92 protein-coding genes (2 of these 92 cut by a window edge) are annotated in these 115,343 nt (G+C 40.8%); 31 read left to right on the top strand and 61 right to left on the bottom strand.

Annotated features, from left to right (window positions below; all coding sequences use genetic code 11):
- The 3 genes from WAA86_RS13190 to WAA86_RS13180 form a co-directional block, all read left to right on the top strand.
- A protein-coding gene (locus WAA86_RS13190) for an efflux RND transporter periplasmic adaptor subunit (RefSeq protein WP_337301486.1) crosses the window boundary here: on the top strand, positions 1–446 show its end. 1,312 nt of this gene lie to the left of the window's left edge; only the last 446 of its 1,758 coding nucleotides appear in the window; its start codon lies off the left edge, out of view; the stop codon is at positions 444–446.
- A 495-nt stretch (positions 447–941) separates the two neighbouring features.
- The gene (locus WAA86_RS13185) at positions 942–1,706 is read left to right on the top strand and encodes a serine hydrolase (protein ID WP_337301485.1); all 765 of its coding nucleotides are present in this window, start codon (positions 942–944) and stop codon (positions 1,704–1,706) included.
- A gap of 224 nt (positions 1,707–1,930) precedes the next feature.
- Positions 1,931–4,762, top strand: a complete 2,832-nt coding sequence (locus tag WAA86_RS13180) for an Npt1/Npt2 family nucleotide transporter (RefSeq protein ID WP_337301484.1) — start codon at positions 1,931–1,933, stop codon at positions 4,760–4,762.
- A gap of 3 nt (positions 4,763–4,765) precedes the next feature.
- Here WAA86_RS13180 and WAA86_RS13175 read toward each other — a convergent pair whose 3' ends face one another.
- Both WAA86_RS13175 and WAA86_RS13170 read right to left on the bottom strand, forming a co-directional pair.
- Complete coding sequence (locus WAA86_RS13175; protein ID WP_337301483.1) at positions 4,766–6,025, bottom strand: serine hydrolase; 1,260 nt, start codon at positions 6,023–6,025, stop codon at positions 4,766–4,768.
- A gap of 1 nt (position 6,026) precedes the next feature.
- Positions 6,027–8,933: a PEP/pyruvate-binding domain-containing protein gene (locus WAA86_RS13170; RefSeq protein WP_337301482.1), complete on the bottom strand. Its 2,907-nt coding sequence runs from the start codon at positions 8,931–8,933 to the stop codon at positions 6,027–6,029.
- Positions 8,934–9,328: 395 nt separating this feature from the next.
- Here WAA86_RS13170 and trxB point away from each other — a divergent pair, with 395 nt between their 5' ends.
- The gene (gene trxB, locus WAA86_RS13165; RefSeq protein ID WP_337301481.1) at positions 9,329–10,294 is read left to right on the top strand and encodes a thioredoxin-disulfide reductase; all 966 of its coding nucleotides are present in this window, start codon (positions 9,329–9,331) and stop codon (positions 10,292–10,294) included.
- A 75-nt stretch (positions 10,295–10,369) separates the two neighbouring features.
- Here the strand turns inward: trxB and WAA86_RS13160 are convergent, their stop codons facing one another.
- The 7 genes from WAA86_RS13160 to WAA86_RS13130 form a co-directional block, all read right to left on the bottom strand.
- A complete protein-coding gene (locus WAA86_RS13160; protein WP_337301480.1) occupies positions 10,370–10,816 on the bottom strand; it encodes a hypothetical protein in 447 nt (148 codons plus the stop codon).
- Between the two features lie 120 nt (positions 10,817–10,936).
- On the bottom strand, positions 10,937–11,989 hold the full coding sequence (locus tag WAA86_RS13155; protein WP_337301479.1) for an aminotransferase class I/II-fold pyridoxal phosphate-dependent enzyme: 1,053 nt from the start codon (positions 11,987–11,989) through the stop codon (positions 10,937–10,939).
- Positions 11,986–12,999 carry a dipeptide epimerase gene (locus WAA86_RS13150; protein WP_337301478.1) on the bottom strand — a complete coding sequence of 338 codons (1,014 nt, stop codon included), beginning with the start codon at positions 12,997–12,999 and terminating at the stop codon, positions 11,986–11,988. Before WAA86_RS13150 ends, WAA86_RS13155 begins: the two co-directional genes overlap by 4 nt.
- Positions 13,000–13,101: 102 nt before the next feature.
- Positions 13,102–13,824: a head GIN domain-containing protein gene (locus tag WAA86_RS13145; RefSeq protein ID WP_337301477.1), complete on the bottom strand. Its 723-nt coding sequence runs from the start codon at positions 13,822–13,824 to the stop codon at positions 13,102–13,104.
- Between the two features lie 97 nt (positions 13,825–13,921).
- Positions 13,922–15,646 (bottom strand): PspC domain-containing protein, encoded by a 1,725-nt coding sequence (locus WAA86_RS13140; RefSeq protein ID WP_337301476.1) that lies wholly within the window; start codon positions 15,644–15,646, stop codon positions 13,922–13,924.
- Positions 15,647–15,648: 2 nt separating this feature from the next.
- Entirely contained in the window at positions 15,649–15,984 is a 336-nt protein-coding gene (locus tag WAA86_RS13135) for a PadR family transcriptional regulator (RefSeq protein WP_062054863.1), read from the bottom strand.
- Positions 15,985–16,128: 144 nt separating this feature from the next.
- Complete coding sequence (locus WAA86_RS13130; protein WP_337301475.1) at positions 16,129–16,602, bottom strand: DUF4870 domain-containing protein; 474 nt, start codon at positions 16,600–16,602, stop codon at positions 16,129–16,131.
- Between the two features lie 194 nt (positions 16,603–16,796).
- Between WAA86_RS13130 and WAA86_RS13125 the strand changes: the two genes are divergently transcribed.
- A complete protein-coding gene (locus WAA86_RS13125; RefSeq protein ID WP_337301474.1) occupies positions 16,797–17,252 on the top strand; it encodes a DUF4442 domain-containing protein in 456 nt (151 codons plus the stop codon).
- Positions 17,253–17,454: 202 nt separating this feature from the next.
- Here the strand turns inward: WAA86_RS13125 and WAA86_RS13120 are convergent, their stop codons facing one another.
- Complete coding sequence (locus tag WAA86_RS13120; protein WP_337301473.1) at positions 17,455–17,949, bottom strand: hypothetical protein; 495 nt, start codon at positions 17,947–17,949, stop codon at positions 17,455–17,457.
- Between the two features lie 149 nt (positions 17,950–18,098).
- Between WAA86_RS13120 and WAA86_RS13115 the strand changes: the two genes are divergently transcribed.
- The 4 genes from WAA86_RS13115 to WAA86_RS13100 all read left to right on the top strand — a co-directional run bounded on the left by WAA86_RS13115 (position 18,099) and on the right by WAA86_RS13100 (position 20,778).
- Positions 18,099–18,905 carry a TIGR00266 family protein gene (locus tag WAA86_RS13115; RefSeq protein ID WP_337301472.1) on the top strand — a complete coding sequence of 269 codons (807 nt, stop codon included), beginning with the start codon at positions 18,099–18,101 and terminating at the stop codon, positions 18,903–18,905.
- A 70-nt stretch (positions 18,906–18,975) separates the two neighbouring features.
- The gene (locus WAA86_RS13110; protein ID WP_337301471.1) at positions 18,976–19,629 is read left to right on the top strand and encodes a DUF2461 domain-containing protein; all 654 of its coding nucleotides are present in this window, start codon (positions 18,976–18,978) and stop codon (positions 19,627–19,629) included.
- 42 nt (positions 19,630–19,671) lie between these two features.
- A complete protein-coding gene (locus WAA86_RS13105; protein ID WP_337301470.1) occupies positions 19,672–20,253 on the top strand; it encodes an NUDIX domain-containing protein in 582 nt (193 codons plus the stop codon).
- Between the two features lie 24 nt (positions 20,254–20,277).
- Positions 20,278–20,778, top strand: a complete 501-nt coding sequence (locus WAA86_RS13100; protein ID WP_337301469.1) for a peptide-methionine (S)-S-oxide reductase — start codon at positions 20,278–20,280, stop codon at positions 20,776–20,778.
- On the opposite strand, the gene WAA86_RS13095 is transcribed toward WAA86_RS13100, so the two are convergent.
- Positions 20,772–22,031, bottom strand: coding sequence for a D-alanyl-D-alanine carboxypeptidase/D-alanyl-D-alanine-endopeptidase (locus WAA86_RS13095; protein ID WP_337301468.1), 1,260 nt, complete (start codon positions 22,029–22,031; stop codon positions 20,772–20,774). The genes WAA86_RS13100 and WAA86_RS13095 overlap by 7 nt on opposite strands.
- Before the next feature lie 160 nt (positions 22,032–22,191).
- Here WAA86_RS13095 and WAA86_RS13090 point away from each other — a divergent pair, with 160 nt between their 5' ends.
- Positions 22,192–22,389, top strand: coding sequence for a hypothetical protein (locus WAA86_RS13090; protein ID WP_337301467.1), 198 nt, complete (start codon positions 22,192–22,194; stop codon positions 22,387–22,389).
- A 164-nt stretch (positions 22,390–22,553) separates the two neighbouring features.
- Here WAA86_RS13090 and WAA86_RS13085 read toward each other — a convergent pair whose 3' ends face one another.
- A complete protein-coding gene (locus tag WAA86_RS13085; RefSeq protein WP_337301466.1) occupies positions 22,554–23,495 on the bottom strand; it encodes a LysR substrate-binding domain-containing protein in 942 nt (313 codons plus the stop codon).
- Between the two features lie 100 nt (positions 23,496–23,595).
- On the opposite strand from WAA86_RS13085, the gene WAA86_RS13080 reads away from it, so the two are divergent.
- The 3 genes from WAA86_RS13080 to WAA86_RS13070 all read left to right on the top strand — a co-directional run bounded on the left by WAA86_RS13080 (position 23,596) and on the right by WAA86_RS13070 (position 27,480).
- The gene (locus WAA86_RS13080; protein ID WP_337301465.1) at positions 23,596–24,075 is read left to right on the top strand and encodes a Dps family protein; all 480 of its coding nucleotides are present in this window, start codon (positions 23,596–23,598) and stop codon (positions 24,073–24,075) included.
- A 203-nt stretch (positions 24,076–24,278) separates the two neighbouring features.
- Positions 24,279–25,331: an NAD(P)-dependent alcohol dehydrogenase gene (locus tag WAA86_RS13075; protein WP_337301464.1), complete on the top strand. Its 1,053-nt coding sequence runs from the start codon at positions 24,279–24,281 to the stop codon at positions 25,329–25,331.
- 427 nt (positions 25,332–25,758) lie between these two features.
- Entirely contained in the window at positions 25,759–27,480 is a 1,722-nt protein-coding gene (locus WAA86_RS13070) for a PorP/SprF family type IX secretion system membrane protein (RefSeq protein WP_337301463.1), read from the top strand.
- Between the two features lie 18 nt (positions 27,481–27,498).
- Here the strand turns inward: WAA86_RS13070 and WAA86_RS13065 are convergent, their stop codons facing one another.
- The 3 genes from WAA86_RS13065 to WAA86_RS13055 are packed head-to-tail and all read right to left on the bottom strand — an operon-like array spanning position 27,499 to position 30,446.
- Complete coding sequence (locus WAA86_RS13065; RefSeq protein WP_337301462.1) at positions 27,499–28,107, bottom strand: FMN-binding negative transcriptional regulator; 609 nt, start codon at positions 28,105–28,107, stop codon at positions 27,499–27,501.
- 26 nt (positions 28,108–28,133) lie between these two features.
- The gene (gene rluF / locus WAA86_RS13060; RefSeq protein ID WP_337301461.1) at positions 28,134–28,868 is read right to left on the bottom strand and encodes a 23S rRNA pseudouridine(2604) synthase RluF; all 735 of its coding nucleotides are present in this window, start codon (positions 28,866–28,868) and stop codon (positions 28,134–28,136) included.
- A 21-nt stretch (positions 28,869–28,889) separates the two neighbouring features.
- Positions 28,890–30,446 carry an NAD(P)/FAD-dependent oxidoreductase gene (locus WAA86_RS13055; RefSeq protein WP_337301460.1) on the bottom strand — a complete coding sequence of 519 codons (1,557 nt, stop codon included), beginning with the start codon at positions 30,444–30,446 and terminating at the stop codon, positions 28,890–28,892.
- Between the two features lie 886 nt (positions 30,447–31,332).
- On the opposite strand from WAA86_RS13055, the gene WAA86_RS13050 reads away from it, so the two are divergent.
- The 7 genes from WAA86_RS13050 (at position 31,333) to WAA86_RS13020 (ending at position 36,048) form a co-directional block, all read left to right on the top strand.
- The gene (locus WAA86_RS13050) at positions 31,333–31,920 is read left to right on the top strand and encodes a diheme cytochrome c-553 (protein WP_337301459.1); all 588 of its coding nucleotides are present in this window, start codon (positions 31,333–31,335) and stop codon (positions 31,918–31,920) included.
- Between the two features lie 445 nt (positions 31,921–32,365).
- Positions 32,366–32,644, top strand: a complete 279-nt coding sequence (locus tag WAA86_RS13045; RefSeq protein ID WP_337301458.1) for a hypothetical protein — start codon at positions 32,366–32,368, stop codon at positions 32,642–32,644.
- Positions 32,645–32,769: 125 nt separating this feature from the next.
- Positions 32,770–34,101, top strand: a complete 1,332-nt coding sequence (locus WAA86_RS13040; RefSeq protein WP_337301457.1) for a 2TM domain-containing protein — start codon at positions 32,770–32,772, stop codon at positions 34,099–34,101.
- Between the two features lie 140 nt (positions 34,102–34,241).
- Positions 34,242–34,544, top strand: coding sequence for a 2TM domain-containing protein (locus tag WAA86_RS13035; protein ID WP_337301456.1), 303 nt, complete (start codon positions 34,242–34,244; stop codon positions 34,542–34,544).
- Positions 34,545–34,574: 30 nt separating this feature from the next.
- The gene (locus WAA86_RS13030; protein ID WP_337301455.1) at positions 34,575–34,904 is read left to right on the top strand and encodes a 2TM domain-containing protein; all 330 of its coding nucleotides are present in this window, start codon (positions 34,575–34,577) and stop codon (positions 34,902–34,904) included.
- A 12-nt stretch (positions 34,905–34,916) separates the two neighbouring features.
- Entirely contained in the window at positions 34,917–35,240 is a 324-nt protein-coding gene (locus tag WAA86_RS13025; protein WP_337301454.1) for a 2TM domain-containing protein, read from the top strand.
- Between the two features lie 52 nt (positions 35,241–35,292).
- On the top strand, positions 35,293–36,048 hold the full coding sequence (locus WAA86_RS13020; RefSeq protein WP_337301453.1) for a LytR/AlgR family response regulator transcription factor: 756 nt from the start codon (positions 35,293–35,295) through the stop codon (positions 36,046–36,048).
- Between the two features lie 94 nt (positions 36,049–36,142).
- On the opposite strand, the gene WAA86_RS13015 is transcribed toward WAA86_RS13020, so the two are convergent.
- Positions 36,143–37,327, bottom strand: a complete 1,185-nt coding sequence (locus WAA86_RS13015; RefSeq protein ID WP_337301452.1) for an LETM1-related biofilm-associated protein — start codon at positions 37,325–37,327, stop codon at positions 36,143–36,145.
- A 178-nt stretch (positions 37,328–37,505) separates the two neighbouring features.
- Between WAA86_RS13015 and WAA86_RS13010 the strand changes: the two genes are divergently transcribed.
- The 4 genes from WAA86_RS13010 to WAA86_RS12995 all read left to right on the top strand — a co-directional run bounded on the left by WAA86_RS13010 (position 37,506) and on the right by WAA86_RS12995 (position 42,525).
- Complete coding sequence (locus WAA86_RS13010; RefSeq protein WP_337301451.1) at positions 37,506–38,186, top strand: DUF4331 family protein; 681 nt, start codon at positions 37,506–37,508, stop codon at positions 38,184–38,186.
- A gap of 28 nt (positions 38,187–38,214) precedes the next feature.
- Positions 38,215–38,859, top strand: coding sequence for a DUF4331 family protein (locus tag WAA86_RS13005; protein WP_337301450.1), 645 nt, complete (start codon positions 38,215–38,217; stop codon positions 38,857–38,859).
- 94 nt (positions 38,860–38,953) lie between these two features.
- Positions 38,954–40,231, top strand: coding sequence for a hypothetical protein (locus tag WAA86_RS13000; protein ID WP_337301449.1), 1,278 nt, complete (start codon positions 38,954–38,956; stop codon positions 40,229–40,231).
- A 68-nt stretch (positions 40,232–40,299) separates the two neighbouring features.
- A complete protein-coding gene (locus WAA86_RS12995; RefSeq protein ID WP_337301448.1) occupies positions 40,300–42,525 on the top strand; it encodes a TonB-dependent receptor in 2,226 nt (741 codons plus the stop codon).
- Positions 42,526–43,455: 930 nt separating this feature from the next.
- On the opposite strand, the gene WAA86_RS12990 is transcribed toward WAA86_RS12995, so the two are convergent.
- The 16 genes from WAA86_RS12990 to WAA86_RS12915 form a co-directional block, all read right to left on the bottom strand.
- Positions 43,456–44,250 (bottom strand): anti-sigma factor, encoded by a 795-nt coding sequence (locus WAA86_RS12990; protein WP_337301447.1) that lies wholly within the window; start codon positions 44,248–44,250, stop codon positions 43,456–43,458.
- Between the two features lies 1 nt (position 44,251).
- Entirely contained in the window at positions 44,252–44,782 is a 531-nt protein-coding gene (locus WAA86_RS12985) for an RNA polymerase sigma factor (RefSeq protein ID WP_337301446.1), read from the bottom strand.
- A gap of 83 nt (positions 44,783–44,865) precedes the next feature.
- Entirely contained in the window at positions 44,866–45,453 is a 588-nt protein-coding gene (locus WAA86_RS12980; RefSeq protein ID WP_337301445.1) for a superoxide dismutase family protein, read from the bottom strand.
- A 136-nt stretch (positions 45,454–45,589) separates the two neighbouring features.
- On the bottom strand, positions 45,590–46,804 hold the full coding sequence (locus tag WAA86_RS12975; protein WP_337301444.1) for a bifunctional alpha/beta hydrolase/OsmC family protein: 1,215 nt from the start codon (positions 46,802–46,804) through the stop codon (positions 45,590–45,592).
- Between the two features lie 3 nt (positions 46,805–46,807).
- Complete coding sequence (locus tag WAA86_RS12970) at positions 46,808–47,518, bottom strand: DUF2490 domain-containing protein (RefSeq protein ID WP_337301443.1); 711 nt, start codon at positions 47,516–47,518, stop codon at positions 46,808–46,810.
- 70 nt (positions 47,519–47,588) lie between these two features.
- Positions 47,589–49,535 carry a S9 family peptidase gene (locus WAA86_RS12965; protein ID WP_337301442.1) on the bottom strand — a complete coding sequence of 649 codons (1,947 nt, stop codon included), beginning with the start codon at positions 49,533–49,535 and terminating at the stop codon, positions 47,589–47,591.
- A gap of 11 nt (positions 49,536–49,546) precedes the next feature.
- Positions 49,547–52,759 (bottom strand): WD40/YVTN/BNR-like repeat-containing protein, encoded by a 3,213-nt coding sequence (locus WAA86_RS12960; RefSeq protein WP_337301441.1) that lies wholly within the window; start codon positions 52,757–52,759, stop codon positions 49,547–49,549.
- 179 nt (positions 52,760–52,938) lie between these two features.
- Complete coding sequence (locus WAA86_RS12955) at positions 52,939–54,189, bottom strand: metal-dependent hydrolase family protein (protein WP_337301440.1); 1,251 nt, start codon at positions 54,187–54,189, stop codon at positions 52,939–52,941.
- A 60-nt stretch (positions 54,190–54,249) separates the two neighbouring features.
- Positions 54,250–55,626: an amidohydrolase family protein gene (locus WAA86_RS12950; RefSeq protein ID WP_337301439.1), complete on the bottom strand. Its 1,377-nt coding sequence runs from the start codon at positions 55,624–55,626 to the stop codon at positions 54,250–54,252.
- A 15-nt stretch (positions 55,627–55,641) separates the two neighbouring features.
- Positions 55,642–57,057 (bottom strand): amidohydrolase family protein, encoded by a 1,416-nt coding sequence (locus WAA86_RS12945; protein ID WP_337301438.1) that lies wholly within the window; start codon positions 57,055–57,057, stop codon positions 55,642–55,644.
- 117 nt (positions 57,058–57,174) lie between these two features.
- On the bottom strand, positions 57,175–57,942 hold the full coding sequence (locus WAA86_RS12940; protein WP_337301437.1) for a CDP-alcohol phosphatidyltransferase family protein: 768 nt from the start codon (positions 57,940–57,942) through the stop codon (positions 57,175–57,177).
- Positions 57,943–58,144: 202 nt separating this feature from the next.
- Positions 58,145–59,647, bottom strand: a complete 1,503-nt coding sequence (locus WAA86_RS12935; RefSeq protein ID WP_337301436.1) for a serine hydrolase — start codon at positions 59,645–59,647, stop codon at positions 58,145–58,147.
- Positions 59,638–59,814 carry a helix-turn-helix domain-containing protein gene (locus WAA86_RS12930; RefSeq protein WP_337301435.1) on the bottom strand — a complete coding sequence of 59 codons (177 nt, stop codon included), beginning with the start codon at positions 59,812–59,814 and terminating at the stop codon, positions 59,638–59,640. Before WAA86_RS12930 ends, WAA86_RS12935 begins: the two co-directional genes overlap by 10 nt.
- A gap of 276 nt (positions 59,815–60,090) precedes the next feature.
- Entirely contained in the window at positions 60,091–60,789 is a 699-nt protein-coding gene (locus tag WAA86_RS12925; protein ID WP_337301434.1) for a coiled-coil domain-containing protein, read from the bottom strand.
- A gap of 104 nt (positions 60,790–60,893) precedes the next feature.
- Entirely contained in the window at positions 60,894–62,204 is a 1,311-nt protein-coding gene (locus tag WAA86_RS12920) for a DUF2254 domain-containing protein (RefSeq protein WP_337301433.1), read from the bottom strand.
- Positions 62,205–62,379: 175 nt separating this feature from the next.
- The gene (locus WAA86_RS12915) at positions 62,380–63,012 is read right to left on the bottom strand and encodes an NAD(P)-dependent oxidoreductase (RefSeq protein WP_337301432.1); all 633 of its coding nucleotides are present in this window, start codon (positions 63,010–63,012) and stop codon (positions 62,380–62,382) included.
- Between the two features lie 896 nt (positions 63,013–63,908).
- Here WAA86_RS12915 and WAA86_RS12910 point away from each other — a divergent pair.
- The gene (locus tag WAA86_RS12910; protein WP_337301431.1) at positions 63,909–67,745 is read left to right on the top strand and encodes a M4 family metallopeptidase; all 3,837 of its coding nucleotides are present in this window, start codon (positions 63,909–63,911) and stop codon (positions 67,743–67,745) included.
- Between the two features lie 331 nt (positions 67,746–68,076).
- On the opposite strand, the gene WAA86_RS12905 is transcribed toward WAA86_RS12910, so the two are convergent.
- The 14 genes from WAA86_RS12905 to WAA86_RS12840 form a co-directional block, all read right to left on the bottom strand.
- Positions 68,077–69,963 carry a mechanosensitive ion channel family protein gene (locus WAA86_RS12905; protein WP_337301430.1) on the bottom strand — a complete coding sequence of 629 codons (1,887 nt, stop codon included), beginning with the start codon at positions 69,961–69,963 and terminating at the stop codon, positions 68,077–68,079.
- A 59-nt stretch (positions 69,964–70,022) separates the two neighbouring features.
- Positions 70,023–70,547 (bottom strand): GNAT family N-acetyltransferase, encoded by a 525-nt coding sequence (locus tag WAA86_RS12900; RefSeq protein ID WP_337301429.1) that lies wholly within the window; start codon positions 70,545–70,547, stop codon positions 70,023–70,025.
- Positions 70,548–70,690: 143 nt separating this feature from the next.
- Positions 70,691–71,212 carry a GAF domain-containing protein gene (locus tag WAA86_RS12895; RefSeq protein ID WP_337301428.1) on the bottom strand — a complete coding sequence of 174 codons (522 nt, stop codon included), beginning with the start codon at positions 71,210–71,212 and terminating at the stop codon, positions 70,691–70,693.
- A 212-nt stretch (positions 71,213–71,424) separates the two neighbouring features.
- Positions 71,425–72,612, bottom strand: coding sequence for a GAF domain-containing sensor histidine kinase (locus tag WAA86_RS12890; protein ID WP_337301427.1), 1,188 nt, complete (start codon positions 72,610–72,612; stop codon positions 71,425–71,427).
- 168 nt (positions 72,613–72,780) lie between these two features.
- Positions 72,781–73,923, bottom strand: a complete 1,143-nt coding sequence (locus WAA86_RS12885; RefSeq protein ID WP_337301426.1) for a saccharopine dehydrogenase family protein — start codon at positions 73,921–73,923, stop codon at positions 72,781–72,783.
- Positions 73,924–74,089: 166 nt separating this feature from the next.
- Positions 74,090–75,007 (bottom strand): mechanosensitive ion channel family protein, encoded by a 918-nt coding sequence (locus WAA86_RS12880; protein ID WP_337301425.1) that lies wholly within the window; start codon positions 75,005–75,007, stop codon positions 74,090–74,092.
- A gap of 179 nt (positions 75,008–75,186) precedes the next feature.
- A complete protein-coding gene (locus tag WAA86_RS12875) occupies positions 75,187–76,209 on the bottom strand; it encodes an inorganic phosphate transporter (protein WP_337301424.1) in 1,023 nt (340 codons plus the stop codon).
- A 1-nt stretch (position 76,210) separates the two neighbouring features.
- Positions 76,211–76,945, bottom strand: coding sequence for a DUF2490 domain-containing protein (locus WAA86_RS12870; RefSeq protein WP_337301423.1), 735 nt, complete (start codon positions 76,943–76,945; stop codon positions 76,211–76,213).
- Positions 76,946–77,081: 136 nt separating this feature from the next.
- On the bottom strand, positions 77,082–78,338 hold the full coding sequence (locus WAA86_RS12865; protein WP_337301422.1) for a hypothetical protein: 1,257 nt from the start codon (positions 78,336–78,338) through the stop codon (positions 77,082–77,084).
- Positions 78,339–78,544: 206 nt separating this feature from the next.
- A complete protein-coding gene (locus WAA86_RS12860; RefSeq protein WP_337301421.1) occupies positions 78,545–80,167 on the bottom strand; it encodes a M1 family metallopeptidase in 1,623 nt (540 codons plus the stop codon).
- Positions 80,168–80,261: 94 nt separating this feature from the next.
- Positions 80,262–81,596 (bottom strand): M28 family peptidase, encoded by a 1,335-nt coding sequence (locus tag WAA86_RS12855; RefSeq protein ID WP_337301507.1) that lies wholly within the window; start codon positions 81,594–81,596, stop codon positions 80,262–80,264.
- 63 nt (positions 81,597–81,659) lie between these two features.
- Positions 81,660–82,823, bottom strand: a complete 1,164-nt coding sequence (locus WAA86_RS12850; RefSeq protein WP_337301420.1) for an MFS transporter — start codon at positions 82,821–82,823, stop codon at positions 81,660–81,662.
- 2 nt (positions 82,824–82,825) lie between these two features.
- The gene (locus WAA86_RS12845) at positions 82,826–84,013 is read right to left on the bottom strand and encodes a nuclear transport factor 2 family protein (RefSeq protein ID WP_337301419.1); all 1,188 of its coding nucleotides are present in this window, start codon (positions 84,011–84,013) and stop codon (positions 82,826–82,828) included.
- A gap of 20 nt (positions 84,014–84,033) precedes the next feature.
- Positions 84,034–86,241, bottom strand: coding sequence for a bifunctional alpha,alpha-trehalose-phosphate synthase (UDP-forming)/trehalose-phosphatase (locus WAA86_RS12840; RefSeq protein WP_337301418.1), 2,208 nt, complete (start codon positions 86,239–86,241; stop codon positions 84,034–84,036).
- 103 nt (positions 86,242–86,344) lie between these two features.
- Between WAA86_RS12840 and WAA86_RS12835 the strand changes: the two genes are divergently transcribed.
- Positions 86,345–88,153 (top strand): glycoside hydrolase family 15 protein, encoded by a 1,809-nt coding sequence (locus WAA86_RS12835; protein ID WP_337301417.1) that lies wholly within the window; start codon positions 86,345–86,347, stop codon positions 88,151–88,153.
- A gap of 80 nt (positions 88,154–88,233) precedes the next feature.
- On the opposite strand, the gene WAA86_RS12830 is transcribed toward WAA86_RS12835, so the two are convergent.
- From WAA86_RS12830 to purL, 7 genes are all read right to left on the bottom strand, one after another.
- Positions 88,234–89,673 (bottom strand): pyridoxal phosphate-dependent decarboxylase family protein, encoded by a 1,440-nt coding sequence (locus WAA86_RS12830; protein ID WP_337301416.1) that lies wholly within the window; start codon positions 89,671–89,673, stop codon positions 88,234–88,236.
- Positions 89,674–89,783: 110 nt separating this feature from the next.
- Positions 89,784–91,595 (bottom strand): acyl-CoA dehydrogenase family protein, encoded by a 1,812-nt coding sequence (locus WAA86_RS12825; RefSeq protein ID WP_337301415.1) that lies wholly within the window; start codon positions 91,593–91,595, stop codon positions 89,784–89,786.
- Positions 91,596–91,670: 75 nt separating this feature from the next.
- Entirely contained in the window at positions 91,671–92,861 is a 1,191-nt protein-coding gene (locus tag WAA86_RS12820; RefSeq protein WP_337301414.1) for an acetyl-CoA C-acyltransferase, read from the bottom strand.
- 79 nt (positions 92,862–92,940) lie between these two features.
- Positions 92,941–95,346 carry a 3-hydroxyacyl-CoA dehydrogenase/enoyl-CoA hydratase family protein gene (locus WAA86_RS12815; RefSeq protein WP_337301413.1) on the bottom strand — a complete coding sequence of 802 codons (2,406 nt, stop codon included), beginning with the start codon at positions 95,344–95,346 and terminating at the stop codon, positions 92,941–92,943.
- Positions 95,347–95,358: 12 nt separating this feature from the next.
- The gene (locus WAA86_RS12810) at positions 95,359–95,811 is read right to left on the bottom strand and encodes a MarR family winged helix-turn-helix transcriptional regulator (protein WP_337301412.1); all 453 of its coding nucleotides are present in this window, start codon (positions 95,809–95,811) and stop codon (positions 95,359–95,361) included.
- Between the two features lie 130 nt (positions 95,812–95,941).
- Complete coding sequence (locus WAA86_RS12805) at positions 95,942–97,726, bottom strand: AMP-dependent synthetase/ligase (RefSeq protein ID WP_337301411.1); 1,785 nt, start codon at positions 97,724–97,726, stop codon at positions 95,942–95,944.
- A gap of 336 nt (positions 97,727–98,062) precedes the next feature.
- Positions 98,063–101,746, bottom strand: coding sequence for a phosphoribosylformylglycinamidine synthase (purL, locus tag WAA86_RS12800; RefSeq protein WP_337301410.1), 3,684 nt, complete (start codon positions 101,744–101,746; stop codon positions 98,063–98,065).
- Positions 101,747–102,001: 255 nt separating this feature from the next.
- Between purL and WAA86_RS12795 the strand changes: the two genes are divergently transcribed.
- The gene (locus WAA86_RS12795; RefSeq protein ID WP_337301409.1) at positions 102,002–103,606 is read left to right on the top strand and encodes an amidohydrolase; all 1,605 of its coding nucleotides are present in this window, start codon (positions 102,002–102,004) and stop codon (positions 103,604–103,606) included.
- A gap of 76 nt (positions 103,607–103,682) precedes the next feature.
- On the opposite strand, the gene WAA86_RS12790 is transcribed toward WAA86_RS12795, so the two are convergent.
- Positions 103,683–104,894: an RsmB/NOP family class I SAM-dependent RNA methyltransferase gene (locus WAA86_RS12790; protein ID WP_337301408.1), complete on the bottom strand. Its 1,212-nt coding sequence runs from the start codon at positions 104,892–104,894 to the stop codon at positions 103,683–103,685.
- A gap of 71 nt (positions 104,895–104,965) precedes the next feature.
- Here WAA86_RS12790 and WAA86_RS12785 point away from each other — a divergent pair, with 71 nt between their 5' ends.
- Positions 104,966–105,994, top strand: coding sequence for a WD40/YVTN/BNR-like repeat-containing protein (locus WAA86_RS12785; protein WP_337301407.1), 1,029 nt, complete (start codon positions 104,966–104,968; stop codon positions 105,992–105,994).
- Between the two features lie 51 nt (positions 105,995–106,045).
- Here the strand turns inward: WAA86_RS12785 and WAA86_RS12780 are convergent, their stop codons facing one another.
- From WAA86_RS12780 to WAA86_RS12750, 7 genes are all read right to left on the bottom strand, one after another.
- Positions 106,046–106,492: a hypothetical protein gene (locus WAA86_RS12780; protein WP_337301406.1), complete on the bottom strand. Its 447-nt coding sequence runs from the start codon at positions 106,490–106,492 to the stop codon at positions 106,046–106,048.
- Positions 106,482–107,000 carry a hypothetical protein gene (locus tag WAA86_RS12775; RefSeq protein WP_337301405.1) on the bottom strand — a complete coding sequence of 173 codons (519 nt, stop codon included), beginning with the start codon at positions 106,998–107,000 and terminating at the stop codon, positions 106,482–106,484. The genes WAA86_RS12780 and WAA86_RS12775 overlap by 11 nt, the downstream gene beginning before the upstream one ends.
- A gap of 33 nt (positions 107,001–107,033) precedes the next feature.
- Positions 107,034–107,573, bottom strand: a complete 540-nt coding sequence (locus WAA86_RS12770; protein ID WP_443217592.1) for an RNA polymerase sigma factor — start codon at positions 107,571–107,573, stop codon at positions 107,034–107,036.
- Between the two features lie 106 nt (positions 107,574–107,679).
- Entirely contained in the window at positions 107,680–109,506 is a 1,827-nt protein-coding gene (locus WAA86_RS12765) for an ABC transporter ATP-binding protein (RefSeq protein WP_337301403.1), read from the bottom strand.
- A complete protein-coding gene (locus WAA86_RS12760; RefSeq protein ID WP_337301402.1) occupies positions 109,506–111,215 on the bottom strand; it encodes a phospho-sugar mutase in 1,710 nt (569 codons plus the stop codon). The genes WAA86_RS12765 and WAA86_RS12760 overlap by 1 nt, the downstream gene beginning before the upstream one ends.
- Before the next feature lie 47 nt (positions 111,216–111,262).
- Positions 111,263–112,219, bottom strand: coding sequence for a glycosyltransferase family 2 protein (locus tag WAA86_RS12755; protein WP_337301401.1), 957 nt, complete (start codon positions 112,217–112,219; stop codon positions 111,263–111,265).
- 34 nt (positions 112,220–112,253) lie between these two features.
- The gene (locus tag WAA86_RS12750; RefSeq protein WP_337301400.1) at positions 112,254–112,775 is read right to left on the bottom strand and encodes a DUF4199 domain-containing protein; all 522 of its coding nucleotides are present in this window, start codon (positions 112,773–112,775) and stop codon (positions 112,254–112,256) included.
- A gap of 166 nt (positions 112,776–112,941) precedes the next feature.
- On the opposite strand from WAA86_RS12750, the gene WAA86_RS12745 reads away from it, so the two are divergent.
- From WAA86_RS12745 to mtaB, 3 genes are all read left to right on the top strand, one after another.
- Entirely contained in the window at positions 112,942–113,196 is a 255-nt protein-coding gene (locus tag WAA86_RS12745) for a type B 50S ribosomal protein L31 (RefSeq protein WP_337301399.1), read from the top strand.
- 81 nt (positions 113,197–113,277) lie between these two features.
- The gene (locus WAA86_RS12740; protein WP_337301398.1) at positions 113,278–114,453 is read left to right on the top strand and encodes a GlmU family protein; all 1,176 of its coding nucleotides are present in this window, start codon (positions 113,278–113,280) and stop codon (positions 114,451–114,453) included.
- Between the two features lie 139 nt (positions 114,454–114,592).
- A protein-coding gene (gene mtaB, locus WAA86_RS12735) for a tRNA (N(6)-L-threonylcarbamoyladenosine(37)-C(2))-methylthiotransferase MtaB (protein WP_337301397.1) crosses the window boundary here: on the top strand, positions 114,593–115,343 show its 5' portion. The gene runs 578 nt beyond the window's last position; only the first 751 of its 1,329 coding nucleotides appear in the window; the start codon lies at positions 114,593–114,595; its stop codon lies off the right edge, out of view.

The raw sequence follows: 115,343 nt of genomic DNA, 5'->3' as shown, positions 1-115,343 counted from the left end.
TACAAATGCCAGCATCTTTTCAACAAGAGTTCATGGGAATTTTGGAATATTACATGGAAATAAAAAATGCGCTGGTATCTTCAAATGGGGACAAAGCTCGTAGTACGTCCAAAATTGCCTTGGCAAGGCTAAAACAGCTCAAAAAAACCGGGTTGGACCAAAGGACCATAGATCATTTGGATACCATCGGGCAAATGTTGGATGCCATTTCCAGCGGTAATAAAATTGAAAGTCAAAGAAACCATTTTATAGCCCTTTCGGCCAAAATGATTTCCATTTCTACTAATTTAAAGGCCCTACCTAGCACTTTGTATGTGCAAAATTGCCCTATGGCCAATAAGAATAAGGGTGCTGATTGGTTGAGTTGGGAAAAGGAAATCCTAAACCCCTATTATGGTGATGCTATGTTGACCTGCGGTGCGGTAAAGCAGGTGATTGCCCAGTAGGTATCATAAATTTTACATCACGGAATAAAATTTTGCCCCTGAATAATACAAGAAAGACTTACCACTTGGAGAATATTTAAAATAAAATAGGGGATATCTTTATAACTTACTGGTTTTTTGTATCTTATAACTAAGAATTTTTTGATCTAAAAGCGACTTTTTTGGATTTTTTTTTGTCTCTAAAAGACTTTTTTCGGATTGAAATCGTATATAAGTTTAACAATTTTAAGTGCTGATTTTTTGAAATCCCTTGATTTTGCTGGGGTTTTTAATTTTTTTTGGCCTCGAAAATTAACAGTATATCATATTGTAATTTAAATACATTTGTAGCGTTTTATTTAGAAAGAATTATTGATGAAAACAAGCTTGAAACTTCTATGGATTGTTTGCTTATGCGTAACAGGAGTATACGCACAGAACGATTTGCCCTTACAAGTGGATAATTCTACTATTAAACCCCTTCAAAGTCTTTTCAGCTCGCGTTTACAAAGCAATTTGGAAAAGCAGCTGATGTCCAATCCTCATTGGAAAAGGTTGATCGAACAAAAGAAAATGGCTGTAGGGATTGTGGATCTCAACGACCCCAACAATGCCAAATTTGCAAGGGTCAATGGCAACTATATGATGTATGCCGCCAGTCTTCCCAAAATAGCCATTTTATTGTCTGCCATGGATGCTATAGATAAAGGAGAGCTTATGGAAACTGCAGAGATCAAAAGGGATATGCGCTTAATGATCAGTAAATCTGACAATCAGGCCTCAACCAGAATGATAGATCGCCTGGGATATGAAAAAATAGAGTCCGTTATGACGGATCCCAAATATGAATTCTACGACAAACAATTGGGTGGCGGCCTTTGGGTAGGCAAACGATATGGCGGAGGTGGCGATACCAATAGGGAGCCGCTTAAAAATTTGAGTCACGCTGCTACTGTTACACAAGTTTGCAGGTATTATTATCTTTTGGCCAATGGCCAATTGGTCAATGAAAAAAGGTCCAAACAAATGTTGGCCATCATGGAAAACCCCGAGTTGCACCATAAGTTCGTAAACACCTTGGATCAGATCGCGCCAACGGCCCGTCTGTTCAGAAAGTCCGGTTCATGGAGGACCTACCATTCAGATTCCATTTTGGTATGGGGCAACGAACCCAACAGAAGATACATCCTGGTAGCCCTTGTGGATGATGCAGGAGGCGAGCAGATCATTAGGGACCTTGTAAAACCTGTTGAAAGGGCCCTGCGAAATACCATGTTATAGCGACTCGCTCTTTTGGGATAAGCTAAATTTCATAAACACATTAAAACCGCTTTTGGGAGAGACCGATGGGGCTACATTTAGTATCTCCATTTTGTTTTTTAACTCCTTTGGTAGTGTATATTCTTTAGCTACCTTTATGGTTTGAAGTAACGGAGACCTTATGCCATTTTTTCGGGGGTAGTCTTTACCACGTTACTTTAATTAGTAAAAGAAGTACAATCTACATGCTGATTCTAAATACCTTAAAGGGTTATGTTCTAAAAGTGTTTGATATAAAGGAGGAAGAACTTTATAAAACACTCTTACTACAACTCAATATTTTTTTATTGATCACCACTTTACTCATTGTAAAGCCAACCATCAATTCATTATTTCTTTCAGAACTTACTTCGGACGCCCTCCCATTGGGTTATGTTCTTACAGCTATCATGGCTATCATAGGTTCTTATTTTTATGACAGGATCCTTGAAAAATTTCCACTGAATATAGTCATTGAACGGACATTGATCGGATCGGTAATTTCCCTGATGATTTTCGGGATTGCCTTTAATTTTCAATTGGGCAAAGGGTTTATCCTGTATATCCCATATATATGGGTTGCTATTTTTGGTTTGCTTACCGCTTCCCAATTCTGGATTCTTGCCAACCTGGTATATAATGTTAGGGAAGCCAAGCGGGTTTTTGGCTTTATAGGGGCCGGAGCTATTGCCGGGGGAATCTTTGGCGGATATCTAACCTCCTTGTTGACCACTTTTATCAGTTCGGAAAACTTGTTGTTTTTTGCAGCACTTTTATTGATATGTTGCTTGCCCATTACAAGGTATATTTGGAAAAACGAGGTAGTCCCGCTAAACGCATTTCAAGTTTCACAACGTTCAGACCCCAAAGGTGAATCGCCTTTTAAATTGATCCGTCAAGATAAACTATTGAGCTTAATAGCGATTGTTATAGGTATTAGTGTGCTGGTGGCCAAGTTGGTGGATTACCAATACAGTGATTACGCATCCCGACTAATTGACAATCAGGATGATTTGACTTCATTTTTCGGATTTTGGTTCTCCACCTTAAGTGTCATATCGCTTTTGGTACAATTATTTTTGACCCAACGGATCGTTGGTACTTTTGGAGTTGGAAAGTCGTTGTTGTGGCTGCCCTCTGGAATCCTTGTGGGATCCGCAATCCTCTTATTGATCCCTCAATTATGGGTAATCGTGTTTATCAAGGTGGTGGATGGTAGTTTAAAACAATCCGTGAACAAGGCTGCCACAGAGCTTTTGTCCATACCAATTCCCATTGAAACCAAAAAGAAGACCAAAACATTTACAGATGTTGTGGTGGATAGCATTGCCACGGGGCTGGCAGGGTTCATTTTGATATTTTTTATCAACGGATTGGATATCTCTTCAACCTACATCAGTTTGATCATCATTGCCCTTATTTCAGTATGGCTATATTTTATATACCATTTGCGAAGGGAGTATATTGTTTCCTTTAAAAATTTACTTGAAACAGCGCATACCAAAAAAGAAAAGAGCGATCGAAAGGAAATTCCCGTTACCTCTATTGTAGATACCGTGATCAGGGTTTTTCATTCTGGGGAAGAAGGGCAGATCCTGCATATGCTGCAGAAAACGCTGGAGGTCAAGAACGAACGTTTTTTTTATGCGATCAAGGGATTGTTGGGACATGAATCGGCGGCGGTGCGCGCATTGGCCATAGAGAACCTATATTTTCTTAAAACGCAAAATCTGTCGTTTCAAATGGAATCCATGGTCCACGATAAAGACCAACATGTCACTACAGCGGCCTTTAGGTATCTCCTGAAAAATTACGATAATGACACGCTGGAACTCTTTAATAAATATCTGAACAGTACCGATGCCACCATTGCCAATGCATCTTTGATAGGCCTCTCACTAGAGTTGCGCAACAATACGAGATTACAAGAGCGGTTCAGCTTGGCCAATAGAATAGGGATGGCTTTGGAACAGTACGGAAAATTGGAATCACGGGAGCATAAAAGGAATAAAATGTTTGCTATCCTAGAGGCAATTGGTAATGCCAAGGTGGACCGTTATTACGATATTATAAAGCAACAGTTGCATGGGGAGGAAACGGAATTCTTGAATGTTGCCATTAAAAGCGCCTCAAAAACGTTAGATCAGGAGTTTATAGCCCTCATCGTGCCCCACCTTTCAAAAAAGGACTCCAGGAAAGTAGCTACGGAAGCATTGTTTAATTTTGGGGAACCCATCATGGATATCATGGTCGATACCATTCGTAATGAGCATATTGATCTGGAAGATGCCATTTATATCGTTCCCGTCATAGAAAAATTTGCCTCCCAAAAGGCAATTAATACCTTGATAAAAATCACGGAAGATACGGAGCATTCCATAAAAATTGAGGCTATAGAGGCCCTCAAAAGACTGAAATGGAAATATCCCAATCTGCAGATCAAAGATCGCTTTGTGGTAGATAAAATATTGGACGAATGCAATTTGTACCAAAATACCTTATCTGTGATCCATTCCCAAATTGTCATACAATACAAGAAGAAGGATCAAAGTCCGGAATCTTTGGAGGAGAACGAGGCCAGAAATGGACTGATCCATTTATTGGAGCAACGGTTGGATCGGCAGCTGCAACGTATTTTTAGATTTTTGGGGATCAAATATCCTCCCAATGATATCGACTCCATTTTAAACACCATTTTAAATGGTAAGGAGGAACAGCGTGTCCATGCTGTTGAGTTTTTGGAAAATATTTTGGACAACCAATTAAAAAAGGAACTCATTCCTGTTGCAGAATCTACCCTAATGGAGACTATCTCCGAAGAACAGATAAAAAAACTGAACCTCAAGGTTTTCAGTGAATCCGAATGCTATCATGCACTTTTGGTTAGAAAGGATGTGAAACTGAAGCAGGCTGTGCTTTATTTGATAGAAAAGACCAACGACATTAAGTTTGTTCCACTAGTGGAGATGGCCTTGGAAGACAGGAACGAAAAAATAAGAATTAAGGCTGCCGAAATATTGGGCAGCCTTAAGGTCTAATTATTATTTCCTCACAATCCTATCAATGCTGGAGGCCAGCATCATATGGTCCGTGGCAGAATTTTTACGTAAAACATTGGTCATCAGCACTACCATGTACCGGCAATTGTCTGGATGTTCTATGATGGCCACAGAATTCATAAAGTTGCTTACATTTCCCATGTACTTGCCACATGCTTCCCCTTTGGTCCGGTCACATTTATACAAACTTCCAGATTTAAAATAAACCGCTGCTTCCTTCAGCACGGGGGATTGGGCATATCGTATGCGACGGTCCGTCATATACATCAATCGTTTCATTTCCAAACTCGATTCTTTGTCCACCACATTGCCCTGTTCCAGTTGAACCAAAAATTTCATTAGTCCAATGGGAGTCCCAATACTACCTCCTTTATCACCCACATATGTATTTGCCCCTTTGGTGAAGAAACTCCCCAAACGCCATTCATCGGTGGTGATTCCCAAGGTTCGTAAGGGAAGGTTTACTACATCGTTCCCAAGATCCGTTAGTTCTTTTCTAGGGGTTGTCTTAAAATAGGCATCTGCCTGTTCTTGGGTGAGTTCCGGATAATCCTGACCAAATGCGGCCATCAATAGGACCTCTCTCCAAAGAATACTGGCTGCCCCATTGTTGCTGACGGACATCATGTGGTCTGCCCATTCGTATAGCGTGAAAACATCACTGGCTATTACCTGTCTTTTTACCAGTTTTTTGGTTTCAATATTGTAGATGGGGATGGTATGTTCATCTGTCAACCCCCAAACACCGGCTTTGACGGATTTATCCCTTAATAGTGCTGTTCGTTTTTCCCAAGAATCGGGATAAATTTTGGCCAGCTGGGTGAAAAGGCCATTTAAAACGGCTATTTTACCCACACTTCCCGGCTGATAACCGGAAGTTTCGTTCCTTTCTGCATAGCGTATGTTGTCCGGGTCCGAAATGTCCAACACGGTCAGGGAATAACTTTTGTCCAATCCCCTGAACAAGCCACTGATCTCTTTTTGGAAATTGGCATCGGTTACCAATAGTGCCTCAACGCTGTCCTTGCTTCGTGAAAGTAAGTTGAGTTCTATTTCAGAGTATGATTTCAATGCACCTGGAGGTAGGGTAGTATTGTCCTTTAATTCCCCACTTTTAATAAGTTCCAATCTTTTTAACCTTTTGATTCCTGTCATTTCGTACCCATCAATAGGATAATACGTCATCGTAGTAAAGGCGGAACAGACCAGTATTAGAACACAATATTTAAAGTACTTTTTCATTTTATATTTTTTTTGAAAGTGCAATTTTTTTAGTGGTGTCTATTTTTGGGGTAATGGACTCCAGATATCCAGAACTCAAAGCTTTCTTGTTCTCTACAAAAGGTCTGATCTGGAAAAGCCATAGTTTGTTATCCTCAAAGCCCATTTCTACATCGTAAGCTCCCTTATATTCGGACTCGGCTGTTTTGGGCATTGTTTCCCTTATGGTTTTTGCCAATTCCCTGATCTCTTTGATGTTTTGAGCATTCAGAATGGCATTTTCAAATGTCACCTGTTTTCTACCTGTTCCCCCAGTGACCGGAAGGGTATTGTGGAATGGCTCCCTTGCCGGTGCCAGTAATTCCTCACCACCACCATCTTTGATCAAATAAGATTCTGCAGATTGCCCATCCACGGCACCTCCTGCACCACGACTAAAAGCAATGGTCAGGTCCTTGTTGTTTCCAGAGCTGATACCTTTGGTGATCATTACCCCAGAGTAATCCACATCTACACTAGGAATCACCAAAATTGAAGGAAATACATTTTCCGGATTCAATAAATATTTTTGTCTCCATTTAAAGCTACGCTCGGTATAGGGTGAAGCCCAAACGTCTTTGATGCCCTGTATTATTTTTTCTCGGGCAACAGCATTAAAGATGGTTAGATTAAGGCCTGCCCCTGAAAAATCTTTAAGATCTTCCATGTTGGTATCACTTCTCAGGAATACAGGGATTTCCCCTAACTTTTTGCCTAAGATTGCTTGGAACTCCCGTTCCAACTGATCTACAAATTGCGGTTGCAATGGCATTTTCTTGATGGCGGCCCTTAATATTTCCAGTTGTCGCAATTGGTAGTTTTCAATTTCTGCCTCGGCAATGTCCTGTGACCTCATTTTTTCTGCCTCCTTGAACATATCGTTAAGAAATTTCCAGTAGGAGATAGCCTGGCCTTCCATTTTTTGGTCCATATGAACCCTGAAAATTCCAAAAGGAATGACAAGACCTTCCACTACTTTTTCGGGGAACATTTTCTTGAGCTGGCCCAAGTTGGCGGCTTTGGGGCCGCAAAGTTTGCCAGAGTCCGAAGCATCTACGCTTCTTAAATTCAAAATATTGGTCTCGTCCAATCGGATCTGCTCAATAGGAACAGCAATTTTTTCGGTGCTCCGCTCTTTTTTGCTAAATAGGGAGCGTTCTTCCTCGGTCATTTCCCTTTCTAATTTTAAAATGACATTGCCTTTATTGGAAACGGCATAAAAAACCTTTTCCCCATGGAACCTCTTGAGGCTTTGTAGATTTTGATCTGAAAGGGCCGCGTTGGGAATTCCCAGATTTCGCGCTAGTAGCTGAACGTGTGAAACCATGTTTCCTTCAGAAACTGTAGCTATCCCCGCTACAGGCTTAAGGTCCGATGGGGGACGTTGGAAGATGTAGATCTTATCGGCGGATACTTCAATATCATCTGAAGTACCATCAATGACGACAAGTTCGCCATAGGCATATCCGGGATTCAATCCCCGTAGGGCACTTTGGTTGGGTATATCCAGTACCTTGTTGGAAAGGGAAGATTCCTTCGCAATAAAGTCGCCCAGTTGCCCCACACTTTCCCCGAGATTAAGGGCAATGGATCCACGTATTTTGTCATCGATAAATCCGTATGCCTTTGGCTCAAAGGCCGTGTACTCATTAACGATATCCTCATAGTTGGCCTTGACCATAGAAGCGCTCCATTCCACTTCCCTTCTGGCGGTTTCGAGAAGGGAATTCAGTTCTGCCAAAGTCATATTTGGGTTGTGATATGCCTGTATGCCACCATTGATCTGCTCCCATTCATGCAGTTCTATATATCCAGAGCCGGCCGTAGCCATGCCCAGATAGCATATTTTTTCCAATAGGCCTTCCAATTCTTCGGGTTGCCAATTTGGGGATGATTTGAATATCAATTCCTCCAGTTTTAAGGATATATCGAGTAATTGGAGTCGGGCCAAAGGCCTCTTTTCATTCAAAAGTCCTTTTCTGATTTCAAGAATTACCTGCGCTGTTGCGGGCACCAAAAGGGAAATATCCGAAGATTCGTAATTGTTGGACACATAATCACTTATGACTGTACCCAGTGGCGTGTTTTTTAAAAGGGTGGCCTTATCAGAAAGTGATTTGATATCTATGGGTTTGTAAAAATTGGTCATGGTAGTGACCAATTCATTGAATTTTGAATTTAATTCTGGAGTTAATTTGGTTGCATTCTTGTTTTGGAAGGCTTTCACCTTATCTATATCCCCAAATTCTGGCTGACTGTGTATCTTGACCCTTAAATCCATAAAAGGCTCATACAGATCTGAAAGAACTTTAGACTGACTCCTCATTAGCTGGGCCAGGTTGTCATCTCCTTTATGTGGTATGGCCTTTAAGGATTGGCGGATCAAGTAAAAATTCTGAGCAACGACATCATCCTTGGCCAATAACCATTGGTAAAAATCAATTCCCCACGCTTCCTCATCTTCTGCCTGAACGGAACCCCTATAGAATTGTCCCCTTCTAAGGATCCAACCGTCATCTACACTTCTCAGGTATTTTTCCAGTTGATATTGTTTTAGACGGGAGTGGTTGTGCTCGGCGTCCCAAAAATCTTGTTTATCTGTGTAGGCCAAAATTTGTCCCAAGAAAATGTGGTTGCTTTTTCCAAGGTTTACCACTGCATCTTTATAGCGGGCATGCTGAACCCCTGGACCTATTTCTTTTGGGCAGGGGTCTTTGGGTTGCCTTATGCTCCCATCGGTACAGAACCAACGGATATCCTTATAGGGACCCCTTATATCATTTTTATAAAGGGCAACCTGTTCGGCAATCTGCTTGTCCGAGACTTTTTGGGCAACTGCGGTTGAACAAATAAATACCAGGAGGATAATACTTGGAAGTAATTTTTTCATGTAATAGGGTATATACATACGATTGATAGTCAAATCTAATGCCAATTTTAGAAATTGGGCTTTATAAATCTAAGAATTTTCAATGAATTAAGGGTATGGGACAGTTTTCCTAGAGGGTAAAGAGGTATTTGTCTTTATAATAACCTGGTGAAGTTTCCATTCTCGGATTAGCTGGATATTGTGCTTGAGTTAAAATTTAAAGTGATAAAGGCCGTACTTTTGGTATCTGTGTATTACACTACCATCATGAGTGGTCTTGGCTGACCAACAACTGGTACGGAGAAAGGCTTATACCTTTTATCTTTTGGGGTATAATAACTTTTGATAACTTTGAAGACAAGTTTTTTAAGTAAAGACTTATTTTTGCATTGTAAAATATAGTGAAGAATTGGATTATGTCAGAAAAAATAGAAAGATTGAAAACATTGATCATAGGTTCAGGACCAGCAGGATATACTGCTGCCATCTATGCAGCTAGAGCAGATTTGAAACCTGTGATGTATACGGGTATGGAACCTGGAGGACAATTGACCACGACCACAGAGGTTGACAACTTTCCTGGGTATCCGGAAGGAATAGACGGTCCAACCATGATGGTGCAGTTGCAGCAACAGGCGGAGCGTTTTGGAACAGAGGTGCGTATAGGAATGGTAACGGCAGTTGATTTCAGTGATGAAGTTGGAGGCATACACAGGGTAACCGTAGATGATCATAAGATCATCGAGGCGGAAACTGTGATCATTTCCACGGGGGCTACGGCTAAATATTTGAACATACCCAGTGAGCAGCGTTTAAGGGGTGGAGGTGTTTCGGCCTGTGCCGTTTGTGATGGATTTTTTTACAAGGGGCAAGAAGTGGCCATTGTAGGTGCCGGAGATACGGCTGCAGAAGAAGCTTCTTATTTGGCCAATATCTGTAAAAAAGTGACCATGTTGGTCCGAAGGGATGAAATGAGGGCTTCCAAAGCCATGCAACATAGGGTGAACAGTTTGCCAAATATTGAAATCCGATACAATACCGAAGTAGATGAAGTATTGGGAGAGCAAGTGGTAGAAGGACTTCGCATGGTAAATAACCAAACAGGTGAAAAGGAAGAGATTGCCATCACTGGTTTGTTCATTGCCATCGGACATAAACCAAATACTGATATCTTTAAAGGTCAGTTGGAAATGGATAGCACCGGATACGTGATCACCAAGGGCAAAACTACCAAAACTAGCAAGCCAGGGGTGTTTGCCAGTGGTGATGTCCAGGACAAGGAGTACAGGCAGGCAATTACGGCAGCAGGTACAGGGTGTATGGCCGCACTGGACGCTGAACGTTATTTGGCAACCATAGAAACTGCAGAGGAAGCGGTTTAGGTTACTTTAACTTGATTATAAAGCATAAAAAAACAGCTGTACTACAGCTGTTTTTTTATTGTATTATGTTAGCGGTTAATCGATGCGCTTGTAGTTTTCGGAGGTAATTCTATTTCCATCTTCATCAATGGTAATCTGACTATAGGTATCATCCGTTAAAACTAATTCAAATGTAAACTGTCGTATGGTATCTAGAGCCTTCATCATCTGGCCGTCTCCGTATTCAATATTTTCTATCAATCTGTCCGGGGTAATCTTATACGTACCATAACCAAACCTTCCTTGAATTTCTGCTGAGGATGTTCTGGACCACATTATTTTTCCGTTATAGTACATTTTTACCTGTCTGAATCCTTCTGAGGGCGGAGTGGTATCTATGATGTTTTGCCCATCATACTGATAAAAGTGTTGAAGTTCCCAGGTACCTTGTATAGTATGCATACTGTTTTCCTTCTCAGTAGTATATTTTGTGGCAGAAACCATAATCAGCATGAGAAATATAAATCCTAAAATTTTTTTCATTGCAGTAAAGTTTTGTGATAGTTAGTAATTATTTAGTAAAAAGTTACAATATATTTTAGAAAATACATAATAATTCAAAGTTTTAATTTAAAGAATCGAAAACAATGATTTGAATCATATTTATTGGGAATAATACCTTTTGATTAAGCCTGTCAATTTTTTGATATCGTTTTTTTTGTGGGCGGAACTGATCACAATTCTGCTCATAGTCGATGAATCTTCGCTGGGATAAGAAAAATTGGTAACAATGATATTTTGCTTTTCCAAATAGTCCGTCAGTACTTTATCTGAAAAACTGAAGGCCGGATGTCCATCCATCATACTAAAGCCATGATGGGAGGGGAGTCGCTTCTTAAACTGTTTTATCCTCTTTTGCAGCTTCATTCTCTTTTCTTCCATTAGAACACCGGATTCCAGCAAGGTTGCCATATGGGCCGGGGTGGCCGGACTTGCCCCTCCATAAAAATCAGTTTCTCTCATGGAAGATATCATCTCCGTAGTACCAAAAACTGCTCCCACTTGTAAGCCAAATCCTTTGCCCAAGGAACTGCACACCACCAATTCTTTTGCTCCAAGTTCCAGGAGGCTTTTATAAACCCCGCGACCGTTTTTGCCAACGATTCCTATGCCATGCGAGTCATCAACCACCACTATGATCTTATCTAGCGGGAGTGTTTTGAGATCATTAAAATGGGGGTAGTGCCTTCCTGAAAAATCTATGGAATCCAAGAAAACTACCGGGGTAATGGCATTGGTTTTATGCAAATGTTCCTCTATGGCCATTTTTAAGGTTTCATGGGAAGATTCTACCTTATCGTTTGGCAGTTGAAGTGCGGCATGGGAATTGGCAGTGTAAAACGTCTTATGGGAGGTGTTGTTGAAATATTGGCGGACAAACTGTCCTGCGAGATAACCTGAGGATAGGGATATACAGGACTCACTTCCAACGAGATGTGCCAAATAATTTTCGGATTTTTCATAAATGGACCATCGGACATTGGAAATTCTGGATGCCCCATAATTGGTACCATATTTTATAATATTGTTTATGAGCAGTTTTTGGAACCTTGCGTCGGTTTGTAGCCCCAAATAAGAGGTTCCACCAAAATACAGGTAATTTTTTTTGCCCACCCTAATTTTTCTGCCCGGAAACCTATCTATATAATGGGTCATGCCGTTAGGATTATGCCACTACCACCCAAGGTTGGGTAGACAAGTTTACCGCCTTCCAAAATTTCTATTCCCTTGGCAATGTCCTCTCTTAACAACAGGGCACCATCCATATCTACATAATCCAATTGTGGCGCCAACTGGGCTATGGCCGAGATGCCCACTGTTGATTCTGTCATACATCCAACCATTACCTTTAGTCCCAATTCCTTGCCCCTTTGGATCATTCGCAAGGCAGGGGTTAGTCCACCACATTTGGTGAGCTTTATATTGATGCCATTATAATGCAGACCACATTTTTCTACATCCTGTTCTACAATGCAGCTTTCATCGGCAATGGTGGGCAGAACACTATGGTGGGATACCAGTTCCATACCCTTCCAATCATCGGCTTTTAACGGTTGTTCAATAAATTCTACCCCAAGGTCCTTCAAAAGTGGGGCATTATGAATGGTTTCTTCCGCTGTCCATGCACAATTGGCGTCTACCCTAAAAACGGCATCGGTATGCTTCCGCAATTCCCTAATGATTGCAACATCATTGTCCGTTCCCAATTTTATCTTGTAGATGGGCCAAGGGAATTCTTTGATTTTGGAAACCATTTTTTCCAAGGTATCCAATCCGATGGTGTAATTGGTAATTGGGTAGGAGGAGTTGTCTGTCCCCCAAATATTATAAAGTGGTTTGTCCAAAAGTTTCCCATATAGGTCATGTGCTGCCAGGTCCAATGCACAAATAGCAAAATTGCTGATGTGTTTTAAGACCAGAAAAGCATGGAATTTGTCAGGAGTGGTAAAGTCGAACGATTCTACGTCCTTCCTGATGGTCTCGATTTCAGCGATCATGCTATCCAAGGTGATTTTATAATACGGATTGGAAGTGGCCTCTCCGTACCCTGTTTTGCCATCGAGTGATAACGAGGCGATCAGGGTATCCTGAAAATTATGGGATTCCCTTGAAATACTAAAGGTATGCTTTAGGGGCAAAACATATTTCTCCAAACTCAATTTCATGTGCGTATGATTTCCACTAAGATATAGATTAGAAAGGGACAAAAAAATCAAAACCCACTGAATTTTCAGTGGGTTTATTGGTTTTATGCGAAGGGTGATTTTTTAGTATTTATGAACACTTCCAGAGGAGGATTTGTTTTTTTGAACTCGAGCTTCACCAGTATAGGAAATATCCGCACCGCTGCTGGCATCTGCAGTTAAGGACTCGGAAACATTCAGGGTGATATCCGCACCGCTGCTGGCATCTGCATTGCAAATTTTGGTCATCAGGTCCCTAGCTTTGATGTCCGAACCACTGCTGGCATCGGCATACAGCATATTGGCCTGCCCTGAAAGTTTAATATCGGCACCACTACTGGCATCGGCATTTACCTCGCTAGCAACCACGGAAACTTCCAAATCTGCACCGCTGCTTGCCTCCAAAGAAATTTTATCCGCTTCAATTTGATTATTGGACATTAGGTTTGCACCGCTTGAACTTGATAGGGCGGAAATAATGGGCAGGGATACATGGATTTTCTTTGTGGCCCTTCCTATATTCTCAATGGCATGGATTTTTAATGTTCCATTTTTGATGTCGGTGCCTATGAGATCAATAATGTTTTCATCGGCCTCCACCAAAATCTTGAATTCGTCTGATTGGGTAACGTATACATCCAGACCTTCCGAGGCAGAAACAACCGTAAATTCGTCGGTAACATTTCTATTGTCCTCTGTTACTATGCCGTTGCCTTTTTTACCTTCACCAAAATTAATATCAAAGGCACATGAAGAGAGAAAGAGCGCTAAGATAAGGGCGATTGTTATTCTTGCTAGAGTTGTCATGATAGTTGTTTTTAGTTGATTAAAGTTCTGTTTTTTGATTGATTAATACTATTATAGATTACCGACCTGTACCAAAAGGGTGATGAACCGTTTTTGTTTAATTGTCATTGGCCTTTACCTGTACCCCTTTTTCATTGATCTTTACTCGGACGTTTTCATTCTCGTCCTTGATGTCTATGTCTACCCCGTCCTCATTGATAATAATGTGGCCATTTTGGTTTCGGTTCATTTGATCACCCATGTTCTCCGGACAGTTCATACATTGTAAAACGCCATTGTCGTTCATTTTCCATAGGTATTGGTACATATCTCGCCTGTAGACCTCTTTATCGTTTTTTGTATACCAACCAATATGGTCTTCAGTAGATTCATTTAATGAAACCGTGGTATTCACAGGAACATAAATTGTAATGTATGCTTCTTGATCCCTTATTTTGTTCTCTGCGGCTGTCGTTAAGAAATTGTCAAGTGCCAGATTGTTTCCATTGACCGTATAGCTATAGTTTATGTTAGCGGCCCTTTGACTGGCATCTTCATACGAACTTCCATTTGCGTCCTTGCGCACTTTTACATGAACCAAGGAGTCCTCTGATTTTTTAATATCAAACCGTATATCCTCGGTATACAGAAGTCGCTCCCCATTTTCATTATAAGCTATGTTCATTTCGTAGAAGCCCCCATTATTGGATATATTGTAGGCATCCGTAGCTTTCATGGTGATCATCAAAGTATCCACACCTTGATCAAAATAGATCTGGTCCGTATTGGAAGAATATCCGGTGAAAGCCTGGGCCGATGCTTGTTGGATGCCCAATACGGATAATCCAATTACCGATAATAACCATAGTCCCAACAAGGAATACTTAACAATATTGCCGATAGATTTCAGATTGTTGACCAAAATTTTCAAACCTAGGTACATCAGGAAAAAAAATGGGATCCCAAAGGCAAATAGTCCCAAGATAGATACAAACCAAACAGGAGCATCCGTGGAGTTGACCATATCATTTAGTGATAATCCAGGAATGTGGAACATATCCAAAATGCCCACAGTGAACATCCCTATGAAAATACCGATCAAGGAAACCGCACCGATCAGGATCAATAGGATTCCAATAAATTTACCGATGATCTTAAAGAACAACATGATGATATCTCCTAAAGCGTCGGCAAACGACTTACTGGTACTCTTGACCTTGTCCCCCATCTTTTCATAATCTACGTTCTTGACTTTGGAGGCAACATCGTCAAAACCTTCCTTTACCTTGCGTTCAATATTGCTGATATTGACAGGCTCCCCCCGCATGTCCAATTTTTGGGAGGTGGTTCTGGCCTCTGGTACCAAAATCCATAACAGTATGTAGGCTATGAAACCAAATCCAGTTGAAATTGCCAAAAGGATGAAGATGATTCTGATCCACAGCGCATCGATCCCTAAGTAATATTCCAGTCCGGAACATACGCCTCCAATAAATTTGGAATCCGGGTCCCTGTATAATTTTTTGACCCTCCCGGTTTTGGTGGCATTGTCAAAGGGGGCATCTTCAAAGATGTCCTCATCTACCATATAGTCCTCTGGTTGTCCCATTACATTGATGACCTCGTCCACTTCCTTGAGGGTGATTACCTGTCTCTCGCTTTCCATTTTCTCCTGGAACAATTCCGCTATTCTAGCTTCAATATCTCTTAGAATTTCGTCGCTGCCAGAAGTATTGGCAAAAGATCGCTTTATAGCTTCTAGGTAACGACTCATTTTTAAGTACGCTTCTTCATCGATATGAAAAAGAATATTGGCGAGATTTATGTTGACTGTCTTGTTCATTGTTAGCTGTTTTTGGTATTGGTTACGAGATTTGTTGCTTTTCTAAGTTCATCCCAGGTGGTGTCCAGTTCTTTTAGGAACATCTTACCTGTTTCTGTAAGGGTATAGTATTTACGTGGTGGTCCAGATGTACTTTCCTCCCAACGGTAATTGAGCAATCCTGCATTCTTAAGTCTTGTAAGTAAAGGGTAAATCGTTCCCTCTACTACCAGCATCTTTGCATCTTTTAAGGTCTCAAGGATTTCAGAGGCATATTTGTCCTCCCCATTTAAAATGGAGAGTATGCAGTATTCCAGGACCCCTTTGCGCATTTGTGCTTTTGTATTTTCTATGTTCATAGCTTCATGGTTCTATTTGATTGACTGTTCGTTTTTTTTTGCTGCATTTGGTTCATTTTCTTGGGGAGTGATGAGTTCCCGTGGTGATAAATACAGCCATTTTTGATTGATTGATTGATTGATTGATGAATAAACTCACTTACTTTATTTTAAAAAATTAATACTGATTGGATATTTAAATGTCTGGCCCTCATTGGTGCGTATGGTACCTAGGATAGAGTAAACGATATTGATCACTACGATGGCCCCTTGAGCCAATGCCGCAATTCCAAAAGGGAAAAGCCCGTGAAACGAATTAAAATTGTCACTATCAAAATGCCATCTGAATCCATCGGAAGCACCGAAAAGTACATTCCCCGCTTCAAAAATATTTGGGAAGGATCCAAATAAGAAGGGAACGGATAGTACCCCAAGAATCATGGCGTAAAGCAAAAGACTTATTTGAAAGTTTAATACTTGCTTCCCATTATAATCCACAAACTTGTATTGCTTTTTATTGATGCTCCATAGTATCAATGGAAGAATAATATTTCCAAAGGGTATCAAATACCTTGAAAAAACGGAAGCATGGATAAATGCAGATAGATTTCTTTCGTGTTTGGTCAGTGTGTCTGTCATGGCCTATTAGTTTCTTATACAAATATATATCTTTTAAAAGGTATTATGCAAAACATAGTACTGAAATTTAACGTTTCATTAACATTTTGAATTAGGGTATATAACCTTATGTTTTTGCTTTGAGACCAATCATTATGCGGTAATTCGTAGCATAGGATTTCAATTTTATATATTTTTAAAAAAAATAAAAATACATGTCCATTAATCCTAAAAAGTTCAACACCTACACTTTTTTTAAGCTGCCTGCTGCTTGGTGGTGCGGAGTCCGTTTACGTCACATAGACCCAGAAAAGGCAGTAGTCACCGTTACCCATAGATGGTTCAATCAGAATCCGTTCAACTCCATGTTCTGGGCCGTCCAAGGAATGGCTGCTGAGCTGAGTACAGGGGCCATGGTCAGTGCACAGATCCAAGAAAGTAAAAAGAAAATATCTATGCTGGTGGCCAACAACAATGCCAATTTCTCCAAAAAGGCCACAGGTAAGATTACGTTTACCTGCAAGGATGGAGCCTTGATAAAGGAGGCCTTGGACCAAACTATAGCTACAGGGGAAGGCCAGACTTTTTGGATGAAATCGGAGGGTGTTAATGAAGATGGGGTGTTGGTTTCCACTTTTAATTTTGAATGGACGGTCCGCTTAAAACAATAAATGCCCTCCCAACTACCGGCAATAAAGATGTAATAAAATGGATGTTCTTACATGCAACAAACATGAACATATAAGAATTTATACATATAAATGCACACCAAATAGACTATGGTGGTACATGTGAAGTCATTTTATACTACAAAAAAAAGGCTAGTACCGTAGTAGTACTAGCCTTTATAGATTCTATAGATCTTGGTGTATCTTAGTTTCCTTCACTTAATGAAAAGCTACCATCACCTGTAAAGTTTGTTACCGTAATTGTAACAGTCCAAATTCCAGAGACTCCTGCCGAAGTTACCCCGCTAAAACTATCTGGTTCAGATCCACCCTGAATTGATCGATTCAAAACTTCTATTCCCTCTGAATCTTTAACAATCATTTGGAAACTACCTTCGGAAGTTGCGGTAATATCTGCATTGTAATCAGCTGTAGTGAGATTATTGTTCCAGCTAAATATTCTACTGGCCGTACCACCATTTCCTGTGAAACTTGCATCAATATCACCATTGAAATCGGAACGATCACCAACGGTAAAATCTGAAGGACTTGATTGAACTTCTGTTCCATTAACTGTAACACGTGCAAAAGTATCATCATCTTCTTTACTACAGCTAGAAAATGCAACCATTGCAAATACAATCGTGAAAAGCTTTGTAAATCTTCCTAAATGTAGAAAGCCGGGGTTAAATAAATTCATAATTTAAAATTTAGGTTTATATTTTACTTAAACAACTACAACGTCTAAAACCCTACTTTATTATTATTATTATTATCGGTAATATCTGTAACAATTTCAAATGTAAAAGTACTAATAGGGAAAGTTAAATTAATTATATAGTATATCTTATGAGTAGCGTAAATCACGAAATAGACTACGAGATTTTTGGCGAAGAAATGCAATATGTGGAAATAGAATTGGATCCACAGGAAGCAGTTGTAGCAGAAGCCGGAAGCTTTATGATGATGGATACCGATATTAAAATGGATACCATTTTTGGAGATGGTTCCAATCAGGATAACGGCGTCTTAGGGAAGCTTTTTTCTGCTGGAAAGAGATTATTAACAGGGGAAAGTTTGTTTATGACGGCCTTCCTAAATAGTGGATATGGCAAGAAAAAGGTAAGCTTTGCATCGCCTTATCCCGGCAAGATCATTCCGATTGACCTCACGGAATTTGGAGGTCGCTTTATTTGCCAGAAAGATGCCTTTTTATGTGCCGCGAAGGGAGTAACTATTGGAATTGAATTTTCCAAAAGGCTCGGAAGAGGCCTATTTGGGGGCGAAGGTTTTATTATGCAGAAATTGGAAGGTGATGGTCTGGCATTTGTCCACGCCGGAGGTACCACAGCAAAAAAAGTATTGGCGGTAGGGGAAGTTTTGAAGGTAGATACCGGATGTATCATCGGATTTTCAAAAGATATTGATTACGATATTGAATTCATCGGTGGGATCAAAAATACTGTTTTTGGAGGGGAAGGCTTGTTCTATGCTACTTTAAAAGGCCCTGGAACAGTTTTTATCCAATCCCTGCCCTTTAGCAGGTTGGCCAGTAGAGTTTGGGCGGCAGCACCAAAGGGTGGAGGTAAAGATAGAGGAGAAGGTAGTATTCTTGGTGGTCTGGGGGATATCCTGGATGGTGACAATAGATTTTGATCAGACCAATAACCGCTTCATATTACAAATAATTCAATGAGAATAATTCCATACAACAAGAATACTTTTTATGGATTTTAAAGAGCTGTTTGCTTTTCTGCGTGATTTGGAAAGGAACAATTCCAAAGAATGGATGGATGCCAATAGAAAGCGTTACTATAAGGTCAGAGATGGCTATATCTCTTGGTTGGATGATCTGAACAGTACCTTGGAGGCCATTGATAAGGAGTATTATTCCACGCCCGGCAAGAAAGGAATAAACCGCATCAATAATAATCTTATGTTCCATCCAAATAAACCGGTGTACAAAGATCATTTTGGTGCGGGATTGGACAAAGCGCCCAATACTGCCGATTTTTACATACAGATAGGCATTCATGAATCTATGTTGGCCGGAGGTTTTTGGCGACCAGATTCAAAAACGCTACAAAGTATCAGGGATGGTATTGATTACGACGGGGAAGAATTTAAAAAGATCCTTCACAAAAAATCTTTTCAGAATACTTTTGGGGGCCTGGTAGAGGATCAGAAACTAAAAATGGCTCCCAAAGGTTTTAGCAGGGACCACCCTCATTTGGATCTGCTCAAAAACAAAACCTTTGCTGTGATGCACCCTATGAATGAGAAGGAGATTTTGCAGGATAATTTTAAAGAAAAGGTACTGCAGATCTATCAAGAAATGTTGCCCTTTAGACGGTATCTGAACAAAACCGTCACGGTATAAAAGAATTTTATAAAAATAGCCAACCCAAAAAAAGTAATACAATTGAAGAACGGACAGGTAAGAAATATTAAGAAGGATGTGCTATCGGATCATTGGTATACCCTTCAAAAGATATCTTTTGAATATGAGAGGGAGGATGGAACTTGGGAAAAACAGGTGCGGGAAGTCTATGACCGTGGCAACGGGGCAGCCATATTGCTTTATAATAAGTCCAAGGGTACGGTCATCCTCACCAAGCAGTTTAGAATGCCTACCTACCTGAATGGGAATCCAACAGGGATGATGATCGAGGTCTGCGCCGGGGTCTTGGATGGTGATCACCCAGAAGATTGCATACGAAAAGAAGTTGAGGAAGAAACAGGCTATCGTGTAGATGAGGTGCAAAAAGTATTTGAATCTTATATGTCCCCCGGATCAGTGTCGGAAATTCTACATTTCTTTATTGGCCAGTACAATGAACAAATGAAGATTGGTGAAGGTGGTGGGGCAGCCCATGAAACGGAGAATATTGAGATCTTGGAATATGTATTTGAAGATGCCCTGTCAATGATAGACCAAGGCGCCATCAAGGATGCCAAAACCATCATGCTATTGCAATATGCCAAAGTGAACCAGTTATTTTAATGGTGCTTTTACGACCAAACAGTCATGGATACCAGGTGTAAAATAGGCTTTGGAGGTGGATGCCATTGGTGTACAGAGGCAGTATTTCAATTACTCAAAGGAGTGACTCATGTAGCGCAAGGCTTCATAGCCGCTAGGGAACCAGACTCATCTTATTCAGAAGCAGTCATCGTTTCCTATAATCAGGACGAGCTTTCACTAAAAGAACTTATTACTGTTCATCTTCATACTCATAACAGTACAGCGGATCATTCCTTAAGGACCAAATACAGGTCGGCCATTTATGTTTTTGATGAAGGGGAAATAAATGTTGTTAAGAAAACCTTGAAATCGTTGCAGTGTAATTTTAAGGATCCACTGATAACACAGGTTTTGCTTTTTGGAGACTTCAAACCTTCTGAAACACAATTTCACAATTACTACTATTCCAATCCTGACAAGCCCTTTTGTAAAACGTATATTGATCCTAAACTGGACAAACTAAGTGCTAATTTTTCAGCCCTACTCAAAGGCAACCATCAATAGGCATCCCTTATCGACTCGAATATTGCGGTCATTTCTTTTTTAAGATTGTTTGTAGATTGCCTATAGTGATTGTTCATAAAGCTAAAGATCAGGATTTTTCCAGAGCCGGTGCGCAAATAGCCACTTAGGCAATAGGTATTGCCCATAGATCCCGATTTTGCAAAAAGATAGGGTTTCGGGTTGCCTCTAAACCAGTCTTGAATTGTTCCATCCATTCCTCCCGCAGGGAAGAGATCCAGGAGCCTTTCCTTGGGAAGGTCTTCATACAGTTTTTCAAGGACAACCACCATGGATTCTGGAGTGAAGAGGTTGTAGCGCGATAGTCCAGATCCATCTACCCACCTTGGGGCCTGCCGAAGGGAGGATAATTGATTTTTGAGAATATGGTCCCGTGGAATTTTACTGTTTAAAGTATCCTTTAATACGGAAGAGGATAAGATTAAAAGTTGTTCTGCTATAAAATTGTCACTATGGTGCATCATCCTTCGGTACAAAGAATCTGAAGGCAAACCATAAAGCACTTTTTTGGTGCCCTTGGGCATGGCCTCAATTAGGCCAATCTCCTTGTTTAGTGCTTTTTCCAATAGCTTTTTCGTAAGTTGGCTGTCCGTGATAAAAGGTACCTCTACCGTATCTTTACGACCTCGGTCCAAATAAAAAAGGTTTTGGTGCAATTGTCTGTTGCGATTTCCAGCGGAAACCAAAACGCTATCCCTGAAGAGATCCGGGACAATCCCAATACGATCCGTTTGAATTACCCTTACAACATTGCCATACAGTGGTAGCGCACCTCGTTCAGGGGCATAATATTGATCGTAATCTTCCCAGGACCATCCGGGGCCTAACCTATCCTCCTTGAAATTATTGGGATGTAGCGCTATCGCCTTCGATTTGGCCAAAAAATGCAAAAGGGTACTGTCCTTGTAGTAGGGGTGAAGGGGGGTTGGATCTCCGGTGCCTTCAATATAAAGGGTATCTCCCTGTTCTATATATTTAAGGGATGGGATGCTATTGGGCAATAATTGCAGAGCTGTATACAGCGTAAAAATTTTTACATTACTGGCCGGAAGGAAATATTTGTCTGAGTTATAGCTGATGATAGTATCCTTGGTGGTAGGATCAAAAACTAAAAATCCGGTAAATTGGTTCTCAAAATCCCCAATAGTGATGCTATTGACTATGCCTTTGGTTAATTTTCTTTGTTTAGAGGCAGAACACCCTATGAGAAGCACTGATATTAAGAGGGTTAACATTGATTTGTGCATCATGGACTATGGCAGCTTAAGGTTAGTTTTTAACTGATGATTTTCTATGTATAACTGATATTTTTCTACTTTTAACGAAGATAATACAATTTTATCCCTCATAATTCGTTAAATTAGCGGTAATAACCTTAAATAAAAACTTTGAAATATGGCTAGAGCTATGCTGGAGTACACTAAAACTGTCCTTCAAAAAGTTAGTTTCGACTCAGTGTTGTTTTGCAAAGAGTTGGAAAAAGCGATTTCTAGATTACTGCCCATAGAGGTAGAGGAATTAAAACATTGGATTAAACAATTCATTACCGACAAACCAGAATTAAAGCAATGTTTAATTTACATTCAACCATAAATAAGAAAGCCACTTGATCAAGTGGCTTTCTTATTTATTGGAGGTTCACAAATCAATTTTCCCTATTGAGGTGTAAAAAAGGTAAAGTTGAATTTTTGGACAAGGGTAAACCACCCTTCTTTTTAATTAAGATTTTACGGGAGATGCATGGGGACAAATCGTGTTTACTTTTTTGTAAGCGGACTAATGATTTTTACGTCCTGAAAAGCAATTGCACCTCGTACCACACTAGCTATTACTTCCCTGATTGCCTCTGTTATCTGGATCTTTAATTCACTTTTGTGATAAATGAGGCTTACTTCCCTAGCGGGGGAAGGACTGTTGAAATACCTAAGATTCTGCATTTTCTTGTCATCCAGTTCCAAGGTGTTCAAATACGGCAAAAGGGTCATACCAAGTCCTTCATTGGATAGGTTGACCAAAGTCTCAAAACTTCCGCTTTGTAGTGAAAAATGGTCATCTTCAAAGCTCTTGGAGGATTTACATAGATTGATGATTCCATCCCTGAAACAGTGTCCGTCCTTTAAAAGGAGTACTTCATTTATATCCAGATCTTCGGGGTTCAATTTTTCCAATTGATGCAACTTGTTGCTAGGTGGTACATAGCCCACAAAAGGCTCGTAATACAATGGACGTTCTTTGATGAATTCAACCTCTAACGGGGTGGCCGCAATGGCAGCGTCCAAATGCCCATCCTGAATATTCCGGATAAGGCCTTCCGTATTTTGTTCCTTGATAATAAGGTTGACCTTAGGGTACTTTTTTATAAAGGTTTTAAGGAACATGGGGAGTAAGGTGGGCATAATGGTAGGAATGATCCCCAGGGTATATTCCCCTCCAATAAACCCTTTTTCCTGGTCCACAATATCCTTGATACGATTGGCTTCATTGACAATATTTTTTGCTTGGGAAACAATCTTTTGTCCTACATCGGTTACTGAAATTGGTTTTTTGCTACGATCAAAGATCAAAATGTCCAGTTCATCTTCCAGTTTTTGCACCTGCATGCTCAAAGTTGGTTGGGTAACAAAGCTTTTTTCTGCCGCAAGGGTAAAATTCTGATATTCGGCAACAGCCAAAACATACTGCAATTGGGTAATGGTCATGTATATAATATTAAGTGATAAAATTATAAAAACTATCGATAAAAACTATTCAAATGGCCAGTATAAATTTTCTACCTTTAGATAATTTAAAACGAGAAAAATGAAGTTAAACAGTATAGGATTGGATGCCGATAAATCATTATCCATAAGTAAGGATTTGAATATTCTATTGGCAAACTTTCAGAGATATTATCAAAATTTAAGGGGAATTCACTGGAATATCAAGGGCAAGCGTTTCTTTGATCTTCATGTGAAATTTGAAGAGCTGTACAACGATGCCAATTTAAAAGTCGATATGGTTGCAGAACGCATCCTGACCTTGGGAGGTGTGCCATTGCATACTTTTGAGGATTACATCTCAAACTCAAAAGTCCCAGTAGGAAAGAATGTATCGGAAGATGAGTCGGCCATCCGATTGATAGTGGATTCACTAAAGGAATTATTGGTCATTGAACGTAAAATTCTGGCGTCCTCAGATGATGCCCATGACGAAGGGACCAATTCCATGATGAGCGACTTTATTACGGAACAGGAAAAAGTATTATGGATGATGAAAGCTTGGTTGGGCGAGGCCATTTAAACTTTTCAGAAACTAGAAATTTAAGCTTACCCATGGGTAAGCTTTTTTTGTTGTCCTCGACAAAGAACAGGAATGCGCCTTTTTAAGAGGCTCTTTTTTTTTTTAGTGTCAATATCCAAGGCGTTAAAGTCAAGTTAAACGGTCTATTTTATTGATATTCGTACTCATTTTTCGTAAATTATTTAAATCAAAAAAAAAGCTATATGACAGAAGTAAAAGCATACGCCGCAAAGACAAAAGATTCTGAAATGGTCCCGTTTACACTGGACAGAAGAGATGTCACGGCAGATGATGTAAAAATAGATATTGAATACTGCGGGGTTTGCCACAGTGATCTGCACCAAGTTAGAAACGATTGGAAAAATTCCGTTTATCCTGTCGTTCCAGGTCATGAGATCATTGGAAGGATTACCGAGGTAGGAGCCAATGTGACCAAGTTCAAGGTAGGACAGCTAGTTGGAGTAGGGTGTATGGTAGATTCTTGTCAAGAATGTGGTGCCTGTAAAGATGATATGGAGCAATTCTGCGAGAACGGGGCAACATTCACATACAATGGACCGGACAAGCATTTGGGTGGACATACCTTTGGCGGATATTCCGAACAAGTGGTGGTAGATAAGGAATTCGTGTTGAGTGTTCCTGAAAATTTAGATCCTAGGGCAGCGGCACCGTTGCTATGTGCCGGAATTACCACCTATTCTCCCTTAAAACATTGGAATGTAAAAAAAGGGGATAAAGTAGGTGTGATCGGACTTGGAGGACTTGGACATATGGGAATCAAATTTGCCGATGCCATGGGCGCCCATGTAGTAATGATCACAACATCTCCATCTAAGAGTGGGGATGCCAAAAAATTGGGTGCCGATGAGGTTTTGATCTCCAAAGATGAAAAGCAGATGGAGAAACACGCGGGATCTTTTGATTTCCTTTTGAATACTATTCCGGTTGGGCACGATATGAACCCTTACGTGAATCTTTTGAAAAGAGATGCCACGATGGTATTGGTAGGTGCTATAGAGCCTTTGGATCCATTGCATGGCGGAGGCTTGGTGATGGGACGAAAGCGTATTGCCGGTTCTTTGATCGGGGGCATCAAGGAAACACAAGAGATGTTGGATTTTTGCGGAGAACACAATGTGGTTTCAGATATAGAAATGATCGATATGCAGAATATCAATGAGGCGTTTGACCGTTTGGTGAAATCAGATGTTAAATATCGTTTCGTCATAGATATGAAATCCTTGAAGAACGGTTAATCTTACCACACCATATAATTCAAGAATTAAAAAGCCATCGGTTCAGCCGATGGCTTTTTGTTTGTTGCTCTCTTTTATAGGCTATCCAAACCAACTCCTTGGGATGATTCCAATCACTGTAGAACCTATTGTACTGGGTAAATTTTAGAAGGCATGAGGTAGGGTGAATCCCCAATTACTGAAAACGGATTGCTGTCAACCAAATGGTAATCAATTCATTAATTTATAAACAAATGGTGCATTTCATCGAAAATATTGCACCTTTTGGCGGAAAACATGTATCTTCATCCTACCCAAATCTGAAATATAATTAACCTATGTCTTAGAATTATTTCCTGTTTACCCTATACCGGGTTTTTTTCTCTTTATGAAGATGATTTGAACTATAATCCAGGAATTGATTTTATGTGCATTTAATGCTTGTGCCATGAAAACCCCCAAAAAGAACCAATGCCTTGTTTCAAAAGGTGGCCTATTTCCCGTTTTTTTCCTTTTATTGTTAATATTGCCCTTTGCCTCCACGGTAAATGCGCAAGAGGAAAATCCTTATTTGAATTATGATGTGCCTTTTCAAAACCTGCTTAAATTCAATAGGTTTTTGATAAACCCGACATTTTCAACCGTCAGGGAAGACAAATCCTACGTCAATTTTTTTCATAGGAGTCAATCGGCCTACTATGAAAATAATTCTCAAAACTATTTTTTAAGCTATAGCGGTAGGATCAATGACCGGACCGGTCTGGGACTGAGTCTCTACAATCAGACGGAAGGGGTGGTCACCAATATTGGCGTGTTGGCCAATTATGCCTATGGCGTGCGTTTGGGGCCTAAAACTGTTTTCTCCTTTGGGGTAAATATTCCTTACTATCGCAGTAATGTGGACCAAAGTAAAATTGTCACTGGAGAGGAAGACCCCTTTTTGGACGGATTGAACGAAAGTTCCATCTTAGCGTTCCAACCTGGTTTGAACTTGGCGATGGGGAAGTTCGATATTGGTATTTTTGCTGAAAATTTGGCTGATTTTAATTTAAAAACGGGTAAATCCTTAACGGAATTCAGTGAAAAGACATTTTCCGGCCACCTTCAGTACACCCATGGATTGAGCAGTAGGGACGGGGTCTTCGAAAATGGTCGGCTATTGCCATTGGCAAGGGTACGGTCAAGGGGACAAGAAAGTATCGAATATGGGGGAGGAATCATCTTGGACCTCCCTAAAATAGGTTGGTTACAAGGAGGATATGATAGCTTTTACGGGATTTCGGCAGGGACAGGATTTAATTTGAGTCGCAGGTTATCCTTGGGCTATAATTTTGAAAAGGGATTGTCCAATGGTTATGAAAATTTTGGGGTAACCCATGAGTTGTCCGTAGCCTTGTCCTTTATTCCAAATCTTACTGAGGATATGGTGAATTTGGATGAGGATAGCTATGAATCCTTGGTCGTAAACGAAACAGCAGATGATAAGTATGATAGGCCTTTGGTAAAGGATTTGGATAATTTGAACTATGGTAAAGGAGAAAATTACGCCCTACTACAACAGCTTCAATTTAGATTGGATTCATTGGAGAAAAATAGGGAAAGGGATTTGGAACGTCGGTTTGAAATGGTCATGAGAATTGTTAAAAGGGAAACAAATGGTGCCCGTCCGGATCTAGAGGAAACGGCGAAAAAAGTATATTTCGTCAATAATGACAAACCGGTAGCGGATGATACGGAATTGGCCCAGCATAAAGTGACCGATCCCAATAAGGATGACCTGACAGTAGTGTCCAATACCATAGAAGAGTATAATTCAACGGTGTACGAGAGACCTGAATACAATGATCCCCAAGATATAATCACCCGCAAGTTTGGTAAAATTCCAGGGATAGATCAAGGACATTACATCGTGGCCAATGTATTTGGCAATAAGGCATACATGGAAAATTTTATAAAGGAATTAAGGGCCGAAGGATTGAATGTCAATCATTTTAGAAATCCTGAAAATGGATTGAACTATGTATATCTGGCTCATTATGAAGATTCACAGACAGCCCGAGACGCTTACGTGACCAAATTAAATGGCAAATATGGAAAGGAAATGTGGATCATGGATATAGACGACTCCCGCTATTCCGGAATGGCCACCTTGGAATTTTCAGAGGAATAGGACATCTATAGTTTGGCACTATTTTTTGGAAGCCATATGCTCAGCTATGGCACCGGAAGCAGGACATCCTGTTTTTTTTAACTCATGGATGATATTGGGATGATCCTCTTTACGGCCCTGGGATAATTTATATGCAGCCTGTATATCTTTGATCACAATTTGAAAACCTATGATCCCTTTGATCTGTCGCATGGTATTTGGTGATAGATCGTGAAGTGAGATGGGACGCTCCGAGTCCTGTTCGTATTTGTCAACAAGTTTGTGCAGGGATGCCAAGACAGCACCCTCATCCATAATGTGCAGGGTTCCATAAACATGAACCGCAATATAGTTCCAAGTGGGGACTTCTTCCTCCTGGTACCATGAAGAGGAGATATAACTATGGGGCCCATTGAAAATACATAGCACCTCTTGGTCCTTTGCCAAATCCTCCAATTGCAGGTTGGCTTTTGAAATATGTCCCACCAAAATATCCTGCCCATCTACATCCACATCCAATTCCAACGGGATATGACTGGCCCAAGGCCTCCCTTTGACCAGATTTACCAGAATGCCAAAGCTGTTCTTCTTGATGAATTCCTTGACCTCCTTTAAATTTTCATTTTTATAGTGTGCGGGAATATACATAAGGCTAGCGTACTATGGTTAAAATATTAATCGCGATGGGTCTTGGAAGAGTCGGCCACCAATTTATTGATGCCGTTCAATTCCTCATCTGTAAGATAGCGCCATTTACCAACAGGCATATCCAAACTGATGTTCATGATACGCACGCGTTTTAATTTCACCACCCTGTAGCCCAAATGCTCGCACATTCTTCTAATTTGTCGGTTCAGGCCTTGGGTGAGGATTATTTTAAAAACGTTTCGGCCTATTTCTTCCACATGGCACTTTCTGGTAACCGTATCCAATATAGGCACTCCTGCACTCATCTTTTGGACAAAATCCCGAGTAACCGGTTTGTTGACCGTAACAATGTATTCTTTTTCGTGATTGTTCCTCGCCCTGAGTATCTTGTTCACGATATCACCATCACTGGTCAATAATATGAGACCTTCACTGGGCTTGTCCAATCTTCCAATGGGGAAAATACGTTTTGGATAACCGATATAATCAATGATATTATCCTTCTCCACACCGGTATCCGTGGTACAAACAATACCTATGGGCTTATTAAATGCGATATAGACTTGTTTTTCCTTAGGTTCGGAAATAAGTTTTCCATCCACACGGACTTCATCACCGGAAATAATTTTGGTCCCCATTTCCGGAACGGACCCATTGATGGTGACCCTGCCTTCCTCTATAAGTTTGTCTGCTGCCCTTCTCGAGCAGTATCCTACCTCACTTAGATATTTGTTGATTCTTGTTGATTGGGCTTCTTCCATTGGTAGTTTTACTTTCTATTCCTAAATTCCTTTCACAGCTGCTTCTGCACATCTTTCTCCATCCATGGCTGCGGAAACAATGCCTCCCGCATAACCTCCTCCTTCCCCACAAGGGAACAGACCCTTGATCTGCGGATGTTCCAATTGTGTATTTCTTGGAATATTTACCGGTGATGAAGTTCTGGATTCTACTCCTACAATATTTGCCTCGGCGGTATAGTAGCCATGCATCTTTTCACCAAAGGCCTTAAATCCTGTCCTTAGTCTGCTTCCAATTAGTTTGGGAAGCAAAGAATGCAAAGGGGCAGATTTTAAACCTGGTTGATAAGAGGTGTCATTTAAATCTACCGATAGCCTTCCCTCTACAAAATCTGTCAGTCTTTGAGCTGGCGCAACCTGACTTCTTCCCCCCGATGTGTAAGCCAATTTTTCCAGATCCTTTTGATATTCCAGTCCCTTCAGAGCTCCAAAATGATCGTATTTCGGTATATCCTGATCCACATTGATCTCTACCACAATACCAGAATTGGCGTAAAGGTTGTTCCTTTTGGAGGGTGACATCCCGTTGACAACCACCTCTCCATCAGCCGTGGCAGCAGGAACTATGAATCCGCCCGGACACATACAAAAAGAATAAACACCCCTATCTTTTACCTGTTGAACCAGACTATAGGCGGCGGCGGGCAATAATTCATTGCGTTCCCCCTCACAGTGATACTGTATGCTGTCTATGATATGTTGGGGATGTTCTACACGCACTCCCATGGCAAAGGACTTGGCCTGGAGGGCAACATTCTTTTTTTGCAACAGATAATATATATCCCTTGCTGAATGCCCAGTGGCCAATATCACCGAATTTACCTTCATTTCCGTGCCATTCTGTAAAATAAGCGCTTGTAGAGCGTTGTTCTTGATGATGAAATCTACAACCCGACTCTCAAAATGAATTTCCCCACCGTATTGTAGTATGGTCTCTCTGATATTTTCAACAATTTTTGGCAGCTTATTGGTACCAATATGAGGATGGGCATCAATTAATATTTGCTCCGTGGCGCCATGGTAAACGAGATTCTCAAATATCCTTCTTACATCCCCGCGCTTTAGGCTTCGAGTGTAAAGTTTGCCGTCTGAATAAGTTCCTGCACCACCTTCCCCAAAACAATAGTTGGAATCCTCATCCACCGTATGTTGTTGGTTGATGGCCCTAAGGTCACGTCTTCTTTCCCGTACTTTTTTTCCGCGTTCCAGAACTATAGGTTTATAGCCAAGCTCGATACATCTCAATGCGGCGTACATTCCAGCCGGGCCAAAACCGATTATATGGATTTCTTTGGCCTTGGAAACATCTTTGTAATCAAAGGTGTATCCAGATTCTTTGGGCACCGGTTCATCGATATAAACAGCTATCTTATAATTGAAAAAGATCTGCGGTTTACGGGCATCAATGGATTTTCTCAAAATTTGAACCGCATTGATCTGCTTTTCATCCACATGAAGGAGATGGGCGGCCTTTTTTTTCAAAATGCCCTCGATGGTCTCTTCCTCGATATTTACACGTAGCTGCATTGTTTTCACCATGGTGCAAAATTAAGGTAAATCTTATAATAAAGGTGACGAAAATACATGTGGATGGATATTTGATTCCAAACCAATTATACTATGCACAAGGGTCAAAATTTTTATATCGATTATTTATTGCATTATTTATTTGTGTGAATGAGCACATTTTGATAAATATGATGCTATATCTTAGCGGTATCATAAGTAGGTTAGAATTTAGTTTCTTTTTAAAAGACTATTTTTAAAAAAAGAGGATGTAGGGGTACATCCTCTTTTTTGATGATATACACCTGTGAAATCTACATCGACTCCAATTTCCTATCTTGTTGCCTAACCCATTGCAATCAACAACACTCTCCCTGTATCAAGGAATTCCTGGGCGCTTTACCTTACTTTAATCTTTGAGGCCTTTCCTGTCCGAAAAGACCAAATGTTAACCATTATTGTAGCAATACCCGAAACGATAATTTTAGAAACTTCAAGTTTTTCTGCTAAAGTGAACCTTCAGATGGGAAAAAATGTTTGTGTATCTATTGATAATTCAAGTGTTACGATCTATGTAAGTATGCCCTTGGACAAACGCTTTTTTTTATTTAAACGGTTGAAATTTAACGAGAATCATATCTGGTTTTTTTCTAAATTTAACGTAATCTTACAGCGCTTTTGTTGCTGGTTACCAAGCAGTTCGTGGTTGTTGTTCTGATGTTTGGATTCGGCTTGGTTTTAAGTATTTTCTTCCCCCTAAAGACATTCTCCCAATTTAATCCCCTAAAGGAGCTTTGACATATCCATGGTTAACTTAAATCAATCAAATGGATAAATAGTAAGCATAAGTTATGGTCCCTTAAAGATGATATGGCATGCTTGCTAGGTATTGGTGTAGTTGTAATCTAAAAACAGACATATGAAAAGAGTAATCCTAATGTTAGGCATCCCGTTTCTAATGGGGGCCTGTAATGAAGCCAAATCCAAGGAAGAGCCATTAAACGAAGGAAAAGAAATTGCTGTAGCGATGGATTCTCCCGTATCGGTTGAACGAGGGAAATATCTAGTCAATACCATTGGTTGTACGGATTGTCATACTCCTAAGAGGATGACCGAAAACGGACCGGAACCTAACCCAGAATTATTTTTATCCGGTCACCCATCAACAGAAAAATTACCACCTTTAGACCCGTCTGAAGTAACGGGTTATGTGGCGTTTAGCATGGGATTAACCGCTTCAGTTGGACCATGGGGAACTTCATTTGCTGCCAACCTTACCCCTGATGATACCGGGATTGGTAACTGGACAGAAGAACAATTTCTGACCTCTATAAAGGAAGGGAAATACAAAGGATCCATGAACAGCCGAACATTGTTGCCTCCAATGCCTTGGCAACAATACAGGATGCTGACCGATAACGACTTGAAATCCATATTTAAATACCTCGAGACCTTAAAACCCGTAGAAAACGTTGTTCCTGGTCCTATACCTCCAACAGGGAACTAAAAAAGCATTGGTTCCTGCAGGATTTATGGATTAACCCGGGATTGCTCGGGCAGAATAAAAAGGCAGAAACAAGATTTAATATTTTATTAAAGTGAAAATCCAACTGGGAACTTCTAGGTTGGATTTTTGTTTTAGCATTTTTATGGCCGTCCAATTTTGGTTTAACTATACTTTGGAGCATAGCTTCCAATATTTTAGAACATAGGCTACGGCAATACGCTTTCATTGGTTACCGTGCTATGCCGTTCACTGAAAATCCATAGCGGAGAATAAATAAATAGCTGGTTAGTGTTGCTCTATAGGAGGTATACCCACAACAATTGGCTGCCATTTTTTAATGTTTTGACCATCCATCCCTAAAAAAACACAATTCAGTATTCCTTTTTTCAGCATTTGACCGGAATGTGACAGTTTTGTTGGGGAGATCAATTAATTCAATCAAATCATGCAGAAATTAGCATTGGTCATTGCGGCCTTAATTACCAGTTTAATGAGTATGGCCCATGAAGGGAATATGTCTGTTCACCAAAGGAATAATGTCCCATTGGGCCAAAGAACCGAAACATATACGACTGTTCCCATTAGGAGAATAAAGAAAGAAATGAAACCATCCATGGACGGCCATTTGCAGATGGTAAGGAACAGTGTTTTGGGATATACCAGTAAAAGGGAATTGTCAATATGGGTACATAGGATGACAAGGCAGCATAGGGATAGGCGTTAAGTTTGAAGAATATTTAATAGGAAGGCTCCTTGATCTTTTTACTAACTTTAAACCATCGACCTAACAATAAATGACCCTATCAATCATTTTTTTGTACTGGTTCAATAAAACGATAAAATAATACCATGTTGAGATTTTTTAAGGAATTGGGTAAGGCATTCATCATTGGAAATATCATTTTCATTGTGTTTTTGGTCAGTTATTATATAAAAGGTACCGCGGTTTTCTTTGATGAGGAACTTTTATATGGATATCTGGATACCCTGGTCTACGCTGTAGCCATCTATATGGCCAATGCGTATACCTGGATCTATTTTGGCAAAAAATATGGAGCGTTCCAGTTTACACTTAAAAGTATGGTGCTTGGGATTTGCAGCAATATCGGTATATCCCTATTGGCTATATTTCTGGTGCGGGCCATAACCAAGGTTGGGTTTGGGAACATGTCCTTCGGGCTGTTCCTCGAGGAAGAGGACCTCACTTTTTATTATATCGCCTTTTTGATCGCCCTGGTACTGACCCTTCTTTTCTATTTGTTTTACTATTACAAGTACCGTCAAGAGAACAAGGTAAAGGAACAGAAGATCATAGCAGGCACGGCATCGGCTAAGTTTGACGCGCTAAAGAATCAACTGGATCCCCATTTTTTGTTCAATAGTTTAAATGTTTTGACCAGCCTAATAGAGGAAGATCCAGCTCAGGCCCAAAAATTCACAACCTCCCTTTCCAAGGTATACCGATATGTCCTGGAGCAGAAAAATAAGGATTTGGTCACGGTGGACGAGGAATTGGAGTTCGCCAAGACCTATGTAAGGTTGTTGAAAATGAGATTTGAGGACAGTATTGTTTTTAATATCCCAGAGCGCAGCAATAGCCCGGAGGCCAAAATAATCCCATTGTCCTTGCAACTGTTGTTGGAGAATGCGGTAAAGCACAATGTGGTGACCTCAAAGAGACCTTTGACCATCAATGTGTTCGAAAAGAACGGCATGCTATGCGTAAGTAATAACCTCCAAGAGAAACAGGTGGTCAAAAAAAGTAGTGGGGTAGGACTGCACAATATTCGGCAGCGATATCAGATCCTAACGGATAAAAAGGTAATTATCAATAAGACAGCATCGGAATTCAGCGTGCAGCTTCCCATGCTCATAAAACAGATTTCAATTATGGAAACACAAGAAAGTTATATAGATGAAAAGCGCTATCAAAAAGCAAAAGAGCGAGTGGAGGCCATTAAATCGTTCTACGGTAATTTGGTTTCGTATTGTATTGTAATCCCCATTTTGGTCTACATTAATTATAAATCCACGAGTTTTCCATGGGTGATTTTTCCCGCCCTAGGATGGGGCTTTGGAGTCATAGCACATGGGATGGAGGCTTATGGCTATAACCCTATTTTTGGAAAAAGTTGGGAGGAGCGCAAAATGAAGGAATATATGGAGGATGAAAATTTTTAGACCATATGAATTTATCAAAGGTTCGGCAGGAATACAATTCGGTCATGGAAAAATGCAGTTCAGTAAGGTATTTTTACGGAGGTCACCTACAAGAATTATTTTTATATCAAGAAACTTAAACAATATTTAAAACAACTAAAATGGACTCAATAGACAAAGAGAACAAGTACCTCAGGGCAAAAGAACGTGTTGCAGAAGTGAAAAAGTTTTATGGCAACCTAACCTCTTATGCCGTATTCATATCCTTTTTGGCCATACTTAATTACTGGACCAATGAATGGAGCTATCCTTGGTTTTTATGGGCGGCTTTTGGATGGGGCTTGGGCTTGATCTTCCAAGCCATAAAGGTCTTTCAGTTTAACCTACTGTTCGGTAAGAACTGGGAGCAAAGAAAAATAAAGGAGTTTATGCAGGAAGAGGAGAATCAAAGAAAATGGGATTAGTCCAGAAAAGAACAAACAAAGCTGACAAAAATGGAAAATAGTAATTTGGAAAAAAAGGAAAGGGCTCTTAGACGTATCAAAGAATTAAAGGGATTCTATGTGCATTTAACGGTCTATATAGTCATCAATAGCTTTATTTCGGTGAACAAGGTGATCAGGAACATGTACAATGGGGAAACCTTTGATGAGGCGTTTTTTGACTTTGGGACATTTGCCGTATGGTTCTTTTGGGGAATTGGTCTTGCATTCCATGCCATGAAAGTGTTTTCATACAATCCCTTTTTTGGAAAGGATTGGGAAGAACGTCAAATAAAGAAGTACATGGAACAGGAGGAAAAAGATTTTAAAAAATATTTATAAATCAATACAGCCATGAAGGATTCAAATAGTTTTAAGAAGGCAAAACAGCGCTTGGAACGCCTCAAAGGCTTTTACACACATCTGACCGTGTATGGCATTGTGAACAGCGTTTTGCTTATCGTATATTTTTCATCCAAGGATAGAATGTTCCAAGGAACTTCCAATGAGGAATTTATTATGTGGGCCGATTGGAATGTGCTTTTGACTCCAATGATCTGGGGAGCTTTTCTGTTAGCCCACGCAGCATGTGTTTTTAAGTGGAGCCTACCTTTTCTAAAACGTTGGGAAGAAAGGCAGATAAAGAAAATTATGGAAAAGGGAAATCAAGGATTTTGAATCTGTATCTTTAGCTCAAAACCAGTTCTAACCAACCACCGCTTTAAAAAAAATGAATACCATAATCATTGAGGACGAAAAACCCGCCGCACGTAGATTGGGTAGGTTACTGTCCGATCTAAATGTAGAAGTCACCGCAATGTTACATTCTGTTGAGGAATCTATTTTGTGGTTCAAGAACAACCCTCACCCCGATTTGATTTTTTTGGATATTCAACTTTCAGACGGACTTTCATTTGAGATTTTTGATGAAGTTGACGTCCATAGTGCCATCATTTTTACCACCGCATATGATGCATATGCCCTCCAAGCTTTTAAGTTAAATAGCATCGATTATTTGTTAAAACCTATTGATGATGAGGAGCTGTCAACGGCCCTGAAAAAGTATCATTCCCTGCGCCCAAAAAAGCAACCTCTGGCAGTGGATTTTGAGGATATAAAAAAGTTGTTGGTGAACCCATTGGAGCGTGAATACAAAAAGAGGTTTACGGTGAATGTGGGGCAGCATCTGAAAATTATCAATGCAGATGAAATAGAATGTTTTTACAGTGAGAACAAAGGCACCTATGCGGCTACTTCGGAAGGTAGGAACTATTTGTTGGACACCACCTTGGACAATCTCAGCGAAGAGTTGGAGCCCAAACAATTCTTTAGGGTAAGCAGGAAGTTCTATATCAATGTCAACCATATCAAAGACATTATTTCCTACACGAATTCTAGGCTTCAAATTAAACTAAACCGGTTCTCTGACCAGGAAATCATCGTAAGCAGGGAACGTGTAAAGGATTTCAAGCTTTGGTTGGAATAAAAACCTTTAAAATGCTGGATTGTAATATTTTAAAAAGTGACTATAACTGATATAGAGATTCCTTATAGTTAAGAAATTGGGCCATTCTGGGCATTTAGTCCACCCTATTTTCATCAAAAGCAGAAGGGAGAAGTTTGGGTATCAATTTAATAAAAATGGGCAATAAAACAGCGCCACCTGGTAGTATGAAAATGGCAAGTGACGGGATACTTTTAAAGATATCCAAAAGTTGATCCTGCACTTTTTTCTTTTCTTCTTCGCTCAAATCCCTTACGGTGGACTTGGATAAAAGGGCGACCAATTCTTTGCTTTCTGATAGTTCTTTTAGTAGTCTTTTGCTATTTCTAAGAATCAATTTGTTCACAATTTTTGACATGCTTTCATAAAATTGCACGGCCAAATTATGGTCTTTCAGATGAGGAACTTTATGGGAATTCAGCTGAAAAAATGTAGTCACATCTTCCAAGGATTCAGCAATAGTTCCATGGTCAAATCCAAGGTCTTTTCCGATGCCATAAATGAAAATCGACTCCTTATATTCAAGTGAAAAATCTTCCCATACCGTTAGGCAGGACACGTCCAAAAAGTATTGGTTTTCCTGTACTGAAAATTGGCTGTTCAATTGATCCCGGTATAGGTCATCGAAGTTGTCTTTTTGTGCATCGATAAACGTTAGGGAAGAAGCAAATAATTGTGCCAAACGCTCATCACTCCTGTTTTTTTCTTTGGAATTTAAGGTGTGATAAGTTAGGTTTATCGTGATATGTTCTAAATCCTGTGCGTGCTTTTTTACATCGATCTCCCCTTGTAGGTATCTTTTAAAAGTTAGGGTGTCTATAAAAAGTAAGGAGTTCGTGATAATGCTATTGAAAGTCTTGCTTATCAAATTGTCTTCGAGATATACCCTTGAATCAATTAGTTTTTCCAGTTGGGAGGAAGTCTTTTTTCCGGTCAATATTTTATTTAGAAAGGATATCTGACTTACTTCCAATAGTTGATAGAACTTAAATATGGCTTCGAGAAATTCTTTGAAATCGGCTTTTTTACTTTCAAAAACATAGGTAAAGTAAAGGGCCGTAAGCAAATTTATTTTGGCGTTCTCGTCCTCCGTTAAGTTATGTTCCGCTGCTATAAATTTGGGTGCCGATATATTTATGCCATAAATAAAGCCACAGGTTTTTAAATCACTGTAAAGCGCATCGAAACTGGGATATAGTTCGGGCTTATTTTTTACAAGGGATCCAAACTTTTCTATCCAACCAGATGAGGAGGGGTTCATTACTTCTTCATTTAAAAGGTCAAATTAACGGAAAATAAGTGACTTTTTTATTGTAGGTCCTTCAATATACATAATAGGTATAAAATTTACTTAACAAAAAATTAACACTACAAAAACCAAACCCTAGCAAACAAGGTTGCGTAGGTAAGGCAGAAACAAAATCTAAAAACAAAAAGTAATGAAAAAAACAAAAATTTATTTAGGCCTGGCGGTATTAGCTGTAGCTAGTATTATTTTGGTGGCTGCCGACCACATTGATGCACCTGCAACAACAGGTACTACTGCGGATATTGCAGACTTTTACGGATTTGAACCAACTGTTGGTTCTGACAACACCGTTTTTGTCGTGGATATTCAATCCAGTGTACTTCCAGAGTTGGCTTACGGGGAATTTGATGAGAATGTATTGGTAGAGATCAATATTGATACAGACGGGGATTTGGTAGAGGATAAAGTAATTCAAGCTATTCCAAGAGACGGTAGAATGTATTTCTTTGGACCTGTTGCTCCTGCTCAAACAGGATTGAACAGTGAAGTATTGGTTGATTCTCCCCTAGGAGACGTTGAAATCTCTGGTAATACGGCAATTACCGAAACTACCACAAATGGTACTAAGTTATTTGCTGGACCAAGACAAGATGCATTTTTCTTCGATTTTTTCCAATTCAACGCGGTAATCGGTGGAATGGCTCCAGGTGGTTTCAAAACTGCTGCGGAAGCTGAGAATACGTTTTCAGGTGCCAATACGATGTCTATCGTAGTAGAAATTCCAAACAGTGTAATTGGAAACACAACAGCCACAAATGCATTGGGAACTCCAGTTTATAAGACTTGGGTAACTACAAACGTAAAACAATAACAACATTAATTTAAAAAGAAATACAATTATGAAACTATATAATATAAAAACTACTTTCTTGTCGGTCTTGGCCGTAGCAGCTTTGGCTTCTTGTAGCAATGATGACGATATGACCATGGAGCCAACCCCAATGGGTACGGATTTCTCTGGAACATATACACAGGCAGACCATATGGGAAGACCTGGTATTAATACCGTATTCAGTGCTGATATCAATGGTCAGACCAATGTTAAGAATTCTTTTAATAGAACTATTCCTTCACAGATGAATGCCCAATTCCAAGCAGGTTTTGAAGCTAGATTGGAACAATACCATGATGTTTATGCTGAATTGCTAGGATTTCAACCTGAAGATGTTAATTACGAAACCAATATTTTAGGTTTGGATGCAACTACCTTGACTACGGTATTGGCCAATGATGCTTTGGACGTTGCTCCAGATATGCCAACAACCTATTTCAACGGAACGCAGGTATTGACCGGTCGTGCCTTGGCAGATGACGTTATCGATATTTCTTTGACCCTTCTTTTTGGAGGCGAAACTGGAGCTCGTTTTAGCGGACAGGATACAAATAATGATGGTAATGCCGATTTACCACGTTTAACTTCTGATGGTGTTGCTTTAACTGCTACACTTTCTACATCATTCCCTTATTTGGGAGCTCCAAACTAGTATTATTATCTATGAAAAGGAGAGTAGGGGAGGATATCCGTATCCTCCCTTATTTTAAAAGATGAAACATTCAATACACCTAAAAACATTGATCATGAAATATCTATTCCTATTCGTACCGCTGTTATTTTTGTTCTCTTGTGCAGACGCAGAACATTCTCAAGTAACGAATCAAGAAGATTACAATAAATTTTTAGTATCCAGCCCATCTAGGACCACATCCAAATATTATGAGCTCTGGAATTCTAAAATAAAACCAGATAGCATGCAATTGACCAGCTTTGGTATTGTTGCAAGTGAATATAGCCGTTATTTTCAAAATACCGGTGACATAAAGTATTTAAAAAAGGCAGAACAAGCCTTGGAAAGAGCTGTAAAAATTGCAGCCATTGGTAAAACAGGGTATCAAAGGGCCCTCGCCAGAAATTATATATCACAACATAGGTTTAAGGAGGCACTTCAATTGGCCGATTCAGCCCGTTCAAAAGGAATTGACATCGAGGAGGCCCAAAGTTTGCTTTTTGATATCCATATGGAACTGGGCAACTATGAGCAGGCCGGTAAATATCTGGACAGTATCAAGAATATGTCCCAATTTGGATATTTGATTCGTGCCGCAAAGTGGAACGATTATAAAGGCGATCTGGATACCACCATCCGATTTATGGAATTGGCGAAACAAGAAGCTGAGGATGCCAAAAACACCAGTTTAATGATATGGTCCTACACCAATATTGCCGATTACTACGGGCATGCTGGAAAAATAAAGGATTCCTATAACTATTTCCTGAAGTCACTCCAACTGGACCCCGAAAATGCCTATGCCAAAAAAGGAATTGCTTGGATTGTTTTTTCCCATGAAAAAAATCCTGATGAGGCCTTGCGCATTTTGGACTCTGTCACAAAGAATTACAGTGCCCCTGATTACTATCTATTGAAATCTGAGATTGCAGCTTTTCAGAACAATGAAATGAAATCCCTGGCCAATCTTGACAAATATTACAAGGCTTTGCAAAACCCTTCATATGGGGATATGTACAACGCCAATAATGCGTCCTTATATTTAGAGGAGACCGGACAATATGAAAAGGCCCTTAAAATTGCGGAGAAGGAAGTGGAAAACAGGCCAACGCCCAATTCCTACGATCTTTTGGCCTATAGTTATCTGAAAATTGGCAAAAAGGATAAGGCCCTGGAAGTGGTAGAAAACCATATTGCGGGCAAAACATTCGAACCCAATATCCTGTACCATTCGGCTGAGATTTACAAAGCCAATGGGAAATTGTCCAAGGTAAAAGAACTCAAAGAAGAGTTGACCGGGGCAGCATATGAGTTGGGGCCTGATATGGCCAACAAAATAGCCAAGCTCTAAACACAGTTATCTTACATCTAATCATATTGGTCCCTCAAAATAAGGGGACTGGAAAAGCACATTTTAAAATGAAACCAATATTTCTAATACTTGCACTGTTATTAGGTCATTTGACATGGGGTCAGGTGATTACAGGAAAGGTTTTGGATGCCAATAAAGAAGGGGTAGAAGGGGCTTATATTTTTAATCACTTGCAGGAAAAACACACCCATTCCAATGAGTTGGGTTCTTTTAAACTGCAACAAACCTATCCCGGTGATACCTTGTTGATAGGGGCATTGGGCTTTCAAAAATTGGAATATGTACTACGATCGGAAGATTTTGGCGCTCCCTTGAACCTAATCTTGGAGGAGGACATCTACCAATTGGAAGAAGTGATTATCAGGCCAAACGTAAACGGCATCAATGTAGTCGCTGATATTGACCTTAAGACTGCTCCCGTCAAGTCATCCCAAGATCTACTACAAAAAGTTCCTGGATTAATCATTGGACAACATGCCGGTGGTGGTAAGGCCGAACAATTGTTCCTAAGAGGGTTCGATATAGATCACGGAACGGACATTGCCATAGGAGTAGATGGGATGCCGGTCAATATGGTTTCACACGCCCATGGCCAAGGCTATGCCGATCTGCATTTTGTCATCCCCGAAACATTGGATAACATAGATTTTGGAAAGGGACCGTACTACTCGGACCACGGAAACTTTGGGACGGCAGCCTACGTGGATTTTGGTACGAAACAGCGTTTAAAAAATAGTACGGTACAACTGGAATATGGTGATTTTGGATGGAATAGAACATTGGGCATGTTCAGTTTGCTCAATGATGACACCCAAGCCGCCTATGTGGCTACTGAGCTGATCCGTTTTGATGGCCCTTTTGAATCTCCCCAAAACTTCTCGCGACTGAACATTTTTGGAAAATATACTGCCAAGCTTAGCGATCAAGGCCAATTTTCATTATCTGCCTCTCATTTTACGAGTGAGTGGGATGCTTCTGGCCAAATTCCCCAAAGAGCAGTGGATAATGGCAGTATTTCCCGATTTGGTGCTATAGATGATACAGAAGGAGGGACCACGGAGCGCACCAATTTGAATGTTTCCCTTAAAAAGGTTTTGGATGAAAATTCCTTTGTAAAGGCCAATGCCTACTATTCCAATTATAAATTTCAACTGTATTCCAATTTTACTTTTTTCTTGGAAGATCCAATCAATGGAGATCAGATCATGCAAAAAGAGGAGAGGGACCTTTTTGGTCTGAATGCAGAATTGAATAAAAATATTAATGTACTGGGCAGTCCCGCTCTCCTTAGGGTAGGAACCGGATTTAGGACAGATAATATTCAGGACAATGAATTGTCACGAACCTTAAATAGAAGAACATCCTTGGCAAATATTCAATTGGGGGACGTCACGGAAACCAACGTATTTGGATATGCCAATGCGGAAATCACATGGAATAAATGGACAGTAGCCCCGGCGTTAAGAATCGATAATTTTAGTTTTAACTATGTAGATGCCCTAGCGCAAGAATACAGAAACCAATCCGTGGGCAAAACCATTGTTTCACCAAAACTGAACTTTACCTATACCGATTCCGCTGACCTTCAGTTTTTCCTAAAATCTGGGATCGGATTTCATTCCAACGATACGCGGGTAGTAGTGGCACAAGATGGCAATACAATATTACCGGCAGCCTATGGTACTGATTTAGGAACAATATGGCGGCCTACATCCAAAATGTTGCTCAATATCACCGCATGGTATCTTTATATGGAACAAGAATTTGTATATGTAGGGGATGCCGGAATTGTGGAGCCCAGTGGCAGAACAGAACGATTGGGAGTGGATTTTGGACTCCGATATCAATTTACAGATTGGTTGTATTTAAATACCGATGCAACGTATACCCATGCCAGAAGCTTGGAAGACCCCAAAGGAATGGATTTTATTCCCCTTGCGCCCGACTTTACCTTGGTGGGTGGACTTGGCATTATAAACTTGGGAAGACTATCGGGCGGACTTCGTTTCCGTTATTTGGATGATAGGCCTGCCAATGAGGACAACTCTATTGTAGCAAAAGGATATACGGTTACAGATCTAAATGTCAATTATCTTCTAACAAAGAACCTATCCATGGGAATGTCCATTGAGAACCTTTTTGATACGGAATGGAACGAGACACAATTTGCAACTGAATCGAGGTTGGAGAATGAGAATGATGCCGTAGAAGAGATACACTTTACGCCAGGCACCCCATTTTTTGTAAAGGCAAGTCTGAGCTATAACTTCTGATGATAAGGCACTAAGCGATGTGGTTGCTTAGTGGTTTTTAGGTGGACACCGTGGCATTTATGTCACGGTGTTTTTTGTTTTGGACAAACGGTCAATATAATGGATTAAGGACAAAACCCCCAATAAACCTTCTACGTAAGTATTTCAAAATGGAAGATTGGGGATAATCCCAGTTAATTATTGAGAACCTAAATACTTTGAACTATGGACTACTGTCTTTTTATACTTTGGATGTTTTTTATGATACATAGTACCGTACGAATATACATGGCACAATCTGGTCTCCAAAAGTTGCTTAAGCGCAAGTCAAAATATATAACAGACTGTAAGATAGGTAACTAAATATATTTATACCTGATTTTAGCATGCTTTATTCTAAAGGCTCCCGACCAAGTTGGGAGCCTTTTTATTTTGTATCAGGTTTAGTATTAACTTTTTGTAAGAATATTAAGAAGATATTAACAATTATTGTAGGAAATATGGGTTGAAATGTATATTTTTAACGTTCAAATGTATTGCCTACGTTCTTTTTTTTACATTTTGAAACATCGAATAATCAGTATCAGTTTTATATCATTCTCTTTTTACAAACCTAAATCTATATTATTATGGCGTACATCCTATTTTTTATCTGGTTGGCTTTAATGGTATTTTTTGGAGGTTTAATATTCTTTGCATATAGATCCTTGCAACGAATATTGAAAATGGGCAAACAGACAACTTAATAGGGTTTTCTCCGCAGAAATGGACGGCTGTCAGTATTTGGACAGTGAACGGCATAGACTCTGGCGGTAACCTTTTAATTTGGATGTTATTCTTTAAAGCTCCCCCGATAATATTGAGCCAAAAAAAAAATCTTTTGAAGACGTCAAGGAATTTAATCCTAACCACCTTCAAAAGATTTTTTAATTTAATGCAATTGCGTTCTACCTATACTGCCCCTAATGTGTATAGCTGTTCCAAGGTTGGGGATTCACTACCACCTGCAGGTTCCAGGGTGATACCAAATGCTTCGGACTCATTGGGATTGGCAAAGGCAAATACTTTGTTGTCATCGTTCTTAAAGTCTTCCAATAGCCCCATACTGGTAGGGGTAAGTGGATCTAATTTTAAAGACCAAACCTGATAGACCATTCCGTCTGGTGGTTCTGGTAGCCCTTGGGCATCAATGAACACTTTTTGCTCTTCCTTGTTCCAATATGCTTTGGCATAGGATGTTGGGGATACCGTTTGACCGCCCAATGCTATAACTTCTATGTTCTTATCACGTATGGTGCCGAGCAGTTCTTTTGATTTCTCCAAGGAGGTGTTGGCTTCAAAAATTTGCTGTTCCAAAATCTCATTGGTCTGTGAAGCCACATTGATCTCAGATTTTAATTGGCTGTTTTGATTGTACATCCAAAGCATTCCTACTGCAAGAAGAACGGAAGCAGCCCATCCAACGTAGGTGAACCAGTTGGTTTTGGTCTCGCTCATAGGGATGACTTTGGTGCCTTTTAAGGCAGCTATGCGATTCCTGATATCATTGAACCCTTTGTTGGCAGAGCGAGCCGGAGCGGCCGCCTTGCTAAGTGCCAAGATAGAAGCCTCTATGGCCAATATCTCAGCCTTGATTTCGGGATATTGTTCCGCATTTTTACTGATCTCCAAGTTTTCCTGTTCAGAAAGCGTACCCGCAACGTAGAGCTCTAAAATTCCTGATGATATGTATTCTTTTACGTCCATTTTATATTGCTATATTGCCCCTAATCTGTGAGATACAATTTCTATTCCTTGTTTTTACCGTCCCAACAGGTATGTCCAGTTCTTCTGCTGCCTCTTTTTGGGTGTACCCTTTAAAATAGAGCATGTCGATTATTTGGACACACTTTTCCTTTAAGTTTTTTAACAAGTTTTGAATACCTATGGTATCTACTTTACTATTAAGGTCATCTTTGTTTTCAAGGATACCTACGAAAAAATCGGAAGATAGGTTTTGTTTACTGTTCTTATATGATTTTGATCGTACCTCGTCAATGGCCGCATTTCTGGCAATATTCAATATCCATGTAAAAAACCGGCCTTTGGAAGCATTGTAGCTTTCTGCATTGTTCCAGGCCTTCATGAACACATCCTGACAAATTTCTTCGGCAAGATCTGTGTTTTTTACAATGGTATTAATAACGCCGCATATATTTTCAGAATACATCGCATAAAGCTTTTCAAATGCCTTCATGTCCCTAGACTGAAAATGTGATACCAATACCTCTAATTCCATGCAATTTTTTTTATGGTTGAAAGATAAAAAAAAAGCTACTGATATCAGTAGCTTTTTTCCTCGTTATTGTTGTGTTTTTTTTGCTATTGGATAATTCCAGTACAACTTACCCTAGCACCGGCATCACCTGAAGGTTGGGATACAAAATCGTCAACTCCCTGGTGTACAATTACTGCCTTGCCTACAATGTTTTTAGTCATATCATCGCATCCAATGCACCATTCGTCAGTTTCAAATTCGACCGTGGCATTACCCGAGGCATCTGCGGTGAAATTTCCAATATCTCCTCTATGGTAACCTTCTGTGGCACCCCATTTTCCATGATCTTGAAATGTAGGATTCCAATGTCCTCCAGTAGATGTACCGTCGGCAGAAGAACAATCTGCTTTTTCGTGGATATGGATGGCGTGCTCCCCTTCTGAAAGTCCTGTTAGGTTGGCCATCATTTTTACTTTGCCATCTGCTTGCGTAAAAGTGACCTCCCCGGTGACCTTACTGTCGCTTTTAGGTTCCATGGAAAATTTGATTACTTCCTCAGTAACCTCTTCCTTTATTTCTTGCATGGTCTCTTCCATCTCATCCGAAGCTTCTTTGGCCTCTTTTTTTGCTTCTTTGCAGCTGTAGGAAAGTGCAAGAATGGTTACAAGAGACATTAATTTTATTCTTTTCATAATCATTGGTTTAAAAATTCGACTAAAGTTACATATAATTTATAGCGGATTCAACCTTATACGGTATTGTTTTCTTTCGTTTAAATGGGAACGTCGTAACTTAATTTTTTATCAGCTAATTCCTGTTCCAATAGGATCAATCCATTAATCGGGATACAATTTGGGTAGGACTGGTCAAGGTTTTATGAACAGGACATTTATTGGCAATTTCAAGGATCCTCTTCTTCTGTTTTTCATCCAGCTCCCCAGTGAGTTTAATGTCGCGCTTAAAGGTGTCAATTTGGCCGTCCATTCCATTTTCATTGGAAGCTTCTTCGGAGGCAGATTTGCTGTAGGTGGTATGTACCTCTGCATTGTCCAGATTCCAGCCTTTGCGCTTGGCATACATTTGAATGGTCATTACCGTACATGCCGTTAATCCTGCCGCAACCAATTCATGGGGTGCAGGACCAAAATTTTGTCCGCCCACGGAAACGGGTTCATCGGCAGTGAGATAATGGGAGCCAACCTTCATTTTTGTAGTGAATAGGTCGTCTGCATCCAAACTACCCACAACTTGGTGGCTGGTATCCAAAACGGAAACAGCTGGGTTGTCCATATATTTTTTGCTCCACGCAGCGATGACCCCACCGGCGTAATCAGAATCCATTTTTTCCATCAATAAATGGTCCGCATCATCCAGGGAAACAAAACTTTTAGGATGGTGGGCAGCCTTGTACAGTGCTTCGGCATGGTCAATTCCAACGGTGGTATCCAGAGGAGAATGCAGCAGCAGGATAGGTAGTCTTAGTTCCTTTACCAAATGAAGAAGGGACTGGTTCTCAAGATCCTCCAAAAACTGTTTTTTGATTGTAAAATCACGTCCACCGAGGTTGACACATGCTTTTCCAGTTTCTTCAATTTCATCGATGTCATTTTTCAACAGTCCTTTTACGTGCTCGGCATTAGAGGGTGTCCCAATTGTTGCAATGCCCTTAACGGATGCTATTTTTTTGGCAGCCATCAATGCTGCCACTCCGCCCAAGGAATGACCTATGATCAGGGAAGGGGCTTTGTGTTTTTCTTTTAAAAAGGTAGCCGCGGACAATAAATCTTCCACATTGCCAGAAAGATTGGTATCCGAAAAATCACCTTCACTTTCACCCAACCCCGTGAAGTCGAATCGAAGTACCCCAAAACCTTGTGCTGTCAAGGCCCGGACGATGTTCTTTACGGCCAATAGATTTTTATTGCAGGAAAAACAATGGGCAAACAGCGCAAAGTTATGAGGCTCTTGATCGGCAGGCAATTCAACCCTTCCTACCAGGGTATCGCCATCCTTATTTTTAAAAGTGACCTTTTGCAGATTCATTTATTATTTCTTTTTACTTAAGTCGGGATTAAAGAAAACACCTACCTGTATTCTATCGAAATTACCATTGCTGAAATGATTTTTTAGATAGCCCAGCTGCAGACTGCTGTTATGGGTAATATGGATGCCCAAAGCAGCGTATAGTCTGTTTTGCCCAAAGGCATTGTCCTGGAGATTGATAAAAATCTCATCATAAAAATTCAGAAAAAATGTGTCTGTCAAGGGCAAAGTGGCCTGTAACCTATATCGGGCGCGGTGTTGTGTATCCTTACCATTGTCCCCAAATTCCTTATTATCTATAAAGCGTTGTTCCAACCGGTATCTATGCTCAATAAGAAACTCCCATAATTTGTCTTTTAAGATCAATTGCTGAAAGATCCGGTGTTCCAAGATCTCATTCCCAAGGAAGGAAAAATCATCCTGTAGGGCCGCAGACTCCTCAAAGGTTGGGTCTGTATCTATATATCCATATCCCAGGGTTGCAATGGCATTTTCATTGATATGGTAATTGAGACCCGTTCGCAATAACAATTGATTGAAATTGCCGGTTGTCTCATAATACCTGAACTGCGCTTCTGTATGGATGCTGAATTTGTCCGAAATTTTATTGGTACCAAAATACATGTACCAAGCACCAAATTTATCTTCTCCCGTTTCTTGGGCGTTTGTTGTTGCCGTAATTATCAGTACTAGAAATAAAAAAATCTTCTTCATGGTTGTTTAAAATTTAAGCTTCCCATTCTGAGAATCAAAAGGGGAAGCTTTACTGTTGCATGTTATTATATCAATTATTGGATTCCATTTCAATCTTGGAACCATCTTGGATAGGATCCGACTTTTCTTGTTTTAAGTAGACATCCAAGAATTCCAAAACTTTTCCATAGGCCGTAATTTGATTTTCTTTCTTTACAAACCCATGGCCCTCATCTTCGAATAGGACGTATTCCACGGGAACCCCATTTTTCTTCACGCCTGCAACGATCTCATCCGATTCCACTTGCAATACACGTGGATCTTTTGAACCTTGAAGCACAATCAACGGCTTTGTGACCTTATCGGTATGGAATAAGGGGGATATCTGCTTTAAACGAACGGAATCTGCACTATTGGGATCTCCCAATTCCTTGTAAAGTGCTTCTTTTTGGGCCTCCCACCAAGAAGGGATACTTCTTAAGGTCCTGATCCAATTGGTTACTCCAAATAGGTTTACCCCTACGGCAAACTCCTCGGGGGTATAGGTCAGTGCCGCCATGGTCATATAACCGCCATAGGACCCTCCAATGATCCCAATCTTGGAGGCATCGATTTCCGGTTGTTTGGCGAGCCAATTCTTGCCTTCCACGCAATCTTTTAAATCTTTATCGCCATGATTCAAATCGTCCATTTGATAGAAAGTCTTCCCATAACCACTGCTACCCCTATTGTTTACGGCAAGGACGGCATAACCGTGATTGACCAGGTATTGAATGAACGAACTGAAATTTTGCCTGGACTGTCCTCCAGGTCCGCCATGTACCCATACCAGGGCAGGAACTTTATTTTCTGCTGATGCCTGATGTGGCCTGTAATAGATGGCAGGGATTTCCACCCCATCAAAGGATTTATAGCGAATAACCTCTGCCGTAACCAGATCCTGTGCTTGGATTTCCTTGTTGAGCACATGGGTCAGCTGTACCTGTTTTTTGGTTTCCAAATCATATACAAATAGATTGGAAGGAGTCTGTGATCCGCCGGCATAAAAACGCATCAGTTTTTCATCATCCGAAAAACGTACATCGGTTATGTCCATGTGGTCAAATTTTGGCAATTCAATATTCTTGCCAGTAGCCACGTCCATAACTTCAATAACATTCTTTGCATCCTGGTTGATATAGGTCACCTGATACGTGCCATTCTCTGTAAATGAGCTACCGACAATATCCCAATTACGCTCCATGACCTTTTCATAGCTCTTGTCATTCATATTATATTTCATCAGATAGGCAAATTCTGCACCATGATCGGTCGTATAATAAAAAGATGTTCCATCAGGGGTAAAATCTTCCCCGCTATTGGCGCTTTGATGCTGATTTATTTTGGTCGTGGACCTGTCCTTTCTATTGTAAAGGAAAAGATCGGAATCGTTCGTATTGATCGGTTTTATTAGCGTAACAACATTCTTGTCATCCGAGATGGGACCAATATAGTATCCCCCTTCATTTTTGTATAAAAGGGTAGGGGTAAAGGTTTCCAGATCCATCTCATAAAGATCGGTATACCTTTTATCCCGTTTATTGGAGGTGTACATGAAACTCTTTTTGTCCTTGGACCATCCGTAAAATGAAGCTTTTGCCCCAACATCTGGAGTAAGGTCTTTATGTGTGCCATCGATATCCCGTACATAAATGTGGTCTATCTCATCTCCATTGTTGTCCATATTGAAAAGCATACGCTCGTCTTTTGGGAAATATGAAATGGCAAATACAGAAGAACTATCGGATGCGGAGACCGGTAGTAGATCCCCGCCATCAACCGATACGGTATACATGTTGTAGATCCCCGACCTGTTACTGGAGACCAATAGTTTGGATTGGTCCGGGGAAAAACTACCTCCATAGATAGACTCATTGTCCATCATCTGCTCTATGGTATAGGTTTTCATGTTGTCCGCTATGCTGGGCGCGGAACTTTCTTTGTTCTCCTTACATCCCCAAATAAGAATAACGGATAACAGTGTGATGATTTTTTTCATCTCAAATTGATTTAGTTCATCGTGAATTTTTTGGTTTCCTTGAAGGGGGAATTGTCCAATTGCTCAATGGAAATTCTATAATTTTTCCACTTTTCTTCGAAAAAGACATTGGTAGCTTCCAGAGCTTTTTTGAGTTCCTCTTCGGCAAAGGATACCAACTGCTTCTCTGTGGCGGTAATACCTGTTTGCCTGCTTTCTACATATCCACTTGCCTCACCAATACGTTGCATTACTGTAATTTCAGGGTTTCTGGTAATTCCTTGGCGTTTGTCCTCTTTTCCAAGGTAAAGCGCCATAACGGTATCTATTTCCTTGATGATTTCACCAGAGGCTTTGATTTGTTCTTTGTACTTTTCCTTATCGAGTTCCTTGAGATCTTTTTGGGTCTGTTCGGCCACACTCTTGCTCTCAGCCAATTGTTTTACCGCATCTGCCGCGGTCTGGGCATAACCCTCCAATTTTTTGGCGGTCTCGTACACCTCGTTGATGGAAGCTGTGGACACATTCAATCTTGGATCGGATTTCACTTCAACCGTAGTTTCATCGCTGGCTTCACCATAATTGACCACTATTTTGTAAGTCCCTGGCTTAACCCGTACGCCACTTGGCTCACTTTTTCTTTTGCTCACCTTTCTTGATGCCCTGTCCGGACCTTTTTCATCCATTCTCCAATAGATTCGGTGGAATCCAGCTTTTTCCGGAGTTTTATATTTTAAGGTTCTGATCAGTCTTTCACCATCATAAAAGTTAAACGCAATGGAATCCTTTGTTTTGGTATCCTTCTTTTCTTCTTCTTTAGACTCCTCTCCTTCACTATCATCTTTCTTTTCTTCTTTGGCAGCAGCACTTTTCCCTTCTTTTAGGTAGTAGGTGATCATGGCCCCTTCTTTTCTGTTCTCCCCGTTGTAAAGATCATCCGCTCCAAACCTACTTCCTGTAGGTTGTTGGTATGCAGCCTGATAGGCCGTAGGAGGGGTGAAAATGGATATTTCCTTGTTCAATATGGTTTTGTCCGAAGAAACGGCCCTTAATGGGCGAATATCATCCAGAACCCATGCGGCCCTTCCAAAGGTACCGATCACCAGATCTTGTTCCCTTGGGTGGATCGCCAAATCTTTGGTGGAAACGGTTGGGAAACCTTCCGTCCATTTCTGCCATTGAACGCCAGCATCCATGGATACATACAATCCGTCATCTGTACCCAAGAACATTAGGTTTGGATTTTCGGTATCCTCAATGATGGATAGGGTGTATCCTTCAACATCCGATTGGTCTACAATACGTTCCCAGGTCTTACCGTAGTTTTTGGTCCTGTAGGCATAAGGGGTATAATTGAACCTTCTGTAGTCATTGGCAATCAATAAGGCTTCTCCCTTGTTTTTGCTCGATGCCCTTATTTGGGGAATCCAGCTGCCACTGGGAAGGCCTTTGATATTTGCGGTAACCTCTGTCCAGCTTGCACCCCCATTTTGGGTGTAGTGCACTCGGCCGTCATCCGTACCGATCCACATCATATCCTTTTCGACCGTTGATGGTTCAATGACCAATATGGTACAGTGGTTTTCTGCCCCAGTAGCATCCATGGTCAATCCGCCACTTTCGCTTTGTTTTTGTTTTTCGGGATCATTGGTGGTCAAATCCGGGGAAATGACCTTCCAGGTTAAACCTTTGTCCGTGCTTTTGTGCACAAACTGGCTGCCAAAATAAACGGTGCTATTGTCAAATGGATCTTGGCCGATACCGGAATTCCAATTGAATCGAAGTTTCGTTTCGGCATCTGGTGGCGTGGGCCTTACAATATAGTTGTTACCGGTTTTCCAGTCGTAACGGGAAACATAGCCTTGCTGACTCATGGCATACCCAAATTGGGAATCATCCTTGTCCGGTACCACATCAAACCCATCACCAAAGGCAATCTCTTGCCAATAACTATTTCTAATCCCTTGGTCTTTCCACACATAGGCAGGGCCTCTCCAGGAACCGTTATCCTGCATCCCTCCGTATACGTTGTAAGGAAATTCGTTATCGGTACTGATATGATAAAACTGGGCAACAGGAAGGTTTCCAATAAACCTCCACGACTGTCCACCGTCTTTGGTAATATTCATGCCACCATCGTTTCCATCCATCATAAACTGCCCGTTCTCAGGATGTATCCACCACGCATGGTGGTCTGGGTGAACGCCATTATCCACGCCATAAGCTGGCATCAATTCTTTGAAATTCTTTCCACCATCTTCAGATACATTGATATAGGTAAAGACAGAGTAAACCCTATTTTCATTTTGTGGATCCACATAGATCTCGGAATAATAAAATGGCCTATTACCAATATCTTCCTTGTCATTTATTTTTTCCCATTTAAATCCTCCGTCCGTGGATTTGTAGAGCGCATTTTTTTTTGCCTCTACCAATGCGTAGACCACATTGGGCTTATTTCTGGCAATTGCAACACCAATTCTACCGAGCTCCCCTTTGGGCAAACCCTCCTTGTCTGTTAGCTTCTTCCAGGTTTTACCACCGTCATGGGTCATATGAAGTCCGCTGCCCACACCACCAGACTTAAAGAACCAAGGGTCTCTTTTGTGTTCCCACATGGCGGCAATCAATTTATTGGGATTGGTAGGGTCCATCACCAGATCGGCGACCCCGGTTTTGTTGTTGACAAAAAGAATTTTTTCCCAAGTGGCACCACCGTCAGTTGTTTTGAACACCCCTCTCTCCGGGTGCTCTCCCCAAGGAGACCCAATGGCACCCACGTAAACCACGTTCGGATCTGTGGGGTCTATTACAATTCTATGGATATGTCTTGTTTTTTCCAATCCCATGGAGGTCCAGCTTTTACCGCCATCCAAGGATTTATAAACACCATAGCCACCATTTAAACTGTTTCTGGGGTTACCTTCACCCGTACCTACCCAAATTACGGATGGGTTGGATTGTTGAATGGCCACCGCACCAATGGAAGCAGTTACCTCTTTATTGAAAATAGGTTCCCATTTGATCCCTCCTGAGGTCGATTTCCAAAGGCCGCCCGAAGCGGTCCCGACATACATTACGTCAGGATTGTCGTGAACCGCATCGATGGAGGTTACACGTCCACTCATTCCAGCCGGACCAATGTTCCTAGGTTTTAGATCTTGGACCATGTCCATTGTAAATTGTTGTGCAGATAGGCAGAGCGACGCGAAAAGCATCACTACAGGGAGTAATTTTTTAGTCATCTTTTAATTCGGTTAATTAGTCGTTTTAAAGATAACCAAATCTAGCCATAGAATTCTTAAAGGTCTGTTAAGGAATTGGTTGTTGTTCTATGGGACCTTAGGGGATGTACATTTGGTAGCCATCAGATCTATTGGGTATCCCTTTGTGATCTAGAGGGTTGAACTATGTGAAGTCAGGTTTATTCACTGCTATAGATGTCCCCATCCTTCATCACAAATTTAACATCCTTCATTTTAGATATGTCTTCCAAAGGATTCCCCTCTATGGCAATAATATCTGCCAGAAAGCCCTTTTTGATCTCCCCTAAGTCTTTAAGATGAAAAATGGATGCGTTGCCTGAGGTTGCGGCTTTAAGGGAAGCCAAAGTGGACATGCCATAGGCAACCATCAGTTCCAGTTCCCGGGCATTTTCTCCATGGGTAAACACACCCACATCACCTCCAAATACAATAGCTACGCCAGCTTGAAGGGCCAAATTAAAGGAAGCCTTTTTTTGGGTAATGCGCTCAGGTTCTGGCCCTTTTGCCTTATTCCAACCACGGTATTGCTCTATGGCATCACCCGCTGCTAGGGTAGGACATAGTGCCACCCCTTTTTCTTTCATCAATTTAAAAATTTCCAAGGTGCCCCCGTCCCCGTGTTCAATGGTTTCCACACCTCCCAATATGGCTCGTCGCATACCCTCCGGTGTTCCTGCATGTGCCACAACATATCTGCCTGCACTTGTTGCTGTGGCCACCATGGCCTCAATTTCCTCCAAAGAAAAGGTGGGTTGGGAAGGCTCTCCAGCGCCCCAGCGATAATCTGCATATATTTTGATAAAATCGGCCCCATTGCCCATTTGTCTTCGAACCGTTCTTATGGTTTCTTCCTTCCCGCTGGCTTCTTCGGCCCCCAAAGGAACAGATACGCCATCGTGAAAGCCTTTGGGCCCGTAGGCACCCGTAGCGACAATCGCGGGACCTGCAACCAAAAGTCGGGGCCCAGGGATAATACCTTCTTCTATGGCCTTTTTTAGATAAACATCACTGTAGCCTGCCCCTTCGGCTCCTAAATCGCGCATGGTGGTAACGCCGGCCATAAGCGAATTTTTGGCATGGACAACACCTCTAATGGCCCTTTCCACGGGTGATTCCTTGAGGACCTGGTCATTCCAAGATGTTTCGTTATAAGGATGAAGCAAAAGATGGGAATGCCCCTCTATAAGACCGGGCATTAATGTTTTTCCGCTTAACCTAATTTCTGAAGTGTAGGTTAAGGGTTTCATGTCTACCTCTTTTCCCGCAAAGGCTATGGTATTATTATCGACAAGTACCACCCAATTATCATGGAGTACTTTTCCGTCAAATACCCTATCGGGTCTTAAGAGGGTTTGGGAAAAGGAAAGTGTAGTTAAAAAAACGGTGATTATGAATAGTGAAAATCTCATAATGTGCTCTTGGTGTTTTTGGTGTATCTGAATACTTGAAATGGTATAAATTCTAGGGTTTTAGTTGCCGATCGCGTTCTTGGCAATCTCTTCCAATTTTTTGGTAATCATTTCCTGTGAAAGCCATTTTCCTTGAACCATAACCCCTGAGATTTCTTTAAAGGCGGCAATGTTCTCCAAAGGATTGGAATGCAGAAGGACCATATCCGCTGCCTGTCCTTCCTTTACTTCCCCGAAAGTTCCTTCCATCCCAAAAAATATAGCCGGATTGAGGGTCCCCGATTGCAAAATTTCCAGAGGGGAGAGACCTGCCGTATGCATGCCTTCTATTTCATGGTGTATGGAAAATCCGGGAACATTGAACAATTGAGGGGCATCTGAACCCAATAACATGCCATGGCCATGATCCTGTAGCTTTTTGATCAATGCCCTTCTTATGGCCGTAAACTGCTCCCATTGCTGAGGATCAAAATTGGTATCCTTCCCAGTATATTCGTCTTTTCTTTTCTTCCAATCAGCCAAAGTACTAGCGGGCATATATTTCATTTCGGGCTGTTGCAACAGTTCGTCGGAACCAATAGGGGCAAACCAACGTTCAAAAAGACTTTGGGTGGGAACGATCCATACTTCATTTTCTTTGGCCAATTGTACCAGTTCATCCATATTGGAAGGATCTGCCAAAGGGGTGAAATCAAATCCAAAAAAACCATTCTTGGTAGGGTCTACCTTCCTGCTTTCTGGGACCAGCCCTTCTAGGAACCCATCTACATGATCAATGGCAGCGTATTTACTTTTCAAGGCATGGCGAATACCCACGGCAACCGGTACATGACCGGCAAAGGGAATCCCAACGTCATTGGCCGTCTGGACCACCTGGTCAAATACTCCCAATTGGATACCTGGATGGATTTTAAGAAAATCATAGCCTTCCTTTTTATAGGCAGTAATTTTTTCGATGGCTTCTTCTTTGGTCGGGACAGAATTTCCATTGAGAGATGGACTGGAAGTAAAAATGCGAGGACTTAAGATTTTACCTTTTTTTGATTTATCCCGTAAAACCAGATGGGAGGGATGGCCCAGCATGCCCCTAATGGTTGTAATGCCATTGGACAGATATAGGAAAAGCGTTTCCTCTATGCGTTCCTCACTGGTTGGTGGCTGTGGAATATGGGCGTGCATTTCAGCCAGCCCTGGGATCAGGAATTTTCCATCTCCAGCTATTAGGGTACCGTAATCTTCCAGATTGGCTATGGATTGCTGGATGCTTTTGATTCTTCCAGAATCGGTAACTACCTGTTGTTTTTCCAAAATTGTACCGTTACGGACATCCACGATGTTGACATTGGTAAATACGATGGCAGATTGCCCAACTTTTTCCTTCAAAGGGGAACAGGAAAACAAAAGTCCCAGTCCGAGGAGAATACTAATTCTTTTCATATGCATGTGCAGTTCTTAATTTGTTAGTGCTTCCAACATGCTTGCCAATTGCTCTTTGGTGTACACCTTGGCGTTGTGGATAACGCTATTAATTTTTTGAGTGTTGTTGATATTTTCCAGCGGATTGGCACCCAAAAGGACCAAATCTGCCTGCTTTCCTAAGGCAATTGTACCATGTGTGGTATCCTTCTTGAGGAAGTGGGCACCGTTGTAGGCTGAGGTCCTAAGGGCTTCCAGAGGTGTCATTCCTGTCAGGACCATGGCTTCCAATTCTTTGTGCAAGGAAATGCCTGGGTACGTATATGAGTTGTAGGCACCACTATCCGAGCCGGCCAATAATTTTACACCAGCGTCATTCAATGATTTTGTCAACGTCCCAAAAAATTGGTCCAACTCCTTTCTGTCCTTTCTCGCTTTTTCAGAGGCCCTGAGGGCACTTTGGATCCTGCCTTCATAGGTTTTTAGGATGCCCTTGCCCATATATCTTAAATATGGATCGTTTTCATGATCCACTTCGTCCAAATAGCTCAAGGTTTTTCCAATATGGAGGGTTGGGACTACATAAACATTTTTGTCTTTAAGAAGGGCAAAGGTTTCTTGTGCGGTACTGGATTGGTAACCTTGTTGCAATAGTGGCATGGCCTGCCAAAACCCTATCTCTTTATTTTTCAACATTTGTGTAACTTCATTTTCCACTGCCGAACAGCCCTTCATGATATAATAAAGATGTTCCACCGCATCAATACCCGCATCCACCGTTTCTTTCAGGGTGACGGTAAAGGGCATATGCCCAGAAGTGATCAGTCCCCTCTTGTCCGTTTCCTTTAAGGTGTTTATATAGGCTTCACCGGAAATTCTACTGTCATATATCTTAACAAAGTCGGTCTTTAAAACCTCCAATGAATCCAGAGCGCGGTTAATGTCGTTATCGGTAACCACTTCCAGTGAGCCGGCCCAAGTGCCATTTGGACCGTCTATTTTTGGCCCTGAGGTATAGATGGTCGGTCCGTCCAATTCTCCCGCATCAATTGCTTTTTGCCATTGCATCACACTAGGGGTTAGGTCTCCACCGGCATCGCGGACCGTGGTAATGCCATGGGCAAGAAAAAGTGGAAGCAAGTTTTTATTTTCTATTATAAGGCTATCCCCGCCTCTAAAATGGGTATGGTTGTCCCAAAAACCGGGAAGAATGTAGTTGTTAGAGGCGTCTATTGTTTTTTTTGCCTCAAAGGGCTCATCATTTTCAGGAGATTCAATCTTGACAATTTTACCTTCTTTGATGTACAGGTCCTGTGATGTTAATTTTCCGGTAGTCAGATCTATGATTTGTCCATTTTGGATGACCAGATCATAGGATTCCAAAGGATGTGTTTTGCAACTGGATACATAAAGGACGACAAGGATAGGAAGAATATATTTCTGAAGTTTCATGCTTCTAAAAATAATTCAAATTAATTGAAGACCGATATTTTTTAGGACATATTCCTAAGAGCCACAAGAATTCTTGGCAGAATGATGGTATTTATGCAAGCAATAGATAGTGCGGAGCTAACGGTTGATAAATTTTCGGATTTCAATAAACAGAAGGATAAACAAGGAATATCCAATGAAAAAAGGAATAATATATGCTGTTAATTCAAGGATCAACATCACGCTGATAATCAATAGTTGAAATCCCAATCCAAATGTAGACACCGCTGTCATAAACCAATTTGGCAGATGATCACCTTTTGGAGCTTTTTTATCCAAATAATAGATGATCTTATCAAAGATCCCATAACAAAATTTATATAAGGCAAAAAGGATATTGACATTGCGCTGGTTTTCACCCCTTAGGGCCACGGGTACCTTGTTTTCAAAAATTCTACTGGTGGTATCCCCATTATTTTGGTTTCTCAATATTGCATAATAGTAATTGTACAGGGTACCCTGCAGCTGAAGACCGGCAAATGCCAATAATGTATACAGCAAACTACCTTCAGAAATGTGCCAGATGGTCAATAGTATAAAAAAGTTCAGGATAATGTCAGAAACGGAATCCAGGTAACGACCAGTATAGGAAGGCTTCTTTTTTATTCGGGCAAGTTCCCCATCCGCAGCATCCAAGACCGACTTCAAAATCAGAAAAAAAGCAGTCGCTATAAAATACTGGTGGTACATACACAAAATAGCGAGGATCCCAGAGATGATAAATCCTATGGTAACATGTACCGGGGTAAAGGAGGTGTTTTGAAGGGCTTTGGCAATGATCACCGCAACAGGTCTTCCGTAGTCTGAAAGATCTAGAAATCGATGCTCTTTAGGTAATTTGGACATTGTGATTAAAGATCCAAGGTGATGTTTTAAAACTAAAAACGAAAACACGCAGGTTTAGTGGATACCTTGGGAGCAATAGGTCGTAAAGATACGATTTAAATTACATTTTTTTTCTCCAAGCCAACACCAACACTAGCTTGGAGAGTGAATATGGGTTTATGAATAGTTCGTTTTCTGTTGATGATCCTCCTATTACCTGGGATCAGTCCTCGTTCACTGCTGTAAGGTTATACGGGATATAATTTTCCCATGCCCAAGGGGTGTACACATCCATAAGGGCAACCTCCAATAATTCCTTAAAAATACTTTCCCCATTATCGGAATTGCTGAGGATCATGATGCCTTTTTTTGTTTCTGGGAAAATGATGGTGTAATGTTGAAACCCGTTGCCATGTCCCTCTTTAAATGCCGCGTGTCCATGGGGAGTTTTAAATACGCCCCAACCCAGGGCATAGCTAAGTTCAATGCCGTCATTGGCCTTGGATATTTGCTCTGAACCGGGAGGGAATTGGGTAAGACTCCGAATCCGTAATTGGGGCTTGAACAGTTCTTGATAGGACGATTTTTTGAGGATCTTGCCTTCCAGGACACCTTGCATAAAAAGACTATAGTCGTATGGGGTGGTTTCCAAGGTACTGGCCGATCTAGGTTCGTTGTCCATATCTTTTTGGTACACTTCCCCTTCCGAATTGTGTCCAAATGCAAAATCCTTGGAAAAAAGGTCTTGCCATTCATAACTGGAGTTGTACATCTGTAAGGGACGGAAAATTTTTTCCTGTGCCAACTGCTCCAAATTCATACCGGTCAACTTTTCAAGTACCACCTGTAAATAAACCATTCCCTCACCGGAATAGCTAAATTTAGTCCCCGGTTCAATATGTACTTTCAGTTTCTTATCAGCTTCATCCCATCTCCAATTTGGAAATCCCGAGGTGTGGTTCAGGCACATTCTGGCCGTTATCTTGTGGTAAAGGGAGTCGTACTTCAATTCAGAAAAGTCATCATGCCACCTGGTCAATGGCTGATATTCGTAGATTTTTTTGGGCAAATAGGATTCCAGAGGAGTATCCAGATCGATTACCCCTTCCTCCACCAATTTCATTGCCAACACTCCAAAAACAGCCTTGCTCAAGGAAGCCCCATATATGTTGGTATGGATTTTCAGGTCTTGATGGGCCGGGTAGTTCTTAAATCCGAATGTCTTTTGGAATGTAATCTGATTATCCTCAAAAACAGATATTGCCAACCCATGGACCTGAGCATCGGATACCAATTGTTCAATTTTAGCGGTCAATGAATCTTTGGATACCGCTGAGCCATCCAATCGTTCAATGGTAGGGGATTGGGCTGCAATAGGGTAGGAGAAGAGCATTGCAATTCCGAAAAAAAGGAATAGGGCATTGGTTTTTCCCTTTCCTTTTTTCCTCTTTAAGAAAGGAAATGCCAAAGGATAATAGCAGGTCTGTGAATTGATCGCTTTGAAAATATTGAACATGGTAATGGCAATACTTCCAGGTATTACGGTAATAAAAAAAAGAAAACCATAACCTTCAATGGTAAGAAGTGAGATGAATGAAATTACATATAATATGGTTATACTAATTTGGAAATTCACAATTTTGATACCATGGCTATTGTACAATTCGTTGTCCTCCCGCTTGTGAATCCAAAGGAACAATGGGAACAATATATTCCCTAATGGCAATAAAAGGCCAAGAGTTTAACGGTCTGGAGGTGTGGATTGACATCTCCTTTTTCAATTCGTTGAATGGTGCGTATGGTGACCTGGGTTTTCTCGGACAGTTCTTCCTGTGAATAGCCTTTTAATTTACGTTGGTAGATCAAATTTGATCCAATGGATCTAGTTTCCATAATTTAGATTTTCTGTTTGATACAAAACTATGGCTGCCACTTGGTCTTTGTTACGACATTTAGATGTCACCTATATGTCATTTACAACGATTATGGGGCTTAGGGAGCTTTTTCTTTCAAAAGCTATCTTTACCAAGAGGGATGATCTCGACTTCCAATAAGTGAAAAGGATGCATTTTTTATGGTTTTGTACCCACTAAATATAGGAAAGTTTGGGAGGAAAAAACAAAACTCCCATGATCTGCTTTGAACATGGGAGCGCTACTGGAATATAAATTATTTATTGTAGATCAAAGATTGGGCTTTTATTCTCGCCAATCTTTTTTCGGTTACCGTAAGGGTTTCCTTTGTTTTTTCAAGAGTTTCCTTGTTGGATTCAATATCGTCGTTCAGATCCTCAATTTCTTTTTTTAATTTTTCAATCCTTTCAGTATCATCCACTATTTCCTCATTCAGATCTTCAATATCTTTTGTTAGATCCTCGAAGTTTTTGGTAGTGTCCTCCAACATCTCACGATAATAGACAGGAAGGTATTCCTTCAAGAAATTTTGGACGATACCATTTAGGGCCTTGTACTGCTTTCGCATATTTTCCCTGCCGATATAATTTTCTTCTCCAAGGACGGCAAAAACCTTCATTTCGGACCCAAGTTCGTTCGCCACGATATGGGTGTAAAATTCCATTTTATCGGGAGATATCTTATTGATGGTTACCTCTTCCGCTGACAACAGATCTTTGTTTTGAAGGAAGCCGATCCCTTTTAGTTTAAAATCATAATTATCATCGAGATAGTCCCTCCACGCCTCCTTGAGTTCGTCCGGTTTTGGGTCAAGGCTTACAGCGATACACGGTCTTAATTTGTCATTATGGGTTATGGTCCCATCCTGTGGTTCAATGGTCTGTGCGGTTAAGCCGCTTACGGTCATAAGACCAAGAAAGGCCATGTATAAATTTCCTATTCTTTTAAATTTCATTTCTAACGAGTTTAATTAGTAAGTTACTATGTTTAGGGATTCACCAAATAAGATTGGCATAAGGTATAACCCCAATACTTTAGGTCGAAGAACCGGGCTAATACTTACTCACCTATAATTAAACGGCTACGTTCCCTTAAATCTTTGAGGTCATTTTTTTCACCGAAGGATTCCTCTGCCATCCGCAATACCATTTTGGCATGTTTGTGAACGGCTTTTTTCTGTTCTTGATTTTTGGTGAACTTATTTATCGTTATAAACGCTTCCATCAATCTGATCACCACAGAGGGACTCCCGCTGGCAAATTGTCGTATTTGATTGAAGGCAACGTCCATCATACCTTGAAAAGAAAGACAACTGGCAATGACCCTCAGGTTTTGTTCCTCATCAAAACGGTATTGTGAAGGAAATTTTACCTTGGTAAGATAGCACATGGTGGAGGTGAGATTATCTATGCAAGCGATGGCGGTATAAGGGTCATTGACCCCTGGGGATAGCGCTCTGCCGGCAATTTCCACCATTTGGTGAATTGAGAATTCGGAATCCTGCTGAGTGGTCCGTGATTTTCCAATGATAAAAACGTCTTGGAATTTTAAGGCCTGTTCGTCCGTATATTCCTCATGGGAGTACACCTCCCCAATTTCCATTCCCTCTACCAAATAATTCCCTGGCCTTTTGTGCAGGACAAGTAAAAGATTGTGCTTTAATGCCAATTCTGCTATCATCTCATTGTCCATGTAAAGAACATAGCCACTTTTTGGGGATACAATGTTATTCTTGAACGGGTAGGTTTCCTTTATTTTAATGACATTGGGGATGGCATGTTCCTCAGGTCCGCTCCCCAATTCTTCCGGAAACAATACTTTGAGGTTTTTGGAAAGAGTGCCAGAAATATCGGCAATAACCTTGTCTGCCTGAATACTTACCGCAATGTGATGAATAAATATGATCAATAAAATGATATTGGCAATGGCAGCTATAATGGAAAACAATACAGAAAATGAGGGTATAAAAGATAGCTGGTCCGTGGATTTGACAGAATTAAGAATAATAAGACAATATACATAGGTTGAAATATAGGTTCCCAAAACAATCTGGTTGATTCGCTCGTGCATAAAATTTTGCAAAAGACGTGAACCAAATTGGGAAGAAGCGAGGGTCAACGCTACCAGGGTGATGGAAAATACCGTTCCAGCAACACCTATCATGGCACCAGAAATGGTAGAAAGTACAGCTCTTGCAGAATCTACACTACCTGTAAATATCAATTCAAATCCTCCTGAGGGCTTATAATCAATAAGATTGTCCAAATAAAGTAGCCCTATGGCCGCACCAATTGAAACCATAATGATCAGAATAGGAATAAACCAAAAGCTAGCGATCAATTCATCCCATATAAAGTACAATCGTTTCATAATACCCTCTTAATGTTTTCGATAATAGGGAACTTCTCCCATATGATATTCGAATTTACGGTAAAATAAGTCGAAGGGTTGACTCAATCACAAAATCTTTGGGGACAATTGGTATTGCCCATGAGCCTATTGTGTTTCAATGGGTATTTTTGGTATGGGGACCAATACATATGCTTTAATAGTGTATGCCAACCGCTTTATGTAGATAGTGTTTGTCGGTGAGTTGTTGTAGCATAAAGTGGGCGACATCGGATCTAGAGATCATTTTAGTGCGTATAAAACTGCCCAAATTATAGCCATGTTTATATTTTTCACGTTTTTTTCCATTGGTCAGTTGGGCAGGCCTTACGATGGTCCAATCCAAGGCACTGTTCATGATCAGTCGTTCTTGCTTGGCCTTATCCCTGAAATAAAAGAAGAGGATTACAGGAACTACAAATAGCGTATAATAGAGCCCAAGTTTAAACCTGCTATCATTGATGCCCAGGGAGGTTATACAGACCAGACGCTTTACATGCTGTTCTTCCATGGTGTTGATTAGATTGGCCGTTCCTTTTGATAGGATAGTGGTTGGAATTAAAAATCGTTTATGGCCCAAGGCAGATAAGACTGCATCTTGTCCCCTTACGGCGTTTTCTATGTCCTTTATTTGAAGAATATTTCCTTGCACTACCTTAAGGTTGTGGTGCTCTATTTTCAATTTAACAGGGTTACGGGCCAATACAGTGATATAGTGCCCTGCTTCTAAACCTTGGGTAATCAAATGCTGGCCTGTTTTACCTGTTCCCCCTACGATTAAAATTTTCATTATAAATGGTTTGTTCACTGTAAGTTGGTCATTTAATCTGTCAAAGTATCAAAAAGGTTTCCGAATTGCGGAAAATAAGGGCTCAATTGAATTACAAAAGGAAAATATTGCATTCAAATTAAGTGCTAAGAGTTAAACAAAAGATTTATTTCAAAGTAATGGTAGGGTTTATTTGCAATCAATTGTTCTATATCCAAATATGCAATATGAGCATCTAAAAAGAATAAATTTTTAATATTTCCTGGTTGGATATGGATATTTTCAAAACAAGAATCAGTAAAGCACCGCAGAAATATTACTAAAATCGGGATGAACTATATCGTTTTCGTAGAACATGATTTACAAATATGTGTAGTTCATCGAATAAATCGATTAGTCTATCGATAAACTGGGATTAAAAAATATCTTGCGGCCGATTGAAAATGGAATTGATAAAAAATTAAGGTTTTGGATAAAAAACCATTTAACATTTCATTGGAACATTAATGGTTTCTTTTTAATTCAATCATTTTGTTCAACTTTTGGTTGAAACATTTATTATCATAAAAAGGCTTTTATAAAGCCAGTTAAAGCAAATTATTTATATGGAGGACTTGATTATTTATTTGAAAATTAAAAATTTTAAAAAAAAATCAAAAAAAACTGAACCCTCCAATCTACTTCCTCGTACGTATAGAGAATCATCAATAATATCTATACTAAAATAAACAAAATAGATTATGATTATTGAAAGCGATGAAAAATGCATTTCATCGAATATTTTTACAACTATAACGTTGTAGTAGATTTTTAAATATATTTGGCAGAATTTAAAATTTAACAAATAATTATTAAGACACCTACAAAACACGTACGAAAAAACCACAAATTTTATTAACCAATTAATTCATTAACACATGATCAAACCATTACCAAAAAAAATAATCCTTGGAGCGGCATTCTGCTTTCAAGGATTATTTATGTTGAATGCGCAGACATCCGCCCAGGATATCTCTGCCAATCTGTCCCAAGATTCGCGGGTAACAGAATTCACCATGGAGCCTAATCGTGGGACTCCATCTTTAATTAAGTTAAATAGCAAGGGTGAGACTCTTTCTCTTGGTAACACCCCAGCTTTTCTTCGTTCCGTTCTTGGAATGGGACAGGAAACCACATTTGAGATTACAGCTACCACAACTTCCAATGGTGTGCAAGTGGACAAGTTCCAGCAGTACACCAATGGTATTAAAGTAGAGCATGGTGTTTTTAAGGCAATGTCCAAAAAGGGAATTGTTTTTGGTTTCACCGCAGAGTACTATAGTTTACCAGCTTCCATAACGTCTACACCTTCCTTATCGGAAAGTGCAGCCCTTCAAAAGGCGTTGGACCATGTAGGAGCAACAACCTATGCTTGGGATTATATCCAGAGCTTGGGAAATTCCCCAGAGATTACCGCAGCATATAATGAAGTGTACCCAAAAGGAGAGTTGGTATTCGTTGATAATTATTTAACGGATGTCGTAGATCTTTCTTTAGCATACAAATTTAATATCTACGCAGCTGAGCCATTGTCACGTGCAGATATTTATGTGGATGCAGCTTCAGGACAGGTATTGCTGTTGGATGCTATCATAAAACATGCCGACGGCAGTCATACCAAAGAAGATATCAAAAAAGAAATTAAGCCAGCGAAAAAAGCAGTTTATGGGCCAATGCCTTATGTGGCTGCCAGTGGGGATACCCGCTATGCGGGAACAAGAATTTTTGATACGTCAAGAGATTCCAATGGAAACTGGGTATTGAAAGGAATTACACCTTCCGGTATTGTCAATGAAACCTTATCCTACGAAGGTTTAGGGGGGCTACCGATCAATACACCACTTTCTCAATTTGCGGTGCCTATTATAGATGGGGACGGGGATTTATTGAATCCAGAAACGGCCGATAACAATTGGACTGCAGCAGAGCACAGAAAGGATGATTTTTCAATGCCTTACGGCCCAGTGGTACCGTCAGATGGCGTACCGTCTGTAGGACATAACGAAGCCCATAACGATGATGTTGCCTTGGATGCCCATTGGGGAGCAGAGGTAGTATTGGACTATTGGAAAAATGTGCACAACCGTTCAAGTTATGACGATAAAGGAACCAAGGTTACCAACTATGTTCATTACGGTGATGCTTATGACAATGCCTTCTGGAACGGAACGGCCATGACCTATGGTGATGGTAGTTATCAAGGTGGTCAATATCCGGACGGTTCTTTTGCTCCATTGACTTCCATGGACGTTTGTGCCCATGAAATTGGACACGGAGTATGTGAGTTTACCGCAGATTTGGTTTACCAAAGAGAATCAGGGGCCATGAACGAAGGGTTCTCAGATATCTGGGCGGCGGCAGTTGAGGCTTACGTTCTTTCACAAATAGATGGTACTTTAAATTACGACCCTTGGGGTATTGGCGAACAAATAGATGAACGCGATGGTGGTTTACAGCCAGGAGAGGCCGGATCTAGGGCTCTTAGATGGATGGACAACCCTAAATCTGCAGGTGACCCGGATTCATATGGTGGTCAAAACTGGATCAACCCAGAATGTGGAACCCCAACATTGGCCAATGATCAGTGTGGAGTCCATACCAATAGCGGTGTGTTGAACAAATGGTATTATTTATTGGTAACGGGTAGTGGAAAATCTTTTTCACCTGGTTTCAACAAACCTTCTGCAGATGATCAGATTACCGATGCAGGAAACCAATATAGCGTACAGGGAATTGGTTTCGATGCCGCTTCCAAAATTGCCTATATGGGTGAGACCATGCTTTCACCAAATGCCAAATTTATTGAAATGCGTGCCGCTTCCATATTGGCAGCCCAAATTTTGTACGGACCTGGATCCAATGAAGAAGTACAGACCACCAATGCGTGGCATGGTGTGGATATAGGGGATGCCTATAATACAGGAGACCCTAATACCATTGCCTTCAACGAGAGCAATGTTCAGATCTTTTCCGAGAGCAACGCCATTAATGGATGTGATGATGCCAATATTTTCCAAGTGTTTTTTACTGGGGTAGATGTTGATCCTTCGGCAACCATTAACTTGAGCACTGCTGGTAGTACTGCTACCTTAGGACAGGATTTTAGCCTTTCAACTAGTTCTTTGACTTTCTCAGGTTCTGAAATTAAGTCCTTGAATATTACTGTTTTTGATGATGCAGTTGTTGAAAATGTTGAAACCATTGTGTTATCCTTCAACTTTAATGGTACATTCCACAAACAGGAATTTTCTATAGCCGATAATGATTTTGCTCCTAGAACAGGTAACGATAGATTTGATCTAATGGCAACCGAAACTTTTTCAGTAGACGGTATACCAGCAGGATGGTCCGTAATTTCCTTGTCTGATGGAAACAATGTTTGGAAAGTAAACGGAGATGCTACTGCAGCTGGTAGGGCCTATATCAGTGATGGGATCACAGATCTTCCCATATATGACACGAATTCTACTTCCAATACCATTTTGAGGTCTCCTATGATCAATGCAGGAGCTGCCAATGATGTGACCGTTTCTTTTGATTGGGAAGCTGGTGGTGAATTGGAAGAGCCACTAGGTGCTACAATTTTTGACTATGGTGAATTTATGTACTCCTTGGATGGATCTAACTATGTTTCAGTTGAACAATATGCTGGTTCAGGTCCTTTGGGAGCTGTTACAGAAAGCGGATCTTATACTGGTATAATCAATGCTTTGGATGGTAAACCATTCTTCTTGGCTTGGAGATGGTTCAACGATACCAATGCAGGTACTGCATTTAGTTTTGCTATCGATAATGTGAAGGTAACAGCTAACCCAGCAGGTATCGAAACTCAAAAAGGTGAGTCAGCTACTACAAAGGTTTTTAAAGGAAACACCATATTCTTTATGAGTAATTCTGATAATGCTTTGATCGCCAAGATCGAAAATGCGTCTGAAGATTTAGGTTGTGTTACCATGTCGGTAATTGATGAGGGAACAAGTTTTAGAATATTCTCCAACATCAATACGGCAAGACCTTCAAAAGCTTTCAGTATTGCGGTAGCCAATGAAAATGCAACGTATGATGTAACCATGTATTTTACAGATGCTGAATTAAACGCATTTGATGATTCTATCAACTTTGTACCATTGATGGTTTCTTCCAATAATATGGATGATGCCACTGAAGATCCAAACAACATACAGTACAACGGTACACTTACCGATGTCAATGTTGCTGATGGGTTCCGTGCTTACACTGCCACTTTCAAAGGTTCTGGAAGTATGAGTATTGTTCAGGAGTTTAACTATACTCCAGTTGAACCAACTGAATCAACAGACCCTACCGTTCCTACCGATCCTACAGACCCTACCAATCCTACAGATCCTACAGATCCAGAAGATTGTAGCTGTGGTGATGATGATGTGAAACATGGTGGTAAACACTCTTGTGATCACAAGAACAGTAAGCATTATGTAAAAGGTAGCAAAGGGAACCTAGGATTCTTTACCGTATTCCCTAACCCAGCTGTAACTACAATTAATATAGATACAGATGCCAATATCTTGGCAGTAACTGTGATTGATTTAATGGGTGTTGTGGTTAAGTCCAAGGAAAGTGTACTACCTACCAATGCCGTACAATTGGATGTTGCCGGACTGAACAGTGGATTGTTCGTCATGAAGGTGATTACCGATAACGGTGAAATATTTGAACTAAAGTTCTTAAAACAATAGGTTTAATTTTTAGTTGATGTTAAAGAGGGTGGGACCAGTTTCCACCCTTTTTTTATGCTTCAATGTTAAGTTGATGGTTGTGTTCACAAGAAAATACAACTACGTACCTCATTTGGGCTATAGACCATGCTAGAAAAAGATCGGCGGTCCAGTGGGGAATTCCCTAACCATTGGAGGTAATCTCCGGCCAAAAATTACATGGGAAAAAGGTGCCGGGCTTAACCGGGTCATTGGTTCCATGGACCCTAAAGGCAACTCGAACCTAGGAATTGCAAGGCCGGTATTCAGAAAATGAAAATCACTGTTAATACATACAAAAAATGGGGTCCGATTAATCGGACCCTTTTTTTACATTTACATTAAAGCTGGGTGCTTTATAATCCTTTGGTAAATAATTTCCGGGTATGGTAATCATATTCCCATCTCTTGCCGCATGGTAATGGGGAGAAAGGATCTCAATTCCCGCCTCATTGCAACAGTCCTGTATATTTTGGTGTAGGTTGGAATAAATGGCTGCCTGCTTCCCGGCTTCTCTGGTGTGGGCGTTGATCTGGTAGGCCACATAAAAATCATCCAAACTGGTCTGGAATACAAAGGGCTTGGGATCTTTTAAAAGCATTTCGGTCCTATCAGCAGCTTTTAACAATGTTTGGTGCACCTCGTTCCAAGGTACGTCATAGCCTATGGTGATCGTGGTATGTACAATTAATCCGTCGGTGCGGGCTATGGTACTGTAATTGGTGGTATTTCCAGATAGAACGGCTGAATTGGGAATGGTAATTTCCTCATTTTTTATGGTTCTGATTCGGGTAACCAATAAGGTTTTTTCAATGACATCTCCAGTGATATCACCAATCTTGATCCGATCATTGATCTTAAATGGTCGCATATAGGTAATGACCAGTCCGGCAACCATATTGGCTATGGCCGTGGACGACCCCAAAGAAAACAAAACCCCAATAAAAACAGAAACCCCTTTGAAAATATCCGAATCGGATCCCGGAAGGTACGGGAAGATCAAGACGAACATAAAGGCGTACAAGAGAAACTTGACAATGCTGTACGTAGGCATGGCCCAATCAGAATGAAAGCCAGAAATCTTTAATTTTTCAGAATCAATTTCTGCAAATATGTATTTCACGAACTTGATCACATATTTCATGACGAAATAAATCACCAAAATGCTGAACAAATTTGGAAGGTAGGCCCAAATGGCAATCAAAAGTCCCTTGAATGGTGACCATATCAATTGGAAAAGAGCATCTGCCCATGTACGTGAAAATGGAAAAATACTAAATATGATGGGCAAAGTAATATAGACCAAAAGGGCATACACGAACCATCGCAATAATTTTAAGGCAAAAAGGACCACTTGTAGTTCTTGGTCAGCGCTTAGAAAGGTATAGTCCTTATAGGCAAGACTTTTCAACCATTTGTCTTTGTTTAGCATCAGAAAATCAAGCAACCTATTGTAGCCCTTACCGATCAACCATAAGAAAAACCAGGCAACAATTATTACAAGTACAACCAATCCGATACGCATCAATATTTTAAAAAAGGTATTCTCCTCTTTGGCCTTTACTATTGAATCTTTTATAATTGTTCTAAATTCATCTGCAAGTTCCGGCATACTCTTGTCGTACCATAGGGCATCTGTCTCGGAAATACTCATCAAGATAGATTCCCCATAAACGATATCATAGGTATTTTCAGATTTGACGCTAATAATGGAATCAATCTTTAAAAAATCGTCTTCGTAGAGATTATTGATTTTCTTGGATATGCTTTTTGCCCTATCGGATGGGGTAGAGGCCCCAATCTTTGAATACACATAAAATAGGGTGTCATGCAATACCCCCATCACAGGGAAGCCTTTGGCCGTTGAACGCAAGGAATTGATTCTGGACTTTTTCTCTGCTATCCGCTGATTCTCATTCTCCTTGATGCGCTGTAATTGGCGCTGGAGTTCTTCCTTTTGAAGATTATCCGTAGTTTTTAATGAGGACAACTGATTTTCAAGTGCTACCTTTTTAAGGGAGTCCGCAACTCGAAGTTGTTCCATTTCAGCAAGTTTATTATTGTACTGCTGAAGTGCTGCGGTATTTATAGAGTCATTGCTTACGTTTGTACTATCGGATTGGGCAACTACCTGCGCGTCTGCTCCAAAAAAACAAATCAGGGCCAAAAATACTAGGATGCACCTTTGCAAATTAATCATGTTCTAGATTCTTTATCAGAAGCGAAAATAAACTAAAAAAGGGATTTTTGGCTGCTACTTCAGCTAAGAACCAAACGAAAACCATACACGGGCAATTCCCCTTGTTGAAAATCTAGATCGTGGGACCTAACAAATCCCATTTTCTCGTACATATTCCAAGCCGTTTGCATCGCCTTGGTAGAATGTATGATCAATTGGTGCTGTTTTTCAGATTTGGCCATATGAATACAGGATTCCGTCAGGAGTTTGCCAAGCCCTTGGCCCCTATATGTAGGATCTACGGCAAGCAAGCGAAATCCGGATGCATTGGTTTCTTTTGTTGCCGTGCCACCAGAGCCATAGTGCAACATATTTCCAAAATAAACCACTGCGCCACCTATAATACCATCCAGGGTAATGGCAACAAAGAGTTTAGTTTGGGGCAATTCGGTGAATTTGCCAATATATTGCAACCGCTCATAATATTCCGGTTGCTCCTCTGGGGAGGGAAACCCTTTTAATTGGGAATATACCTTGACCAACAAGTTGCCAATAGATTCAAACTCCGAAGGCCGTGCTTCCCTAATACTAAAATTCTGTTCCATTTGATTGAAATGCTTTCAATGAGGCATTAAATTATGGGTCCATAGGTAAAACATTTTTACCAACTTACCAATAGTGAAGACCAAAATTAGTGCGGTGAGTGAAGGATATTCCTTTGCATCCATGGATGCTTGCAAGAGCAGTGCTATTTCAGAACCTTCGTATGAAGATCTTTATACATGATCTTGGCCTGAAGCTTAACATCAAACAGGTCCATGACTATTCTGGATAAATGAAGTAATATGGATCCTTCCTTGCAATTTAGGATTCGTGGATTTTTGTCAATAATACAAATGGTTCCCAAATGATAACCATCTGAGGTAGTCAAGGGGGCAGCGGCATAAAACTGTAGGCCCATGACACCTGCCACCAAAGGGTTCGCCATGGTTCGTGGATCTAGTCTTGCATTCTCAACAACATAGACATCATCGGACATAATAGCCGAACTACAAAGCCCAGGATCCCTAGGGATCTGATCGGAATCAATACCGTAAGTCGACTTAAACCATATCCTATCAGTATCTACCAGACTAATAATGGATATGGGAACGTCAAAAATTTTGGTAGCCAAAGAAGTTATCTCGTCATAGCATCCGTCCGCAGGCGTATCTAGGATTTCATACCTATGCAGTGCCTTAATTCTTCTCTGTTCTACACTATATTCCATATATAAAGGTAAACAAAATAACGATCAGTGCAGTTTTTTTCAACATATTAATTCATGCCATTTTAGAATGTGTATTTTTTTAATATTTTGATAATAAGTATGTTAAATCAGGAGTGTTTATCAGCGTAATTACCCAAAACAACGGGTATTTTCCATGTAAGTGGAGAATTATGGATAGTTTGTTTAACTATGCTAAAGTGCAATTAAATGGACTATAATGGTATGCTCAAGGTGAAAGTCGTCCTTTCATCATTGGAATCTGCCTTGAGTTGTCCTTCATGGGATTTGGCAATTTCAGAGGAGATATATAGGCCCAATCCCAAACTTTTTTTATTTCTGTTCTCATTTTCGGAAAAAAATGGCTTAAAAAGATTGTTCATAGCCGAATCCGAAATTTTGGTTCCTGCGTTGCTGACCGAAAGAATAAACGCTCTATCAGTTGTATGGATGTCAACTTCTATAGGTTCATTTTCTGCCCCGTGTTTGATAGCATTTCCCAGTAGATTGGAAAAAAGCTGTGCAACCCTGTTGAGATCACAGGTCACCGACTTTTTTAAATGAATCTTGTCTTTAATTGTGCGATGGGAATCCAAGGTTTTCATTTCTTGCAAAACCTGTTCAAGGACCTTTCGCAACAAGGAATTGTCCTGGGTCATTTCCAATTTTATACCATCTCCCAAATGGCCCATGGCAAAATCCAAGAGGTTGTCAATAAGGCCTTGCATGCGGTAAGATGTGGCTTTTATAATTTCTGCCTGCCTTATGGCCGTTTCATCTTTGGATAGTTTCAGTAAAATGTCCGCACACATCCTAGTAGTGCTCACAGGATTTCTAAGATCGTGGCCAAGGATAGCAATGAAGGTTTCCCGGAGTTCCGCGATCTTTCGTTCTTCCATCAGATGGGCAGAAACCCGATCCAATTCCTCTATAGCATCCAAGTGAAAGGAAATCAATTCGGAATACAACTTGAACATGCCCCTTATTTCTGGCGTATCAATAACGGCTGGCCTGGTGTCAATAGCACATAGGGTCCCAAAAAAACTACCATCCCTACGGTAAATAGGGACAGAAATATAGCTCTGGAAGCCGTATTGCAAGGGGATAGGATGGGTTTTATACTTATCATCCGTGGCCACTTCATTAATGACCACCGGTTTTTTATGCTGCCTGATTTGATTGCAAAAGGTGGTTTCAATTGCCAACTCATCACCGGGTTTAAGACCAAAATTTATTTCATCCTGAACCCTACAGGTCACCCAATTTGTTTCTGTGACCCTTGCAATGGCTGCAAAACCCATTCCGGTGCTCTTGCAGATAACCTCCAATAAATTAGGGACAACAGTTATTTTATTGATGGAATCTACGTCTTTACGAAGATTTGTGTTCAAATTGGAAAGCATGGTTTGTGGTATGGTCTATTTGATAAATATAATAAATTCAAATTTTATTAGCTATTTGATTTTCAGCGGAAAACAACTTTTATTTTGTCTTTTGCATGATAATTTTTAAGGATATTAAAAGTGGGTACAATAGTCAGTTCTTATGCCTTATACACCTCTAATATAAGTTTAGACGTTGCCATAAACAGGAACTATATATGCTCCATTTAAAAATTCTTTGGGAAATATATTACTTTGAAGTGTAATCCCTTTGGACTTGTTCTCCAATAACCATTGGATGGATTGTATCAAGGGTACTGCAGTCGTGGTCTGTATGGCCCTCAGTTGATGGTGGCCAACTTTTTGTGGGTGAATAATCTTGGATATTTCCCGTCTGCGCAAGGTACCCTCTGAATCATTGCCCTGCACAGCTGCATAAAGCACTATTTGGTCATCTTCAACATGTGGAATGGCGTCCAACATTCTATGTTGTAGCTTTTCAATAGGATTTATGTTAGCGTCTATTTTAGACAATTCTTCCTCTACCCAAGCATAATGCCCAGGATGTCGCAAGGTTTTGTAATCAAGGGACCTTACCTTGCCTTTTAATGCATCAGGTAAATCTGCAGCACCACCAGAGGTGAGGTCTTCTTCAAATGCCAAGCCGTTAATAATGATTCCTTCCCTTTCTGAAAGGGATGGGAGGTTTACCTTTTTATAATCACGGATTGCAATAGCATCTTTAACATATTCTGTGGCAACTCCAATAGGACTCCATGTAAATCCATAGTAATGTGGAGCAACAGCATTAATGGTCAGAGCTCCAACTTTAAATTCCAAGGTATCCACCGCCTCAACATAAAAATCTCTACAGAATTCTTGGAATAGATGGTTGGCCAATACATTAATAAACCCTGGAGCTAGTCCAGTCTGCAGGACAAAACCTGTGTTAGCATTTTTAGCCAAATTAATAATTTGATCGGTTTCTGCCACATATTCAGTAAGATTGGCATAATAAAGGTCAAAATCCTTTGCAAATTGGGCCATTTTTGGTGCTAAACTCCCCGGAAGACAATCCAGTAAGGCATCCCCTTTTTCAAATATCCCCTTCATTTCATCAGTAATAGCATTTGCATCCAAAAGAAACGGAACAACCTTACATGATTTTGTAGTGCCATTCATTATCCATTGAGATACGCTTTGGGCTTTTTCTAGGGTACGGTTGCCAATATAAATAGTTGGCGGCACCGTGCTCCATTCTGCAAGGATAAGTCCAGCTGCTTCGGCTATACCACCGGCACCAGCAATAATTATGTTGTAGTGCACTTTCATATTGGATTGATTTGATATGACACTAGTACTATGGATAACCAATACCCTTTTATATAAATGGGATAGGAGATCTAAATAGCATTAAAGTTGGGGGAACAAGAAACCTTAATACTAAGGTAATCAATAAATTAATTTACTGTAGTCTTTTATCGAAGTGGATAAATTTTTAAGGCTGATCAGTCTGCTCATTCGTGGATTCGGATACGCTAACGGGAATGGAAGATTGGGTATCATAAAGCTTTAATTCTTGGATATTGGCAGGTAGGCTAAACCCTTCCTGGAGAAGTGCTTCTTTTACGTTGGTAATTACTTTTCCTTTAATCACCAAGGCTTCCTTTCCGTATTCAAAAGTGTTGATCCAAAAATGTACTTTGAGGTTTACGGTACTAACGGCCAATTCATCTGCCACAATAAAATTACGGTGGGTATCATCTTCAAAAGTGCCCTTGGTATTTTTAACGACCTGTTTGATCAATTTTTCAGCTTCCCCTATATTATTCTCATAGGCGATACCTACCAAGAAATCGAACCTATAGAATCCATCTTCGGTATAATTGAACACCGGTTTTTTTATGACATCGCTATTTGGAATGTATACATCACGGCCATCAAAGGTCCTTAACTTGGTATACCGGAATTCAATGGTTTTTACTTTCCCAAAAATTTCGCCTATACTGACGGTTTCATTCACGTTAAACGGTCTGTTGAATGACAGAATAATTCCAGATATAAAGTTTTCCCCGATATCCCTAAAGGCAAATCCTATGATTACAGCCGAGGCTCCTGCAGCCGTGAGAATTCCTGTGGCAATACTTTGAAGTCCTGCTACTTCCAAAGCATACATGATAAATATGGAATACAGTAACAACTTGATTCCTTTGGTCAAGAAATTAACCATGATAGGGTCATCTGACCTTTGGGAAATGACTTTACGAGACAGATTGCCTATTTTTTTGGATATCAAAATACCTAAAGCTACGATGAGAATGGCAATAAGTATGCCGGGTATTTGCTTTATGAAAATTATCCAATTTTCCTCCAATGAAGATAATAGCTTTTCAGAAATGTTTTGTATGTATGGCATTATAGGTGCTGTTTACGTTAATTCTCTTGCTGGGAGCCTTTTGATGATTTGAATAAATTTACTGTTTTTTAATTCAAAACTTCATTATTCTATCTCGTGCCATGCTTTTATAAGAAGGGGGAATGGTTTTTTCGAGATCTGAACTCAGGAAAAAGATTGTTTTCTGTAAAAATGGCAACTTATTTCTGTAATAAAGTGATCAAGACCCAGGTAACTAAATAAGCGAACAGGGGAGCTATGGCCCACACTAGAAAAAACCTTTTTACAATTTTATTGCTAAAGGTTGTTTTGAATCCATTTTTGCTAACGCTTAAGGCTATAAAGGCAGCTCCGTTCAATTGTACCAATGAGGTTGGAATACCTTTTACCACAGAAGCAAATACTAGTAAACTGGCCACGATAACAGCAATTATTGTTGCGTAAATAGGACTGACTTCCACAATTTTCTTCCCTGTTGTTTTAGTAACCTGGTGCCCAAAAAGAGAACTTCCGATAGCGAAACAAGGGGCAACAACCAAAACTGATAAAATGGTCAAGGGTAAAAAGTTTTGGACACTTTCTTGTCCAATCTCATTCGCTGTCAAAGAAGCTATTGGTGCTGCGGCATTAGCAACGTTGTTTGCCCCAATTGAAAATGCCACATAGAGACAGGATAAAATCAATAATGCCTTAATACCCTTATGTTCGTTGAGATGTGAGTAATCATCTGTGATTATTCTGATTTTGATTAAAGGAAGTACATAATTGGAAAGGAGGAACATTAAAAAGAATGAAATTATCGGAAGAATGATCCAAGTTGGGATAATTTCTACAAATAATTTTTGCGTGTTCAGGCCATCCAAGGCCGATGCTGCTCCTGCAATGGAAAGGACGGTAGATTGGCTGGTAGATTGTGGAACACCTAGTAAGCTTGCTATTAGGACAGATAGCCCAATAGAAAGAAGGATGACGGACGTATTTAATGGGGTAAAAAAGGATTGTTCTAAAAGGCCATTTCCTAATGTTAGTGAAACTTCCTTCCCGGCTATTAAAGCACCTGCCAGTACCATAATGCCGAACAATCCGGGTATTAATGACCTTTTTAGAACATTGGCACCATAGGCAGCCGAAAATGAAGGTGCAGTACCACTACCTCCCATGGTGATGGCAAGAAACATGGCAAGTAAAAAAGGGATAGTCAGGGAGTTGAATAATTCGGACATCTTAAGGAATATTAGCAGGTTTATAGTTGATGGTATGATGCACTGTTAAGCGTACAATATTTCTATTGTAAAAATCTACACCAGATTTTCGTTGTTGAAAGGAGTTTAGATAGCCAATTTCAATACCTAAATTTTCAAGGGGCATATATTGAATACTTGTCCCATACCTATTTTGGTCGAAAACATTATGTATAATGTTGCCTCCGATGTTAAGAAGAATTTCATTATAGGCTTTCAGGGTTATATGATTTAATGAGGTGTTTCTGAGCTCCAGTTTGTATCTACTGCGATTATTGGCAAATTCAAATGAGCCATTGTTTCGTTCAAAATATCTGAATTCAGTCCAGTACCGATGGTTTATTGTGAATTTTTTGGAAAGATGTTGATTATACTCCAGGGCCAATTGTGGTCTTAGTTCTGTTTGATTGGTAAAATCCTTAATTGTTGGATCTTGGGGCGTTGCTTGTTCTGAATAGGTGAACCCGATCCCAAAATGATATCCTTTTCCCAGGTTTCGCTCAAGTTGCGTTCTAGAAACAAATTGATGCTGTCTCCATGGAAACCAATAAACCCTTTCATCTAATTCTTGTAATATTTGCCATTTAGGATCTATTTTAATTTTTAAAAAATAACGTGTCCAAAGTTGATCTTGGTTATCAACAGTTTTTTGGGCTCTTGTGGTAGTTGGTAAAATGCCCAAAAGTAAAAGTAGGTGAAGTGCAGCTAGTCTATTCATCTAAATGAATTTTAAACGCGCCAAATATATAACTAGTTAATCTATATATTTACTAGGATAGTAAAATATTTTTATGGATATAAAATGCAATGTAAGCCCATATATTTATTGATGTGGATTTTGTGAAAAATCTTTTTTAGTGCAGTCTCTTATAGGTCAAGGTATTACCACGACCCACGTAATTTAATTGCAGTAGATTTTCATCCAATGTTAAAATGAAAAAACACTGATCTTCCTCGGGTAAGGTCATAAAAGCATCAGGAGCTACTTCTGCACTAATATTGGATTCATTTTTGCAGGTATTGGAAATACTAAAAGGAGTTTGGGATATTGGCTCACCATTATAGAAATCTTTTTTGATCGACCCGATAAATGCAATTTGACTTTTAGAATCATCGGTACTTTGCCATTGCCCCTGTATAAGTTCATAATTCCCTGTTATGGTTTTGTCGTCATCTTTTCTGGAATTGATGGTGGCATTGTCTATCTGTGCAATCGTCTGGAGTATTCGTTTTTCCCAGGCTTTAAATCGTTTCTCGCTTACTTGAATATTAGTCCAAACCGAATTAATATAATGTTGTAGTGCTTCATCCTCAAAAACATATTTAGAAAGGATTTGGTCCGAATACCATATTTTTCCATTGATAAAATAATATTCAAAATCGTTGGAAAAAAGTCCTTCATCATCCCTGATGCCCATTTTCATTTTTACCGGCAATTTTTCATCCGAATACCAAATGGTAATAGGGGTCTTAAAATCATCAAATTTAAATTGCACTTCCTTGGAGATTACCTTTAAAAAAGGAAGGGCTTTGTTGATTTGGTTGACGTTTGGCTGAATGCTATCCTCAATCTCTTTTGAACTAGCATTTTTTTTGATTTTCGGAAAGGTATTTGCAAGAAGTAGTTCAGCTTCCTTGTCCTTTTTTTCTTCCCGATCTTTTTCAAAGAATTTTCCGTTGGAATAAATGCCAAAAAGCGAATAGGACATAGGTTGGTCGTCCATTTCATCTACTTTGGCCCTATAAATATATCCTTCGTTTTCTTTTAGGATCACGTAAAAATAAGCCCCATTTCCCGCCCAATACCCGTAAGAGGCATCCACAGCATTTTCATCTATATTATTACTAGCGTACTGCTCTTTATCTATCGGGAGACAATTATTGATTTTTGCAATATCAATTGTTTTTCCATTTACAGTTAGATAAAGTATTGAACGTGGAATTCCCATTTCATCTTCACCCAGATCAGCACAGTTGAAATTTATGGAGTTAATTGTTTTGGAAGTAAGGGCAAAATCTTGTTCGTTTCCTTGTTTCTTTTCTTCTGTTTTACAGGAACCAAGTAGGACAACAAATAGAAGCAGGGGCATTAGATTTGTATGCAATTTCATATGGGGGAAATCAATTTTGAATATCGGAATCTTAATGGATATTGGATATCCGATACGTTTAACATTACTCAATTATCTAGAACCTTAAGGAAAAGGTTTTGGGTCTTTGTTATGGGTACATTCGATAACAAAATCACCCAATGAATATCAAAGTTAATGATCTTGTGCTGAACTACTTTACTGCCAAATAATTTTTTGGAAATTGATTAAATTTTAGAGGAATAAATGTAAAGGTTGTCGTCAGGCCTTATTTTTATTACACTATTCTGAAGTGGGATCGTCTTCCATTCTCCGGTAGGGAAAATCCACAATTTTTCTTCATCCAGATGCATGAGCACGGGCATATCAAAATCCTCAACGATATTGGTATATCGAAAGCTTAGTTTCTTGGCTTCCAGTTTGTATTCCAACATCGGTATTTTGGTGGTACGCAGGTATTGGTTAAAATATGCCGTAAGATCAATTCCCGTATGTTGGCTCAAATAATCTTCAACCTGCTGTGAGGTCACGGTCTGATGATAGAATTGGCTATTGAGTCCCCTTAAGATTTCCCTCCATTTATTGTCGTCTTCCAAAAGCTGTCTTAAGGTATGTAACACATTGGCTCCTTTATAATAGATATCCCCTCCAGTTTTGTTGACATTATACGGCCCGATAATGGGTTTTTTGTTCTCAATATTATGTCGGGTACCTATTACGTATGCAGAAGAGGCTTCTTTGCCATAATAATAGTCTAAAAATAGATTTTCTGAGTATGCGGTAAAACTTTCATGAATCCACATATCGGCAGTATCCCTGTTGGTAATATTATTGGCGAACCATTCGTGTCCCGATTCGTGGATAATGATAAAATCAAATTTTAGACCCCACCCTGTACCGGAAAGATCACGTCCTAAATATCCATTTTCATAACCATTCCCGTAGGTTACTGAACTTTGGTGTTCCATCCCTAAATAAGGCACCTCCACTAGTTTAAAACCATCTTCATAAAAAGGGTAGGGGCCAAACCAATGTTCAAATGCCTTCATCATTTTTGGGGCATCGGTAAATTGTTTTTTAGCCTTTTCCAAATTATCACGAAGCACATAATAGTCCATGGTCAAGGGCCCATTTTCACCAGCATAGGTTTCACCAAAATGCACATAATCGCCAATGTTTACATTCACGCCATAATTATTGATGGGACTGTTTACATACCAATGATAGGTCTTGGTGTTTTCTTGTTCTTCAACATTCAACAACCTGCCGTTGGATACTTCCATCAAGTTTTTGGGTACTTTCACACTAATGGCCATACTGTCTACCTCGTCGTACATATGGTCCTTATTGGGCCACCAAGCACTTGCACCAAGACCTTGACAGGAGGTGGCGACGAAATGCTTGCCATTGGCATCCTTGTTCCAAGAAAAACCTCCATCCCACGGCGCATTGATGGCTTCTTTCGGATGTCCCGAATAACTGACGATGATCTCATTGACGGTACCCTTATTTTGTGTCTTCTCCAAGGTCACAAAATGGGCATTGATGTTTGAGGTAAACGCGAGCTCCTCTCCATCTTGGGTAATCTTTTCAATTTTTAAGGGAGGTTGAAGATCTATTTGCAATACTTGTTGTTCTTCCAGAACGGTATAGCGAATGGTATTGGACCCTGAAATATATTTGTTGTCAGGCTTTACCTCAATGTCCAAATGATAAAAGTTAAGGTCCCACCAGGCCCGTTCTGGGGTAATGCTACCTCTTAATGTATCTTGCTCTGTGTATATTTCTTGGGCCTGAACCCAACCAAGAAACAATAAGGTGGCCCAAAGTGTGAATGCTGGTTTTTTCATATGATCAAGAAATAAATGGGAATAGAACACTTTATTAAAAAGATAGCCCATGGCATTTCCAATACTTAGGAATTGCCATGGGCCATTAAAGATATTAGTTTCTCATGATGGCATTTGGAAAAACCACCACACTTTCAAAACCGTCCTTTCCAACAGCAGAGACTCCAAAGAAATAATTATCGATCACAATGCCTTCCAAGGTAAATTCCGTAACATCTCCCACATATCTGCTGTGGTCCCAAGTAGGGGAGGTGGTGTCCCTCCAATAAATTTTATACCCTGTGGCACCATCTACCTTGCTCCATTCAAATTTGGCGGATGGTTCAACAATACCTCCAATTTTTACTTCTTGAGGTGCTGGTGGTGCCCAGGCCAGGGAAGCCATATTAATAGCGTTAACTGCAGTAAGATTACGGGCGTAATCAAAATTTACGTGCTCCAGGACATCCCCGTAGGCAATCCCATCTTCCACACGTATATCCTGATGCTGCTGGGTATAGTTTTCATGCGCTTCCATAATACGGATACCTGCATAACCAGCATCATTGAATGGTCTGTGGTGACCACCACGGCCAAATCGGTCCAGACGATAGATCATCATAGGATTCATTTCTGGCATGTAGGTCTTAACATTGTTGTGCACATAACGGGCGAGTTGCCTTGATATTCCGTCAACCTCACCTCCGTAAAAGCGACGCATATTGCGTTCTCTTTCAGTTTCCGTTGGTGGAACAGGCTCGGAAAAAATCCTAAAATCGGTATTACTGATAATTCCATCCACCCCTTTGATGTTCCCGATCATATCGTTGTTGAAGATCCCAATGATGTCCCATCCTTTTTCTTTGGCACTTTTTACCAATCCCTGTCCGCCGAAAAGTCCTTGTTCTTCCCCGGAAAGTCCAAGATAGATTATGCTACTTTCAAATTTATATTTTGACAATACCCTTGCCGCCTCTATGGTTCCTGCCATACCACTGGCATTGTCATTGGCCCCTGGAGATTCTGAGGTGAAATTGGTTGGATCGCTAACTCTGGAATCAATATCCCCGCTCATTATGATGTAGCGATTTGGGTATTTGGTACCCCTTTGAATGGCCACTACGTTGACCACCTCCACGTCTTTTACAATTCTGGCATTCGCATCTTTTTTTACCAAATCCTTTTGATAGGAAACTTCCAAACAATTTCCACAGGTAGTGGAAATTTTGTCAAATTCACTTTTTATCCATCTTCTAGCTGCCCCAATGCCCTTGGTCTTCGAAATGGTATCACTTAGGGTGTGCCTTGTACCAAAATTAACCAAGGTGGTTACATCTTTTTCTATGCGTTCAGATGATACCGCATTGATAATATCATAAATTCGTTGATCTGTCTGTGCAAATAAGAAGGTAGTGCAAAAGATTAAAACGGGGGTAAGTAGTTTTCTCATCATATAGTTTTTTTTATGTCCGTAATTTACGGCTATAGAACCTTATAAAATCTTAACAAATTGTTAAGAGGATTTTTTGATGAGATTTATGACACCAAAAAGTGGACCAAGGCCCAAAAAGGTGAATGTGTAAATGGGATCTATGCTGTTCATCAAAAAAGAGGCTAGTTGTATGGACAAGATACTTATCGCAAAACCGATGCAATTGACAAGGGTAAGGGCCGTTCCTTTGAGTTCTGAAGGAGAGGCCGAGGCCACCATGGTAGAGAATTGGGGGGAATCGGATACTACGAGCATACCCCATAGGCATAATAATAGGATAAAGAATGGAGCGGATAGTTGAAAGATGAAGGGAGAAATGCCACACAATATCCCAGAGAGTGCCAAGGAAACTACGGCGACCTTTTTACTTCCCTTTTTTAGGGAGATATACCCTCCAATGATACAAGAGATACTGCCAAGACCGATAATCATAAAGGTCCAAAAGGAAATGGGGATATCCCGGGGTCCCATTGAATTATAGGTGCCGATGGCTATAGGAATAAATGCCCAAAATGCATATAGTTCCCACATATGGCCAAAATACCCATAGGCAGCCTTTTTAAAGGCGGGTATTTTAAATAGGGTTATACCCGCTTTGAGCTGTAAGACCTTACTTGGTTTTCTAAAGGGGCCGTTGGGGACGAGTAAAAACATGGCAAAACCCCCACTAACTGCCAAAATTGAGGTCGTTAAAATTACCAGATTATAATCCGATCCCGTGGATGTTCCCTTGATAGCATGGGGAAAGGAGGTTCCCAAAACCAAGGCACCTACAAGAAAACCCAAGGCCTTCCCAAGTCCGCCTTCATAATAATCTGATGCAATTTTCATTCCTACGGGATAGATGCCCGCCAAAAAGAAACCAGTGGTAAACCGGGCCGATAGCAACGTAAATTCGGTAAGGTGATCCAAAAGGAGAACGGTATTGCACATAGCCGCCAATAAGGCGCATCCCAAAAATAGTTTTGAGGGAGAAAACCTATCTGCTATCATCAGGGCCGCAAACAAAAGTGTGCCCGTTATAAAACCCAATTGAACGGAAGAAAGCATCAGTCCTGTCATACCAGGTGCCAAATCATGTGTTTGAGCGAGATCCCCAACAATGGCATTACCGGCAAACCAAAGGGAAGTACAGGCAAATTGGGAAAAAACAATAACCGGAAGGATATGGGGTTTTATGTTCAATTTTAGGGCTCTACGTACAACATTAGACTTGCTATTTTTCCATTGACTACGGTGTACATAAAGGTTTTCTTGACAGTCGTTCTAGCTGCCGTGATCATGGCCTCATGGTGAACTTTGTTGTCCATTACTATTTTATCCTTGATGCTATAGTCCAGGTCCGGATTGGAATTAAAATATTCGGTAAATTCTTTTCGTAACATATCCTTTCCCTGGTAGAGCCGAAGCCCCCCATAGCCATAAACTTTGATATCATCTGTAAAGGTATCCAAATAGGATTCAATGTCCCTTGCGTTAAATGCAGCTATCTGTTTATACACTACCACCTCAGGAGATATGTCCGCCACCAAGGCCAATTGTGTGGTATTCGAATTGACTGCCAATCTAGAAATCATATGGATGTCCATATTATCAAAGACATGTGCAAGCCTCCAATTCTTATCGATCTCGGGATGGAACCGATAAAGTTTATTGCCAAAACCCGTGAGCAAGCTGCCATCGTTTAGCCAACACACATCCTCTTTGAACAGATAGGTGCGGGTGATTTCCTTGGTAGCTCCGGAAACTGGATCCATGGATTTTATGGTCCACAATTCTTTTTCCTTACTGATAAAACTGATTAAATTGGAGTTTGGAATTTTATGTAATGACCTGCCCACATTTTTTTGAACGGTATAATTTCTGTTGTCTTTAAAATTGGTAACAACAAGGTCCATGCCTTCTCCTGTGAGCACAGTAGTAACCAAAATATGGTCATTGAACCATAGGTGGTAACCTACTTTCAAATTCCCTAGCAGCACTTCTGGAATTTCTTGGTTATTGGTATAACGATACAACAATTGGGTGCCGTCATGGTCTAATCGAATGGCCGATATTTGATCAGTGCCCTTGATTCGTAGGGGAGAGTATTCACTCCCATGAGGGGTATCCGATTGCCAACTGGAATTGCCATTCTTGATCTTGTATTTCTTGATATCTGTTTGCCCTTTGCGGTTGGAGGCATAAAGGAGATGGTCATCATCAAAAAAAGAAGGTTGGTTGTCATAACCTTCGTTATTGGATATGTTCATGGGCTTGTTGAACAAAAGACTGTCCCCACCTTTATTGATATCGACCAGATATACCTCTGGATTCGTCTGTGGATATATTACCCATGGTAGGCCGCAAAGCAGTAATGCCAGTAAATTTCTCATCGGTTATGGTATGCGCATTGCTATTTTATAAATTTACTCAAAAGATCCCTAACCTTTTTAGTGTTTTCTACATAATACTTGGCCTGTGTCTTTTGCATGCCCACCTTAACGGTAACGGCATCATCGGGCAATTCCTCAAACATATATTCATCGGTCCAATCATCACCAATGGCAAAGATAAAATCATAATCGTTTCCAGTCAGCATTTTTATCGCCGCTCGACCCTTGTTTACCCCACTACTTTTAATTTCCAAAACTTTGTTGCCTGAAAGGACGCTTAAGTTGTCATTGGCAATCAAACTGGTTAACACTGTGGTCAATTCTGTTGCCCTTTTCTTTCCAAAATCAGGGTCAGTGTTCCTATAATGCCAAGCCAAGGAATAGTTTTTCTCCTCTATGAATGAACCTGGTGTTCTGTCCACAAAAGATTCCAACACGGGCCTAATCTTGGACATCCAATCATTTTTGATCTGTTCCAAAAGTGTAAAATCCTCACCTTCTTTGGACAGCCAGACTCCGTGTTCCGCGATCATGTTATATTTTTTATGTAGGAACCATCTTTTGAAAGTGTCCGTATCCCTTCCGCTTATCAAATAAACATCAGTGTTTTCCTGGGCATTAATTTTGTCCAATAGGACGTACAGATCTTCATCGGGGCCTGCCTTTTGTGGGTCCACATGAAACCCGGAGAGGGTGCCGTCATAATCAAAGAACAACAATCTTCTTTTGGCCGAATGGTACTGGTCTATGACCGTATCCAAGGTTTTTTCGGAAAGTATTTTCGATATGTATTTATGGGTGCTTTCCTTTTGTTCCAAGAGGGATTTCATGAAATCGTTGGCCCATTTCTCCACATTATAGCGTTCCAATCGTTCCTGTAAAATACTATTTCTGGCAATCTGCTCCTCCTTGGGCATATGAATGGCCTGGATAAGGGCATCGCTGATCTGGTCGAAATTATTTGGGTTAATAAGGAGGGATTCGTTCATCTCATTGGCGGAACCTGCCATTTCACTCAAAATAAGTACCCCTGTTTTATCGGTCCTGGTGGCTATATACTCTTTGGCCACCAAATTCATACCATCCCTAATCGGGGTCAAAAGGGCAATGTCACTGGAGGTATATAGGTCTATCAAATTTTCAAAGGGCATGGATCTATAGAAGTACCAGATGGGCGTCCAACTTACGGTTGCAAATTCTCCATTGATCCTACCCACCAATTCATCAATTTCCTTCTTTAAAAGTTGGTACTGTGGCACATTGGATCTTGAAGGGACGGCAAGGATAATAAGCCTTACCTTTTCCTTGTATTGGGGATGCTTGTTCAGGAAATATTCAAAGGCATTCAATCGTTTTGCTATTCCCTTGGAATAATCCAAACGATCTATGGACAGGATAAGTTTTGCATCTGGGGTCGATTCCTTATGGACGTTGAGCCTTCGCTGTAGCTCTGATTGTTTGTCGTCCGTGTTTTTTTCGTGTAAGCTCGCAGCACTGCTGAATTTCTTGTAATCGATCCCCATGGGGAAAGAGTCTACTTTTATGACCCGATCTTCCACATTGATTTCATTGAAACTCACCTCTAGTCCAAGAAGTCGTCTTACGGAACTCAGAAAGTGACGTTCATAATCGTACGTATGGAATCCAATGAGATCGGACCCCAACAAACCTCTTAAAATTTCTTTCCTCCAGGGCAATGTCCGGAAAATTTCAAAGGAGGGAAAAGGAATATGTAGAAAGAATCCAATGGATGTATTGGGTCGCTTTTCCTTGACCATTTCTGGAACCAACATCAACTGATAATCATGGACCCAAATAACATCATCATCTTCGGCCTTTTCCAAAATAGCATCGGCAAACTTTTGGTTGACCGATTTATAGGTGTCCCAACTGGCCGACTCAAATTCCGAGTACTCCAAAAAATAATGGAACAATGGCCAGATGGTACGGTTGCTAAAACCATAATAAAAGCCGTCTATTTCATCGGTTGTTAGACTTACCTTGGAGCATCCGTTATCTTTTAATGCCTTATCTATTTTTGGTTCAAGATTCTTGGGTATCTCTTCATGGGTCAAACCGCTCCAACCGATCCATAGACTGTCACTCCCTGAATGAACGGATTTCATTCCGGTGGCCAGTCCTCCCACACTGGGTATGGCAGTGATGTCATCATTGTCAATTTGTAATTGAACAGGTAGTCTATTTGAGATTATGATAGTTTTGCCCATAAAATGAAAGATTTTGGATTAAATAGCTCTATTTTTTCCTAAATTTCGACAAAACGAATAGTATAAACAACTTTAAAGGTTGTTAATACTGCTAATTTAAGATATGGATAATTTAGACTACGGAATAATAGGAAATTGTAGGAGTGCGGCCCTTATTTCCAAGAAAGGTTCATTGGATTGGTGCTGCCTGCCAGAATTTGATTCTTCCTCGGTTTTCGCCAAGATTCTGGACGAGGAAAAAGGGGGGAGTTTTGAGATATTGGTGGATGAATCCTATTCCATTGAACAGCAATACGAAGAAAACACCTGTATTTTGGTTACCACCTTCTCTGATGGCAAGAATACTTTTGAGGTTCATGATTTTATGCCCAGGTATTATAGTGATGGGGGCGGGAGCCATACCCCTCCGGAGATTGTCAGGTTCTTTAAGCTCAAGGCAGGCTCCCCAAAGTTTAGGGTTATTTATAACCCCAAATTGGAATATGCCATAGGGGAAACGGTCACCTTTATCAAGCCTAATTTTATAGCGAGCCTTACCCATGGTGAAAAATTTGATACTGTATTTCTCTATACCAACTTCAATAAGGAAAAGGTGGTAAAAGGAGAGGAAATAGAGCTGAAGGAATCGGGATATTTCTTATTGGGCTATAACGAAAAGATCTTTCTTCCGGATACCAAGAAAATGTACCTGCTCTTGCAGCGTACCAAAGTCTATTGGTTGAACTGGGTTGAACGTACACCTACCTACAAAAAATTCAATGATCAGATTATACGGAGCGCATTAACCTTGAAATTATTGAGCTATGATAAATCTGGTGCCGTGCTGGCTGCGGCGACAACATCCCTTCCTGAGACGATTGGGGAGGTCCGTAATTGGGATTACCGCTTTTGTTGGATCAGGGATGCGTCCATGGTAATCAAAGTGGTTTCCGAACTGGGCCATAAGAATGTGGCCCGAAGATATTTACAGTTCATTATCGATCTTATTCCTGACAAGGATGAAAAGCTACAGATCATGTACGGCATCAACAAGGAGAAAAAGTTGACCGAGCAAACCCTGGACCATCTAAGTGGTTATAAGGGCTCCAAACCAGTACGCATCGGTAATGCGGCCTACAAACAGCGGCAGAATGACATCTATGGTATTTTGATGGATGTGATCTATGAACAATTGGTGAAGTTTGATACCGATATTGACAATGGGGAGGAACTTTGGACCATTACCAAGGGGATCGTCTGGATTGTGAAAAATCATTGGCAAGAGCCAGACAAGGGAATCTGGGAATTCCGTACCGAAGACCGGCATTTTACCTTTTCAAAGATATTGTGCTGGGTGGCCTTGGATAGGGCGATCAAAGTGGCCAAAATATTTGGGAAGAAACACAAGATCAAACAATGGAAGGTATTGGAACAAGAGATCAGGGAGGATATATATGCGAATGCCTGGAATGAAGAAAAACAATCCTTTACCCAGTCCTACGGTTCCCCACATTTGGATGCTTCCGTATTGCTAATGGAATCATATGGTTTTATTGATGCCAAGGATCCTAAATTTATGAGTACGGTAAAGGCCATAGAAAAGGAACTGAGCAATGAAGGGTTGATGTACCGCTATAAGAATGAGGATGATTTTGGCTTGCCTTCATCGTCATTTACCATCTGCACATTTTGGTTCATCAATAGTCTGTTCAAAATAGGGGAGGAAGAAAAGGCGATTAAGCATTTTGAAAAATTATTGTCCTACAGCAATCATTTGGGTCTATTTAGCGAGGATATCGATTTTAAAACCAAGCGATTACTGGGTAATTTTCCACAGGCATACTCTCATCTGGCTTTGATTGAATGTGCCATTAATTTCTCGAAGAAAGACACAGAGGCTACCATAAGGGAGTCTTTTGTCCCTAAGGAATAACGTATTTTACGCCATATTCGATAATTGAAAATAATTGGAGAAACAAAAGCCCCTGAATCCAGGGGCTTTTGTTAATATTCTTAGTGTTGTGCCAAAATGGTATTGGACAATAGTTTGATTTTTTTCAATAGACTTTCCAAATGGCGCATTGAGGTGAACGGATTCATCAGGGTAGTCCTTAGATAGTGAATACCCCTTAATTTGGTCTGTACAATGTAGAATTCCCCATCTTCAAGGATCGATTGGCGTACCTTCTCATTAATCCGGTTCAACGTATGGTCATCCAAGGTATGGTTTACATATCTAAAACAAACAATATTGCTCATGGGCTCCACGGCTAGCTCAAAACTTTTATCTTTTTGGATGATTTCGGCAAATTCGTGGCCCAAATCGTATAAAACGGTTACGTAATCATCAAAAATCTCCTCCCCGTAGGTTTTTAAAAGGGTATACCAATGAAGGCTCATCATGGTCTTGGTACATTCAAAGGTGCGTTTTGCCAGATTGTACCAATCTTCCTCAACGGATTGCTCCAAAAGATAATCGGCTTTTTGACTGAAGGTGGCATGAGAATGGGTTCCATCTTTAAATAGTAGGGCCGTGGTCAAGGCCGGCATCATCATCATTTTATGTCCATCGATCACCACGGAATCTGCCTTTTCAATGCCATTTACCATGGATCTGTAGGTTTTGGAGAAGATAGATGCCCCTCCATGGGCACCGTCTACATGGAACCAGAGATCATTTTTAAGGCTAAAGTTGGCTATCGTTTCCAAATCATCAAAAATCCCTGTTGAGGTGGAAGGGGCACTGCCTACAATGGCAAATACCTTAATGCCCTCGTTTTTGGCCCTGTCAAGATACGTTTCCAAAAGTGAGGTATCTAGGGCAAAATTTTTGGTAGCCGGAATTTTTATGATTCCTTTTTCTCCCAACCCCATGATCCGAGCGGCCCGATCTACGCAATAGTGCGCTTCTTCACTCACCATAATGCCCAATTGTTCATCATGGCCATCATTCCATATATTGTGGGGCAACTTAGCTTTTCGTGCGGATAATAGGGCCGTAAGGTTGGCCAACGTCCCCCCAGAGGTCAAAAACCCATTGGAACTGGAACCGTAACCAATTTTTTTACAGATAAAATCGCTAATAATGCGCTCCATGGCCGTTGGTGCCATCCCCATTTCATAAACGGCCATGCCATTGTTCAATAGGGAAGCCATCATAGCCGAAAGCGTGGTAATAGGGAGAGTGGGGGCTACTTGATGACCCATATACTTTGGGTGGTGGATGTGGATGGTATGATCAAGTACCTCGGGAAATAAATTTTGGGCATCCCCATTTTTTAAGTAATCGCTCCAGAATTCATGCTCTTCCTTAGGGGTATTCCAGGGGATGGTCTTGTTCGACTTTTCATGAATTGTATTATCCAAATGATCGGCCAAATGGTCTACCAATCGGTGTGCCATAGACCTAAATTCCTCCGGGTCATAGGCTTTGTTTAAAAGATCGTGCTTCATGGTATAAAATTAGGCGGTTCAATATCGTAATACAACCCTTTGGCACAAAAAAAACCGCTCTGGTTGTAGAGCGGTTTTAAAATTGCCTGATGGCATGGTATTAATTTGAATTAGTCGAAGGTATACCCATTGACAGCTGCAACCTGATCGGCAATCTGGGTGCGCAGGGCAACCACATTGGGTTGATTGGTATACTTGGTAAAGCGTTTTAAGCCCATAAGCATCATACGTTGCTCGTCACCCTCGGCAAAAGAAACAATGGCCTCTTTACCTTTTTGGATGATGGTATCCACAGCCGTATATAAATACAATTTGGACATGGCTATTTGCGTAGCTTGTTTTTCTTCCCCAAAACGTTTCGCATTTTTTTCTGTTCTCAATAGGGTTGATTCTGCCATGTAGATCTCAATAAGGATATCGGAAGCAGACAACATCAATTGTTGGTGGTTCTCCAATTCCGGCCCATATTTTTGAACGGCCGCACCAGCTACCATCAGGAACACTTTTTTCAATCTGGCGAGCACATCTTTTTCTTCTGCAAAAAGTTCAGAGAAATCTGGGGTGTCAAAAGATGGGATCCCCATTAATTCTTCACCTACCTTGGTAGCGGGTCCCAAAAGGTCCACATGGCCTTTCATGGCTTTTTTGACCAACATACCTACGGCCAACATACGGTTGATCTCGTTGGTCCCTTCATAGATCCTGGATATACGGGCATCTCTCCATGCAGATTCCATGGGCGTGTCCGCAGAGAACCCCATGCCACCAAAAATTTGAATCCCTTCGTCTGAAGTATTCTGAACATCTTCCGAGACTGCAACTTTTAGTATGGAGCACTCAATGGCATATTCCTCTACACCTTTAAGTTCTGCTTCCTGGTGCGATTTTCCTTCCGCCTCACGTATGGCAATTCTATCCTCTATATTTTTTGCTGCGCGATAACATGCCGATTCATCAGCATAACAATTGGTGGCCATGTTGGCCAACTTTGCCTTGATCGCCCCAAAATTAACGATAGGTGTTTTAAATTGTACCCGCTCATTGGCATATTTAGTGGCCTCGTTGATGACCCTTCTCTGGGCTTCTAGACAGGCTGCTGCCAATTTGATACGACCCACATTGAGGGCGTTCATGGCAATTTTAAATCCATTGCCTCTTTCTGAAAGCATATTTTCAACGGGTACCTTGGTATCATTGAAAAATACCTGTCGGGTAGAGGAGGAGTGAATTCCCAATTTCTTTTCCTCTTCACCCATGGAAATACCATTGCTTGGATCGTTTTCAACGATAAACCCTGTAATATTTTTGTCGTTTTCTATGCGTGCAAAGACAATGAACAAATTACAGAACCCGGCATTGGAGATCCACATTTTCTGCCCCGTGATATTGTAGTACGTGCCATCTTCGGACAATACCGCTTTGGTCTTTCCCGAGTTGGCGTCAGAGCCAGCTCCCGGTTCCGTTAAACAATAGGCCCCGAACCATTCTCCAGTTGCCAATTTGGGCACATATTTTTGTTTCTGTTCCTCAGTTCCATAAAGAGTAATGGGCATGGTCCCGATACCTGTATGGGCTCCAAACGCCGTACTGAAAGAACCAGTGGCACCCGAAATATAATCACAGACCAACATGGTGGACACAAACCCCATACCCATTCCGCCATAGGATTCGGGAACAGCAACGCTCAAAAGGCCCAATTCACCTGCTTTGCGCATACATTCTTCTGTGTAGGCATAATCTTTCTTTTCAAACCGTTCCCAATGTGCCCATAGTTCCCGGTCCACAAATTCTTTGGTACTGTCGCGCATCATTTTTTGCTCCTCGGATAAATCCTCAAGAGTAAAGATATCCTCACAGTTGGTTTCTTTTACAAGGAATTGCCCTCCCCGTAATATGTCTTTTTTAATAGTTTCTGTGCTCATAAGTTTTGGATTTTATCTAATATTAATAGAGCCTGATCTGGTATAAGAACAACTGCTCCCAACTATTTTATTTTATTAATTAAGAAATTCGAATATTCCTGCTGCCCCTTGTCCGGTTCCCACACACATGGTTACCATGCCGTATTTTCCTTTCATGTTACGCTTGCGCATCTCGTCGAACAACTGTACCGATAGTTTGGCACCTGTACACCCCAAAGGATGTCCCAGGGCTATGGCACCACCGTTTACATTTACGATATCGGGGTTGAGATTCAGCTCACGGATAACGGCAAGTGATTGTGAAGCAAATGCCTCGTTCAATTCGATCAGCTCTACATCCTCTTGCTTCAAACCTGCTTGTTTTAACGCTTTTGGAATGGCTTTTACCGGACCAATCCCCATAATTCTTGGTTCCACACCAGCTGCCGCATAATTGACAAGTCGGGCTATCGGTTCCAAATTGAGTTCCTTGACCATTTCTTCGCTCATGACCAGTACAAAGGCGGCACCATCACTCATTTGTGAGGAATTTCCAGCAGTGACAGATCCGTTGGCGGCAAAAACAGGTCTCAATTTGTTCAATACAGCTAAGGAGGTATCGGCTCTTGGACCTTCATCTTTGGTCACGGTGTACGATTTCGTTTCTTTCTTTCCGTTTTCATTTACAAAAGTGTGATCTACCTTTATTGGGACAATTTGTTCCTTAAAACGATCTTCTGACTGGGCCTTTAGAGCCTTCATATGCGAATTGTAAGCAAATTGGTCCTGATCCTCACGGGAAACCTTAAATTGTTCGGCTACGGCCTCAGCAGTAAGTCCCATACCCCAATAATAATCTTCATGGCCTTCTTTGGCTACGGCATAATCTGGAGTGGGCTTATAACCACCCATAGGGATGTAACTCATGCTTTCTGCACCTCCGGCTATAATACAGTCGCCCATTCCGGCTTGGATCTTGGCTGTGGCCATACCAATGGTTTCTATCCCTGAGGCACAGTATCTGTTTACGGTAACCCCGGGAACATCATCGATGTTCAATCCCATGAGGGAAATCAATCGGGCTACATTCAATCCTTGTTCAGCTTCGGGCATGGCATTGCCCACCATAACATCATCGATTCGTTTTTTGTCCAATTGCGGAATCTCCTTCATCATATGTTCTATGGTTTCCGCTGCGAGTTCATCGGGCCTTTTAAAACGGAATACCCCTTTCGGTGCTTTCCCAACTGCGGTTCTGTAGGCTTTTACTATATATGCTGTTTTCATTTTTCTTGTCGTATTGCGTATTGAGATTTATAATTGTAGTTGAAATGGTGAATTCAATGTTGAATTTCAATACTTGTTTCTAGTTACGTAAAGGTTTTCCGGTCTTTAACATGTGCTGAATGCGTTCCAAGGTCTTGCGCTCTGTACATAGTGACAGGAAAGCCTCCCTTTCCAAATCCAATAGATACTGTTCGCTCACCATAGAGGCTTCGGACAAATCTCCCCCAGCCATCACATAGGCCAATTTATTGGCAATTTTCTTGTCGTGTTCGGAGATGTATTTACCGGCCTGCATAGAATCCGTTCCTACCAAGAACATTCCCAAGGCCTGTTTCCCCAACACTTTAACGTCGGTTCGTTTGGGTGGTTGCGTGTAGCCAGTTTCAGCCATCAATTTAGCGTAGGCTTTGGCAGTTGCAATCTGTCGGTCTTTGTTCACAACCACAATATCCTTGCCTTTTTGAAGGATCCCCAGATCAAATGCCTCATAGGCAGAAGTAGAGACCTTGGCCATACCTATGGTCAAGAAATATTCTTGGAGAACATTGAGCTCCACATCATTTTTTCTAAAGGTATCCGAAGCTCTTAGCGCCATTTCCTTGGAACCACCACCTCCTGGAATAACTCCTACTCCAAATTCCACCAGCCCTATATAGGTTTCTGCTGCGGCTACCACCTTATCCGCATGTAAGGACAATTCACAGCCACCACCCAGGGTCATCCCATGGGGTGCAGCTACGGTAGGAATTGACGAATACCTCATACGCATCATCGTGTCCTGGAACATTTTTATGGCCATGTTCAGCTCATCGTATTCTTGTTCCACGGCCATCATAAATATCATTCCGATATTGGCACCTACCGAAAAGTTGGCGGCCTGATTGCCGACAACCAAGCCCTGAAAATCTTTTTCTGCCAGATCGATTCCCTTATTGATTCCGGCCAAAACGTCCCCTCCTATGGTATTCATTTTGGATTGGAACTCCACATTTAGGATTCCGTCTCCCAAATCCTCTATGACCACACCACTGTTCTTGAAGACTTCCTTGGTCTTGCGGATATTGTCCAATATGATAAAGGCATCCTGTCCTGGGACTTTTTCTACCGACTTTTTAGGGATATCATAAAAATAAGTAGCCCCATCTTTAACGGCGTAGAAGGAAGAGATACCCGATGCTTTCATCTCATTGACCCAAGCAGCAGGCTCCAATCCTTCCGCTTTGATCATTTCCAACCCTTTTTCCAAACCAACCGCATCCCAAATTTGGAAGGGACCGTGTTCCCATCCAAAACCAGCCTTCATGGCATCATCAATCTTATAAAGTTCATCGGTAATCTCTGGGATTCTATGGGAAACGTAAGCGAAGAGGGCAGCAAAACTTTTACGGTAAAACTCACCTGCCTTGTCCTTTCCTGAAACCAGTACTTTAAAACGGTCAACTACCTTGTCAATCGTCTTTGTCAGTTCCAATGTGGCAAAACTGGCCCTTTTGTTGGCCCTGTATTCCAAGGTGTCCAGGTCCAATGTCTTTATTTCACTGGATCCATCGGCATTTCTGATCTTATTGTAGAATCCTTGGCCGGTTTTACTTCCCAACCAATTGTTTTTCATCATGGTATCTATAAATGGTGGGAGTTTAAAAAGCTCCAAGCGCTCATCTTTTTTACAGTTCTCATAAATGCCATTGGCAACATGTACCAACGTGTCCAATCCAACAACATCCACCGTTCTGAACGTAGCCGATTTAGGACGTCCGATCACCGGGCCTGTCAATTTATCGACCTCTTCCACAGTAAGGCCCAACTCTTTGACCATGTGGAACAAGCTCTGAATACTAAAAATACCAATCCTATTTCCTATAAATGCCGGAGTATCCTTGGCTACTACGGAGGTCTTTCCCAAGAATTTTTCTCCATAACCATTAAGGAATTCCAATACCTCAGGAGAAGTTTTTGGCCCGGGAATAATCTCAAATAATTTTAAATATCTAGCGGGATTAAAAAAGTGTGTGCCACAGAAATGTTGTTGGAAATCATCACTTCTGCCCTCACTCATGAATTTAATGGGAATTCCAGAGGTATTGGAGGTTATCAGGGTTCCTGGCTTTCTGTATTTTTCTAAATTCTCAAATACCTTCTTCTTGATATCCAAGCGCTCTACGACCACTTCTATAATCCAATCTACCTGGCCTACTTTGGCAATATCATCCTCTAGGTTTCCCGTTTGGATGCGCTTGGCGAAATCTTGGTGGTAAATAGGGGATGGCTTGGATTTCAATGAAGCGGTCAGTGAATCATTAACGAGTCTATTGCGGACTGCTTTATCTTCCAAAGAAAGTCCTTTGGCCTTTTCCCTATCGGTCAATTCCCGTGGAACAATATCCAATAACAATACTTCTACACCAATATTGGCAAAATGGCATGCGATGCCACTTCCCATTATACCAGAGCCAATTACCGCTACCTTTTTTATATGCTTGTTCATTAATAAATAGAATTATTTGGTTGTTGAATTTTTTATATAAACTTTTTTTTCGGCAATCAATTTGTTGATCGTATCGGTTACCTCAAAAAAGTGTTGGAGTTTTTCGTTTGGAATATTGAGTCGAACTACCTCATTAAATCGCATGACCACGTCTTTGGACAGCTTTCTTTTCTCCAGGCCCAAAGGTGTCAAATGAATGAGCACGCCCCTGCCATCATCAGGATTCGGTTTTCTTTCAATAAGACCTTTGGATTCTATACTTTTTATAATCCTCGAAAGAGAGGTTGCTTCCATACCCATTTTGGGTCCTAAGGCAGTTGAGGGAGTTCCTGTTTTTGGATCTATGCTCAATAAGGTAAAACCAATGGCCATGGTTGTTTCATAGTTTTTGGCCTCTTCATTGTACATCTTGGTTACGGCCTGCCATGTTGCCCTGAGGGCGTAGTCTACGGTAAGATCCTTCATTTATTTTTTGATAGTTGTCCAAATATAATAAAATTTATTATGCATGCATAATAAATTTTATTAAAATATTCCAATGAAGGATAAAAAAATACCCCTTGGGATCAGGGGTATTTTAAAGGTGATTTAAGTTTTATCGGGCATTTGGATTGCCGTAGATCTCATGGTAAAGATCCATATACATTTCTTTGATTATTTTTCTTTTTAGTTTTAGGGTAGGGGTAACGTGACCTCCATCAATGGTCCAAGCCTCCGGGGTCAGACGAAACTGTTTTACCTTTTCCCATTTTGCAAAATGTTCGTTTGCCTGGTCCACTTCTTCCTGGAATCGTTCTATTACCTTTTTATTGGTCACAAGATCTTTATTGTCACCAACGTTGATGTCATGTATTTTGGCCCAGTTCCTTACAAAATCAAAATCGGGCTGGATTAGGGCTGCAGGCATTTTTTCTCCTTCTCCAACCACCATAATTTGCTCGATAAAGCGCGACTGTTTAAACCTATTTTCCAATAGTTGTGGTGCAACATATTTTCCACCAGAGGTCTTGAACATTTCCTTTTTTCGATCTGTAATTTTCAAAAATCCTTCTGAGTCCAATTCACCGATGTCGCCGGTGTGGAAATAGCCATTAATGATAACCTCATTCGTTTTTTCGGTGTCCTTGTAATAGCCCATCATCACTTGCGGACCTTTGACACAGATTTCCCCATCTTCGGCAATTTTTACCTCAGTACGTTCTATCAGCTTACCCACAGAACCGATCTTAAAGCCTCCATTGCGCATATCGTTCACAGAAACAACAGGAGAGGTTTCTGTGAGTCCGTATCCTTCCATGACCCCCATTTCCGCAGCATTGAATATTCTGGCCAACCTAGGTTGCAAGGCCGCACTCCCAGAGGCGATAAGATTTAAATTTCCCCCTAGGCCGGCTTTCCATTTGCTGAATATAAGCTTTCGTGCCAAGGCTAATTTTTGCTCATAGAACCATCCGTTTTGACCGTAGGGTTCATATTTTAATCCTACGTCAACGGCCCAAAAGAATAGTTTCTTTTTAATTCCCTTCAATTCAGTTCCTTTGGCTATTATTTTATCGTACACTTTTTCCAATAATCTGGGAACAGCCGTCATGACATGTGGTTCGGTCTCTTTAAGGTTGTCACTGATCTTGTCAATGGATTCTGCGAAATAAATGGTCACTCCCCTGTACTGGTACAGATACATGAGCATACGCTCATAAATATGGCAAACTGGGAGAAAACTCAGCGCTTTTGCCTTTCCGTCCATTATTGGAAACCTCTTGGAACTTTCTATGGCATTGCTTACTACGTTTTCATGGGACAACATAACCCCTTTAGGTCTTCCGGTGGTTCCTGATGTATATATCAAGGTAGCAAGGTCGTGGGGCTTTACGGCTTCTTTTAGGGCATCCACCTCTGTTTGGTTGGAAGTGTTCGCTCCCAAATCCATAATTTCGCTCCAGTTTTTGCAATCCGATAAGGCGTCAAAGGAATACACCTCCAAAAGATGTGGTGTATCACCCTGTACGGATTTCACCTTGTGATATACTTCACTGCAGGATACGAAACAGTACTTTGCCTCAGAATGATTTAAAACATACTTGTAATCCTCTTCGGATATCGTCGGGTAGATAGGAACGTTCTGGGCACCCAATTGGAGAATGCCAATATCCATGATATTCCATTCTGTCCTATTGTTCATCGAAATTACAGCGATCTTATCATTGGGTTTGACCCCCAATCTTAACAGAGCGCGACTCACTGTGTTTGCTTTATCAATATACTCTTGGGTAGAAATGGAAGTCCATATACCGTTGTATTTGGTCACCAAGGACTTTTCAAGGTTAAACTTTTCTAATTGATAATACGGAAAATCAAAAAGGCGGGTGATTGTTTGCATATTTTTATCTAAACGTATGGGCAAATTAAGAAAAGGGAACGGTATTCTAAAATGGCATTCCCAAAAATCGTGTTATAATATTAATGAATTCCTAGTTTCCATGGAATTCAAATATCAAATTTTTATATCCAAGGGCACAATAAGCAATTAAATTAGAGATGATTAAGTGAATAAAACGTGTTGCGGACAATTTGTAGTTTTCATTTTCATTTTTTTTGCCGTTGGATTGATTTTCCATCCCAATGCCCGATTGGGTTTTAAAATAATGGAACAAAAAAGACCGATGTTTATGCATCGGCCTTTTTTTAAGTATATTCCTTTTACCAAGGTTTTGTTTTAATTCTTGTTTTGGTTCTCTATCCATTTTCTTGCATTGACAAATGCCTCCAACCAAGGAGAAACTTCGTCCTGCCTGCCTGCAGGATAGTGTGCCCAGTTCCATTGGAAGATGGAACGTTCAATATGTGGCATGGTTACCAAATGTCTTCCGGTTGTGTCACAAAGCATGGCTGTATTATAGTCCGATCCGTTTGGATTGGCCGGATATCCCTCATAACCATAATTGGCCACGATCTCATAGTTGTCTTTGGACATTGGTAATTTGAACTTTCCTTCCCCATGGGAAATCCATACTCCCAAGTTGGTTCCAGCCAAGGTAGAAAGCATTACGGAATTGTTTTGTTGTATTTCTACTGAGGTAAATCCGCTTTCGTGTTTGTGCGAATCATTGTAGGTCATTTTACCGTGTTCCTTATGGTCTGGATTAATAAGGTCCAGTTCCATGAACAACTGACAACCATTACAGATACCTATGGACAGGGTATCCGGTCTGGCAAAGAAATTTTTAAGGGCCAAGTTTGCTTTTTCATTGTACTTAAAGGCTCCTGCCCAACCTTTGGCACTTCCCAGAACATCAGAATTGGAGAAGCCTCCCACAGCCCCAATGAATTGAATGTCCTCCAGAGTTTCACGTCCCGAAATAAGATCGGTCATGTGTACATCCTTTACATCAAAACCTGCCAAATACATGGCATTGGCCATTTCACGTTCCGAATTACTTCCCTTCTCCCTGAGTATGGCGGCTTTTGGTTTTGGCTGTCCAGGGATTTGTGTTCCTGCCAAACTTTTTAGGGTTCCATCAAAATGTGATGGGAACCTATAGCGCAAGGCCTGGTTTTTATAATTTTCATAACGTACGTGCGCAAGGTTGTTGGCGGTTTGTTTTCTATCCAGAAGGTAAGAAGTCTTAAACCAGGTATCACGCAAGGAATTGATATTCAATCCCATTTCAACCCCATTGTTTTTTATGGTCAATACCGATTCTTCCTGAACGGACCCCAGTCTATAAAAATTGATACCGGCATTGCTTAATTCCTTTTCAATTCCAGCATCTTTGGCTTGGAAAACGATACCGGCATTTTCTGCAAAAAGTAATTTGATCGTATCCGATTCCTTGAGCCCGCTCAAATCTAGCTTTGCACCCAATTCAGTATCGGCAAAACACAGTTCCAAAAGGGTAGTGATCAGTCCTCCAGATGCCACATCGTGACCGGCAAGGATCTTTCCTTCCCCGATCAAACCCTGAAGGGTGTTGAAAGTATTCTTAAAGCTTTTGGCATCTTTGATGGTGGGGGCCTCATCTCCGATGGCATTGCGTACCTGGGCAAAAGAAGAACCTCCCAATTTAAAGTTGTCCCCAGATAGATTGATGTAATAGATATCCCCTCCATTCTTTTGCAGAACAGGCTCAACCACCTTGGTGATATCTGTACAATGCGCCGCAGCCGAAATAATCACGGTTCCGGGAGCAATGACCTCTGCATTTTTATATCGCTGTTTCATGGAAAGGGAATCCTTTCCGGTAGGAACATTGATTCCAAGCGCTATTGCAAAATCCGAAATGGCTTCCACCGCTTCGTACAGTCTCGCATCCTCACCCTCATTTTTGCAGGGCCACATCCAGTTGGCGGATAGGGAAACGGATTTCAATCCGTCTTTTACCGGTGCCCAGATAATATTGGTCAAGGCTTCAGCTATACTATTTCTACTTCCCGCCTTGGGGTCGATCAGTCCAGATATGGGCGAGTGACCTATGGAAGTGGCTATTCCTTCCTTCCCTTTGTAATCCAAGGCCATTACACCACAGTTGTTCAAAGGTAGCTGTAATGGACCTGCACACTGTTGTTTGGCAACCTTACCACCTACGCATCGGTCCACCTTATTGGTAAGCCAATCTTTACAGGCCACGGCCTCCAATTGTAATACCTGCTCCAGATACTCGTGAAAATGTTCCAACGAATATTCGGGGGCCTTATATTTTCTATTGATGGTAGTATCGTTCATGATGGTCTTTGGAGAGCTTCCGAACATATCGGAAAGATCAAGATCCATGGGCTTTTCACCAGTTGTTTTGGACAGGAAGGTAAATCGTTTGTCCCCTGTCACATCACCTACTTCGTACATAGGGGAACGCTCCCTGTTCGCAATGCGGTGGAGCATATCCACATCTTTTTTGCCAATGACCAAGCCCATTCGTTCCTGGGATTCATTGCCTATAATTTCTTTGGCCGAAAGGGTAGGATCCCCTACGGGCAATTTGTCAAGGTCAATATTCCCACCCGTATCCTCTACCAACTCGGAAAGACAGTTTAGGTGTCCTCCTGCACCATGGTCATGAATGGATACAATGGGATTATGGTCACTTTCCACCAACCCTCTAATGGCATTGGCGGCACGTTTTTGCATTTCGGGATTGGATCGTTGTATCGCATTAAGTTCTATGGTGGAACCAAATTCCCCGGTATCAGCACTGGATACTGCAGCACCACCCATTCCTATACGGTAATTGTCACCACCCAATATCACAATTTTATCCCCTGTTTTTGGTGCATCTTTTAGGGCTTGGTTCATTTTTCCATAACCGATCCCTCCAGCCTGCATGATCACCTTGTCAAAACCAAGGGATCTGGCTTCTTCCTCATGTTCAAATGTTAGGACTGAACCTACAATAAGGGGCTGCCCAAATTTATTTCCAAAATCGGAAGCTCCATTGGAAGCCTTTATCAGTATATCCATGGGCGTCTGGTATAACCAGTCGCGTTCCTTCATAGCTTTTTCCCAGGGCCTGTTTTCTTCCAATCTTGAATAGGAGGTCATATAAACAGCAGTTCCGGCCAAAGGCAAAGAACCTTTTCCTCCGGCCAAACGATCCCTGATTTCTCCTCCAGCACCAGTAGCAGCTCCATTAAAAGGTTCAACTGTGGTGGGGAAATTGTGGGTTTCGGCCTTTAATGAGATGACCGAATCAAAATTGCTTTCCCCATAAAAATCAGGCTTGTCGGCACTTTTAGGTGCGAATTGGACCACATTTGGTCCTTTGACAAAGGCTACATTGTCCTTATAGGCAGAAACAATATCCCCTGGATTTTCCTGTGATGTTTTTTTGATCATTTTGAACAGTGATGTTGGTTTTTCAACCCCATCAATGACAAAAGTTCCATTAAAAATTTTATGCCTACAATGTTCCGAATTCACCTGGCTAAAACCAAATACCTCTGAGTCGGTTAATTTTCGACCTATTTTTTTGGACATGTTGTTCAAATAATCCACTTCCTCACTGCTCAGGGCTAGGCCTTCCTTTTCATTGTATGCGGCAATGTCTTCGATTTCCAAAACAGCTTCCGGCTCTATTTTTACCGTAAAAATCTCTTGTGATAAGACACTGTACTTTTGCAAAAGCATAGGGTCAAAGTCGGTTGCATCTTTGCTTGAAGCCTTGAATTCTTCAATTCTAACAATGCCCGAAATCCCCATGTTTTGGGTGATTTCCGTAGCATTTGTACTCCAAGGTGTGATCATGGCAGCTCTTGGACCAACAAAAAAGGCGTCAAGAGACGCCGAGTTTATCTGAGGTTGGTTGCCGAACAACCAAGTTAATTTTGTGATGTCTTCAGTTGAAAGTACATTATTGCTCTGAACAGCAAAAACTTTGGTATTTAGGTCCCCGAAAAAATGAATCATGGAATTCGAAAATTGTTTGTTTAACAAGGCACAAATTTACATTTTTTATGTGTAACTGCTAGGCAGAAAAGTGAACACTTATAAGTTCAAATTGTTAATTAATGCAACAAAACCTCTAGAATTGGGGATTTTTAAAGCATGGGTCATCAAAATTCCCTCAAGGAAAGCAACGAGAACAGTTCAAGTAGGGTCAAAACAAAAGGTTGATAATGAACCAAAAATCATTTAAATTTAAATTCATCTAAAGTATACCTTATGAAACATCGTTTTACAAAGTACTCCAACGGCATTGTTGCTTTAATGCTTGTTGGGACCATGAATGTTGGGCTTGCCCAAAAGAAATATTCCGAAAAGCAGGTGGAAAAATTAAAGGCGGAGGCCGCTCAGATTGTACAGGCCAATGCCAAACAGGCTCAGGTCATGGTGGATAAAATTTTTAGTTTTTCGGAATTGGGTTTTCAGGAAGTAGAATCTTCCAAATATCTCACCGGAGTGCTCAAGGACAATGGTTTTGAAATAGAGACTTCCATTTCTGGGATTCCAACGGCCTGGTTCGCAAGATGGAACAACGGGGATGGCCCTGTGATAGCCTTGGGAAGTGATGTTGACTGTATTCCAAAAGCGTCACAATATCCTGGTGTTGCTTATCATAAACCAATAGTGGAGGGTGCGCCTGGTCATGGCGAGGGACATAACTCTGGGATCCCTCTGAATATTAGCGCAGCCCTTGCCGTAAAACAGATTATGGAAAGGGAACAGATTAAAGGCACTTTGGTTATTTGGCCCGGAATAGCTGAAGAATTGGTAGCTGCCAAGGCGTGGTATGTTAGGGATGGCCTTTTTGATAAAATTGATATGTGCATTTTTACACACGTAGGAGACAACTTAGAGGTTTCTTGGGGACCAACAAAGGGAACAGGTCTCATTTCTGTGGAATATTCCTTTGAAGGGGAAGCAGCACATTCTGCGGGATCGCCATGGAGGGGTCGCAGTGCCCTGGACGCTGCGGAACTAATGAATATTGGATGGAATTATAAAAGGGAGCATCTACACCCCTTAAAAAGATCACATTCCATTTTTACGGATGCAGGGGATCAGCCCAATGTAGTGCCTTCCAAGGCGTCCATATGGTATTATTTTAGGGATGTAACCTATGAAGGGATTATGGAAATGTACAAGGAAGCCAATGATATAGCCCAAGGTGCGGCATTGATGACGGGCACTAGTGTAAAATCAAAAGTTTTGGGTACTGCATGGCCCAGACATTACAATAAGGTGATAGCAGAGCGCATGTATGCCAATATTCAAAAGGTAGGCTTGCCTACATGGTCCGAAGCGGACCAATCTTTGGCCAAGGCCGTGCAAAAGGAAGTGAATTCGGATAAGATCGAAGGTCTAAATACCGTTTTGGATCCTTTGGGTCTCCCCGTGAAAGATCCTGTCAGCGGTGGTTCCGATGATATAGGCGATGTATCCTGGAAGGTGCCTACGGTCACCTTAAGATTTCCGTCCAATATTCCAGGCCTTCAAGGGCACCATTGGAGCAATGCCATAGCCATGGCCACACCTATAGCCCATAAGGGAGTGGTGGCAGGGGCCAAGGCCGAAGCAATGACCATTTTGGACTTTCTGCTGAAACCCCAACTACTGACTCAGGCTTGGGAATACTTTAATAATGAGCAGAGTAAAGAAACCAAATATCAGCCCATGATCACCGAGGCAGATTTGCCGCCTACCTATCTTAACCAGGATAAAATGGATCAGTATAGGTCTGCATTGGAAGCGTATTATTTTGATGAAACCAAATACGATACCTATCTGGAACAACTGGGTGTAAGTTACCCTACCTTGGAAAAGTAGTGTAGTCTTTTGTTTTTTGGGATAAAAAAAAGGTATGACCACAATCATACCTTTTTTTATTATGGTATGAAAAGAATTATTTTTTTTGCATTAAAGCCATATAAAAACCGTCAAATCCTTCAACAGAGGCATATATATTTTTGTCCTGGACCAAGGCGAAGTCTTTCCCTTCCTCAGATTCCAAAAAAGTCTTGACCTGTTCGCTGTTTTCCTGTGGTAATATGGAACAAGTGGCATATACCAATTTACCACCCGGTTTTACCATTTTGCTATAATCGCTTAGGATTTGCTTCTGTGTTGCCGTGATTTTCTCCAAGAATTCGGGTTGCATTTTCCATTTTGCATCGGGATTTCTTCTCAAGACACCTAGGCCAGTACATGGGGCATCTATAAGCACCCTATCCGCACTGTTGTGCAACTTCTTGATCACCTTGGTAGAATCTATTTCTCTGGTCTCCACATTGTGGGCACCGGCACGTTTGGCACGTCTTTTCAGTTCAGCCAATTTACGGGAATAGATATCCAGGGCTATAAGCTGGCCCTTGTTTTCCATGAGTGCCGCCAAGTGAAGGGTTTTGCCCCCGGCCCCGGCGCAGGTATCTACCACTCTTTGGCCCGGTTTTACATCCAAGAATTCAGCAACCATTTGGGATGACGCGTCCTGAACCTCAAATAGACCATCCTTAAAGGCCTGTGTAGTAAATACATTGCTGCGTTCCTTAAGCTTTAGGGCATCTGGATAGCCCTTGATAAACTCCGTATCTACGTTCAGCTCCAATAAAATATCATGTAATTTTATCGGTGTGGTCTTTAGGGTATTTGCCCTTAAAATAACATCTGCCTGCTCATTGAGTGCATGCAGTTCTTTGGTCCACAATTCATCGCCCAGAGCTTTTTCACCCATTTCATCCAACCAGTCGGGCACAGATTCCCTGTACTTTCTAATCTTTGAGAGTTCATCGAACTTTCCTTTTATTCGTCTTGTAGGTGTAGGTTCTATTTGCTTCCAATCGGGAAGTTCTATACCTCTCAGTACGGCCCACACTGCCCATATACGAAATAGATCAGCTCTTTTATAAGGAGCCTTTACTTCCGCAATTTCAGTGTATAATCGCTTCCAGCGAACTATATCATAAGTCGTCTCTGCAATAAATGCCCTGTCTCTAGCTCCCCATCGCTTATCGTACTTCAATACTTTTTCTACCACCTTATCCGCATACTCATTCTCGTTAAAGATAAAGTTCAACGCATCAATAACTCCAAATACTAGATTTCTATGTAATCGCATTCCAAAAAATTAAGGTTGCAAAGGTATTGTTTTAGAAGGTAATCCGTTTATTTTTGGTGAAATTTATACCTATGAAATATTTATCTGCTCTATTTGCACTGATGATTATTGTTTCGTGTGACAACAAATCCAAATCACTCCAATATTCTTCCGTTGCCATTGAACCCATTTATGAAGATTCCTTGAGTATCAGGGCTATTGAACTAATGGATGGCAGCCTGGCCTTTGCAGCGAATAAGGGCGTATTTGGATCGGTCGACTTGAATCAGGGTATCGTTAGGACAAATGTTCAAGCTTACGATAGTATCCTTCCCCAATTCAGGGCCGTAGCACATACAGCTACCGATTTTTTTATGCTTTCCATTGCAAATCCGGCATTATTATACAAAACGGGTGATCAAGGAAATATGGAATTGGTCTACAAAGAGGAAGATGACAGGGTGTTTTACGATGCCATGAAGTTTTGGAACAATAAGGAAGGCATTGCCATAGGCGATAGCATGGATGGGTGTTTATCTATAATAATTACTAGGGACGGAGGGAGTACTTGGAATAAAATGCCATGCAGTTCCTTGCCTAAAGCAAGTAACGGGGAAGGGGCATTTGCAGCAAGCAATACCAATATAGACATGATAGGCGGGGATACATGGATTGCCACCACCAAAGGCAATGTCTATTACTCTCCGGATAAGGGAAAGACATGGACAGTTTTTAGCACTCCCATCCTCAATAAAACGGAGACAGAGGGAATATATTCCATCGCTTTTTTCGATAGTAATTTGGGGTTTGCCATTGGGGGTGATTATACCAAGCCCGAAAACAACCGTTCCAATAAGGCCGTGACCAGGGATGGTGGCAAATCGTGGCAGTTAGTGGCAGACGGAAAAGATCCCGGTTACATGAGCTGTGTACAATTTGTGCCCCATGGTGGAGGAAATGATTTGGTGGCAGTTGGTTTTAATGGTATTTCATATTCAGGGGATATGGGATCCAATTGGAAAAAGCTCTCCGATGAACCTTTTTATACCCTTCGCTTTCTAAATGATTCCATAGCCTATGCCGCGGGTAGTGGGCGTATTGCAAAATTGACGTTTAAATAAAGATGGGCTACAAAACAAAAAAACCTAGGAACTCCCTAGGTTTTTTTATTGCTAATTGCCTTGTTTTTGTCGGTACATCTTCATCAATTGCCGTTTAAAATCACTTTCACTCTGTATGAGCAACAAGGTCTTTTTGCTGGAGAGCACATTTTTTAACTTGGAAAACATACGTACATATGAATCTTGTTTTTCTTTTTCCAAGGCATTGTAAAGTTCCAGTAAAGCATCGGCTTCTTTTTCCGTGAGGTTATTGGCGTTCTTTATTTTGTAGCGTACCTGAGACCATTCCTTTACCCTTAAAGCCTCAACAGTGGACTCGTGCTCGTTATAAATGGGCCAAAATAATTGGGCTTCCTTACTGCTGAGGTCCAATCGTTCTGTAATAAAGGCTACTTTTAAGGTCTTTATTTTCTCCCTATCTGCTCTATCCTGTGCAATTGAAAAGAACGTGATCAAAAACATCAGTCCCAATGTTGCTATATTTTTATTAATAATCATGATTTTCTAAATTTAGTTCTTCAAACATGTCAATATTGTCATTGAGATAATCTGCAATATTTTCATCTTTAATTTCTTTGAGAAGCATATCTTCAATTTGTAGATCATCAATGGGCATTATCTCGGCAATCTCATAGGAGGTCATATCAAAATCATGGGCCTCAAAGTACTGCTCTATCTCAGATGCTGCCAAATCATCAAAAGTGTATGCATTCTCATTTTTCCACTGCAGCCCAATTATCAATAATAGGGATGCGGCAACGGCAATGGCCGTTAAGTAATATTTTTTGTAATTATTATGAAGTGGAATGACCTTGGTCTCCCCAGCTTTTGCTTTTGAAAGAATTTGTTGGTTCAAGCTCTCGAAATAGCCATCGGGAACCGTCATACCATCATTTTTGGGGATGCTATGGCTCTGTTCCTTTATTTTGTCCATGAGGGATTCATTGAACCCTTCAAAGTAACCTTCAGGGGTTTTAAATCCGCTATGTTTATCCTTTTCTTTCATGCTTTTAGTTTGACCTTCAATTCCTTAAAAGGTTTAATCGCTCTTTAAAAATGCTTCAATTTTTTTGGCAGCCAAATGATAGGAAGCCTTTAGGGCCCCCACGGATGTATCTAAAATTTTAGAAATTTCTTCGTATTTCAACTCCTCAAAATACCTCATATTGAATACCAATTTTTGCTTTTCAGGTAATTCCGCTATGGCCTTTTGAAGCTTTAACTGTATTTCTTCCCCTTCAAAATAAACATCTGCCCGCAAGTTGTCTACGATATGATTTTGAAGTTCTTCATTGGAAATACCCAATTTTTTGGATTTTACCTTCAAGAAACTCAAGGCCTCGTTGGTTGCTATTCTATACATCCAAGAGAACAATTTGCTATCGCCCTTAAAGCCATCTATATTTTTATAAACCTTGATGAAGGTGTTTTGTAGTACGTCGTCCGCATCATCATGGTCCAGTACAATCCTTCGTATGTGCCAATACAGTCGTTCTTTGTAAGTATTGATCAATACTTCAAAAGCTTGGGATTGGGTGCCCTTGTCCTTTAATTGGTCTACTAAAGATGCTTCCGATATCAAAAGAGGTTGTTTATATTTAAATATAAGACTGTTTATATTGGCAATGGTTTAATTGGTATGGATGAGTTTTTGATCATGCCACCCTAAATCTACTCATAATAAACTAGGAATCAAAAGATTGCATGGTCACCAGTTTTTTGTACACCCCATTGGCTTCCAACAACTGTGCGTGTGATCCCTGTTCCACAATTTCACCTTTTTGCAATACAATAATGGTGTTGGCATTTTGGATGGTGGACAAACGGTGTGCAATTACGATAGAGGTTCTGTTTTTCATCATCTTTTCCAAGGCATCCTGCACCAGTCTTTCGCTCTCTGTATCAAGGGCTGAAGTAGCCTCGTCCAAGATCATCAAAGGAGGGTTCTTGAGAACGGCCCTGGCAATGGACAATCGTTGTTTTTGCCCGCCACTAAGTTTGTTTCCGCTATCGCCAATATTGGTCTCATATCCCAGGGGCAATTCCATGATGAAATCGTGGGCATTCGCAATCTTTGCAGCTGCGATGATCTCTGCTTCCGAAGCATTTTCCTTCCCTAAACCTATGTTGTTCCTGACCGTGTCATTGAACAATATGGAATCTTGGGTCACCAGACCCATCAGATTTCGAAGGGAGTTTTTGGTGAGGTGTTTGATATCCGTTCCATCAATTTTAATAGAGCCTTCATTTACATCGTAAAATCGTGTCACTAAATTGGCTATGGTACTTTTTCCACTTCCAGATTGGCCAACCAAGGCCACAGTATGCCCTTTGGGAACCTGAAGATCAAAGTTTTTCAGGACATATTCATCCTCGTATTTAAAGGAAACTTTTTCAATGGACACTCCATGGTCAAAAGATGTTTTTGATATGGCGTTCTGAATCTCGGCAATTGGATTTTCGGTTTCCAAGATTTCCAATACCCGTTCTGCTGCCGCATCACCTTTTTTGACCCCATAGGAAGCTTTGCTGATGGCTTTTGCCGGGGTAAGGATGTTGTAGGCCAATCCCATATATGCGATAAAGGAGGACGCATCCAAGGTTTTGTCAATCAAGACCATCTTGCCCCCGAACCACAATAGGACCCCGATGACCAAAATTCCTAGAAATTCCCCCGTTGGGGATGCCAAGTTCTGCCTATTGAGCAATTTGTTGGAGAAATCAAAGAAACGGTAGGTAGAAGCCGTGAATGTTTTCTGGAATTTGGATTCCGCATTAAAAGCCTTGATCACCCTGAGCCCACCCAAGGTCTCTTCAACAATGGAGAGAAATTCTCCTTGTTCCCGCTGCACGCGGTCCGATTTCTTTTTTAATGATTTTCCTATCCTTGAGATGATCATTCCTGCAACGGGAATAAAAATAAATACGAAAAGGGTCAGTTTGGTACTGATCCCAAACATAATAAGGATAGTGAAGATAATGGTCAATGGTTCCCTGACTATGAGTTCCAAAACGGATAGAAAGGAATGCTGTATTTCCAGAACATCGGAGGTGATCCTTGCAATAACATCCCCTTTTCTCTTTTCTGAATAGTAGGAGATGGGGAGTTCCACAATTTTCTGGTACATTTTGTTTCTGATATCCTTCAATACCCCATTCCTTAAAAAGGTAATGAAATACATGGCCAAATAATTGAAAAAATTCTTCAAAAGGAAAAGTATCAGAACCAGTCCAATGACCAGAACAAGCCCTTTCATTTCATCGTCCCCAGAATAAGCGGTAACCCTGAAATTGATATATTCTTGCAAGTAATCCTTTAGATTGCCCATACCGGTGTAGGTAGGTTCCACAAATACCTTCTTATCCTGTTTAAAGAGCACGTCCAACATTGGGATAAGGGCAGCAAAGGACAGGGCACTAAAAAGGGCATAAAGGATATTGAAGAAAATATTTAGGTAGCCGTATTTTTGATAAGGTTTGGCAAACCGAAGGATCTTTTTAAAATACTCCATTAATTGAGTTTCAGTTCTTTTAAGATTCTGTTCATCTTTTCGTCCAATTGGGCGTCTACCTTTTTAAAATCACTGGCTTTGTCCAAGGTAGTGTTGATGCTAAAGTAAAATTTAATCTTAGGTTCCGTTCCACTAGGTCTGGCAGCCATAATAGTGCCGTCTTCCGTAGTGTAGATCAAAACATTCGAATTAGGGATGTCAATCTTCGAGGTCTCACCCGTCACCATGTTTTTTTTGGTAGATGTATTGTAATCGTCCACAAAAACCACCTTGGACCCATCAATGGATTTTACAGGGTTGTTCTTATAATCGATCATCATCTGTTTGATTTCCTGGGCTCCTGAGATTCCCTTTTTTGTCATGGAAATCAATTTTTCCTTGTAAAGCCCAAAGTCGACATAACAATCGATCAAATCCTCATAGAAGGAACTTCCATTTGCTTTGGCATTCGCACCAATTTCACAGGCCAAAAGGGTAGAGGTCACGGCGTCCTTGTCACGGACAAAGTCACCCACCATAAATCCAAAACTCTCTTCCCCACCACCTACAAAGTGTTGGTCAGGAAAGTCCTTGATCATTTTTGCTATCCATTTGAACCCGGTCAGAGCGGTCTTGCATTCAACACCGTAAGCGTTGGCCAAGGCCGGCATCATAGGGGTGGATACAATGGTTGAGGCGATGAATTCATTCCCTTCCATACCTTTTGATTTGCGTTGATCCAACAAGAATTTGGTCATGAGCACCATAGTCTGGTTACCGTTCAGCAATTCCATTTTCCCTTCGAGATTTCGCACGGCAATACCCAATCGGTCACTATCGGGATCGGTACCGATAACCATATCAGCACCAATTTCTTCCGCCTTTTGTATGGCCATGGTCAATGCTTCGGGTTCCTCTGGGTTGGGAGATTTAACGGTAGGAAAATTTCCATCAGGTACCGCCTGTTCTTCTATGATGGTCACATTTTTGTAACCTGCACGTTTCAAAACCTCAGGAATGGCAGTGATAGAGGTTCCGTGCAAAGAGGTAAATACAATTTTAAAATCGTCTTTTCCTTTGGCATTGAAATTTCCATTTTTTACCGATTCGGAGATAAAGGCCTCATCAACCTCTTTATCTATCAACTGTATCAAACTGCCGTCTGCCTTGAACTTGATGTCCTCAAAGGCCAGTTTGTTGATCTCTTTAATGATTTCCCCGTCCTGTGGTGGAACGATTTGACCTCCATCGGTCCAATAGACCTTATACCCGTTATATTCCGGTGGATTATGGGATGCCGTTAAAACAATTCCTGCATGGCAGTTCAAATACTTCACGGCAAAGGAAAGGGCGGGGGTTGTCCTTAACTCAGAGAACAAAAACACCTTGATGCCATTGGCAGCAAAAACATCCGCCACGGTTTTGGCCAGGGTATCGCTATTGTGCCTGCAGTCGTAGGCGATCACCACTTTAAGTTCTTCATTGGGATATACCTTCTTGAGGTAGTTGCTCAGCCCCTGGGTATTTTTCCCCAGGGTATATTTATTGATCCTGTTGGTACCCACGCCCATCACACCACGCATACCGCCCGTACCAAATTCCAGGTCTTTGTAAAACCTATCCTTTAATTCTTCTGTATTGGTATTCATCAGATTTTCGATTTCCTTTCTGGTAGTGGCATCAAAAAAATCTGTTAACCAGCTTTTTGCATTGTCAAGTATGGCGTCCATATATAATAGGTATTTATAGTGTATTTAAATTTACAAAGAATATTGCTTTAATCTTTGGCAAGGTTCAATTCTTCCAAAATGGTATAACGGGTTTCATTTTTTCTTGTCCTAACCATAATTTCACCCAAGAATCCAGCTAAAAATAGTTGGGTACCAATAATCATGGCGGTAAGGGAAATATAGAATTGAGGGCGTTCCGTTATCAAACGTCCAGTAGGGTGGATAAAAAGTTTATCTATGCCCAAATAGGTGGCAAAGCCAAGGCCAATAATGAACATCAATACCCCTAGAGCTCCAAAAAGGTGCATGGGGCGTTTTCCAAATTTGGAAACAAACCATATGGTGATCAGGTCCAAAAATCCGTTGATGAACCGTTCCATACCAAATTTTGTTTTTCCGTATTTTCTGGCTTGGTGCTGAACCACTTTTTCCCCGATTTTCGAAAAACCGGCACTTTTTGCCAAGACTGGAATGTATCGGTGCATCTCGCCTGAAACCTCTATGTTTTTTACGACCTCCCGCTTGTATGCCTTTAGCCCACAATTGAAGTCGTGCAGTTTTACCCCGGAAGTCCTTCTCGCCGCCCAATTGAACAACTTTGAGGGCATGTTTTTGGAGAGGATGGAGTCATATCTCTTTTTCTTCCATCCCGATACCAAATCGTAATTTTCTTCTTTAATAAGCTTGTACAATGCACCGATTTCCTCCGGATTGTCCTGGAGGTCGGCATCCATGGTAATGATCACATCGCCTTTCGCGGCTTTAAAGCCCGCATGAAGGGCTTGGGATTTGCCAAAGTTCTTCAAAAATCGAATCCCCTTGACTTGTGGGTTATTTTTGGAAAGTTCAGAGATGATGTTCCAAGAAGCATCGGTGCTGCCATCATCTATAAAGAGAATTTCATATAAAAAATGATTGGACTGCATCACGCGCACAATCCAATCATGTAGTTCTTTTAGTGATTCTTCTTCGTTAAGTAAAGGAATTACTATGCTTATATTCATTTGGTACTGCTGAGAATAATTTCAAAAGTACAAATTACTGATTAGTTTCTGTCTTTTTTAGAATTAATGCTGGAATTAATGAGTAAAGAAATCCAAATACTATACTGAAGAGCAAACCGAACAATATTTGCATCAATGGTGTTTGAAATGTTTTGGCCATTTCCATTTGAGCATCAATTTGATCACTGGTCATTCCTGCCTCGATCATGGTCCCCCTTTGGAATTCAGCGGCCTTGTTCATCATTTCTGGATCAATGACCCCTTGCATCAATTGGTTCATGGCTATTCCTATAATACCGGCGACCAGACTTATTCCTACGCCGACTTTTAAACCTTGTCCGAAGGACATAAACCCATTGTTCGCCTTTTTAAATTGTATCATTCCGAATACGACTACAACTAAGGAAAGGACAACGGAAACACCAATAACCATGGCTCCGCCTTGATAATGCATGTCCATGGAGTACAGCATTAAGATGAAAATTACACTGATACCTCCCAATAAAGCCCCGTAGTTCAAGGCAAATTTTCCTGTTTTTGGTTTGTTTTCTTCCATTTTTTATAGTTTTGTGGTTGTTTGGTATTAGTTGTATTACAGCCGAGTTTGTTACAAATTTTAAATCTTTTTTTATTTTGATTTTTTTTTCGATTTAAATTGTTGTTTTCGGAAAAAACCTTAAATTTGCAGCTCTAAAAATTTAGAGTATCAAAGTTTTTTTACCATGAAGAAAGGAATACACCCAGAGAATTATAGATTAGTAGCTTTTAAGGACATGTCCAATGAGGACGTTTTCATTACTAAATCTACTGCAGAGACCAAAGAGACTTTGGAAGTTGATGGTGTTGAATACCCAGTTGTGAAAATGGAAATTTCAAGAACATCTCATCCATTTTACACCGGTAAGGCCAAATTGGTTGATACCGCTGGTCGTATTGACAAGTTCAAAAACAAATACAAGAAGTTCAGCAAAGAATAAATTCTTGCTTTACAAATTATATAGTCACGCCCCGATGTACATCGAGGCGTGACTTTTTTTATTTTTACAAAAAATCAAACCATGAATTATATTCTTTTTGACGGTACGGTGAGAAATTCTTTGTTGCCGTTTACTTTTACCAGGCCCGTGGCGGAAATAAGGGTTGGCATTTTGACCATCCGTGAGAAGTGGGAAAAATTCCTAGGGTATACCACTACCACCATAACCGAGGAATATCTGTCCGAGAAGTATCCCATGGTGGAACTGGAAGAGAACATACTGATCAATGCCTCTTTCTTGCCCAATAAAGATCTGGTTGATTTGGTGAAAAACCTAAAGGAGAACGAAGCCATCTTCTTAAAGGAAGAAATCGTTGCATTTTTTGCATTGAAATCACAGGAAGACCCTGATTTTTCCAAATACAGGGCTATTGAATTTGAAGGAGAAGCTTTGAGGATAGAGCATACTTGGGATATTTTTTCCAAAAATGGCAAGGCCATTGAAGCCGATTTTAAGTTGTTGACCGAAGGCAGGAAAAGTGCTCCCATTTCCAAAACAAACACCGTTTTTAATCCTAAGAATATCTTTTTGGAAGAGGGTGCCAAAGTAGAATGTAGCATCCTTAATGCCACTGACGGGCCTATTTACATTGGAACGGATGCAGAGGTAATGGAAGGTTGTATCATTAGAGGTGGTTTTGCCCTAGGTGATCATGCGGTAGTTAAAATGGGTGCCAAAATTTATGGCCCTACAACAGCAGGACCACATTGCCGTATTGGTGGGGAAGTGAACAATTCAGTACTTTTTTCCTATTCCAACAAAGGGCATGATGGTTTCCTTGGGAATTCTGTTTTGGGTGAATGGTGCAATATCGGTGCCGACTCCAATAATTCCAACCTAAAAAATAACTACGAACCGGTTCGATTGTGGAGTTATGAAACGGAAGGTTTTGCGAAAACCGGACTTCAATTCTGTGGATTGATGATGGGGGATCACAGTAAATGTGGCATCAATACCATGTTCAATACAGGAACGGTTGTTGGGGTCAGTGCAAACATATTTGGCTCAGGTTTTCCTAGAAACTTTGTTCCCAGTTATAGTTGGGGTGGCGCTTCCGGATTCACCACCTACTTACCTAAAAAGGCTTTTGAGACGGCAAAAATTATGATGTCGAGAAGAGGACTGGAGTTTGATGAAGTGGAGGCCGATATCCTCAACCATGTTTTTGAGGAAACAAAAAAATGGCGTAAAGATTAATCGGGCACCATCCCTTAAGTTAACATACTGTTATCCTGTTTTATAAAACAGACATTTGTCAGTATATTTGCAATCCTAAAAATATTGGCCTCCATTCGTTTTTTGATAACGAAAGAAGGCAGTTTATAAGAATTGGACCATGAAAAAGAAAGTAGCATTTTATACGTTGGGTTGTAAACTTAATTTTTCGGAGACCTCCACGATTGCTCGGGGTTTCGAAGATGAGGGGTTTCAGCGTGTAGACTTTTCGGAAATGGCCGATATGTACGTAATCAACACATGTTCGGTAACGGAAAATGCCGATAAGAGGTTCAAGAGTATTGTAAAACAAGCGCAGAAGGTCAATCCACAGGCTTTTGTTGCCGCCATTGGATGCTATGCCCAATTGAAACCGGAACAGCTCGCAGCAGTAGATGGTGTAGATCTTGTTTTGGGGGCTACGGAAAAATTCAAGATTACGGATTATATCAATGACCTGTCCAAAAATGATTTTGGAGAGATCCATTCCTGTGAAATAGAGGATGCCGATTTTTATGTGGGCAGTTATGCCATTGGAGATAGAACCCGGGCATTTCTAAAAGTTCAGGACGGTTGTGATTATAAATGTACCTATTGTACCATTCCGCTGGCACGTGGTATTTCAAGAAGCGATACCCTTCAGAATGTCCTAAAAAATGCGGCTGAAATATCCTCCCAGGGGATCAAGGAGATCGTATTGACCGGTGTAAATATTGGGGATTACGGAAAGGGTGAATTTGGCAACAAGAAGCACGAACATACTTTTTTGGATCTCGTAAAGGCATTGGAAACCGTAGATGGGATCCATAGGCTTCGGATTTCATCCATTGAGCCTAATTTACTTAAAAATGAGACCATTGATTTTGTGGCCA

This window comes from Sediminicola sp. 1XM1-17 (assembly GCF_037203765.1).
In the GTDB taxonomy this organism is placed as follows: Bacteria; Bacteroidota; Bacteroidia; order Flavobacteriales; family Flavobacteriaceae; genus Sediminicola.
The sequence above is the reverse complement of the archived record's forward strand: the minus strand, read 5'-3'. Positions and strand labels throughout refer to the sequence as shown.

Bases quoted from the DNA above. Each gene is read 5' to 3' on its own strand.
- trxB (WP_337301481.1), top strand. From the start codon at position 9,329: ATGTCAGAAAAAATAGAAAGATTGAAAACATTGATCATAGGTTCAGGA.
- WAA86_RS13085 (WP_337301466.1), bottom strand. From the start codon at position 23,495: ATGACCATTACCCAATTGCAGTATGTTTTGGCTGTTGCCGAATATCAG.
- WAA86_RS13075 (WP_337301464.1), top strand. From the start codon at position 24,279: ATGACAGAAGTAAAAGCATACGCCGCAAAGACAAAAGATTCTGAAATG.
- WAA86_RS12955 (WP_337301440.1), bottom strand. From the start codon at position 54,189: ATGAGATTTTCACTATTCATAATCACCGTTTTTTTAACTACACTTTCC.
- WAA86_RS13010 (WP_337301451.1), top strand. From the start codon at position 37,506: ATGAAAAAAACAAAAATTTATTTAGGCCTGGCGGTATTAGCTGTAGCT.
- WAA86_RS13080 (WP_337301465.1), top strand. From the start codon at position 23,596: ATGAAGTTAAACAGTATAGGATTGGATGCCGATAAATCATTATCCATA.
- WAA86_RS12840 (WP_337301418.1), bottom strand. From the start codon at position 86,241: ATGGGCAAAACTATCATAATCTCAAATAGACTACCTGTTCAATTACAA.
- WAA86_RS13000 (WP_337301449.1), top strand. From the start codon at position 38,954: ATGAAATATCTATTCCTATTCGTACCGCTGTTATTTTTGTTCTCTTGT.
- WAA86_RS13065 (WP_337301462.1), bottom strand. From the start codon at position 28,107: ATGTATATTCCCGCACACTATAAAAATGAAAATTTAAAGGAGGTCAAG.
- WAA86_RS13070 (WP_337301463.1), top strand. From the start codon at position 25,759: ATGAAAACCCCCAAAAAGAACCAATGCCTTGTTTCAAAAGGTGGCCTA.
- WAA86_RS12940 (WP_337301437.1), bottom strand. From the start codon at position 57,942: ATGTCCAAATTACCTAAAGAGCATCGATTTCTAGATCTTTCAGACTAC.
- WAA86_RS12905 (WP_337301430.1), bottom strand. From the start codon at position 69,963: ATGATTAATTTGCAAAGGTGCATCCTAGTATTTTTGGCCCTGATTTGT.
- WAA86_RS13040 (WP_337301457.1), top strand. From the start codon at position 32,770: ATGTTGAGATTTTTTAAGGAATTGGGTAAGGCATTCATCATTGGAAAT.
- WAA86_RS12805 (WP_337301411.1), bottom strand. From the start codon at position 97,726: ATGCAAACAATCACCCGCCTTTTTGATTTTCCGTATTATCAATTAGAA.
- WAA86_RS13130 (WP_337301475.1), bottom strand. From the start codon at position 16,602: ATGACAGACACACTGACCAAACACGAAAGAAATCTATCTGCATTTATC.
- WAA86_RS12820 (WP_337301414.1), bottom strand. From the start codon at position 92,861: ATGAAAACAGCATATATAGTAAAAGCCTACAGAACCGCAGTTGGGAAA.
- WAA86_RS13025 (WP_337301454.1), top strand. From the start codon at position 34,917: ATGAAGGATTCAAATAGTTTTAAGAAGGCAAAACAGCGCTTGGAACGC.
- WAA86_RS12790 (WP_337301408.1), bottom strand. From the start codon at position 104,894: ATGCGATTACATAGAAATCTAGTATTTGGAGTTATTGATGCGTTGAAC.
- WAA86_RS13055 (WP_337301460.1), bottom strand. From the start codon at position 30,446: ATGGTGAAAACAATGCAGCTACGTGTAAATATCGAGGAAGAGACCATC.
- WAA86_RS12890 (WP_337301427.1), bottom strand. From the start codon at position 72,612: ATGCTTTCCAATTTGAACACAAATCTTCGTAAAGACGTAGATTCCATC.
- WAA86_RS12855 (WP_337301507.1), bottom strand. From the start codon at position 81,596: ATGAGAAAACTACTTACCCCCGTTTTAATCTTTTGCACTACCTTCTTA.
- WAA86_RS13125 (WP_337301474.1), top strand. From the start codon at position 16,797: ATGTCCATTAATCCTAAAAAGTTCAACACCTACACTTTTTTTAAGCTG.
- WAA86_RS12880 (WP_337301425.1), bottom strand. From the start codon at position 75,007: ATGCCATACATACAAAACATTTCTGAAAAGCTATTATCTTCATTGGAG.
- WAA86_RS13095 (WP_337301468.1), bottom strand. From the start codon at position 22,031: ATGTTAACCCTCTTAATATCAGTGCTTCTCATAGGGTGTTCTGCCTCT.
- WAA86_RS12830 (WP_337301416.1), bottom strand. From the start codon at position 89,673: ATGAAGCACGATCTTTTAAACAAAGCCTATGACCCGGAGGAATTTAGG.
- WAA86_RS13050 (WP_337301459.1), top strand. From the start codon at position 31,333: ATGAAAAGAGTAATCCTAATGTTAGGCATCCCGTTTCTAATGGGGGCC.
- WAA86_RS12740 (WP_337301398.1), top strand. From the start codon at position 113,278: ATGAATTATATTCTTTTTGACGGTACGGTGAGAAATTCTTTGTTGCCG.
- WAA86_RS13015 (WP_337301452.1), bottom strand. From the start codon at position 37,327: ATGAACCCCTCCTCATCTGGTTGGATAGAAAAGTTTGGATCCCTTGTA.
- WAA86_RS12860 (WP_337301421.1), bottom strand. From the start codon at position 80,167: ATGAAAAAACCAGCATTCACACTTTGGGCCACCTTATTGTTTCTTGGT.
- WAA86_RS13100 (WP_337301469.1), top strand. From the start codon at position 20,278: ATGGATACCAGGTGTAAAATAGGCTTTGGAGGTGGATGCCATTGGTGT.
- WAA86_RS13045 (WP_337301458.1), top strand. From the start codon at position 32,366: ATGCAGAAATTAGCATTGGTCATTGCGGCCTTAATTACCAGTTTAATG.
- WAA86_RS12950 (WP_337301439.1), bottom strand. From the start codon at position 55,626: ATGAAAAGAATTAGTATTCTCCTCGGACTGGGACTTTTGTTTTCCTGT.
- WAA86_RS12750 (WP_337301400.1), bottom strand. From the start codon at position 112,775: ATGGAAGAAAACAAACCAAAAACAGGAAAATTTGCCTTGAACTACGGG.
- WAA86_RS12915 (WP_337301432.1), bottom strand. From the start codon at position 63,012: ATGAAAATTTTAATCGTAGGGGGAACAGGTAAAACAGGCCAGCATTTG.
- WAA86_RS13120 (WP_337301473.1), bottom strand. From the start codon at position 17,949: ATGAATTTATTTAACCCCGGCTTTCTACATTTAGGAAGATTTACAAAG.
- WAA86_RS12795 (WP_337301409.1), top strand. From the start codon at position 102,002: ATGAAACATCGTTTTACAAAGTACTCCAACGGCATTGTTGCTTTAATG.
- WAA86_RS13145 (WP_337301477.1), bottom strand. From the start codon at position 13,824: ATGACAACTCTAGCAAGAATAACAATCGCCCTTATCTTAGCGCTCTTT.
- WAA86_RS12975 (WP_337301444.1), bottom strand. From the start codon at position 46,804: ATGAATCTGCAAAAGGTCACTTTTAAAAATAAGGATGGCGATACCCTG.
- WAA86_RS12815 (WP_337301413.1), bottom strand. From the start codon at position 95,346: ATGAACAAGCATATAAAAAAGGTAGCGGTAATTGGCTCTGGTATAATG.
- WAA86_RS12875 (WP_337301424.1), bottom strand. From the start codon at position 76,209: ATGTCCGAATTATTCAACTCCCTGACTATCCCTTTTTTACTTGCCATG.
- WAA86_RS13005 (WP_337301450.1), top strand. From the start codon at position 38,215: ATGAAACTATATAATATAAAAACTACTTTCTTGTCGGTCTTGGCCGTA.
- WAA86_RS12900 (WP_337301429.1), bottom strand. From the start codon at position 70,547: ATGGAACAGAATTTTAGTATTAGGGAAGCACGGCCTTCGGAGTTTGAA.
- WAA86_RS12970 (WP_337301443.1), bottom strand. From the start codon at position 47,518: ATGAAGAAGATTTTTTTATTTCTAGTACTGATAATTACGGCAACAACA.
- WAA86_RS13160 (WP_337301480.1), bottom strand. From the start codon at position 10,816: ATGAAAAAAATTTTAGGATTTATATTTCTCATGCTGATTATGGTTTCT.
- WAA86_RS13020 (WP_337301453.1), top strand. From the start codon at position 35,293: ATGAATACCATAATCATTGAGGACGAAAAACCCGCCGCACGTAGATTG.
- rluF (WP_337301461.1), bottom strand. From the start codon at position 28,868: ATGGAAGAAGCCCAATCAACAAGAATCAACAAATATCTAAGTGAGGTA.
- WAA86_RS13030 (WP_337301455.1), top strand. From the start codon at position 34,575: ATGGAAAATAGTAATTTGGAAAAAAAGGAAAGGGCTCTTAGACGTATC.
- WAA86_RS12810 (WP_337301412.1), bottom strand. From the start codon at position 95,811: ATGAAGGATCTTACCGTAGACTACGCCCTCAGGGCAACATGGCAGGCC.
- WAA86_RS12825 (WP_337301415.1), bottom strand. From the start codon at position 91,595: ATGAGCACAGAAACTATTAAAAAAGACATATTACGGGGAGGGCAATTC.
- WAA86_RS12910 (WP_337301431.1), top strand. From the start codon at position 63,909: ATGATCAAACCATTACCAAAAAAAATAATCCTTGGAGCGGCATTCTGC.
- WAA86_RS12745 (WP_337301399.1), top strand. From the start codon at position 112,942: ATGAAGAAAGGAATACACCCAGAGAATTATAGATTAGTAGCTTTTAAG.
- WAA86_RS13180 (WP_337301484.1), top strand. From the start codon at position 1,931: ATGCTGATTCTAAATACCTTAAAGGGTTATGTTCTAAAAGTGTTTGAT.
- WAA86_RS12835 (WP_337301417.1), top strand. From the start codon at position 86,345: ATGGATAATTTAGACTACGGAATAATAGGAAATTGTAGGAGTGCGGCC.
- WAA86_RS12895 (WP_337301428.1), bottom strand. From the start codon at position 71,212: ATGGAATATAGTGTAGAACAGAGAAGAATTAAGGCACTGCATAGGTAT.
- WAA86_RS13090 (WP_337301467.1), top strand. From the start codon at position 22,192: ATGGCTAGAGCTATGCTGGAGTACACTAAAACTGTCCTTCAAAAAGTT.
- WAA86_RS13035 (WP_337301456.1), top strand. From the start codon at position 34,242: ATGGACTCAATAGACAAAGAGAACAAGTACCTCAGGGCAAAAGAACGT.
- WAA86_RS12965 (WP_337301442.1), bottom strand. From the start codon at position 49,535: ATGAAAAAAATCATCACACTGTTATCCGTTATTCTTATTTGGGGATGT.
- WAA86_RS13140 (WP_337301476.1), bottom strand. From the start codon at position 15,646: ATGAACAAGACAGTCAACATAAATCTCGCCAATATTCTTTTTCATATC.
- WAA86_RS13110 (WP_337301471.1), top strand. From the start codon at position 18,976: ATGGATTTTAAAGAGCTGTTTGCTTTTCTGCGTGATTTGGAAAGGAAC.
- WAA86_RS12760 (WP_337301402.1), bottom strand. From the start codon at position 111,215: ATGGACGCCATACTTGACAATGCAAAAAGCTGGTTAACAGATTTTTTT.
- WAA86_RS13135 (WP_062054863.1), bottom strand. From the start codon at position 15,984: ATGAACATAGAAAATACAAAAGCACAAATGCGCAAAGGGGTCCTGGAA.
- WAA86_RS12945 (WP_337301438.1), bottom strand. From the start codon at position 57,057: ATGAAACTTCAGAAATATATTCTTCCTATCCTTGTCGTCCTTTATGTA.
- WAA86_RS12980 (WP_337301445.1), bottom strand. From the start codon at position 45,453: ATGAAAAGAATAAAATTAATGTCTCTTGTAACCATTCTTGCACTTTCC.
- WAA86_RS12845 (WP_337301419.1), bottom strand. From the start codon at position 84,013: ATGAGAAATTTACTGGCATTACTGCTTTGCGGCCTACCATGGGTAATA.
- WAA86_RS12870 (WP_337301423.1), bottom strand. From the start codon at position 76,945: ATGAATAGACTAGCTGCACTTCACCTACTTTTACTTTTGGGCATTTTA.
- WAA86_RS12925 (WP_337301434.1), bottom strand. From the start codon at position 60,789: ATGAAATTTAAAAGAATAGGAAATTTATACATGGCCTTTCTTGGTCTT.
- WAA86_RS12930 (WP_337301435.1), bottom strand. From the start codon at position 59,814: ATGGAAACTAGATCCATTGGATCAAATTTGATCTACCAACGTAAATTA.
- WAA86_RS12785 (WP_337301407.1), top strand. From the start codon at position 104,966: ATGAAATATTTATCTGCTCTATTTGCACTGATGATTATTGTTTCGTGT.
- WAA86_RS13175 (WP_337301483.1), bottom strand. From the start codon at position 6,025: ATGAAAAAGTACTTTAAATATTGTGTTCTAATACTGGTCTGTTCCGCC.
- WAA86_RS12775 (WP_337301405.1), bottom strand. From the start codon at position 107,000: ATGAAAGAAAAGGATAAACATAGCGGATTTAAAACCCCTGAAGGTTAC.
- WAA86_RS13170 (WP_337301482.1), bottom strand. From the start codon at position 8,933: ATGAAAAAATTACTTCCAAGTATTATCCTCCTGGTATTTATTTGTTCA.
- WAA86_RS12920 (WP_337301433.1), bottom strand. From the start codon at position 62,204: ATGAAACGATTGTACTTTATATGGGATGAATTGATCGCTAGCTTTTGG.
- WAA86_RS12985 (WP_337301446.1), bottom strand. From the start codon at position 44,782: ATGGAATTAGAGGTATTGGTATCACATTTTCAGTCTAGGGACATGAAG.
- WAA86_RS12885 (WP_337301426.1), bottom strand. From the start codon at position 73,923: ATGAAAGTGCACTACAACATAATTATTGCTGGTGCCGGTGGTATAGCC.
- WAA86_RS12960 (WP_337301441.1), bottom strand. From the start codon at position 52,759: ATGACTAAAAAATTACTCCCTGTAGTGATGCTTTTCGCGTCGCTCTGC.
- WAA86_RS13115 (WP_337301472.1), top strand. From the start codon at position 18,099: ATGAGTAGCGTAAATCACGAAATAGACTACGAGATTTTTGGCGAAGAA.
- WAA86_RS12990 (WP_337301447.1), bottom strand. From the start codon at position 44,250: ATGGACGTAAAAGAATACATATCATCAGGAATTTTAGAGCTCTACGTT.
- WAA86_RS12865 (WP_337301422.1), bottom strand. From the start codon at position 78,338: ATGAAATTGCATACAAATCTAATGCCCCTGCTTCTATTTGTTGTCCTA.
- WAA86_RS12755 (WP_337301401.1), bottom strand. From the start codon at position 112,219: ATGAATATAAGCATAGTAATTCCTTTACTTAACGAAGAAGAATCACTA.
- WAA86_RS12780 (WP_337301406.1), bottom strand. From the start codon at position 106,492: ATGATTATTAATAAAAATATAGCAACATTGGGACTGATGTTTTTGATC.
- WAA86_RS12995 (WP_337301448.1), top strand. From the start codon at position 40,300: ATGAAACCAATATTTCTAATACTTGCACTGTTATTAGGTCATTTGACA.
- WAA86_RS13150 (WP_337301478.1), bottom strand. From the start codon at position 12,999: ATGAAATTGAGTTTGGAGAAATATGTTTTGCCCCTAAAGCATACCTTT.
- WAA86_RS13155 (WP_337301479.1), bottom strand. From the start codon at position 11,989: ATGACCCATTATATAGATAGGTTTCCGGGCAGAAAAATTAGGGTGGGC.
- WAA86_RS12765 (WP_337301403.1), bottom strand. From the start codon at position 109,506: ATGGAGTATTTTAAAAAGATCCTTCGGTTTGCCAAACCTTATCAAAAA.
- purL (WP_337301410.1), bottom strand. From the start codon at position 101,746: ATGATTCATTTTTTCGGGGACCTAAATACCAAAGTTTTTGCTGTTCAG.